This window comes from Rhodoblastus sp. (assembly GCF_019449565.1).
GTDB lineage: Bacteria > Pseudomonadota > Alphaproteobacteria > Rhizobiales > Beijerinckiaceae > Rhodoblastus.
Genome location: NZ_JAGRPM010000025.1, coordinates 1 through 83,175, shown reverse-complemented (window position 1 = coordinate 83,175; position 83,175 = coordinate 1). Strand labels below are relative to the sequence as shown.

Genomic DNA, 83,175 nt, shown 5'->3' with positions numbered 1-83,175 from the left:
CCATCTCCGGCGCGAACCAGACCGGCGACCGCGGCGGCCCCGGCTCGATCTGCCCTCTCTCGCCGGGGCCGCCGCCCCAGTTTGACCCGGCCAGCCCTAGCCCGCAACATGAGTCGGCCGAATCCGCCGGCTGCGCCGGAAATCGGATGACGTGACTTTAGCCATTTTTTGCCCGAGCTGACTATTGATATTGTCCGTTCCGCCCCGTTCAAGACGGCGCGACGCGAACAGCGGCGGTCAAGGCTCGCAACGATCCGCAAATAATCGGCTCATCGGCTCCGCTTGCGCGGTCTTGCGCAATCATTGCAAATCGAAACCATCCTGAATCGTGGCGAGCAGGCTGTAATGGTCATAACGATTCCCGTCCTGGAAGGCTGCGCCTCAGCGCGTGACGACAATTGTCGCGATATGATTGTCGGCGCCGCCCGCGCGACGGGCGATTTCCGAAATGGCCGACTCGGGATACCGACTGCGAGCGCCCTCGTCGAAAGTGATGACAATGGCCTAGCGCCGCCAATCGCACCGAAGGTTACGGCGCCGTGCGTGTCGCGGGAGGTTGTCGGACATTTTTCCAAAGATGCGTCTCGATCAAACGAAATTGATCCCGATTCATCGACCTTTCCTTTCTGAGGCCATGAATTGCAATGCTCTGAACATGCGAATTTTTTTGGGTTCCGCCCCTAATTCCGAGCTTGGGAAGGAGGCGCGGCAAAACGCTGTTCGCGGGAGCTACTCTTTTCAGGCGACGTTACCTGCGCCAATATCTACCGATTTGTTCGGGGACCGGTCCATTTGCGCCAAAGCAGGGAGGCGACGATGATCATCGAATTGTTCGGTCCGCCAGGCTCTGGAAAGACAACGCTCGCCCATGCGTTCGCACAGCGACTAAAAGATTGCGGCCATAAAGCGGAAGTCCTTGTCTCTTACAAGCCGGGCGAATCCGCCGCGCGACTCGGCCCAGGGGGATCTCTGTGGGCGGCAAATCGCGTCGCAAGTGCGATAGGCCGCACGACCAAAATGGCTTGTCATCCATACGATAACGCGGCAGCGTTTACGGTGGCGATGCAGCTCCTCGCGCTCCTCCCGCCAAAGGACGTGATTTGGTTTCTACGATTCAGTGCGTACATATTGCGTCTAGCAACTGTTTGGCGTGAATCGAAACCTGATCAGATTCAAATTTTCGATCAAGGATTCGTGCAAGTTATTTGCTCGCTCGCCAATTACTTTAACGTCGTGAACCACGATTTACTTTCGCAAGCGCTCGATGTCATTCCCGTGTCAGATTTGATAGTCCTCGTCGATGCTCCGCGAGAAGTTCTGAAAGCCCGCCTAGTGGGTCGGCTGAAACGCGAAAGCGCAATGGAGAGGCTCTTCGAATCTGATTTGACCAAAAACCTCAACGCCGCACGAGCGGTTGCGCAGATGGCGACGGTCCTTCAGGAACACGGTCGTTCAGTTATCCGTTTCAATGAGCTGGATCTGCGTTCGCTAGATTCGGCTTGTCAGCGGCTTGAAATGGAAGTCGAGACAGCACTTCGCTCCGGCCAGGCAACCTATAACTGACGACAGCGACGATTCAGAAGATGGAGAGGAATTTCACGACATTTCGGTCATGGAGCGGCGAATTCGCGCAGAAAAAGAGTTGGACCATTAGGGACCGCGTCGTCGAAGCTATGATTTTCAAGGACAATCACGAAGACATGGTTGAATTGCTCCTTCGCCCGCGCCGGTCCGGCGAGGATGGCGCTTAAAATCGCGGTGACGACGACGCGCGCCAAAATTCCCTTCATGGCCTCATCCACGTGACAGGTTCGCGGTCGCACCGGCGAAGGCGCTGGAACAACAGGCAAAAAGCCTTTAGCACAGCTTGGCGGCGACATTCACCTCCGGCGTGAGGCGCCACCAAGGGAGGCGCTCCTGCGCACGGAAATGTGAATTCGCCTATTGACGAGCGCAAAAAAGGTGTCACACTTCGATGTGTTGCAGCCTTGATTGAAAGACGTGCGGAGCCGCTTTTAAGTCAAGGAGAACGTCGACAGGCTACGAACCTGAGCGGCGAGCAGTAACCTGATCGATGAAATCTATCGAGCGGTCAAGACTTAAAACGCCTTTGCCCTTGGATTGATCGACCAGACCATATCTAACATCGTCGCCGGAATCAGGCTTCGCCTCGGTTCAGGCGCTCCAACGATGAGGATTTGGAACACGGAAACGATGACTCCACCTCAGCTCGCCTTTTCCCGCCGCCTTCGTCCCGGCGCGGCGTTTTGACGCCAAACAGGATGAAAACGCACGGAATCGGCCTCATTGACGGGAGATGCCCATCATCGAAGCAGTTCAGATTTCATAGCGGGAATGACCGCATTACCTTCTGATCACAATCAGAATTCGCCATGAGCGAATAGAAGGCCCCGCGCGCGCAAGGCGGCGGGGCCGTTCATCTTTTTCAGGGCCGCGCCCTGTTCGCAAAGTTAAGCTTTACTTAACAACAGTCACGCCGTTGCTTGTCGCCAAAGTGAGGTTCTTACGCGAGCCTGACTGTTGCTTCCTTGGCTTTGCGCGCGCGATTCGGCGGATCAGCGTCAGGCGGGACGGAAAACCTCGTCCGCCCGGGTCTCGAAAGCCGAGGAGAATTTCCGGAAGGCGACATCGAACATCGAGCCCATCAGCGTCGCAAGGGCGCGGCTGCGGAATTCATAGGCGATGTAGAATTCCACCCGGCATTTGCCGCCATCGGCCTCGCCGAACCGCCACATATTTTCCAGATGGCTGAACGGGCCGTCGACATATTCCACATCGATACGATGCCCGGCGCGATCCAGCGTCACCCGGCTGGTGAATCTTTCGCGGATCGCCTTGTAGCCGACCTCCATCTCCGCGACGATCACCTCGGCGCCATCGGCCCCTGCGAAACGGCGGCGGATGCGCAAGGTCTGGCAGAGCGGCACGAATTGCGGATAGGATTCCACATCGGCCACCAGATCGAACATCTGCTGCGGCGTATGGTTCACCACATGGCTGGTGCGGAAGCTCGGCATTCCAGCCTCACCCCCGCGATGCGCGGCGCCGGGCGCGGAGCCGTTCGAAATCCTCGCCCGCATGGTGCGACGAGCGCGTCAACGGCGAGGATGAGACCAGGTGGAAGCCCTTGGCGTAGGCGATGGACTCATAGGCCTTGAACTGTTCCGGCGGGATGAAGTCCTTGACCGGATGATGCTTGCGGGTCGGCTGCAAATATTGGCCGATGGTGAGGAAATCGACTTCCGCCGAGCGCAGGTCGTCCATCAGCTGCAACACCTCGTTGCGCTCCTCGCCGAGCCCCAGCATGATGCCGGACTTGGTGAAAATATCCGCGTCCAGCTCCTTCACCTTCTGCAGCAGGCGCAGGCTGTGGAAATAGCGCGCGCCCGGCCGCACCGTGAGATAGTTCGAGGGTACGGTTTCGAGATTGTGGTTGAACACGTCCGGCTTTGCCGCGACCACGCGCTCCAGCGCGCCCGGCTTGCGAAGGAAATCCGGCGTCAGGATCTCGACGGTGGTGGCGGGGCTCAGCCGCCGGATCGCCGCGATCACCGCCGCGAAATGGGCGGCGCCGCCGTCGTCGAGATCGTCACGGTCGACCGAGGTCACGACCACATGGGATAGGCCCAGCTTGGCGGTCGCCTCGCCAATATGGGCGGGCTCGGCCGCATCCAGCGGCGCCGGCAGGCCGGTCTTGACGTTGCAAAAGGCGCATGCGCGGGTGCAGGTATCGCCCATGATCATGAAGGTGGCGTGCTTCTTTTCCCAGCACTCGCCCATGTTGGGGCAGCCCGCTTCTTCGCAGACCGTCACCAGCTTGTTGGCCTTCACGATGGCGTTGGTCTCGGCCCAGCCCTTCGAGCCTGGGGCCTTGACGCGGATCCAGTCCGGCTTGCGCATGATGGGCTGGTCCGGCTTGTGCGCCTTTTCGGGATGACGCGGGCGAGCCTCCTCCTGCTTGCGAGGATCGGAGTTCAGGGTGTCGATGACGACGGCCATGGTTTTGTTCCCGATAGACGATCCCGGATCACATAAACTCTAATCCGCCAGCCCGCAATGGAGCGTTAATCGAGCAGCCCAGCCGGACGTTCGATCAGCCCCCTGAAGGCCGCAAGCAAGGCGCCAGCCGCGGTCTCGTCCATCGCGCGGCGGTCGATCGCCAGCGTCACGGACAGAACGGTCGCGATGGATGCGGCCCCGTCCTCCACGACGACACGCTTTTCCGACGCCCCTAAACCAAGCACGCTGGTCCAGGGCGCCATGACGAGCGGGAACACGCGCTTGACGCCGAAAGAACCGAGATTGACGATCAGGCTCACGCCGCCCGCGAAGCAATTCGGCGAGAAGCGCCCGGCCAGAAAAGCGGCGCGCGCGGCGGCAATTTCATCCAGAGACATCGCCTCGGCGGCGGGCAGCGCCGGCGCGACGATATCGCCGTCAAAAACCAGACCCAGGGCGACGCCGGCGCCATGCGCCGACATATAACCCTTGGGCGTGAGAGCGACATTGGCGCGGGGCGTCCGGTCCAGGGCCAGAGCGAGCGCCTTGACGACGCAATCCAGCAGCGAAATCCGGGTTTTGCGCGTGGCGCGCGTGGCGCGCGTGGCGTCGTTGCGTTGCGCGCGCAGGGCTTCCAGCGCGTCGATACGGCAATCGGCTTCGAGATGGACCTGCGGCGACCATTGCGCCGCGTCGATCAGCGGCGCCCTTCGACCGTCGGGCGTGCGGAGCAGCGGCGTGGCGCCCGACAGCCGCGCGTCGTGACCATGCGCCTCGATCGCCGCGCGTACGTCGGCCTCGACGATGCGTCCATGGGGACCGCTGCCCAAAAGTCCCGACAGGTCAAAACCCGCCTCACGCGCCAGGCGCCGGGCGCGGGGCGAGGCGGTCCGCGCGCCGCAACCCTCTGAAACCGCCTCTGACGCGCCAAAGGGTGGAGAATGCGACGGCAAATGCGGCGCCGGCCCCGGCTCGATCAGGCCGATCTCCGCGCCTCCCGCAATCTCGGCTTCGCCCGCCGCGAAAATGATACGCGCCAGCACGCCGGTCCGCGGCGCCTCGACATCCATGGTCGCGTGAGGGGTGGCGATTTCGGCGACGGGCTCGCCCGCTTCGACGAAATCGCCCTCGCGGAGCAGCCACCGGCTCAGCTTCGCCGTTCGCATGGCGGCGCCGAGGGAAGGCATAAGGATCGCAATCGCCATGGTCCTCCCCTCCCGCGCCGCAGCGCGCTCAATTCAGCGGCGTCTGCCCGGACTCGATCTGGTCGAGAGCGGCGTCGAGCGCGACGCGAATATCCGAAAGCGCCGACCCGGCGTCGAGCGGCGTCTCGCGCGCGTAAAGCGCGGCGGCCTGCTGCGCCAGTTCCGCCAGCAGACGGCCCCAGGCTTCCGGCTCGGCGAAGGCGCGCTGCATGGACAAGGACATGGCCCCGGAACTGATGAACAGGCGCAGGATCTCCGTGCCGCCATTGGTCTCGACGTCGGGAGGAACCGACAATTCGCGTTTCAACTCGCTCATGAAACTCCCTTTTTCGCGCGTCGCCTTACGGCTCAAGCTTTCAGATAGAGCGCCTTCCTGGCCGCCGCAACAATGTCCGCCTCGGTCGGCAGCGCGCGCTTTTCAAGATTGGCCGCATAAGGCATGGGAACGTCCCTGCCCGTCACCCGCGCCACCGGCGCGTCTAGGTCGTCGAAGGCCTCTTCCATCAGGCGCGCGGAAATTTCCGCGCCGATCCCGCCCTGTGGCCAGCCCTCCTCGACGATGACGCAGCGCCCGGTCTTGGCGACCGAGCCGAGAATTGTCTTCATGTCCAGCGGGCGCAGCGTGCGCAGGTCGATCACTTCGGCCTCGATCCCCTCCTCGCTCAGCCGCTCGGCGGCTTTCAGCGCGAGGCCGACGCCATGGGAAAAGGCGATAAAGGTGATGTCGCGGCCCGCGCGAAAAATATTGGCGGCGCCGATCTCGACGAGATGGTCTTTTTCGCGCGGCGCCGGGAAGCTCTGGCCATAGAGCTTTTCATGTTCGAGGAAAATGACGGGATTGGGATCCCGGATCGCGGCCTTGAGCAGGCCCTTGGCGTCGGCGGCGGTGTAGGGCGCAACGACCTTGAGACCGGGAATATGCGCGAACCAGGCCGAGAAATCCTGCGCATGTTGGGCGCCTACGCGCGCCCGCGATCCGTTGGGACCGCGAAACACAATCGGAATGTTCAGCGCGCCGCCCGACATATAGAGCGTCTTGGCGGCGGAATTGACGATATGGTCCATCGCCTGCATCGCGAAATTGAAGCTCATGAATTCGATCACGGGGCGCAGCCCCGCCATGGCCGCGCCCACGCCAAGCCCGGCGAAGGCGTGTTCGGAGATCGGCGAATCCACCACCCGCCGCGCGCCGAATTCCTGCAGCAGACCCTGCGTGATTCTGAACGCGCCCTGCGAGTCGCCCACCTCCTCGCCCAGCACGAACACATTGGCGTCGCGCCGCATTTCCTCGGCCAGGGCCTCGCGCAGCGCCTCGCGCACCGTGATGCGCGGCAAAAATTCCTCTTCCTCTCCGGGCGCGTCGTCCGCGGCTTGCGTGCAGAGCGCCAGCGACGAAGACGCGGAGAGATCGCCCGGCGCGATCACCGCGATTGACGTATTCACGGCGATATTCTCGGCCCCTTCCGGCGCAAGGATGCGCAGCAGCACGCCGGATTCGGCGGCCTCGACCTCCATGGTCGCTTTGTCCGTCTCGATCTCGGCCAGAATCTCGCCCGCCTCGACGCGGTCGCCTTCGCGCTTCAGCCATTTCGCCAGCTTGCCGGATTTCATCTCGGGCGAAAGCGCGGGCATCAGCACATAGACCGTCGCATCGATCATCTCATGCGGCGTCTGGGGAAGCGTCTGTTCGGGCGTCTTTTGGGTCGCCATTTATGTCTCCAAATGGTCCCGCATCAGATCAGCACATCGGTATCGAGGTCCGCCGCATTCGGCTCGGGGCTGTGCGAGGCATATTCCGCCGCCTCCCCGACGATGGAGCGAACCTGGGCGTCGAGCCGTTTCAGAAGATCCTCGTCGGCAAGGCCGTTGCTCAGGATTTTTTCGCGCAGGCGTTCGATGGGGTCCGGCGCCTGCGCGGCGCGGGCCTCGTCCTTGCGCCGATATTTGGCGGGATCGGCCAGCGAATGGCCGCGATAGCGTTCGGTCCGCATTTCCAGAACGCTCGGCCCCCCGCCGCTTCGCGCGCGCTCGATCGCCCGCGCGCCCGCCTCGCGCACCGCCTCCACGCTCATTCCATCGATGGTCTCGCCGGGAATGTCGAAGGCGGCGCCGCGCCGGGCGAGATAGCCAGGTTCGCCGGTCCCGCCCGGCTGAGCGCGGTTGTTCTCGATGACAAAGACGATCGGCAGGCGCCAATGCGCCGCCATTTGAAAGGTCTCTGCGATCTGCCCTTGGTCCGCCGCGCCGTCGCCGAAGAAACAAACGCAGACGCGACCGTCGCCGCGATAGGCGTTTGCGAAGGCGAGTCCCGCGCCGAGCGAGGCCTGGGCGCCGACAATGCCATGGCCGCCGTAATAATCGCATTCGGGCGCAAACATATGCATCGAACCGCCCTTGCCGGCCGAAAGACCGCCACGCCGCCCGGTCATTTCCGCCATGACCGCGCGCGGATCGGCGCCGCAGGCGAGCAATTGGCCATGGTGGCGATAGGAGGCGATGAACTGGTCGGACTCGCGCGCCGCGAGCCTCATGCCGACCACGATGGCCTCCTGCCCGATATAGAGATGGCAGAAGCCGCCGATGAGGCCCATGCCGAAGAGTTGGCCGGCCTTCTCCTCAAAGCGGCGAATGAGCAGCATGGCGCGATAGATCGAAACATCGTCGCCATCGCCCAGAAAGGCGGCCAGACGGGCGTTGCCGCCTTCCGGCGGCGCAAGATTTGCGGCGGCCATAGATCCTCCCGCGCCCGCGCTTCGGCCGTGCGGCGGATCGCACGGGAATCGCAGGCCTTCCCGCCGGAAAGCTAGCCCGAAGCCAATGAAAAAGCGAGATGGACGTCGGTGTCAGCGCAGGACCGGCTGGCCCTTGTCCTGCGGCAGGATCACGACGAGATCGGTCTTGCCGACTCGATTGAGCAGGTTGCGCGCCTCCTCGTCGAGCAGGTCCCGGTCCACCACCGGCCCGCGCAGCAGATCGACGCGCTTCTGCCACTCGGCCTTTTCCGCGCGCACGACCTTCAGCTTGGCTTCGATCTCCGCCATTTCGCGGCGCGTTTCGAGATCGGCGGCGATGCCGCGCTCGCCGTGGAAGGCGTGCCAGACGAAAAAGCCTCCAACCACGCCCGAGAAGACGTGGAAGAGCAAGGGAATGGCAATGGCGGCGAAGCGCGTGCGGACAACCATGCGTCACTCTCGCGCGTAAAGGTTAGGCCAGGGTTAAAAAATCGAAAAGACGCTCGCTGGCGCCCGAATTGAAGCTTGTTCAGCAAGACCGCCGCCTTGTTTCAAACTGAAACGAAATGGCGGCTCTCGAAGTCAAATCGGGACGAAGACAATGGCCAGCCTGGGATTCACGATCGAAAACAATTTCAAGAGGCAGTCCGCTCCGCGCCGTCGCGGCGTCGGCGGCAAGATCGAACATGTGGACAGTCTCGTTGCTCAGGAAGAGAAGCGTTCCCCCGTCCGGACCGTCGTGAGCCTTGCGCTGCTCGCCATCGCCGGCTTCGCCTTATACGCCCTCCGTGACCAGGCCGCCGCTTTGCTGCGCGCCCTGAACGGCTGACGCAGGCAGCGCCACTTCAGCCGGGCGGCCACCCGCCGAAATGCGCTGCGCCGAAAGCTAGCGAAAGGACAGTCGCCGGAAAGCCGACGACTAAAAAATCCCAAAAACTCAAGGGCGCGCCGGAACGCCGGGCGATTTCGGCGACAATCAGATTGGCCGCCGAACCGAGCAGGGTGAGATTGCCGGCGAGCGTCGAAGCCATCGCCACGACCAGCCAGCTGTCCCGCGGCAGTTGCGCCATGAAGGGCTTCAGGGCGAGCACAGCCGGGACATTGCTGACGAGATTGGACAAGGTCGCCGTGACCGCCGTCAAAATCCAGGCGTTTTCCAGCCCCCAGCCCTGCGCGCGCCGCAAGATGTCCGGCGTCAGGAAGGCCCTCTCGCCCGCCGCCGCGACGATGAACAGCCCCGCGAACATCAACAGCAGCCCGCCATCGATCCGGCGATAGACCTTTTGCGGTTTGATCGCCCGCGTCAGCAGCAGCAGGCTGGCGCCCGCGAGCGCCGCCTTGGGGGCCGGAACGCCGAGAAAAAAGGCCACGACGACGCCGAGCGCCGTGAGCGCGGCGCGCAAGGTCAGGCCCTTGTGCGCCCGGGCCGGGCCGATCTCCGGCTCGCCAGATGGGCGTTCGCGGAGATCGCGCCGGTAGACGAAAGCGATCAGGGCGAAAACCAGCAGCAGCGCGACGGCGGCGACCGGCGCCAAAGCGGCGGCGAAACGGCCATAGGGAATCTGCGACGCTGCGCCGATGATCATATTCTGCGGATTGCCGGTGATCGTCGCCGCGCCGCCGGCGTTGGAGGCCAGCGCGGTCGCGAGCAGAAAAGGCTTGGCGTTCAGCTTCAGCGCGCGTGTGACGCGCAAGACGAGCGGGGCCATCACAAGGCAAACCGCGTCATTGACGAGAAAGGCCGAGAACAGGCCCGTGACCGCGACGATGCCGGCGAGCAGCGCGAATTGCGAATGGGCGCGGCGAGCCGCGAACAGGCTGGCGCTGCGGAAAAAGCCGGCCAGCTCCAGTTCCGCGACAATGGCCATCATGCCAAGCAGCAGGGCCAGCGCGCCGAGGTCGATGGATTTGAACGCCTCGTCGAGCGTGAGGCCGCCGCAGACGACCATGGCGGTCGCGCCGACCAGCGCGATGCCGGCCCGGTCCAGCCGGGTAAAAGGCAGGCGCCCGAACGCGACGCCGCCATAGGTCGCCAGAAAGACGAGGGCGACGAGAAGTTTCTGACTATTCACGGCGCCGGAGCCTCGGGGACGTTGCGGGAAAAACCCTCAACGTCCCTTGTGCTGAAGTGTTCAGGCCAGCGCCTTGAGCGCCGAGCGGCCAGCATAGATCGCCTGCTTGCCCAGCTCGTCTTCGATGCGGATGAGCTGATTATACTTGGCCAACCGATCGGAGCGGGCGAGCGAGCCGGTCTTGATCTGTCCGCAATTGGTGGCGACCGCGAGATCGGCGATGGTGGAATCCTCGGTCTCGCCGGAACGATGCGACATCACAGCGGTATAGCCGGCGCGCTGCGCCATATCGACGGCGTTCAGCGTCTCGGTCAGCGTGCCGATTTGGTTGACCTTGATCAGGATTGAATTGGCCACGCCCTTCTTGATGCCGTCCTGCAGGCGGGAGACATTGGTGACGAAGAGATCGTCGCCGACCAGCTGGACCTGTTTGCCGATCAGGTCGGTGGTGATCTTCCAGCCTTCCCAGTCGTCTTCGGAATTGCCGTCCTCGATCGTGACGATCGGATAGGCCACGGCGAGTTTCTTCAGATATTCCGCCTGTTCCTGAATCGAGCGGACCTTCCCTTCGCCTTCATAATGATAGGCGCCGTTCTTGAAGAATTCGGTCGAAGCGCAATCGAGGCCGAGCGCGATGTCCTCGCCGAGCTTAAAGCCCGCCGTCTCGATGGCTCGGGCGACGAAATCGAGCGCCGCTTCCGCCGAGGGCAGATTGGGGGCAAAGCCGCCCTCATCGCCGACATTGGTGTTGTGGCCGGCCTTTTTCAGCGCGGACTTGAGGCCGTGGAACACTTCCGCGCCCCAGCGCACCGCTTCCACCAGGCTTTCGGCGCCGACCGGCAGGATCATGAATTCCTGAAAGTCGATCGGATTGTCGGCATGGGCGCCGCCGTTGATGATGTTCATCATCGGGGTCGGCAACACGCGGGCCTGCGTGCCGCCCACATAGCGATAGAGCGGCAGCTTGGCGGCCTCGGCGGCGGCCTTGGCGACCGCGAGCGAGACGCCGAGAATGGCGTTGGCGCCCAGACGCGCCTTGTTCGGCGTGCCGTCGAGTTCGATCATCGCCTCGTCAATGGCGACCTGGTCTTCGGCGTCGAGGCCGGAAATGGCGTCGAAAATATCGCCATTGACCGATTCGACCGCCTTGAGCACGCCCTTGCCGAGATAGCGGGCCTTGTCGCCGTCGCGCAGTTCGACAGCCTCATGCGCGCCGGTCGAGGCGCCAGACGGAACCGCGGCGCGGCCGAACGAGCCGTCTTCCAGCGTCACATCGACCTCGACCGTGGGATTGCCGCGCGAATCCAGAATTTCGCGAGCGAAAATGTCGATAATCTCAGTCATGCAGCTCCCCTGAACGATAAAATGCGGCTTTGCGGCAGATTGGCGGTGACGGCAAAGGCTGGCGGCAAAGGTTGGCCGCCTTCTACGCCGGATGAGCGAAATAAAAAAGATGGCCAAAGGCCGCAGCGTGGATTTTCCCGGCGGCGCGCCTTGCCGGGCGGCCTCGGCGCGCGTAAATCCGGGGCAAGAGGACAGGAAATGGTTCAAATCCATGACGGCGCCGGCCTGCTCGGCGCACAGACGAAAACGCCGCAAAGCCCTGACGAGGCCGTGCTCGACCGTGTGCCCAATCCGCATCCGGATGTGGATTATGTCGCGCGCTTCACGCAGCCCGAGTTCACCTCGCTGTGCCCGGTCACTGGCCAGCCCGATTTCGCTCATCTCGTGATCGATTATGTTCCAGATCAATGGCTCGTTGAATCAAAGGCTTTAAAGCTTTATCTCACCTCATTTCGCAACCATGGCGCCTTTCACGAGGCCTGCACGATCCGCATCGCCAAGGACCTTGTCGCCGCGTTGGCGCCGCGCTGGCTGCGCATCGGCGGCTATTGGTATCCGCGCGGCGGCATGCCCATCGACGTGTTCTGGCAGACCGGCGAGCCGCCCAAAGGCCTCTGGCTGCCGGATCAGGGCGTGGCTGGCTATCGCGGGCGGGGATGACGGAACATCAGTTCGATGCTGTGACCGCCGCCCTTCGTCCAACGCTGACAGCCAGCGCGGCGAGGATTGCAAAGGCGCCAACCATGGCCAGGCCGTCCACGGCGGCATGATTCAGGACGGTTGGCGATACGCCAAGGCTCCCGCCCCCGGTCCCACCACGGGCTTCGAGCCGCCACGACAGCAGCGAACCGGCTGCCGCGACTCCGACACTAGTGCCAACGACCCGCATTAAACTGAGCAGCGCCGCCGCCTGACTGGAAAGCGCCGGAGGAGCCGCGCTCATGGTCGAAGTGTTGTTGGGGGCAATGAAGAGTCCCAATCCCGAGCCAAACAGGGCGAGCCCCGCCAACACGCCAGAAAGCCCGCCGGCGCCGCTCGTCATGACGAAAGACAGGACGACCAAGGCCGCGACCACGATGGCGATCGCCGCCATTTTTGTCGCCCAGGCGCCAAGACGGTCAACCAGCGGTCCAGAAAAAGATGCGGTCAGACCGAGCCCGATGGGGGCCAGGGCGAGATGGAGTCCGGCGACCGAGGGTGTCTCCTGATAGCCCCGGACAAGGCTGAACGACATCACGAAAAACATGCTGTACAGCATGGCGTAAGAGAGGATCACCGCGACGATCCCGCCGGAAAAGGCCGGATTGGCAAAAAGAGCCATATTGACCAGTGGCGGCGACATCCGCCGCTCCTGCCATACGAACAGTGGCAGCAGGATCGCCGCGGACGCGACGACCGACAAAAACGCAATGGAAGTCGGACCCCAGGCATGGATTTCACTGAGCGCGGCCACCAGCGAGATCAAGGCCGGCGTTAGAAGCAAGGCGCCGCCCCAATCGAAGCGCTTGTCCGGGTCCAGATCCTTGCTCACAGGGAAGACCAGATAACCTGCAATGGCCCCGATCACGCCCAAAGGCACATTGATCCAAAAAATCCAGCGCCAGCCCAGCGTATCCAGAATAATGCCGCCAAACACAGGGCCAGCCCCAGCGCCAATGGCTTGCGCGGCGGCGAAAAGGCCCAGGGCCTGCCCGCGCTGCTGTGGATTGGTGGCCTTGACCAGAATGGCGACGCTATTGGCCCCAAGCATCGCGCCGCCAATGCCCTGGAGAACGCGGAAGCCGACCAATGCGCCGAAACTCGACGCCAGTCCGCACAAGGCCGAAGCGCCAGTAAAGAGAATGAAGCCGGCAATATAAAAGAGTTTGCGCCCTTTGATCGCGGCGAGCCGCCCGAAGATCGGCAAGACTGAGGCAAAGGCGATCAAATAGGCGGTCGCGATCCAGCTGACATCGCTGATCCGAAGATTGAACACGCGCTCGAACTCGGGCATCGCAAGTTGCACGATGCTCGCGTCAAGCTGGCCCATGAAGGCGCCGATGCAGGTCGTTGCGACAACGAGCCAGGGATAGGCGGCGAGCCTTGTCAGGGCTGGCGCGGGCGCCGGTTCGAGCGTCGTCAACATGGCGCGAACACTAGCTCCGATTGTCTAGCCTGGGGCAGGCGGCAGAATGTAGCCAAGTTTTGCGACGCTTTGCCAGCGAATAGCCGAGCCAACCAGCGCAATCTCCGGCTGTCGCGGAAGATCGCGGATGACGCCGGGCAATCTAATCCTTATGTTGCAGCTGTGCCGAAAGAACCAGCCCCCAAAAAAGCTCCCATGCCGAGCCGCGAGGACATCCTCGCCTTCATCGCCCGCGAGCGCGAGGCGGCGGCGCAGGCTGGCGCCGCCTTGCCAGACAAGATCGGCAAGCGCGAGATCGCCCGCGCCTTCGGCATTCGCGGCGACGACAAGATTTTTCTCAAGAAAATCCTGAAAGAGCTGGAGCTGGAAGGCGAGATCCAGCGCTCCCGCAAGGGCCTGCATGAAAAAGGCGCCCTGCCCCAGATCGTGCTCGCCGACATCACAACGCGCGACCGCGACGGCGACCTGATCGCCGTGCCGGTGGAGTGGGAGGAAGACCTCGGCCCAATACCGCGAATAGCTATTTTCGCGCCGCGAAAGGCCCGCGTCGGCGGCCCCCCGGCGGCGGGCGTCGGCGACCGCGCCCTGGTGCGCGTCACGCCTTTGCGCGAAACCGGAGGACCAGCCTATTCCGGCCGCGTGGTCAAGCTGCTGTCGCGCGCGGTCAAGCGCATCCTCGGCGTGTTCCGAGAAGACCTTCGCAATGGCGGCGGGCGCATCGTGCCCGTGGACAAGAAAATGCGCGACAAGGAATATCGGATCGCGGAGGCGGATCGCGGCGAGGCGCGCGACGGCGATCTCGTCAGCGTGGAGACTCTTTCACGCGGTCGCCTCGGCCAGCCGATCGCCAAGGTTCGAGAGCGGCTCGGCTCGATGAACAGCGAAAAGGCGATCAGCCTCATCGCCATCAACACCCATTCGATCCCGGACCTGTTCCGTCCCGACACCATCGAGGCCTCGGAGGCCGCCAGGCCCGCGCGGATGGAGGCCGAGGGTTTTCGACGTGAAGATTGGCGCTCGCTGCCCTTGCTGACCATCGACCCGCCCGACGCCAAAGACCATGACGACGCTGTCCACGCCGCGCCGGACGACGCGCCGGACAATCCGGAAGGCTTCATCGTCACGGTCGCCATCGCCGACGTCAGTTTTTATGTGCGGCCCGGGAGCGCGCTCGACAAGGAGGCGCTGGATCGCGGTAATTCGGTCTATTTCCCGGACCGCGTCGTGCCCATGCTGCCCGAGCGCATTTCCAACGACCTCTGCTCATTGCGGCAGGGCGAGGACAGGCCCGCGCTCGCCTGCCGCATGCGCCTCGGCAAGGACGGCCACAAGCTGGACCATAGCTTCCATCGCGTGATGATGCGCTCGGCGGCCAAGCTCTCCTATCAACAGGCGCAGGACGCCATCGACGGACGCCCGGACGATACGACCCGGCCCCTGTTGGACGAGGCGCTGAAACCCTTGTGGCGCGCCTATGAGGCCACGAAAATCGCACGGACCAAGAGGTCGCCGCTCGATCTCGACCTGCCCGAGCGCAAGATCCTGCTGAAAGCCGACGGCACGGTCGACCGTGTGCTGACGCCGCCGCGTCTCGACGCCCACAAGGTGATCGAGGAATTCATGATCCTCGCCAATGTCGCCGCCGCGGAGACGTTGGAAAAGGAGAAGTCGCATCTGATCTACCGCGCCCATGACGAGCCTTCGATCGAAAAGCTCAATGCGCTGTCGGAGTTCCTTGCGACCATCGGCATCAAGCTGGCCAAGGGCCAGGTGATCAAGCCCATGCAGTTCAATGAAATTCTCGCCAAGGTGCGCGGCACCGAGCACGAGAATGTCGTGAACGAGATCGTGCTGCGCACCCAGGCGCAGGCGGAATATGTCGCGGAAAATTACGGCCATTTCGGCCTGCATCTGCGCCGCTACGCGCATTTCACCTCGCCGATCCGCCGCTATGCCGATCTGATCGTTCATCGGGCCTTGGTACGGGCGCTGGACCTCGGCCCGGGCGGGTTGCCCGAGATGGGCCGCGAACATCTGGCCGAAATCGCCGCGCGCATTTCCGCCGCCGAGCGCCGCGCCATGGCCGCCGAACGCGAGACGACCGACCGGCTGATCGCGACCTTTCTGGCCGAAAAAATCGGCGCCAGCTTCGAGGGCCGTATCGCCGGCGTCACCCATGCCGGGCTTTTCGTCAAGCTGTCGGACACCGGCGCCGACGGCTTCGTCCCGGCCGCCTCCATCGGCGATGATTATTTCCGTTACGACGAGGCGCATCACGCGCTGATTGGCGCGCGGACCGGCGAAACATATCAGCTTGGCGATCAGGTGACGGTGAAGCTCGTCGAGGCCGCCCCCTTCGCCGGCGCCCTGCGTTTTGAAATGCAGAGCGAGGGCAAGCCCCGCGCGGGCCGCGCCAGCGCGCTCAAGACCAAGCCCGCCAAATCCTCGCGCGCCCGCCCTTCCGCGAGAACGTCCCGGCGGAGGACCCACGCATGATCACCGCCGCCGAATCGAGCAAACCCGCATCATCTGACATCGTCCTGACGGCGCGTCCCGTCTGGCCGGCGATGAAGCGCGGCATGCGCGGGTTATGCCCCGCCTGCGGGCAAGGAAAAATCTTTTATGCTTACTTGAAGGTCAATGATCTCTGCCCCGCCTGCGGCGAGGAATTGTTCCATCAGCGCGCCGACGACATGCCGCCCTATGTCACCATGGTCATTGTCGGGCATATTGTCGTTTCGGGCGTCATCGCGGGGCAGGAACTCTTCCCAAATCTGCCGGATTGGCCGCAGATGGTCTTTTGGCCCGTCATCGGGCTGCTGCTGAGCCTCTGGCTGCTGCCCATCGTGAAAGGCGCGTTGATCGCCTATCAATGGGCATTGCGCATGCATGGCTTCGGGGTGGAGGCGCCAGACGAGCGTCGCTTCTCCGGAGACAGGCCATGATGGAAGGTGAAACACGCGCAAGCAAACCAAGGCCCGCGCGCCCGCGTGACGCAGCGTCGCTGATCCTGCTCGAAGGGATCGGCAGGAAAAACCCCAGAATTCTGCTTGGCAAGCGCCATGAGGCGTTGAAATTCATGCCCGGCAAGTTTGTCTTTCCCGGCGGAAAGCTGGAGCCCTGCGACCGCCGCATGAACATCGCCGGACCGCTCGACGCCCGCGTCGAGACCCGGCTGCTGAAAGGCCGCGCCGGGTCCGATCCGACCTTCGCCCGCGCCCTGGCTCTCGCCGCGATCCGCGAAACCTTCGAGGAGACGGGCCATGTCGTCGGCTCGGGCGAATTTGGCGGCCCGGAACGCCCGCCTCCGGCCTGGCGAACCTATGCGGCGCACAAGTGCCTGCCCGATTTGCAGGATCTGCATTTCATCGCCCGCGCCATCACCCCGCCCTCGCTGCCCAGGCGTTTCGACACGCGCTTTTTCGCGCTTGACGCCCGCGCCGTGACGGCGCGGCTGGACGGCTTCGCCCATGCCGACGCGGAACTGGTGGAACTGGCCTGGGTCCGCTTCGACGAGGCCGAGAAACTTGACCTGCCGGACGTCACGCGCGGTGTGCTGGCGGAACTGCGGGAACGGCTCAAGGCCGGCATGAGCCATTATTTGCCCACGCCCTTCTATTACCAGAGCCGTGGCAAGTGGCGGCGTGAGGAGCTCTGAGGCGAGGCGCCGGCCCTCAAGCCCGACCGTTTCCTGTACAAAAAAAGCTTCGAAATATTTTGGTAAACAAAGCTTAAATCACAGATTCCGCAACGGAATTATTCATTAACCAGAAAAACGAGCAACTTTCGATAAAATGTAACTTGTATCCCTAACACGCTATTCAATGGTGACCGTTTAGATATATTCCAACGGTACGCTTTTGAATAGGCAGACATCCCATGCGTGCGTTTCATGATCAACGGGCCCTTGGGGCCTTCGTCGCCGACAAGCGCGGCACTGTTACGATTTTCGGCGCCGCGCTGATCGCAGGTCTGATCGGAATTGTCTCGCTTGTCGCCGAATACGGCCTTACGCTCGAACGGCAGACTGAGGACCAGAGGATCGCCGACATGGCGGCCTATGCGGCTGCCACTTATTACGGCGCGCATTCCGGCGACTCCAATGTTCTCGCCATGGCCACCTCCGTCGCCCAGAATGTCGGCAAGCTGAACGGCGTTCCGGTCGCGGGCGTGGCCGCCGCCGTCGTGACCTCGCCGCAAGATTCGACCAAGAACGCGCTGAGGGTCATCGTCACCACCACCCCGACGCTGTTTCTTGGCAGAGTGCTCGGCACTCATACGACCCTGACGACGACGGGAACCAGCTACGCCCAGTTCGGCGGCGGCGTGAGCGCCTGCATCACCGCCCTCTCCGCGTCGAGCGGCATTACGTTGAGCGGCGGCACGGCGATTTCCGCGCCGCAATGCGGCATCGCCACCAATGCGACGCTCACCGTTCCCTGCGGCACGACCATCACCGCCAAGGGCGTCAGCTATGGCGGCGCGACGCCGACCCAGGGCTGTAGCGGCATCACCGCCCAGACCCTGACCCACGCCTCGGTCACCGATCCTCTCGCCACCAATACCGGCGTCGTGGCGGCGGAGGCCTATGTCGCCGGCATCGCGTCACAGACCGGCCCAACCGCGCCGACCGTCACTGTTGGCGCGACCGGCACGACCGTCTCCTTCACCCTCTCATCCTATCCGACCACCACACAAACTTCGGGCGGCTGCTCCGCCACCTACGCCAGCAGCACCTGGACGGTCGCCTGTCCGGCTGGAACTTACAATATCACCAAGCTCTCACTGGGCGGCGGCCTCAACCTCAGCTTCAATCCGTCCGGTTCGGCCAGCTCGGTCTATAATTTCAACACCGCGATCACGACGGCCGCGACCACCAGTTTCGGCCCGGGAACCTATAATTTCGCCAGCGCCGTCGTCACCGCCGGCACGACGACCTTCGCCGCGGGGAATTACAATTTCGCCAGCACGGTCACGGCCGCCGGCACGACGACCTTCGGCGCCGGGACCTATAATCTCGCGCTCGGCCTGACCACGTCCGGCGGCTCGACCACCACCTTCGCCGGCGGCGGAACCTATAATTTCGGGCGCAGCACCGCGAAATGCAGCGGCCAAGGCTATTACAGCATCTGCAATGTCGCCACACTCTCCTTCTCGGGCGCGAGCACGTTCTCGCTGTCCAGCGGCATCTATGTGAGCGGCGGCGCGACCCTGACCATGGGCTCGGGCACGAGCAACAGCTACAAGATCGGCGCCGCGAGCGACGGCAATGCGTTCTGGCTGGGTGGCGGCGCCAAGATCACTCTCGCCGACGCCACCGGCAACTCCAGCCTGTTCAAGGTCACCGGCAATGTGAACGCGGATGCTGGCGGCGGCAGCTGCATGAGCCTCGGCGCGGCGACCAACCACGACATCAACGGCTGGTTCTCCACGGCTGGCGGCACGATCCTGGGCGCAGGAACCTATTCCATCAACGGCTATCTGGCCTATGGCAATAACGGCGGCGGCTCCGTCTCTTGCAATGGCTCGACAGTGGGCCTGCAGGGAACCGGCGTCACCATCATCTACAGCGCGTCCACGACCCCCAGCAGCGGAACCTGCTCTGGCAAGGGTCTGTGCTTCGCCGCCGGCTTCAGCAATGTCAATGTGAGCGCCCCGACCAGCGGAACCTACGCCTTCCTGCTTTTCGTGGGACCGCAATCGGGCAATTCGGCCGGCGCCTATTTCTCCGGCGGCTCGGGCGCCTCGATGTCGGGCGCGTTCTATCTGCCCGTTGGCGCCTTCACCATGGCGGGCGGCGCCTATATCAACACCCTGACCGGCGGTTGCCTGCAAATCGTGGCCCTGTCGGTCTCGATGTCGGGCGGAACGACCGCAGCCTCGACCTGCATCACAGGCTCGGGCGGGTCCGGCTCATCGACGCCAAAATTCGTGATGTGAGGATAGACCCGTAGAATGGAATCCTCTGCAGCGATTTCGCGGCCGCATGATCCTGGAAAAACGGCCAGACCACGAGGCGCCAGCCGCGCGCGAGGCTTCCTGCGCGACCGGCGCGCCGCGTCGATCGTCGAATTCGCCCTGATCGCGCCCGTATTCCTGCTGGTGCTGGGCGCGGCGGTCGATTTCGGCCTCGCGGTGCGAACGAAGTTCAAGCTGTCCTCGGCGCTGGCGACGGCCTCGAACGTCGCCTTGACCAACGCCAGTTCCGTCGGCACTTCCAACGAAGCCCCGCTCGCCTCGACTCTTGCAACCCTGATCGGCTCCGCAAATGCGGCCAACTGGTCCAGCTCCTCCGTGAACGTCAACAATGGCAGCACCGCCTCGACGACCACCGGGAGCGCGACCGTGACGGCCGGCGGCTCTACGTCTGGCGCGACCAGCTGCTATTGCCCGACGGGCTCGGGGACGAGCTTCGCCTTCGGAACCGCGGCGACCTGCGGCTCGGCCTGCGCCGGCGGGGCGGTGGCCGGGAAATTCGTCAAACTCTCGGCGAGCCGGGCCTACACGCCCATGATCCTGCCCTCCAGCCTGATTCACTCGCCCATCACGGCGAGCAGCGTGATCCAGGTCCAATGAAGCACGCTTGGCTCTCTCCCCTCGCCTTGCTGCGGCGCGACCAGAGCGGCTCCTCCGCCGTAGAATTCGCCGCCGTCTGCATTCCGCTGATGTTTTTCTTGTTCGGCATTCTGGAATTCGGGCGCGCGATCTGGGTCGAGGAGGCCCTGCAGAACACCGTCTCCAAGGTCTCGCGCTGCATCGGGATGAAACTGGCGAATTGCGCGTCTTCCGGAACCTACAGCTCCAGCCTGACCGCCACATACGCCCAGACCGCGGCCCAGTCCTGGGGCCTCACGATCCCCGTCAGCAATATCACGACCTCCGCTTCGACCTCCTGCCCCGGGATGTCAGGCTCCACCAGCTACGCCAAGGTCACAATTTCCTATCCCCTTACAAATGTCGCGGCCTATTTGATCCCGTCGCTCGCCAACCAGACGGTTTCGGCGCAGGCCTGCTTCCCGATGGCCCCCTGACCGTTGGCTCGCCGGTCGGCCTAACATGGCCTATAAGCGCTCATGTTTTCCGCCTTCGATTCGCAAACCTGGAAGCGGCTCGCCGCAGCGATCTCCTGCATTTCCATTGTCGGCATCGGCCTGTCGCTGGTCATTCCGCTGCTCGCGCTGCGGCTCGAAGCCGCCGGCTTTCCCGCCCACACCAATGGCCTGCACATCGCCGTCACCGGCGTCGCCACGCTTGTCGGCGCGCCGCTGACGCCCTGGCTGGCGCGCTGGATGGGAATCCGCGCGCTGGTCTTCTCGGCCATCGCCCTGGGGATCGCGGCGCTGATGGGCTTCGCCTTCTGCGGCGACTACCAGCTCTGGCTGGCCATTCGAGCCGCCTTCGGCCTTTCGCTCACCATAATTTTCGTCGTCAGCGAATATTGGATCAGCGCGGCGGCCCCGCCCGCGCAGCGGGGCATGGTGCTCGGCCTTTACGCCACCGTGCTGGCGCTGGGATTCGCCATCGGCCCCGCTTTGCTGAGCCTCACCGGCGCCGACGGGCTGCTTCCCTTTTTCGTCGCCGCCGGCCTGATCGGCGCCGCCGCCATTCCGGTCGCGCTGGCGGGCGAAGCGGGCGCGGTGAAAATGGAGGGACCGGCGCTGCCGAATCTGCGCGCGATCTTCGCCGCCGCGCCCATCGCGCTCGCCGCCGGCCTTCTCTATGGCGCGGTCGAGACCGGATTGAACGGCCTGCTGCCCGTGTTCGGCGTTCGCTCCGGCTTTCCGCAGTCCTGGGCGACCTTCCAGTTGACTCTCGTGGCGCTGGGCAATGTGGTCTTCCCCATTCCGATCGGACTGGTCGCGGACCGTTTGAACAAGACCTGGATGCTGGCCTTTTTCGCGCTTTTCGGTTTCGCCGGCGCTCTCGCTTTGCCGGCCCTCGCCGCCGACCCGACGACCTATGCCGTCGCCCTTTTCTTCTGGGGCGGCCTGATCGGCGGCCTTTATCCGGTCGGTCTCGCCATTTTGGCCGGGAAATTTCAAGGCGCCCGGCTCGGCTCCGCCAACGCGGCCTATATCATGATGTATTCCGTGGGAATGATGGCCGGCCCGCCGGCGCTCGGCCTCGGCCTCGACCTGGAGAACCCGGGCGGTCTGTTCGACGCCCTCGCCGCTTTGTTCCTCGCCTATCTCGCGCTCATCGTCGCCTTGTCCCGACCGGCGCGGGCGGTATGGCGACGGGGCCGCGCTTGACAAAAGCGGACCATTGCTTATGGTGCCCGCGAGTTTGGGCCGGAGCGATCCGGCCCCTTTTATTCCGTCAATGGCCTCCGTCCCCTTCAGGATGCGACGCCAGTTCCGCTTGCAAGGTTTAAAGCCATGGCCAAGGCCGCCACGATCAAAATCAAGCTGCTGTCGACCGCCGACACCGGCTTTTTCTACGTCACCAAGAAAAACGCCCGCACCAAGACCGACAAGCTGGCGTTCAAGAAATATGACCCCGTCGCGCGCAAGCACGTCGAGTTCAAGGAAACCAAGATCAAGTAAGGCTTGAACTTTTTCCTTCAAAGCCGCCTTCGGGCGGCTTTTTTCGTTTTTATGACTTCTCCGTCCCTAGCGTTTGCGCGGCGATCGCAACGCGCAAGTCCTCAGGCTTGTGATCGCCCGATAGACGGATCGTGCGCTCTTCGCCTGTGATCCGATTTCTCATGACATAGATCAGGTCCACAGGAATCGGAGGGCCAAGCCCCGAGCCAAGCAATTCGTCCAAACCCAGCCGCAGCCAGAATGAAGTGTCATAGGCATAGCGCCGGCTCCCGATACTCCAGTCGCCGAAATCTTCGAAATTCTCCGTCATTCCAAATGACCTCGCGCCGAAAATCTGCGGCTGCGCTCAAGCGAAAAAACCTTCGAAAATAATCTGGTCGGCGTGACGCCGCGCGACCTCCGCCTGTTCCGGCGAGCGAATCGTCCAGGTCATCACTGGCGTTCCCGCGCAGGCGCGGGCGAAGGCCGTGACCGCCACGGGCAGATCGGAGGCCCGCCATGACAGGAAATCGGGCCTCGTCTCGGGCGCGTGGGTGAAGCGTGTCAGGCTCTGCCGCAGGCTCGGCGGAAGGCCGCTGAACTCCCCGTCATCGTAATCGCTCTGCGCGACGATTCCGAGCGGCCATGGACTTTCCTGCCCGCGCAAGGCCGCGATCAGCGCCGGATCGAAACTTTTGAGCGCCACCGTACCGGAATAGGCGCCGAGCGCGGCGGCGGCGGCGAGCGCCAGAGCGATATCGCCCGAAAAATCGCTCTTGAGTTCGAGAATCAGAGGGACGGCGCCGTCAACCGCCGCCAGCCATTGCTCCAGCGTCGGGATCGCTTCGCCGCCTTCGCGGAAGGCGATCTGTTCCAGCTCATTGGCGTCGCGCGCTGCAAAAGGCCCCTGCGCCTCGGTCAATCGCTCCAGGGAATCATCATGGAAGACGAAAACCTTGCCATCGCGCGACAGGCGCAGATCGCATTCGATCCCATAGCCGTGAGCGACCGCCTCACGCGCCGCGCCGATCGAATTCTCGACCCGTCCGCGCGACAGATCATGCAGGCCGCGATGAGCGATCGGGCGCCCGACCAGCCAGGAAAAGTCGGGAACGCAAGGGCTCGTCATTCCGCGATTTCGAAAATCGCTTCAACCTCGACACAGGCGCCCAGCGGCAATTGCGCGACGCCGATGGTCGAGCGCGCGTGGGCGCCGAATTCAGCCAATGCGGTTCCGATCAAATCCGAGGCTCCGTTCATCACGGCCGCCAGCCGCGTGAAATCCGCATCGCAATGGATGAAGCCGCCGAGTCGAACGCAGCGGCTGATGCGGGCGAGATCGCCGAGATGCAACTTGGCCTGGGCAAGACAATTCAGCGCGGACAGCGCCGCAGCCTTCACGGCGTCCTGCTCCGAAACCACGCGCCCGACGCTGCCGACATGGGCGGGCGCAAGCGTCCCATCGGCGCCGAAGGGCAACTGCCCGGAGACGAACAGCAGGCGGCCGGTGACGACGGCCGGGACATAATTGGCGATCGGCGCGGCGGGTTGCGGCAGCGTGACCCCCAGCGTCTTGAGCCTCTGCTCGATCTCACCGCCGATCTGCGCCATTCCATTTTCCTTTCGCGTCCAAAATCATGAGTTCAACCTTCGACTGGCCAAGGCTGAGCGGGCCGAGCTTCGGCGCGGCCGCCGTCGTCTTTTCCAGTGCCCGACGGCGTGAATCATCGTAGTTTCGCCACAGCCTTCCGGCAACAATGGACTGGAGCCCGGCTGGCTGACCAGCGAATCCTCTCGTGAAGCTTGAATCCATGTTTTTGAAAGTTCCGGCTTCGGCCTCCCGCGCCTGCCCCGCCTTGTTCGCAACCCTGTTGAGCGCCTTTCTCTCCGTTCCTGGCCAGTGCCAGCCGCTGCCGCCATCCGTCGCCGGATCCGCACTGGCGAGCCACAAGGCGCTTTACGATCTGCGTCTGCTCGAGGGCGCGGGGACCAAGGCCCCGGCGAGCGCGAGCGGAGGCATCGCGTTCTCGTTCGATTCGGCTTGCGAAGGATATGCCCAGACTTTGCGTCAGGTGCTCGATCTTGAGCCCAGTGAGGGCGAAATGCGGACCACCGAAACACGCTCGACCACTTATGAAGACGCCAGGGGCGCCGATTTCCGCTTCAACATCCTCGGGGCGCTTGGCAAGGGCTCCGAGGTCGACGGCCATGCCGCGCGCGGCGCCCGAGGCGTCTCCATCGCCTTGAAACGCCCGGAACCCTTCCGTCTCGACGCCCAGGCCGACGTCCTCTTTCCGACCCAGCTCATAGAGAAGGTCATCGCCGCCGCGCGGCGCGGCGAAAAAATCCTGCTGGCCCGTGTCTATGACGCCTCGGACGACGGACGAAAAATTCTCGACGTCACGACGGTGATCGGCAAGCCCCGGCAGGAGCCCGACGGCGACAAGGGCGCCCAGATCCCGGAATTGCGCCGCCTGACGCGCTGGCCGGTGGCGGCGGCCTATTTCTCACCCGAAAAGCGCGATGGCGCCCCGGATTATGTGCTGTCGTTCAACCTCTATGAGAACGGCGTGTCTTCCGGACTGAAGCTCGATTATGGCGATTTCGTCCTCAGCGGCGAACTCACCCGAATCGAATTCCCACCGGCGACGAAGTGCCGCCGCTGAAGCCGCACGGCGAAACTGCGTCCGTCAGGCGCTGAGCGCCTGGCCCGCGCATCCGGGACGGTATTGCTCGATCACGCCGGCGACTTCATCTTCGGGGACCGGGCGGCAAAACAGAAAGCCCTGAACGAAGGTGCCGCCGAAGCCGCGCAGCAGGTCGAACTGCTCCTGCGTCTCGACTCCTTCGGTCACGCAATCGAGGTTCAGATTGGCGCAAAGGCCGATCATCGACCGGACGATATCGCGGGCAATGCTGTTCACATGCATTTCCTGAACGAAACTGCGATCGATCTTGATCATGTCCAGCGGCAGGCGATGAATATAGGCGAGGCTCGAATGGCCGGCGCCGAAATCGTCCAGCGAAATATTGACGCCCATCCTCTTGAGCTGGGCGATCGCCGCCGCCGCCCTTTCGAAATCCGCGACCAGCGCCGTTTCGGTGACCTCGATATCGAGGCGGGACGGATCGAATCCGCTGCCCTCGATCAGCGTCATGATCTGCGTCAGGGCGCGCTGCGAAACCAGATCGCGGATGGAGATATTGAAGCTCAGCTTGATGTCGTGCGGCCAGTTCCGGGCTGCGCGCAGCGCCTTCCGCAAGGCCGCGCGCGTGATCGCATGGATCAGCTCGCCTGATTCCGCAACCGGAATGAAGTCTTCGGGGCTCACATCGCCAAGATCCGGGCTGGTCCATCGCGCCAGCGCCTCAAAGGCGACAATCCTTCGCGTCGCGACATGCAGCAGCGGCTGGAACCGGATCGTCAGCTCCTGCTCGAAATCCGCCTTGCGCAGGGCCTGCTCGATCCGCGCATTGAGCAGCATCTTGCTTTCATGTTCGGACGAAAACAGCACGGCGGCGCCGCGATGGTTCTGCTTGCCGAAATAAAGCGCGTAATCGGCCCGCTCATAGAGATGGTGCCCATCCATCGCATCCTGAGGATAGCGCGCGAAGCCGATCGAGGCCGACACCCCGGCGTGGATATCGGCGAAACGCAATGGCGCGCGCAGCGCGGCACAGACCTCTTCGCCGAGCCGCAGGATATCGCTCTCCTCGAAGCAGCCACGCGTGAAGATAGCGAACTCGTCGCCGCCGAGGCGCGCGATGGTCGTCCCGCCGCTTGCGAATATCTGGAGCCGAGCCGCGCATTCCCGCAGGACGCAGTCGCCGATAGCATGGCCGTAGAGATCGTTGATCGGCTTGAAGCCGTCGAGGTCGATCACGCCCATGACCAGAGCGCCTTGCTCGCCCTCCTCGCGGATCGCGCACTCAAGACGCTCGAAGAACTCGCGCCGGTTGGGCAGTCCGGTCAGGCTGTCCGTATTGGCGAGGAGTCGATTTTCCTCGGCCAGTTCGACGGCGTGAAGTTTCGCCGCGACCATCTTCTCGAAATCTCGCGCCGACACCATCACGATATAGGCGAGGAAAAGGCCGACGAGGCCGAGGTTCATCGCGATGACAGGCGCATCCGGCCCACCGGTCAGCATGAGCAGAAGCAGGAAACCGGGCATCGAGATCCCCGCGAGCGTCAGCGCAACCCGGGGCAATTGCCCGAGGATGTAGCTGCAGATCATGTTCGTGATGACCACGGAAAAGACGAGCTGGCTGCGCAGCGCGCTATCGCCATAAAGATAGAGCGCGACCATCCAGGCCGTGCCGAGCGTGCCGAACCCGACAGCGATGAACTGAACAATGCGCAGCATGTCATGCGCAACGCGCCCATCGACCGGGATGAACCTCCGCAGGCGCATGAAATGAACCGCCCGGACAAGGGCGAAAAGAATGAAAGCCAGGGGCAGGCCATAAACGAGGGCCCGCGGCGCCACGCCGGAAAAACTATAAGCCGTTACAACGATGTGAACGCAAATCACGCCGTAAAGCAGCGGCAGGTTCGCAATCAGGATTGAAAGGCGCGCCAGGTCGAGCTCTTGCTCTATGCCCGCCACCGGCGTTCGACGCCAACCGTCCAGCAAAGAAGGCAACACCAGCATGAACGATCCAATTTGCCAGGTGGCGGCCCGAAAGGGCCTGGAAGCCACCCAATGCGACGAACGCATAGTCTTAACTGGAACCGCTTAAACTTACCTTACGGCGACCCCGCCCCGCCGTTCACGACCTGGCAATATAACGAAAGGCCTCCCGCTTGCGGCGGGAGGCCTTGTGATTTTCACCGATGTCTCGTCGGGACCGCGCTTAAAGCGGAATGTTGTCGTGCTTCTTCCAGGGATTTTCCAGTTCCTTGTGGCGCAGCATGGCCAGGGCGCGCGCGACGCGCTTGCGCGTGCCATAGGGCTGGATCACCTCGTCGATATAGCCGCGTTCGGCGGCGACGAAGGGCGAGAGGAAGCGGTCTTCATATTCCTTGGTGCGCTCGGCGATCTTCTCGGCGTCGCCAATGTCCTGGCGGAAGATGATCTCGACCGCGCCCTTGGCGCCCATCACCGCGATCTGCGCCGTCGGCCAGGCGTAATTGACATCGCCGCGCAGATGTTTCGAGGCCATAACGTCATAGGCGCCGCCGAAGGCCTTGCGCGTGATGACGGTGATCTTCGGCACGGTGGCTTCGCCATAGGCGAACAGCAGCTTGGCTCCGTGCTTGATGAGGCCGCCATATTCCTGCGCGGTGCCGGGCAGGAAGCCGGGCACGTCCACAAAGGTGACGATCGGAATGTTGAAGGCGTCGCAGAAGCGCACGAAACGCGCCGCCTTGCGCGAGGCGTCGGAATCCAGCACGCCGGCCAGAACCAAAGGCTGGTTGGCGACAATGCCGGCGGTGCGGCCGTCGAAACGGCCGAAGCCGACGACGATATTTTTCGCGTGGGCTTCCTGAATTTCGAAGAAATCGCCCTCGTCGACCACTTTCGTGATCAGTTCCTTGACGTCATAGGGCTTGTTGGGATTGTCCGGAATCAGGGTGTTGAGCGACATGTCGTAGCGGTCGTCCTGATCGAAGGTCGGCCATTCCGGAACTTCGTCGGTATTGGAGGACGGCAGGAAGTCGATCAGGCGGCGCATCTGCAGCAGCGCCTCGACGTCATTGTCATAACCCTTGTCGGCGATCGAGCTCTTGGTCGTGTGGACCGAAGCGCCGCCGAGTTCTTCCGCCGTCACCGTCTCGTTGGTGACGGTCTTCACCACGTCCGGGCCGGTGACGAACATGTAGCTCGTCTCCTTCACCATGAAGATGAAGTCGGTCATCGCCGGGGAATAAACGTCGCCGCCAGCGCAGGGGCCCATGATGACGGAAATCTGCGGGATGACGCCCGAGGCCAGCACATTGCGCTGGAACACCTCGCCATAACCGCCGAGCGCCGCGACGCCCTCCTGAATGCGGGCGCCGCCGGCGTCGAACAGGCCGATGATCGGCGCGCGGTTGCGCAGGGCCATGTCCTGGATCTTGGTGATCTTCGCCGCATGGGTTTCGGACAGCGAGCCGCCGAGCACGGTGAAGTCCTTGGCGAAGACATAGACGACGCGGCCGTTGATCGTGCCCCAACCGGTGACGACGCCGTCGCCGGGGATTTTTTCGCCCTGGTCCATGCCGAAATCGACGCAGCGATGCTGCACGAACATGTCGAATTCCTCGAACGAATTATGATCGAGCAGCAGTTCGATGCGTTCGCGGGCGGTGAGCTTGCCCCGGGCGTGCTGCGCGTCGATACGCTTCTGGCCGCCGCCGAGGCGCGCGCCTTCGCGGCGATCGTCGAGGATTTCGAGAATGTGTTTCATGGAGACTTCCCGGTCTTGGCGGAGTGCGCCGCAAAAAACGTTGGCCCGGGTTTAGCACGGCTTTTTTGGAGCCGGAACCCGCAACGTGACGAAAGGATGAAATCCATTCGGATAATGCGTTCGCCTGCCCAGCCGCCCGCCGGAGCGCCGACAGGCTCTCACGCCGACAGGGCGGCGTAAAGCTCATAGGCCGCGCGCATTTCCTTGAGGCGGCCGGCGCGACGGGCCGAAGCCTCCTCGTCCGCGCCCCAGAACCGCGCCTGATGGTCCTCGTCGACATGAGCCGCGCTCCAGGCGGCGTCGAAGCCGATCACGCCTTCGATCAGGGCCAAGGCGATCAGGACCGAGCCGGTCAGCGTGGTCATGGTGTGAAGCGCCGTCAATCGCAGTGCTCCATCGGGCCGCGCCGCCTCGCGCGCGACCAGCGCCTCAACCGCCGCAACGGATTCAGCGGGCTGCGACACGAACATCACGCCCTCGGCGCAGACGAAGCGGGCGCCATGCCGGTCGCGGAAATGACCGAGTACCGGCGACCATGCGGCCTCCTGCTCCGACACGAGCCCCTCGGGAGCGCCCGCGCGGTAGCAGACCAGATCGGAGCCTGCGAATTTGGTAATCTCCGCCGCCGTCGCCGCCATTTCCCGCGCCACGCCGTCGATCGCCGTATTGACCATGCGCGTGAGCGGCATGTCCGCCGGGTTGATCTCCGCGCCCTGACGGCGCCATTCCTCGGCCACGGCCTCGGCCAGCGCGCGGGTGGGCGCGATGAGCGGCGCGCGGCCTGGCGTGCGCACGGGCTTGCCGTCCAGCGCGATTCCAAAGCCCTCGCCCTGCGGGATGACCGAGACTTCGGAATAGAATTTCTTGGGCAGCGGACGCTTCATGTCCCGCTGCGCGGATTTCAACGGATTGCGTTCGCCGTCCTCGACGAAGATCGCGCTTAGATCGTCACGCATTGCAGAAACTCTTCCAGAACCTCGCGGAGCGCCGGGAAATCCGACACGATTTGCTTGGCGCCCGCCTTTGTCAGCTTGTCATGGCGATGGTAGCCCCAGGCGACGCCGATGGCGTGGGCGCCGGCGGAATGGGCCATGGCCATATCGAATGTGGTGTCGCCGATCATGCAGGCGTCGCGCGGCGACAGGCCGGTTTCGGCGAGCGCGCGCAGGAACATGTCCGGCGCGGGCTTCGACGGAGCGTCGTCCGCAGTCTGGATCGTGGCGAACAGATCATGCCAGCCATGGCGCTCGCACAGGCTCTTGACGCCTGCGCGCGACTTGCCGGTGGCGAGGCCGATCAGGCAATCCTCGCGCGCCGCAAGTTCGGTCAGCAGATCTTGCGCCCCGGGATAGAGCGGATCATGAAAGCCGGGCTGCGTCCGCAGTTGCCGCCAAGCCTCCTTATAGGCCTGAGCGAGCAGATCGCTCGGCCCCTCTCCGTCCGTCAACGCATTGAACGCCTCGACCAAAGACAGGCCGACGACCGAGAGCGCGCGCTCGCGCGAGGGCGCCGGAAGGCCGAGAGAAGCGAAAGCCCTGCCCTGAGCCTCGACGATAAGGTTCTGGCTGTCGACGAGCGTTCCGTCGACGTCGAACACAAAGAGTTTCATGGTCGCCTCCCCAGTCTTAGCCTTGTCCGGCGTCGCCGCGCCGGGAGCGTTCTGCGCGCCTTTCGACCTTATAGACCCGGGCGCGCGCCGCGCCAATCGGGCCAACGCGGGCTGCGGCGTTATTAGACTTTCAAATTGTTGCGAAACGAAAAAAAACGGCTTTACATTGTCTCGTTACAATTGGCTCCGCCTCGATGCGTTCGCCAAGAATGAAAAGCGCCCGTCCTTGACGCGGGTCGCGAGGGAGGAATGACATGAACGCACAAACGCGCGCCAGCGGCCCCGCCGCGTGGCTGGGCTGGTTAGCCGTCGCTCTCATCGGCGCTTTTTCGTTGGGAACCGTCGCCCTCCATCGTGGCGAAACCATCAACGCCTTGTGGCTCGTCACCTCGGCGGTCTGCGTCTATCTGATCGCCTATCGCTTCTACAGCAGGTTCATCGCGGAACAGGCGCTGGTCCTGGATGATTCGCGCCCGACGCCCGCCGTGCGCCGCAATGACGGCCTCGATTACGTCCCGACTGACAAATATGTGGTGTTCGGCCATCATTTTGCGGCCATCGCCGGCGCCGGCCCGCTGGTCGGACCCGTGCTCGCCGCGCAGATGGGCTATCTGCCCGGCACGCTCTGGCTGCTCACCGGCGTGGTCTTCGCCGGCGCCGTGCAGGATTTCGTCGTCCTGTTCATCTCGGTTCGCCGCGACGGCCGTTCTCTGGGCGATCTGATCAAGACCGAGATGGGCGAGACCGCCGGCCTCATCGCGCAATTCGGCGTGCTGGCGATCATGATTATTCTGCTCGCCGTGCTCGCGCTCGTGGTGGTCAAGGCGCTCGCGGGCAGCCCATGGGGCACGTTCACGGTCTTCTCGACACTGCCGACCGCGCTTCTCATGGGCGTCTACAGCCGCTTCATCCGGCCCGGCCAGATCGCAGAAATGTCGATCATCGGCTTCGTGCTGCTGATCGCCGGCATTCTGTTCGGCCAGACGGTCTCCGAAAGCCCGACGCTCGCCCCGCTGTTCACGTTCAAGGGCGAAGAACTCGCGCTGATGCTGATCGCCTATGGCTTCGTGGCCTCGGTGCTGCCGGTCTGGCTGCTGCTGGCCCCGCGCGACTATCTCTCGACCTTCCTCAAGATCGGCACGATCCTCGGTCTCGCCATCGGCATCGCCATCGTCATGCCCGATCTGAAAATGCCGGCCGTGACCAAATTCATTGATGGCACGGGCCCGGTCTTCAAGGGCGCGCTGTTCCCCTTCTTGTTCATCACCATCGCCTGCGGCGCCGTTTCGGGCTTCCACGCCCTGATCGCGTCCGGCACCACGCCGAAAATGGTGATGCGCGAAAGCGAAATGCGCTTCATCGGCTATGGCGCGATGCTCATGGAAAGCTTCGTCGGCCTCATGGCCCTGATCGCCGCCAGCGTGCTGGAGCCCGGCGTCTATTACGCCATGAACTCCGCGCCGGGCGTGATCGGCACGACGGCCGAACAGGCCGCCCAGACGATCACGTCCTGGGGCTTCGCAATCACGCCCGACGTACTGACCACTGCGGCGAAGGAAGTGGGTGAAAGCACCATCCTGTCGCGCGCGGGCGGCGCTCCCACCCTCGCGGTCGGCATGGCGCATATCCTCTCAGGCTTCCTGGGCGGCTCGGCCATGAAGGCGTTCTGGTATCATTTCGCCATCCTGTTCGAGGCCCTGTTCATCCTGACCACGGTCGACGCCGGCACCCGCGTCGCTCGCTTCATGATCCAGGACTTGCTCGGCCATTTCGTGCCGACCATGGCGCAGACCCAGAACTGGGGCGCGAATCTGATCGCCACGGCGCTGGCGGTCTCGGGCTGGGGCTATTTCCTCTATCAGGGCGTTGTCGATCCGCTCGGCGGCATCAATACCTTGTGGCCGCTGTTCGGCATCTCCAACCAGATGCTGGCCGCGATCGCGCTGATCCTCTGCACGTCGGTGCTGTTCAAGATGAAGCGCGAGCGCTTCGCCTGGATCACCATCCTGCCGACGTTCTGGCTGCTCGTCTGCACGCTGACGGCGGGCTGGCAGAAGCTGTTCGACGCCAATCCGGCCATCGGCTTCCTCTCCCACGCCCGGAAATTCTCGGACGCGCTCGCCGAGGGCAAGGTGCTCGCCCCTGCCAAGAATGTCGAGGAAATGGCCCGCGTGATCACCAATGATTACGTCGACGCCGGCCTCACCGCCATTTTCGTCGCGGTGGTGCTGGCCATGATCGTCGCGGGCTTCGCGACCATCCGCAAGGCCTATTCGAATCCCAACGCCACGACCCGGGAGGTGGGCGATGATCTGTCTGGATTGCAGTCCCTCAAGGCTTAAGGGCATTGGCCGCGATGTCGGCCGCAAATTGCGGCAGACGGCGTCTCTCATGATCGGCCAGCCCGATTATGACGCCTATCTGGCGCATTGGACGCTGAACCATCCCGGCGTCGCCGCGATGACCCGCAAGGAGTTCTTCCGCAATCGCGAGGACCGGCGCTTCGGCGGCGGCATCGCGACCGGCGGCTTCCGCTGCTGCTGAAGCCGCCGAAGCTTCTCCGCCACATTCATCGAGCCGGCGCTTCCCAAAAGCGCCGGCTCTCATTACATCTGGGCCATGCGCGTTTCAGACCTCGACATTCTCATCATTCCCGGCCTCGGCGGCTCCGGCCCCGATCATTGGCAAAGCCGCTGGGCGCAAAAGCTCTCCACAGCCCGCCTCGTCGAGCAGGGGGACTGGCTTCAACCCGACCGCGACGACTGGATCGCAAATATCCTGCGCGAGATCGACGCCGCCCGTCGCCCCATCGCGCTGGTCGGACATAGCCTGGGCTCCATCGCCGCCGCCAGCGCCATAGCGGAAACTTCGACACCCGAGAAAATCGCCGCGGCCTTTCTGGTCGCGCCGCCCGACCCGGCCGCCGCAGCTTTGCCCCCGGGCCTCATCGACCCGCGCTTCAAAGAAAAAGCGCCGCAAGCGGCGCTGGGAGTGCCCGGTGTGATTGTCGCCAGCCGCAGCGACGCCTTCGCGGATTTTTCTTATGCGGAAAGGCTCGCCCAATTATGGGGGCTGGACCTGGCCGACGCAGGCGACGCCGGCCATATCAACGCCGAGAGCGGTCACGGTCCCTGGCCAGAAGGCCTGATGCGCCTGGCCGGGCTTTTTTCCAAATTGGCGCCGTGACCAATTTGATTGCTGACGCCGCCACTTGTTTAACGGCGGGAGCCGCGACTTGCCTTCCGCGCCGCTGAACGGGGCGCGGCGGACTCAGGATGCGGAGGAGCGCCAGCCGCAGCCGCGCTGCGCGCCAGTCGGCGCGGCGCCTCAGAAGGGGCGTCATCAGCCAGCCTTGTGGGTGATGGCGCGCGCGGCGGCCACAGCCAGCGGAATGCCGACGGCATAGCCGATGAGCGCGGCGATCGGGATGACCCGCAGAGCCTGGCCCTGAAGGGAAGGCATCATCAGAACGACGAGTACGGCCACCCCCGCGAGCACCGTGCCGCCCATGATCCACAACAAAGCCGCCAATCTCGTCATCATCGCCTCCCGAAACCCTTGAGCGAAGCGGTCAAAGCCCAATCGCCGTCGCGCTCTCGCTTCGCCTGACGGCAAGATGGTCGCGCTGGGTCCGGATTCAGTCGTTGACGTGAATCAATCGCGCGACCCACCGCGACGTTTGGCCGCAGAACGAAAAAGGCCGCCCGAAGGCGGCCTTTCCAGATCTGAAACTTCGCGAGAAAAGATCAGCGCGAATAGAATTCGATGACCAGATTCGGCTCCATCTGGACCGGATAGGGCACTTCGCTCGGCAGCGGGATGCGGGTCAGCTTGGCGGTCATCTTGGAATGATCCACCTCGTAGAAGTCCGGCACGTCGCGCTCGGAGAGGCCGACCGATTCCAGCACGATCACGAGCTGGCGCGAGGCTTCCTTGACCTCGATCACATCGCCCGGCTTCACGAGATAGGAGGCGATGTTGACGCGGCGGCCGTTAACCTTGACATGGCCATGGTTGACGAACTGGCGCGCGGCGAACACGGTCGGCACGAATTTGGCGCGATAGACCACGGCGTCGAGGCGACGCTCCAGCAGGCCGATCAGGTTGTCCGAGGAGTCGCCCTTCATGCGGATCGCTTCGGCGTAATATTTGCGGAACTGCTTCTCGGAAATATTGCCGTAATAGCCCTTGAGCTTCTGCTTGGCCTTGAGCTGGGTGCCGAAGTCCGAGAGCTTGCCCTTGCGGCGCTGGCCGTGCTGGCCGGGGCCATATTCGCGGCGATTGACCGGGCTCTTCGGGCGGCCCCAGATGTTCTGGCCCATGCGGCGGTCGATTTTATACTTGGCTTCTGAACGCTTGGTCATCTAAGTCCTCAAAACTCGAATGCGGCATGAGGACAGCGTCACGCGAACGCAAATGAATGCGCCGTGGAAAAGCGTCCTCCCGCCGCGCGGGAAGTACGCCCCCTCCTCTGCCCGGAAAATCCGGGCCGACAGACGGCTCACCATGAAGGCCTTAGGCCTGTTGGGAACGGTCACGGGTGCGAGCCTGCGCTCCGGCTTTTGGACCGAAGCGAAGGAAGCTGTCTCCTACAAGGCGCGCGGCCCCGCGTCAAGGCCAACGGACCTTACGGCGCCGCAGTTCTGAAGCCGATTTGCCGTTAACGCTTTGTTCAGTCTAAAAGCGTCCTCTGGCTTCGCAACTTCTGGCCGCCGCTTCAATGAATCGCAGCCCCAAAATCCTCGTATTCGATTCCGGCCTCGGCGGGCTGACGGTGTTTCGCGCTCTCGCCGCGCAGCGCCCCGACGCCGATTATGTCTATGCCGCCGACGATCTCGGCTTTCCCTATGGACCAAAGGCCGAGGACGAGGTCACGGCGCTCGTGCTCGCCGCCATGGAGCGGCTCATCGCGGACCGCGCGCCGGATTGCGTGGTGATCGCCTGCAACACCGCGTCCACACTGGTTTTGCCGCATCTACGGTCGCGCTGGCCGGAAATTCCCTTCGTCGGGACGGTGCCGGCGATAAAGCCTGCGGCGGAAGCCTCGCAATCGCGGCTAATCTCGGTTCTCGCCACGCCCGGCACGGTGGCGCGCGATTATACCCGCGACCTGATCGGAAAATTCGCCGGCCATTGCGAAGTCACTCTGGTCGGCTCGCAAAAACTCGCCGGCCTCGCCGAAGCCTATATGCAGGGCGAGAGCGTCGCCGACGGCGATGTCACAGCGGAAATCGCGCCCTGTTTTGTCGGGCATGACGGGCGCCACACCGATTCCGTAGTGCTCGCCTGCACCCATTATCCGCTGCTGCTGGACTCGTTCAAACGGCTGGCGCCCTGGTCTGTGCGCTGGATTGACCCAGCCCCGGCCATTGCGCGGCGCGCCGACCATGTGCTGTCGGAGCGCTTTCCCTTCCACGAGATCCGCGACGCCGGCTTCGATTTCATCTTTACCAGCGGCGCCGCGCCCGAGCCGCGCCTGCTGAAGACGCTCGACGTGCTGCGCCGGAGCGTCGCGCGCGCGGCGCGCCCGCGCGCTTCGGCCTGATCGCTCAGGAAAACCTGTTCGCCTTCGGAAAGCCCTTGGGCGGCAGGCGGCCAGCGTCGGCGCGGTGGCCGATCCATTCGGTCAGGGCGTCCGCCGCCACATTGAAGACGCGGCCCGCCGGGTCGATCCAGCTCAGGCCCTCGCTAAGCGCAAAGGTTTTGATGTCCGACAGGCCGCCGTCCTTGTAGCGTTGCAGGCGCACGCCCTTGCCCCGGGTCATTTCGGGCAGTTCCGACAGCGGGAAGCACAGCAATTTGCGGTTCTCGCCGATCACGGCGACATGGTCGCCCTCGGCGGGGACGACGAACCGCGCCTTGGCCGCCCCGTCCACGCCGAGCAGCATTTTGCCCTTGCGCGTATTGCCGACCATATCGTCCTGCCCGGCCAGGAATCCGCGCCCATCCGTCGTCGCGACGATCATTTTCACGCAGGGGCGATAGACGAAGACCGCGGCGACGTCCTCGTTGTCGCCAATATCGGCGAGCAGGCGCATCGGCTCGCCCGCGCCGCGACCGCCCGGCAGTTTGGACGCCTCAAGCGTGAAGACCTTGCCGTCCGTGGACAGCACCAGAATCTTTGACGTCGTTTCCGCAAAAAAGGATAGCCGCAGCGAATCGTCGCCTTTGAATTGGACGTTGGACAGGTCGGCGACCTGACCTTTCAGCGCGCGAATCCATCCCTTGTGGCTGACGACGATGGTGACAGGCTCGCGCTCGACCAGCACGTCGGAGAGGTCGAAATTCTCCGCGCTGGCGGGCGGAGCCTCGAAACTGGTGCGGCGCTTGCCAATCGCCGTGAGCGGACCCCATTTCTTCTTGATTTCTCGGATCTGCGCGGTGATCGTCTTCCATTGCCGGGCCTCGCCGCCAAGCAGATCCTCGAGATCGGCCTTTTCCTTCGTCAGCTCGGCATGCTCATCGCGCAGCTTCATTTCTTCCAGACGCCGCAAGGCGCGCAGTCGCGTGTCGAGAATATAATTGGCCTGATTGTCGGTGAGCTCGAATTGCGCCTTCAGGACGTCCTTGGGCTCTTCCTCCTCGCGGATGATGCGGATCACCTCGTCGAGATTGAGGAAGGCGACGAGCATGCCGGCGAGGACTTCGAGCCGGCGCTCGATCTCGCTCAGCCTGAACTGGGTGCGGCGGACCAACACATTGCGGCGATGGTCCAGCCATTGCCGCAGCGCCTCCGGCAGCGAGACCACGCGCGGAACCACGCCATCGACCAGGACATTCATGTTCATGGCGAAGCGCGTTTCCAGCTCGCTCATGCGGAACAGGCTTTCCATCATGACGCCCGGATCGACATTTCGTGCGCGGGGTTCGAGCACGATGCGGACATCCTCGGCCGATTCGTCGCGAACATCGGCAAGCAACGGCAATTTCTTCTCGTTGACCAGTTCCGCGAGTTTTTCGATCAGCCGCGACTTCTGCACGCCATAGGGAATTTCCGTCACCACGACGTTCCAGACGCCGCGCGCGCCCTCTTCCTTCACCCAGCGGGCGCGGGTGCGAAACGAGCCGCGCCCGGTGCGATAGGTCTCGATGATGGTCTCGCGCGAATCGACGATCACGCCGCCGGTCGGGAAGTCCGGCCCCGGCACGAAAGTGACGAGCTGTGCGGCGTCGGCCTTCGGATTGGCGATGAGATAAAGAGCGGCGTCGCAAAGCTCGGCCACATTATGGGGTGGGATCGAGGTCGCCATGCCGACCGCGATGCCCTGGCTGCCATTGGCGAGCAGGTTCGGGAAGGCCGAGGGCAGCACCACCGGCTCCTTCTGGTCGCCGGAATAGTTCTCGCGGAAGTCGATGGCGTCTTCGTCGATACCTTCGAGCAAGGCACGCGCGACATCGGTCATGCGGGCTTCGGTGTAGCGATAGGCGGCGGCGCCGTCGCCGTCGATATTGCCGAAATTACCCTGGCCGTCGACGAGCGGATAGCGCGAGGCGAAATCCTGCGCCAGCCGCACGAGGGCGTCATAGATCGCCTGATCGCCATGCGGATGGAAGGAGCCCATCACGTCGCCGACGATCTTCGCGCATTTCTTGAAGGGCGAGCCGGGGTCGAGCCGCAGGATGTGCATGCCATAGAGAATGCGGCGGTGGACCGGCTTCAGCCCATCGCGCGCGTCCGGCAGGGCGCGGCCCATGATGGTCGACAAGGCATAGGCGAGATAGCGCTCTTCGAGCGCGTCGCGCAGATTGATCGGCTGATTGTTCTCGCCGGGCGGCGGCACATGCGGTTTGGCCATGGGCCAGCCATAGATCAGCCGGGCGGCGCGTTCAAGTTCGCTATTTGTACGCCTCCCGATTTTAACGAAATATGTGTCCTTTCCGCACTAGTCTGGCGCCGCCGGCGGGTCTAGAACGCGATGGACATTTCGCACATGCGGAACCTTTACCCCCCTGAACTGTTCAATTCCCGGCGTCACAATGCTTGATCGCGGCAAGGCAAATGTCTTGCCCGAGCCGTTTGCGTCGGGATCGGACTGAGGCAGTCATGAAAACGTCGAATCGCTTGATGACATTGTTGTTTCTGCTGGGCCTTTTCGCTTTCTCCGCCATTGCTTATCTCTCGCCCATCGGGCAGGTGATGGCGGAAGGCGGCGCGCGGGCGGTCGAGGCCGCATCCATCCAGGCGGACGCAGCCGCCGCGAACGCCCGCCAATGCGAGGACCGCGAGGTCGAAGCCGACGAAGGCTATGGCATTTCGCACAAGGAAATCCGCCACGTCTGCCAGTGAAGGCTCACGAATCGGCGTCAGAATAGCCGGTGAAGGCCGGACGTTTTTCCAAAGATGGTGAATGAACCGCGTTTCGGCGCGGTTTTTTCGTTTTTGTCCCCCGCACTCCGCCCCGGCTGCCGCGCCTTGACCAGCTAAGATCGGGGAGAGCGAAAGTAACCACATTTACTCAAGAGAAAAATTCACCACGGGAGACTCAGAATTTCGCAAGGGCTTTCGATTTCAAATGATCCCGATCACGAACTTTGTTTTTCGCTCCATTCCCAACCAAAAAGATTGAACTGAAGATGGCGTCATCGAGGCTCTCAGCCAAAAATGGACCAGAAGAACCGGTCTCCCGTCTGGCGGTGCTTATTGACGGCGACAACGCCCAGGCATTGGCGATTGAAGGAATCCTGGCGGAAGTCGCGCGGTTTGGCGAAGCCACGGTGAAGCGGATCTACGGCGATTTCACCGCTGGCCCCAGCTCATCGTGGAACGAAATCCTCCAGGAATACGCCATCAAGCCTGTTCAGCAATTCGCCTACACGCCAAGGAAGAATGCAACGGACATCGCGCTCGTCATCGATGCGATGGACTTGCTCTACACCCGGAATTTTGACGGTTTCTGCCTTGTCAGCAGCGATAGCGACTTCACCGGACTCGCAACGCGAATTCGAGAGGAAGGGCTGAAGGTGCTGGGTTTCGGGGCGCACAAAACGCCATGCGCATTTCAGAACGCCTGCGATGAGTTCATGTTCATCGAAGCATTGTGCCGCAGCAAGGCAGAGACAGCGAGCGTTGCAGCGAACGCCAATGCGGCCCCCGAAGCAGCGCCGAAAAAACCTGCCTCAGCATCCGTACCCGTCCGGAAGTTCCCCAAAGAAATCGCGCTGAACGCCTTGGAACAATCATCGGATGAAAACGGCTGGGTGCATCTGGGGACATTCGGCAGCAATCTGAACAGACTCGATCCCAACTTTGATCCCCGAGCCTTTGGCTACAAGAAGCTGTCGCATTTGGTGAAGGGAAGAACAGACCTCTTCACAACCGAGGCACGACCGGTTCCCGGCCAATCAAGCGAGAACCTGTATCTCCGGGCTAAATAAAACGCGGCGCTATCCTTAAGTCAGCCCGCTTCATCGCGGCAAAAATCCGACCGGAAATGCTCAAAAGCTCGCGATAAAAGCCGCGCGCGCTTCCGGCGGCTTGAGCCCGCGCGGCAGATAAACGTCGCGGGCGAGAAAAAATTCGGTGAGTCGGAAGCCGTCCCGCACATTCTCCCGCGTGACCGGAGCGCCCGGCGCCTCGCGCAGAAAGGCCGGCAGCGGCAGCAGCTTCGCCGCCCAGGGCGCGCCGGCCTCGCGGCTCACGGCGCGGGCGGATTTGGGCGAGACATAGACCAGATCGTCCCGCCCTCCCGTCGCCGCGCATTGGTCGAGATCGAGGCCGAAGCCGAGTTCGGCAAGCAAAGCCAGTTCGAAATGGACGAAAAGCGCCGGGGCCAGCGGCGTGGTGAGCTGCGCCAGCAGAACCTGCGCCCGCTCGTAAAGGCCCGGATGCGGATCGCGTTCCGGCAGCAGCCGCAGCAAGGCTCCAAGCAGCCCGACGCCATGCAGGCCCTGCGGGTTCGACAGCAACAGATCCGTCCGCAGCGCCGCCGCCTCGACGGCGAACATGCCGAGATGTTCCTCCAGCCGCGCGCGCCAGACCGCCTGGACCTCATTGCCCGGCTGCAGCACCGGCTGCATGGACTTGGAGCGCCCGCCGCGCACCACGCCGAGATGGCGACCATGGCCGCGCGTCATCAATTCGAGAATGACGCTGGTCTCGCCATGTTTCTTCAGGCCGAGGATCAGGCCGCGCTCCGACCATTCCATGGCCGCAGCCCCCTTACTTCCTGGGAAATTCCAGACCCATTTCGCGATAGCGCTCCGGGTCGTCGCCCCAATTCTCGCGCACTTTCACGAACAGGAACAGATGGACCTTCTGTTCCGCCGCCTCCATGATTTCCTTGCGCGCCGCTGAGCCGATGCTCTTGATCGTCTTTCCGCCTTCGCCGATCACGATCTTCTTCTGTCCCTCGCGGGTGACATAGATCGTCTGCTCCACGCGCGCGGAGCCGTCGGGCTGGTCTTTCCACAATTCGGTCTCGACCGTGGACTGATAGGGCAATTCGTCGTGCAGGCGCTCGAAGAGTTTTTCGCGCGTGATCTCTGCGGCCAGCGCGCGTATGGGCGCGTCGGAAATCTGGTCTTCGGGATAGAGCCACGGACCCGGCTGCATATATTGCGCAAGCTTCTCGCGGAACTTCACGCAGCCATGGCCTTTCAGCGCCGAGATCATGAAAGTGTCGGCGAAGTGAATCCGCTCGTTCAGGCTGGCGGCGAGTCCAAGCAGCTTTTCATGCTCGATGGTGTCGATCTTGTTGAGCACGAGGATTTTCGGCGCGCGCAATTGCGGCAGCCTTTCGAGGATGGCCTCGACCTCCTCGTCCACGCCCTTGCGCGCGTCGATCAGCAGGCAGACCACATCGGCGTCGCCCGCCCCGCCCCAGGCCGAGGTGACCATGGCGCGGTCGAGCCGGCGCTTGGGCGCGAAAATGCCGGGCGTATCGACAAAAATGATCTGCGCCTCGCCTTCCAGCGCAATGCCGCGCACCAGCGTGCGGGTGGTCTGGACCTTGCGCGACACGATCGAAACCTTCGCGCCGACGAGCTGGTTGAGCAGCGTCGACTTGCCGGCGTTAGGCGCGCCGATCAGGGCGCAAAAACCGCAACGCGGCGCCTTCGTCTCCTCAGTCATTCCCCCTCCTCCCAGACGCCCTCGCGGGTCAGGAAGCTCTGCGCGCAGGCCTGTTCGGCGAAGCGCTTCGAACTGCCCCGGGCGGCCATCGGCTCATAGCCGTTGACGACGACTTCCATAATGAAAACCGGCGCATGATCCGGCCCGATCCGCGACGACTGCCGATAGGACGGCGGCGGCAGGCCGCGCGCCTGCGCCCATTCCTGCAAGGCGGTTTTCGGGTCGCGCAGGGGCCGCGCCGGATTGAGCATTTTCCCGTGAAAGAAGCGACGGATCGTCGCCTGCGCCGCCGCGAAGCCGCCGTCGAGAAAGATTGCGCCGAGAATGCTCTCGCAGACGTCGCCGAGAATGGCGGATTTCTTGGCGCCGCCGGTCTGGGCCTCGCCCTCGCCAAGCCGCACGACGTCGCCAACGCCCCATTCGCGCGCGACATCGGCGCAGGTTTCCTTGCGGACCAGATCGGCAAGGCGGCGCGAGAGTTCGCCTTCCTCAGCTCCCGGAAATTGCTCGCAGAGCATGTCGGACACGGCGAGGCCAAGCACGCGGTCGCCGAGAAACTCAAGCCGCTGATAGGAATCGACCCGGCGCGCCGCCTGGGTCGCCGGCAAGGCGCTGACATGGGTCAGCGCGCGCAACAGCAGCAACGGATCCGCGAAGCGATAGCCCACGCGCTCCTGCAGGGCGGCGAGATCGCCGAAATCCGCCGCGGCGTCGCCAGCGACGCTCATCGGACCGCGTGGAACATGCGGTTCAGGCGCAGGGTCCACGGCCAGCGCCAGAACTCCCAGGCCGCCGCGCCGCCGCCGACCGAGAAGAAGATCATTTCCGCGCGGCCCTCGACATTGACATAGGGCACATAGCCGACGCCGCCCTGATCCTGCGGCACGCGGGAATCGGTGGAGTTGTCGCGGTTGTCGCCCATCATGAAATAATGGCCCTGCGGCACAATGAAGGGCCCGGCGTTGTCGTTGAAGCCGTCATCGCCCTGGATCTCGATGATCGTGTGGGTGACGCCGCCCGGCAAGGTTTCCTTATAGGTCGGCACGGGGCCGAAATGGCCGTAAAGATCCTCGGTCTGCGCCTTCTCGATGGGCTCGCGCTCGACGATCTGGTCGTTGATATAGAGCCGGCCCTTTTTCATCTCGATCTTGTCGCCGGGCAGGCCGATTACGCGCTTGATGTAATCGGTCTCATTGTCGCGCGGCAGCTTGAACACCACGACATCGCCGCGCTTGGGCGCAGAGCCAAAAATGCGGCCCTGGAACGCGGGAAGGCCGAAGGGAAAGGAATAGCGCGAATAGCCATAGCTATATTTGGAGACGAAGAGATAATCGCCGATCTCCAGCGTCGGGATCATTGAACCCGACGGAATATTGAAGGGCTGGAAGAGGAAGGTGCGGACCACGAGAGCGATCGCCAGCGCCTGAAGGATCACGATGATCGTTTCGCCAATTCCGCCTTGTTCGGTCTTCTTGGCGGCGCGCGGCGACGTTTCGCTCATGGATTCGCTCATATCTTTTTTCCAGTTCCGGGCGCCGGTTGTCGGCGTTTTCGCGCTCCGACGCAAGGCTGTCGCGCCAATTCGGGGCGAATTTTTGTCCGTTTTCTGTCCGCCCGCCGCGCAAAATGGGGCGAGGCTCAAGGCTTGGCGAGGCTCAAGGCTTGGAGAGGCTCAAGGCTTGGAGAGGCTCAAGGCTTGGACAAGGGTTGGGGAACCGCCTCGATCATCACCTGCGCCTGCGCCAGCGGATATTCGTCGGTCATGGTCAGATGGACGCGCGCCTCGCAGCCCGCCGGCGTGAGCCGGGCGAGCCGCTCCGCCGCCCCGCCGGTCAACTCCATTGATGGCCGCCCGAACGGATCATTGACCACGCCCATGTCGCGCCACGACACCCCCTGCCCGATCCCGCAGCCGAGCGCCTTGGCACAGGCCTCCTTGGCGGCGAAACGCTTGGCGTAGGTCGCCGCCCGCGCCTTGCGGCCGTCGGCCTTGGCGCGCTCGACGGGCGTGAAGCAGCGGCGAGGAAAGCGCTCGCCATATTTCTCCAATGTTTGTTCGATGCGCCGGATGTCGCAAAGGTCGAGGCCGAGTCCGATGATCATCCCCCGGCCCGTCCCTGAGCAATGGCGGCGATCATCTCCTTCACCGCGGCGTCGAGGCCGATGAAGACCGCCTCGCCGATCAAGAAGTGACCGATATTAAACTCGACGATCTGCGGGAAAGCGGCGATCAGCCGCGCCGTGTCGAAATCGAGGCCGTGGCCGGCATGGCATTCGATCCCGAGCCGCTCCGCCTCCGCCGCCGCCACGCGCAGGCGCTCGAACTCGGCGTCCGCCTTATCCGTCTCGCCCAGCGCCAGGGCGTTGCACCAGGCGCCGGTATGAAGCTCGACCACCGGCGCCTTCAAGGCGCGCGCGGCGGCCAGTGCCTCGGGCGACGGCTCGATGAACAAGGAGACACGAATGCCTGCGCGCAAAAGCTCGTCGACGAAGGGCGCGAGCCTTTCGCGGCCGCCGACCACGTCAAGGCCGCCTTCCGTGGTGCGCTCGGTGCGCTTTTCCGGTACGAGGCAGCAGGCGTGCGGGCGAATCTTGAGCGCGATATCGAGCATTTGTTCGGTCGCGGCCATTTCGAAATTCAGCGGCGCATTGATCGAAGCCTTGAGGCGGCGCATGTCCTCGTCGACGATATGGCGGCGATCCTCCCGCAGATGCGCGGTAATTCCGTCGGCTCCGGCGGCGAGCGCCATCTGCGCGGCGCGCAGGGGATCAGGCGCGAAGCCGCCCCGCGCGTTGCGCAGGGTGGCGACGTGATCGATATTGACGCCGAGACGGATTTTTTTCGCAAAACTCATCGCTGGGCCTTTCGTGGCGGCGCTCTCTATCCGATCACGCGCTCAACGCTGTTGATCATCGGCAGGACGCGCAGCCGCGAGAGAATATCGTTGAGGTGTTTCAGGTCGAAGACTTGAATGTCGAAGGTCATTTCGCGGAAGTCCGGCGATTTCTTGTTGAAGGTCACGTCGTCGATATTGCCGCCCTGCTCGCCGATCAGGCTCGCCACGGCGCCGAGGCTGCCCGGCTCGTTGATCGCCGCGACCACGATCCGCGCGGGAAACAGGGCCTGGGCGTCCTCGACGTCCCAGCGCACGTCGAGCCAGCGTTCGGGCTGGTCGTCGAAGGCGGCGAGCGCGGGCGACTGGATCGGATAGACCGTGATGCCCTGGCCCGGCGTCATGATCCCGACGATCCGGTCGCCGGGCACCGCGCCATTGGGGGCGAAGGCCACCGGCAGGTCGCCATGTAGCCCGCGGATCGGCACGGCTTGGGCGTCGCTTCCGCCGCCAGGCGCCTTGAACTGCACCCCCGAGGCTTTCTGCATGCGGAACCAGCCCGGATCGCTGCGGTCTGGCGACTGCGCCTTGCGCTCTTCCTTGAACTCCGGATAGACGGCCTTGACCACATCGCCGGAAAACATCTCGCCGCGCCCAACCGCCGCCAGCACGTCTTCGATCGTCGAGCGCGCAAGGCGCGGCAGCGACGGCCTCAATTTATCGTCGGAGAATTTCTTGCCCGCCCGTTCGAAGGCGCGCAGCACGATCTGGCGGCCCAGGCCCGCATATTGCGCGCGCACCGCGTCGCGGGTGGCGCGGCGGATCGCGGCGCGCGCCTTGCCGGTCACGGCGATGGATTCCCAGGCGGCCGGCGGCGTCTGCCCCTCGGTGCGCACGATCTCGACCTCGTCGCCATTGTCGAGCGGCGCCAGCAGCGGCGCGAGGCGGCCGTTGATCTTGGCGCCGACCGCCGAATTGCCCACGCTGGTGTGGACGGCATAGGCGAAATCGATCGGCGTGGCGCCGCGCGGCAACGCGATCAGCCGGCCCTTGGGCGTGAAGCAGAACACCTGGTCATGGAACAGCTCCAGCCGCGTATGCTCCAGAAATTCTTCCGGGCTCGATCCTTCCGAGAGCATGTCGATGGTGCGCTTGAGCCATTGATAGGCGTTGCTCTCATGCGAAAGCACGGGCGCGGGCGCGTCGCGGCCATCCTTGTACAAGGCGTGGGCGGCGATGCCGTGGCGCGCGATGTCATGCATCTCATGGGTGCGCACTTGCAGCTCGACGCGCTGGCGTCCTGGACCGACCACGGTGGTGTGGATCGAGCGATAGTCGTTCTGCTTGGGCGTCGAGACATAATCCTTGAACCGCCCCGGGACCATCGGCCATTTCCGGTGCACGACGCCGATGACGCGATAGCAGTCGTCCGTATTGTCGACGACGACGCGGAAGCCGAAAATGTCGGATAACTGCTCGAAAGCGAGCGACTTGCGCTCCATCTTGCTCCAGACCGAATAGGGCTGCTTCTGGCGCCCGCGCACATCGGCCTTGATGCCGCGCCGCGCCAGCTCTTCGGTCAATTCGTTTTCGATGGTCTTGATCAGCTCGCGGTTCTTCTCGCGCAGATCCTCCAGCCGCGTCGAAACCATCGCGAAGGCTTCGGGCATCAAATATTTGAACGAGAGATTCTCAAGCTCGTCGCGCAGGTTCTGCATGCCCATGCGACCGGCGAGCGGGGCGTAGATGTCCAGCGTCTCCTCGGCGATGCGGGCGCGCTTTTCCGGCGAAACGTAATGTAGCGTGCGCATATTGTGCAGGCGGTCGGCGAGCTTGACCAGCAGCACGCGCACGTCTTCGGCGATGGCCAGCAGCAGCTTGCGGAAATTCTCCGCCTGCGCGGCCCGCTTGGAGACGAGATCGAGCTTTTTCAGCTTCGTGAGGCCATCGACGAGGCGACCGATCTCCTGGCCAAATAAAGTATCGATATCGGCCCTGGTCGCGCCCGTGTCCTCGATCGTGTCATGCAGCACGGCGGCGACGATGGTCGCGTCGTCGAGCTTCATCTCGGTCAGGATGGCCGCGACTTCTAGCGGATGCGTGAAATAGGGATCGCCCGAGGCGCGCATTTGCTGGCCATGCGCGCGCATGGCGTAGACATAGGCTCGATTGAGGAGATCCTCGTCGGTCTGCGGATTATATTTTCGAACGCGATCGACGAGTTCGTACTGCCGCATCATGCTGAAGACATTCCCTGCGGCCCACCGCTCCCACAAATTCCACCTTGCTACTATCGACGCCGTGGCGGAGTTGAGCAAGCGATTTGGGCGATGAATTTAGGTCAAATCCGCGCGCAAACGCGCAAGAAAAAGCCCCCCGCAAATGATTAGCGGGAGGCGTTCCTTCCGTCGTCGCCGCTATGGGCGGCGCGAGCGGTTGTTATTCCGAATCGTCGTCCGTCTCGGCCGGAGGCACCAGGCCTTCGAGACCGCGCAGCAGGTCTTCCTCAGTCATGCGATCGAACTGGACGTCGCCGGCCGCGTCGCTGGCGGGCGTCACGAGGGTCGGCACGACCTCGGCTTCGGGCTCGTCGACCTCGACATGCTTCTGCAGCGAATGGATGAAATCTTCCTTCAGATCGTCGGGCGCGATCATCGAATCGGCGATCTCGCGCAGGGCGACGACCGGATTCTTGTCATTGTCGCGGGCGACGGTGATCTGCGAGCCGGATGAGATCATCCGCGCGCGATGGCTGGCCAGCAGGACGAGATCGAAACGGTTATCGACCTTGTCGATGCAATCTTCAACGGTGACGCGCGCCATTCGGCCAGCTCCTCAAAACATCGGGCGATCGGGAATTTCCAATTGTACTACATAAAAATGCCCATCGGGGCAAGTTTCGCAATTTTTGCGACGGGTCAAGCCTTTTCCGTCAAAATGTCCCAATTGGCTTTTACGAGGAAAGGAATTATGACGGATTGGAACAATATTCTCCAGGTCGCTTACACTAGAGTTCCGAGACGCGAACGCGCGCGGTCCAATCCTGATGGACATCCAGCCGATCGAGGGCGCAACCGAGCAAACCCCGAAGTTAGGGCGATCAAAGCAGCCTTGTCGATCGGAAATGGACGACGCAGCCATCTGGCCAGAGCACGACAGGAGAGTTAACACGAATCTGTCCAAATCTTCATGATGATGAAACTTGCTTTTGGCCAGTTTTGGAGTAAATCGACTCTAAATCATAACACTTGCGAATTGTGCGTAGCTTTAGCACAACCGGAAATGGAAAAACATAATGGCAGATCAGGAACGCATCGCTTTATTCATTGACGGAGCAAATCTTTACGCGACCGCGAAATCACTCGGCTTCGACATTGACTACAAGCGCCTCTTGAAAGAGTTTCAGTCCAAGGGCCGCCTGCTGCGCGCGTTTTATTACACGGCCTTGGTTGAGGATCAGGAATATTCCTCGATTCGTCCGTTGATCGACTGGCTCGATTACAATGGCTATGCGGTCGTCACCAAACCCGCCAAGGAATTCGTGGACGCGCTCGGCCGCCGTAAGGTCAAGGGCAACATGGATATCGAACTCGCCGTGGACGCCATGGAAATGGCCGATCACATCGACCACATGGTGCTGTTTTCGGGCGACGGCGACTTCCGCTCGCTGGTCGAGGCGGTCCAGCGCAAGGGCGTGCGCGTCTCGGTGCTGTCGACCATAACGACCCAGCCGCCTATGGTCGCCGACGAATTGCGTCGCCAGGCTGACGAATTTGTCGATCTGGTCCATCTCGTCAACAAAATCGGCCGCGATCCCGCCGACCGCACCGAGCGCCTGCAGCGCTTCCAGGAGCGCCGTCCCGTCACGCCGACGACTGCTATGCCGCATGAGACCGTGTCGGACGACGAATGACCTGCCGAGCATGGCGGCGCGGGTTCAAGAGCAGATCCAGCAAAGAGGCGCACCGATGAAACGGGAAGCGCCTCTTTCTTTTGCGGAGACCGGATCCTTTGCCGAGCCAGCTCCGGATTGCGCCTTGTGTCCCCGCCTCGCGGAATTTCGCGCGGGAAATCGCTATGCTTTGCCGGGGGCGCATAACGCCCCTGTGCCCGCTTTCGGCGCGCTGGACGCGTCCGTCCTGATTCTCGGACTCGCGCCGGGTTTGCATGGGGCCAATCGCACCGGACGGCCCTTCACGGGCGACTGGGCCGGCGATCTGCTCTATCCGACCTTGATCCGGCATGGTTTCGCCTCGGGAAATTATTGCGAAAGCGCGGACGATGGTTTGCATCTAAACAATTGCCGGATTTCGAACGCCGTGCGCTGCGTTCCCCCGCAAAACAAGCCAACGCCGCAGGAGATTTCCGCCTGTCGTGATTTTCTGGTTCGGGAAATAGCGGCCATGCCGAAGCTGCGCTTCATCCTCTGCCTCGGCCGCATCGCCCATGACAGCGCACTCAGACTGTTCGGGGAAAAGGCAAAGGCTTTTCCCTTCGCGCATGGCGCGGTTCATCGCCTGAGCGCCCGGAACCTCACCCTGTGCGACAGCTATCATTGCTCGCGTTACAACACCAATACCGGCGTGTTGACGCAGGAGATGTTCGATTCCGTCTTCGTGCGACTGGCCGCAGAGCTTCGCGCGGGCTGACCTGATTTAGTCTTTCGCGGCGACCTTCTGCCGCAGATCGACGGCGAACAGGTTCGGCGCCGGATCGCTCAGCCGGGCGCGGTAGATATGCAGGTTCTCGACGATGCGCTGCACGTAGTTGCGCGTTTCGGTGAAGGGAATGCGCTCGATCCAGTCGATCGGATCGACCAGCGGATTGCGCGGATCGCCATAGGCCTTGATCCAGTCGCCGACATTGCCGCCGCCCGCGTTATAGGCGGCGAAGGCGAGCACATGCGAGCCGCGATATTCGCCGAGCAACTGCCCAAGATGAAAGGCCCCGAGCTGAGCGTTGAACGCGGCGTCGGTCTTCAGCCGCGCCTGATCGAACGCCACGCCGGCGCTCTTGGCCGCCTTGCGCGCGGTCGGTTCGATCATCTGCATCAGCCCGAAGGCACCCGCGCCGGATTTCGCCGTGGCGTTGAAGGCGCTCTCCTGCCGTGCGATCGCCAGAACCATCGGGCGGCTGGCCGAATTCGCGAGTTCGGAATATTGCGGCACGCCATTGAGCGGAAAAGCCAGGCTGTCGATCGCCATGCCGCGATGCAGCGCCGCCTTGCCCGCGATCAAGGCGGTATTGGCGTCGCTATTCGCCTCGATCAGGCGCGACAGCGCGGCCATCTGCTCGGGCGCGGTCAGGACGGCGGCGCTTTCCAGCGCAAGCAGGCGCGCGGCGTCTTTCTGGCCGAGCGCGAACAGCAATTCGACCGCGCGCACGGAATCGGCGCGGGCGTCGCCTTCCGCGGCCACGGCCGCCGGACGCAGCACGACCGGCTCGTCGCCCAGCTTGGCTCGGGCGAGCTGGCCGTAGAAGGTCTCGGTCTCATTTGCGGCGCGGGCGTAAAAGGGCTTGGCGTCCAGTCCGCGCGCCTCGGCGACGCGTCCCTGCCAATAGGCGGCCCGGCTGACCGAATGGGGCTTGCGCGCGATCTGCGCCAGCTTGTCGAAATGAGGCGCGGCGAGCGCCGGATCGTTCAGGAACCGCAGCGCGATCCAGCCGGAGTGGAACTCGGCCTCGATCTGCGCCTCGGTGGAAGCCGCCGCATGTTCGGCGCAAAGGCGATAGGCGCGCTGGGCGTCGCCGGAATCGAGCAATTTGCGCGCGATCAGGCGGCGTTCGGTCCACCAGTCGTCGGGGCTCGTCAGTTTCGACTGCTCACGCGGCGCGGCGAGCATGAGTTTCGCCGCCTCGTCGATATGCTCCGCGTGGCGCTCGCTGTGGATACGCAGATAGAGCAAAGCCGGATCGTCGCGCAGACTCGCCGGCACGCGGCCCGAAACCTTGGCCCAGCTGGCGTCATTGGCGAGATCGGCCTGAGCGCGGAAGAGCGCCTGGGCGTCCTTGCCCGCCAAGGCCGAGGCGCGCGCGGCGGCCGAGCGCTGCTCGCGCAGCATCAGCCGGTCGGCGCGGTAGATGTGATCGGCGGCGGTCAGCACGCCGGAAAAGGTCTTGAGCAGGCGCTTTTCCTGCAATGGCGTCAGGTCGCTGTCGCGCCAGACGTCGCGGGCGATTTGCGCCGCTTCCGCCGTTCGGGCGGGATCGGCGTTGAGCATTTCGGCATAGGAGATCTGGCCGGGCGGCGAGACTGGCGGAAATTCGGCGAAAAATGCGGCGACGCGCTCCGGCTTCGCGCCTTCGCCACCGGCCAGTTCGTCCGCGCGCTTGCGCAGCCCCGCGACCGGCCAATCGGCATGGGAACGGATGAAACTGGCGACACGCGCGAGGCCCGCCTCGCCCGGATGAAGCCGCACAAAGGCCCATTCCACGGCGGCGCGCACGACGGGGTCCTTCGTCGCCAGAACGGCGTCTCCCGCCTGTCCCTGCCCTGCGGCATAGGCTTCAAGCGCCTCGCTCGCGCCCGCGAGGTCATAGCCGAGCGCCGCAGCCTGCGCCGCGCGCGCTTCGCTGTCCGGCGAGCCGCCGGCGAATTTGGAGGGATCTGGCGCGCTCCAGGCGCCGTCGCCCTGCGCCACAGCTTCGGAATCCAGCGGGGCGACGGAGGCCGGAAGGCTGCCGAAAGGGGCGTGAGGAGAGACAGGAGCGGCCGGGATATGGATTCGACGCGCGATTTGCTGCTCGGCTGGTATGACGAGGCAGAAAGCGGTCGCCAGGGCGGCGCCCGTCAGCCTTCGGTCCATACGCAAAATCCTCATCGCGATATCCTGTTGCTCCGCCACGTAAGTTTTCAGCCTGCGCCCGGGGAATTAACGACGGGTTAACCAAAGCTCGCCCGAAGGAAATCAGCTTTCGACGTGACGGAAGCTGCGCACCCCTTCCCGTCGCCGCAATCAGCCGCTATGAGTGGCGCCAGGCTAATAACCTGCCAAAAGCGGCGCCCTTGCGGCGAGAAGCAGGACGGAAAGAGGCGATGGCGACAGGTACGCGACTGCAAGGCTGGATGACGGCGCTGGTGACCCCCTTCAAGGAGGACGCCGTGGACGAGGCCGCGTTTCGCGCCTTGATCGATTGGCAGATCGAAAGCGGCATCCATGGACTGGTCCCGGTCGGGACGACCGGCGAAAGCCCGACCCTGTCGCATGCCGAGCACAAGCGCGTGGTCGAGATCGCCATCGCGGAAACGAAGGGCCGCGTTCCGGTCATCGCCGGCGCCGGCTCCAACAATACGCGTGAGGCGGTCGAACTCGCCGTCCACGCCGAAAAGGCGGGCGCCGACGCGGTTCTGGTCGTGACGCCCTATTACAACAAGCCCAATCAGGAAGGCCTGTTCCAGCATTTCAAGGCGATCGACGAAGCCATCGGCATTCCGATCGTCATCTATAATATTCCGCCGCGCTCGGTGATCGACATGTCGGTCGAGACCATGAAGCGCTGCGCCGACGAATTGCGCAATATCGCCGGGGTCAAGGACGCCACCGGCAATGTCGCGCGCATTTCCATGCAGCGTCAGGCCATGGGGCCGGGCTTCCTGCAGTTTTCTGGCGACGACATGACGGCTCTGGCCTGTTTCGCCGCCGGAGCTTCCGGCTGCATTTCGGTGGTGTCCAACATCGCGCCGCGTCCCTGTGCGCAATTGTGGGAGGCCGCCGCCAGTGGCGATTACGTCAGGGCGCTCGCCATTCAGGACAGCCTGACGCCGCTGCACGCCGCGACCTTCCTTGAAGCCGGCGTCACCGGCGCGAAATCGGGCCTGAGCCTGCTCGGCCGCGCGCGCGAGGAAGTCCGCCTGCCGCTGGTCGGCTCGACAGACAAGACCCGCGCGGCGATCCGCGCGGCCATGGTCCATGCCGGCGTCCTGGCGGGCTGACGATCGGAACCCGGAATGTATGAGCCCGCGCTTTTTCGCATTGAGGACAAAGGCGAACTGATCGCCTTTGTTCGCGCGAATCCGCTCGGACTCGTCATTGCGGCGGGCGCCGAAGGAACCAGCGCCGATCTAATTCCCTTCATTGTCGACGATGACGGCGTTGCGTTGCGCGCCCATTTCGCCCGCGCGAATCCATTGTCGCAAACTCTCGCCTCGCCGCAGCGCGTGCTCGTCGTCTTCATGGGTCCGCAGACCTATGTCAGCCCCGGCTATTATCCATCCAAGGCCGAACATGGACGCGTCGTGCCGACCTGGAATTACGCCATGGTCCAGGCTGCGGGAACCGCGAGTCTGCGCGACGAACCGGACTGGATCGCGGCGCAGCTCGCCGACCTGACCGCCCAGCAGGAGGTTGAGCGCCCGGCGCCATGGGCGCCGTCGGACGCGCCGAAAGACTTTCTCGCCGCGCAATTGCGCGCCATCACAGGCCTTGAGATCGTCATCGACGATCTTCGCGGCAAATATAAATTGTCGCAAAATCGGAATGAACGCGACCGGCTCGGCGTCATGGCCGGACTTTGCCGGGAGGCGGCGCCGGAAGCGCAGGCCGTTGCCGCAATGATGCGGGCGAAACTACAGACCGACGGGCCGGAGGCCCATTCATAAATTGGCGGAAAAACCAGCAAAAAACTTCAAGATCGTCGCCGACAATCGCAAGGCTCGTTACAATTACGAAATTGGCGAGGTTTTCGAGGCGGGCATCGCGCTGACCGGGACGGAGGTCAAAAGCTTGCGGACCGGCCGCTCGACCATCGCCGAATCCTACGCCAGCGTCGACAAGCACGGCGAAATCTGGCTCGTGAACGCCAATATTCCCGAATATCTCGCCGGCAACCGCTTCAACCACGAACCAAAGCGCCTCCGCAAACTCCTGCTCAAGCAGCGCGAAATCGCGAAACTTTCGCAGGGCGTCCAAAGAGAGGGCATGACGATCGTGCCGCTTAAGCTATATTTCAACGCGCAAGGCCGCGCCAAGGTCGAGATCGCTCTCGGCAAGGGCAAGCAATTGCACGATAAGCGCGAAACAGAAAAACAGCGCGACTGGAACCGCGAAAAAGGCCGGCTCCTGAAACAGCGCGACTGACGTGGCGACGCCCCGGCGAAAACCGCGTCGCTGAAATGCGGGAGGGGCTCGCGTGAGCGAGAAGCTGCAAAGTCATTTTTTCAAATCCGCCGACGGGCTGAACTTGCACGCCCTCGACTTCGGCGCGGAGAGCGGCTCGGTCCCCGTCATCTGCCTGCCGGGCCTGACGCGTCCGGCGCGCGATTTCGTCGTGCTGGCGCTCTTCCTGAGCACGCGCACGCACAGGCGGATCGTCGGCATTGATTATCGCGGGCGCGGCGGTTCGGACTGGGACCCCGACTGGACCCATTATTCCTTCCCGATCGAATTCGCGGACATCCTGACGGTCATCGACGCCTTGGGTATCGACTCTGCCATCTTCATCGGCCTGTCACGCGGCGGCCTTCACGCCCTGACGCTCGGCGGCGTCCGTCCCGACCTCGTCAAAGGTCTGATCCTCAATGACGTCGGCCCGCAGCTCAACCCCGCCGGCCTCGCCAATATCAAGAATTACATTGGCCACCTGCCCCTGCTCCGCGATCTCGACGAGGCGGTGGCGCATTACAGGCGCGTCATGGGCCCACGCTTTCCCGACGTGCCCGACGAGCAATGGCGGTTCTATGCGGAAAATTCGCTGAACATCACGCCGGAGCGGCTGCGCCTGTCCTATGATCCGCAATTGGCGCGAACCATGGAATCATTCGACCCCGAGGCGCCACTGCCGGATTTCTGGCCACAGTTCTGCGCTCTCAAGGCGCCCATTCTCGCCCTGCGCGGGGAGAATTCGGACCTCTTGACGCCCGAGGTCCATGCAGAAATGGCGGCGCGCAATCCGCTTTGCCAGACCCATGTCGTGCCGGGCCAGGGCCACGCGCCGCTGCTGCTGGATTCGCCAACCCTTGAGCGGATCGCCGCCTTCGTCAACGAAGTCGACGCCGCCCCAACAGGCTGAGTCTTGCAGGGATGAGGCTCAGGCCTCGCGCACGCCGGTGAAATCGGTGGCGCCGAGCGGCGAGGTGAAGGTGCCCGCAAGCGCGTCGCCGCTGGCCTTGACGCTGAAGCCGATGGCGAAATTGCCCATTGGCGTCGGAACGCTCGCGCTGAATTCCGCCGTGTCGTCTTCCAGCACCAGATCGTTCAGAGGCGCCTCGCCGATCGGCGAGATGAGTCCGCCGGTGCCGTCGGCATTGATCCGCAAAGAGGGAGTCTGAACGCCGAAAGGCGTTTCCAGCGACAGTTTCCACGTGCCGACGATAGCCATGATGCCTTCCTTTACCGAAAATATTGCCCGCGCATCGGATTGAAGCGCGGGCGATGCGATCATAACGGGGCGCCGACGCGGCCGCCAGATGGGGAAAAAGATTTCAGCCGCCGGGCCGCTTACCAGCCGGCGATGCGCGAGCAGGAGCTGGCGCCAGCGCCGAAATCATAGCGGTCGCCGCAGGCATAGGCCACCGGCGGAACATGGCTACGCTGGAACATATCGTAGCCTTCCTTCAGGTTGCGCCAGAAGCCCGACCAATCCCTTTGCGGCTGCGCGTTCACCGGCGTGAGGAAGGCCATGAACTGCTTCGGAGAACTTTCGCGCGCGATCGCCTCTTCCGTCATGCGGAAGGGAAAAATATGAACCGGCACCTCGCGCTGGCCATTGCGCAACGCCGCCTCGACGATGCCGTAGATTTCGTCAATGCCATTATTGGTCATCGCGAAACAGCCGACCGATTTGCAATCGCCATGAACCATGACGGCGCTGCCGGTCGAGCCCTGACGGCGATCATAGGCGTTGGGATAGCCGATATCGAAAGCGAGATGATAGTGCGAATTCGGATTGAGCTGGCGCGCCGAGACGGAATAGAAGCCCTCCGGCGACTGATAATCCGCCTGACGGGTCTTGGGTCCGAGCTGGCCGGACCATTTGCAGACGGGGTAGGACTTGTAGAGCGCGTAATTGTCGCCGCGCTTCAGCCAGAGTTCGAGCACGCCTTCCTTCTTGAAGATACGGACATAGGCGGGCGAACCCTTCTTGAAGCCGCCCTGGGCGTTGTCGTCAGGCAGAACCTCGGCCGACGGCTGGCCCGGCGTTACGGCGGCATTCGCGCCGCCGATCGAGGCGGTGACTGCCGCAAGAGCATTGGCGACGCCCGGGAAGGAGCCCGGCGAAGCGGCGGCGGCCATTGAGGCGGCGGGCGGCGTCGCCTTGGCCGGAGAAGCGAGGGCGGCAGGCGAAGCCGGCGCGGTTGCGGCAGGCGAGACAGTGGCCCCAGGCGCCGGTGGCGCGGCGGAGACCGTGGGAGAAGGACCAATGACGGGCTGCGGCGCAGCCGGAAGGGCGGGTATGGCGACAGGCGAGGCCTCGATCAGGGCGGCGATTGTCGTGGGAGCCTTGAGCGAGGCCGGACGGACCGGCGGCAGCGGGGCCGGCTTGCCATGGAACAGGGCCTGACCCTCGGGTAGCGAGGCCGACGCGGGGGGAAGCGACTGCGGATTGGCTGGCGTTGCGAGGTCGCTTTCGGGGAGCGCCGATTCCTGAGCGGGCGACGGTGAGGCCGGCGGCGCATCGTCCGTGCGCAGCGACGACGACCCGGCCAAGCCGCCAGGAAAGGCGCCGGACGAGGAAAAGATGGGCAGGTTGTCCGGCTGGAGGCTCGCCAGCACCGTTAGGCGGGGATCCTCCGGCGCGGGAGTAGGAGTTTCGGCGGTCTTGACCGGAGCGGGTTTGATGGTGGCGGTCTGGTCGGGAACGGCAGGCGTCTCAACCGCAGCGTTTTCGGCGCCGGCGGCGCCGAACAGAGCAGCCACCCCGGAAGCAGGCGCTTCCGCCGATTCGGCCTGCATCGCGGCTTGATAGGAGAGGAAGGCGCCAAGGCAAAGCGAGGCTGCGGAGGCGACGGAAAGCCCCAGAAAACGCACCCAGTTCCGATGCTTCACTGCATTTGCCTCCGCCTCCGGATCGAATCGCGATTGGTGGCGATTCGTATCCTGCGCCATCATGCGCTCATGGCGGCGCTTACAGGATCATCAGGTTAACATCTTGCGCCGAGCTTGCTCCGATTCAAATCAATTCCCGGCGCAGCTCCAGCCTGACGGCGCCTTTTTTCCACAACCATTGTCTTTTTGCAACAGCCTTGAACTGGCTCACGAAAACCCGCTTCGAACACCCGCTTATGGAATGCCGATCATCTTGTGGGTCTGAAGGCTCAATCGCCAGCGCGGATGGGCCAGGCAAAAGGCGATCGCCTCGCGCGTGTTGCGCTCACGGTCCGGCCCGTCCATGGGCTGCAGGAACAGCCGTTCGAACGCCAGCGCCTCGAACTCTTCCGGCGCCAGCCCCGACTGGGGAAAGACCAGCTTCAGTTCCTGTCCGTGACTCACGCGCAGCGGCGCGCCCGCCTTGGGGCTGACGCACAGCCAGTCGATTCCCGGCGGCGGCGCGAGCGTCCCATTGCTTTCGACCGCGACGAAAAAGCCCTGGGCGTGGGCGGCGTCGATCAACGCGGAATCGAGCTGCAGCAAAGGCTCGCCGCCGGTGAAGACGACGCAGCGCCCCACCCCGCCCTCGCCCCAGACCTCGGCGAGCCGTCGGGCGAGATCCTCCGCCGTGGCGAATTTGCCGCCGCCTTCGCCATCGATTCCAACGAAATCGGTGTCGCAAAAGGTGCAGGCGGCCTCGGCGCGGTCTTCCTCGCGACCGCTCCACAGATTGCAGCCAGCGAAGCGGCAGAACACGGCGGCGCGCCCGGCCTGCCCGCCCTCGCCCTGCAAGGTCTTGAACATTTCCTTGACGCTATAGGTCATCCCGGCTCCCTTGCGCCGATCCTATATCGGATTTCGCGACGACCAGATCAATTGCCTTCGCCCCCTCAGCAATCGTCGGGAAAGCCGCCGGCGAAAACGATATCCGCAATCGCCTTGCGACCATTGGGCTTTTCCAGCGGCTGGCGATCCGCAGGAAGGCTGGACGCGTCGCCGCGCCGGCCGATGGCGATCATCGCTTCCAGCTTGAGGCTTTCCGCCGCGCGGGCGGCGACGCGCGCGCGCTCCTTGTCGAACCCGCCCATGGCCCGCGTCGTCCAACCCAGCAGCGCCGCCTGAAACGCGAGGCTCGCCCAGGCCGCGCCCGTGTCGAAGGAGGCGCTGGCGGACGATGCCTGTTCCTTCTGGCCAGGGGGCGTAAACGCCGCCTTGCTGGCGATCAGGACCAGGGCCGAAGCCTGCTTGGCCCAGACCTGATTCATTTCGCTCAGGCAGGCGAAGAATTTATCGAAATCCGGTTCGCCGCGCCGGGCGAAGGCAAAGCGCCACGGTTGGGAATTGTAACTGGATGGAGCGAATCGCGCCGCCTCGAACAAGGCGAACAGAATCTCGTCCGGAATGGGCTCGCCCGTCATCGCTCGCGACGACCAGCGTCCGATGAACAATGACGAGACAGGCGTTCCGGCGCTTCGCTCGCCAGCCTCCGAGACGAGGGCGGCGAGGTCGGGATTGGTCTTGGTCATGGGTGTGCGTCCGCAATTGAGGCGTCATCGATTTCATCGCGCGCTGCGGGGCGAGGTTCAAGTCCCGCGCCGCAAGGCCGGACTTGCGTCAGCGCAGGCGTGACAATAGTCAAAGACAGCAAAAGGATTTTGTGAATTAATCGCCCCGATAGCCACCCGCCCAACGAGCCCGCCGTGACCGCCCTTTTTGTCGGACATACCTATATCGACATGACGATGATCACCGACGTCATGCCCTCGGGCGATGAGAAATCCGTCGCGAAGGACTTCGCGGTCTCCTTCGGAGGCAATGCGGTGACCGCCGCCTTCGCCTGCGCCCGGCTCGGCCTTCAGCCCGATCTGCTCACCACCATGGCCGACGACTGGCTCGGGCAGATGTTCTGGGAAATGGCGCATAAATACGGCGTCTCGATCTATCCGCGCAAAGTCGCGCGCTCCTCGCTGTCCTTCGTGCTGCCGAGCGGCGGCAAGCGCGCCATTCTGCGTGCGCGCGATTCGCATCACCTCCGCCCCTTCATGAAGCTCGACGTGTCGAGCTATGAGGCGCTGCATCTCGACGGTCACCAGGCCGACGCCGCGCTTTATTATGCCAAGGCCTTCCGGGAGAAGGGCCTGCTGACCTCGCTTGACGGCGGCGCCCTGCGCGTCAATACCGAGGAAGTGCTGCACTCCATTGACATCGCCGTGGTGGCGGAGGCCTTTTGCGCGCAACTGAAGCTCACCGCGCTGGAGACCCTGGCCTATCTCGCGGCGCGCGGGGTCAAGATCGCCGCGGTGACCGAGGGCGAACGCGGCCTGCTCTGGAGCGACGAGGATGGCCTCATCTCGCGCATGCCCGCCCTGCCCGTGCCATCGGACAAGGTGATCGACACCTCCGGCGCTGGCGACGTGTTCCACGGCGCCTATCTCGCCTCCTATCTGCGCAACCGTAGCGCACGCTGGGCGGAGCATTTCGATTTCGCCCGCGCGGCGTCGGCCTTCAAGATCCAGCATCTGGGCAATGAGGCCGGCCTGCCTTCGATGGACGACATCGCCGAAATGCGGCGGCTTTATGCGAATGAGGACTGAGCCAGCCGAATTTGCCAGATTGCTCGAAACTTGACACTTTATCCCGGCCTTTCGCCCGTTCCCGGAAAGGAGCGCATTATGACCCGCGCCGTCACACTCAAGATTCTCACCCTCGCCTCGGCTTTCGCCCTGCCCCTGGCCCTCGCCGCGCCAGCCTTCGCCCAGAACAAGACTTGCCATAGCGAGATCGCGCGCCTGCAAAACGTGCTCGACACGGGCGGCGATATCCCGCTGGATATGAAGGAATCGGATTTCGCGACCACGCACCACCAGCCGACGCCCGATTCGATCGCCGCCGCCAAGGGGGTCGCCCGGGCCAAGGCCGCGAAGGCGCTCGATCAGGCGCGGCAGTTCGAGGCGCAGGGCAAGGAAGCGGACTGCCTTAAGGCCCTCGACGTCATCGCTTTGCCCAGCCAGCGCTGAGCGCCGCCCGGATTTAGCCTGCCCAGATTTAGCCTGCCCAAGCCAGCGCGCCGCCGGTCATAGGTTCGCTCACGCCGGTCGTGCTCGGGAAGGTCAGCGGCAGGCCCTTGACCGAGCGCACGCCGAGGAAGGCGAAGGCCTGGGCCTCGATGGCCTGCGCATCCCAGCCGAAGTCCTCGGCGCGCCGCACCGGACAGGGCGCGCGCTCGGCCAGCGCCTGGACAATGGCGGGATTATGCGCGCCGCCGCCGCAGAGAACGATCATGCGCGGCGTCTCGGGCAGGAAGCGCAGATGGGCGAGAATGCCGCACGCCGTGAAGGCGACAATGGTCGCAGCGGCGTCGGGCGTCGCCAGAGCTGAAACAGCTTTTGGCGAAAACGCGTTCCGGTCCAGTGACTTCGGCGGCTTTTGTGAGAAATAGGAGTGAGCGGTCAAAGCCGCGAGCGCGGCCTCGTTCACCGAGCCTGACAGCGCGCAGGCGCCGTCCCTATCCATTGCGGCGCCCGTGCGGGCCAGCATCAGGTCGTCGAGCAAGGCATTGCCCGGCCCCGCGTCGCAGGCCAGCGGGTCCGCATTCGCCGTGACATAGGTAATGTTGGCGACGCCGCCGATATTGACGAACAACATGGGCAGGATGGCGCCCGAGGCCTCGGCCAATGCGCGATGATAGACCGGAACCAGAGGCGCGCCCTGCCCGCCCGCCGCCATATCCGCAGCGCGCAAGTCATAGGCGACGTCGATGCCCACGGTGCGGGCGAGGAAGGCGCCGTCGCCGAGTTGCACTGTCAGGCCCCGGTCGGGACGGTGCAGCACGGTCTGGCCGTGGAAGCCGATGACGTCAACCGCCGCCGGATCGATGCTTTCGCGCGTCAGAAAATCGCGGATCGCCTCGATATGACGGTTGGTGACCAGGTCTTCCGCCTCCGCCAGCAGGCCCGGCCGGTCATCACGCTTGACGAGATATCTGGCCGCGTCCACGGCGCCGCGCAGCAGGACGCGGTCGGCGTCGGAAAAAGGATAGGAGGCCGCTGGCCCGAATTTCAGCATCTGGCGGCCGTCTGTTTCCAAAAAGGCCAGATCGACCCCGTCCATTGACGTGCCCGTCATTGCGCCGATGGCGCGGAAGATTTTCGGCATTGCAAACCCCGCAGGGACTTTCGGACACTATGTTGAGAATCAAGCTAAACGCAAAGAACCGGAAACGCGACTATGATCGAACTTTTTTACTGGCCCACTCCCAATGGCCACAAGATCACGATTTTCCTTGAGGAAGCCGGCCTGCCCTATGAAATCAGGCCGATCAATATCGGCGCGGGCGACCAGTTCAAGCCGGACTTCCTCAAAATCGCGCCGAATAATCGCATGCCGGCGATCATCGACCACGCCCCCGCCGATGGCGGCGCGCCGATTTCCATTTTCGAATCGGGCGCCATTCTCCAATATCTGGCCGAAAAGACCGGCAAGTTCCTGCCTGCCGCCACCCGCGAGAAATATGCGGCGCTGCAATGGCTCTACTGGCAGATGGGCGGGCTTGGCCCGATGGCCGGGCAGAATCATCATTTCGGCGTCTATGCGCCGGAGCAAATACCCTATGCCATCGACCGCTATGTGAAAGAGACCAACCGGCTCTATGGCGTGCTCGATCGCCAGCTCGCCACGACCCAGGATTCCGGCGGCTTCGTCGCCGGCGCTTTTTCCATTGCCGACATGGCCAGCTATCCCTGGATCGTCCCGTGGAAGAACCAGCAGCAAAATCTCGATGATTTTCCGCATCTGCGCCGTTGGTTCGACGCCATCCGCGCACGCCCGGCGGTCGTGAAAGCCTATGAGATCGGCGAGAAGATCCGCCCGACCGCGCCAATGACGGAAGAAGCGAAAAAGGTCCTGTTCGGCCAGACCGCCGAGAGCGTCAAAGCGAAGGCGTGAACATGGCCGCGGGTTTCGCCGCCATTCGCAGGCGCGCCGAACGCCGCAAGGGCGGCGCGTACGCGCTGGCCGCCTTGCTGCCGGGGCGCATCTCCAACGCCGATCTGGCGGGGACGCCCGACGACCGTATCCTGGCCGGCATGACGCGGCGCATTTTCTGCGCAGGCTTCGTCTGGCGGGTGATCGACCAGAAATGGCCCGGCTTCGAAGAGGCTTTTCTGGGCTTCCAGCCGCAAAGGCTCGCCTTCGAGCCGGACGAGTTCTGGGATCGGCTGGCGAGCGATGCGCGCATCGTCCGCCATGGCGCGAAGATCGCCGCCGTCCGCCACAACGCGGCCTTTGTCAGCCGCGTGGCGGCGGAGCGCGGCTCCTTCGGGCGGCTGCTCGCCGACTGGCCCGCTGGCGACGAGATCGGCCTCCTCGCTTTTCTCGCCAAAAACGGCGCGCGGCTCGGCGGCATGACTGGCCAATATTTTCTGCGCTTCATCGGCTGGGACGCCTTCATCCTTTCGGGCGACGTGCTGACGTCCTTGCGCGAGTCCGGCGTCGAAATTTCTGAAAAGGCGACGTCGAAACGCGATCTGGCCGCGGCGCAGACGGCGTTTAATGGCTGGGCGCAGGAGACTGGCCTGAGCTTTGTCGCGCTCTCGCGCATCTGCGCGATGTCGGCGGGCGAGAATCTCGACGCTCAGACCCTGCTCCAGCGCATGCACGGCGAGGAATGATGTTTTACGAGCCCGACCGCCGCGATCGCGCCCTGCTCCCGCACGATCCGTTCAAGGCGATGGTCGCCCCGCGCCCGATCGGCTGGATTTCCACGCGCAGCCCATCGGGCGCGGTCAATCTGGCGCCCTACAGCTTCTTCAACGCCATTGGCGGCGCCCCGCCTTTGCTCGCCTTTTCCAGCGAGGGCGCCAAGGACAGCGCCTCCTTTGCCGAGGAGAGCGGCGAATTCGTCTGGAACATGGCGAGTTTCGCGCTGCGCGAGGCGATGAACGCCAGCGCCGCGTCCCTCCCGCGCGGACAAAGCGAGTTCGAATACGCCGGGCTGGAGACGGCGCCTTGCGTGAAGGTGAAGGCGCCTCGGGTCGCAGCGAGTCCATGCAGCCTCGAATGCAAGGTGACGGAAATCATCCGGCTGAAGGACATCTCCGGCGAACCGATGGGCAATGTCCTGACCATCGGCCAGGTGGTCGGCGTCCACATCGACCCGGCCTTTCTGCGCGACGGCAAGTTCGATCTCGTCGCCGCCCAACCGCTGCTGCGTTGCGGCTATGCCGGCGATTACGCCACCATCGGCGCCCTGTTCGACATGCGCCGGCCGGTCTGATCATTTTTCAAGAATTTTCTCCACCAGCACGCGTTCGCAGGCCTTGAAGCCCAGATACATGGCGAGCGCGAACAGGCCCGACGCCAGAAGCTGGCCAAGCTGCGTCAACGCGCCTTCCATCACCGCCATCGCGCCATGGACCGAGAGGAAGCGGACATTCGCCTCCAGCATGACGAAAATATTGACCGAGGCCAGGGCGCCGAGGAAGGAAAATACGCCCATCAGCAGGAAGGTCGTGACCCAGTGGAAGGCCAGGATTTTCTGGAACGCCTTGCGCATGAGCGGTCCTCAAAAAAGCTCTCGTGTTCGAAACGCTCAACGCTTCCTGGCGAGGTGCCGGCTCGGCAACAATTCGCCAGTTCGCTCCAGCAAAGGATAGGCCGAAGCGGCGACGATGTGACCATTGATCTGCTTGAGGTCGCGCATCAATTCGAGCCGGAACGCGCTGGCCCGGGCGAGCGCGGCGGAACCGGAGCCGATGGCGTTCAGATGGGCGAGCGCCGCCTGCGACTCAGCATCGCGAAACGCAATTTTCTCGTCGGCCAGAAGATGCGCCACGCGCGGATCTTCGGTCATGAACAGCGATCCCGCCGTGCGGAGATTGCCGTCGAGGCGATCAATCATGCGCAGGACTTCGTCGCGATCCGCTGGGTCGAGCCCAATGGCGTCCTTGAGCTGTTTGGCGAGGGCGGCAAGGAAGCCGCGCGACAGCGCGTCGCCCGCCTGCTCGATTTCGGAGACGAAAGTCGCGATCTCCCCCATGCGGCGCTGATCCGCCGCGCTCAAGGCCTCCGGATCGAGCGAAACAAGATAGCCCTTGATTGCTCCCGCGAGCCGATCGATCAGATCGTCGCGGCGCCGGGCCTCGACCGCGGCGCGGCGATCCCCCTTTTCAACCGCCAGACGCGTCGCGCCGATTGTCTCCTGCACCAGATCGACCAGTCGGAGCGCCTCGCGCCCTGCGCCGCCCAAAGCGATAATTGGGGTCTCCCGCGCCGCGGCGTCGAGATAGATGGGGTTCGCGGGGTCCGCCGGATCCTCGCGACGCGGCAGGAGGCGCTTCAGCAGCGAGGCGTAATAAGGAAGAATAGGGAAAAAGGCCGCCGCGACGACCAGGTTGAACAAGGTGTGGAAATTCACCACCGCCCGGCCATTGTCCGGGAAAGCCGTGACCATGAACCGGCCGATCGGCGCGAGAAAGGCCAGCGCGACCGCTGCTCCCGCCACACGGGTTATGAGATTGCCCAGCGGCAGGCGCTTCGCCACCGGATCGTCGCCGGCCGGCCCTTCCAGCACCGGGTTGATGGCCGCGCCGATATTCGCGCCGAGAACCAGCGCGAAAGCGGCGTCGGGCGGCACGGCGCCGCGCGCGGCGAGAGACATGACGAACAGTACGACCGCAACGCTCGAATGCGCCGCCCAGGTCAGACCCGCCGCGACCAATACATCGACCAGCGGCTCGGTCGCGATCGCGCCCAACAACATGCGAAGGCTCGGCGTGTCCTCATAGACCATCATGAGGTCGAGCAGTTGGCTCAGGGCGAGGAACATCAGTCCAAGGCCGATGAAGGCGCGGCCGACGTCGCGCGCCGCGCCTGAATCGCGGCGAAACAGGATGACGCCCAGCAGAATGAAAGTGGGCGCGAAGGCGGTGACGTTGAACGTCAGGAATTGCGCGACCAGCGTTGTCCCGACATTGGCGCCGAGCATGACGGCCAGCGCGGGAACGAGATCGACCATGCCAGCGGCGGCGAAGCCCGTCGCCATCAGACCGGTCGCCGTGCTGCTCTGCAACAGGGCGGTGACGCCGACTCCGGCAAGAAAAGCCTGGAGCCGTCCATGCAACGCGGATGCGAGAAAGGCTCCCAGGCGCGGCCCAAAGGCGCGCTGGATCCCAGTCTGAACCATGTGGGAGCCCCAGAGCAACAGGGCCACGGCGCCGCAGAGGCTGAGCAGGTTCAGTGGAAAAGTCATCGCGCGGCCTCCGGTTCGCTTCGCAAGCGCAACACAGATTTAAACAGGCCTGCAGCTCCACGTCCAATGGCGAAAAGCCCGCGCTGTTCCCGTCGCCGCCGCTTCCCGCCCCTCAGCCCCCGATCACGCTGGTGATGACCTGCCCGCCGCGATTGATCGTGAGCTTCCACATATAGGGACGCTGGCCCGTGATCCGCGCCAGATCGCGCGTAGTCTGAACCTTCTCGCCATTGAGCGTCAGCACAATATCGCCCTTCTGGAAGCCGACCATGGCGGCGGCGGTATTCTCCTCGATCTCGACCACAGCGACGCCTTCCTGCGCGTTGGCGATCGAGAATTCCTCGATCGTCGCGGGCGAAAGATTGACCACGCTGGCTCCGGCCAAGGGCGACGCGCCCTCGATCTTCATCATGTCGCGCGGCGGGCGCTCGGGCGCGGCCGTCAATTTGAGCGGCACCACCGCCTGCTTGCCATCGCGACGGATGGACAGGGACGCGACCCCGCCAGTCGGCCTCGCGCCGAGGCGATAGCCGACGCCGCCGGCGTCCGTGACCTCCTTGCCGTCCACGGCGATGATGACGTCGCCACGCTTCAGGCCGCCCTCCGCCGCCGGTCCGCGCGGGTCGACTTCCGCCACCAGCGCGCCATTGGGACGGTCGAGGCCGAGCGAATCGGCCAGATCGCGCGAGAGACTCTGCAGATTCGCGCCAAGCCAGGGCCGCCGCACCTCCTTGCCGCCCGCCTTGGCCGCCGCGACCACGCTCTTGACCATATTGACCGGAATCGCGAAACCGATGCCGACCGAGCCGCCGGATTGCGAAAAGATCGCCGAATTAATGCCGATCAGCCGCCCTTCCATATCAACCAGGGCCCCGCCGGAATTGCCCGGATTGATCGCGGCGTCGGTCTGGATGAAGAAGCCGTAATCCGAGATGCCGATCTCGGTGCGCGCGACGGCGGAGACAATGCCCTGCGTCACGGTCTGGCCAACGCCAAAGGGATCGCCGATGGCGAGCGCGAGATCGCCGACCTCGATGGCGTCGGAATCGCCCATATCGAGCACCGGGAAGACCTCGCCGCCGCCCTTGATGCGCAGTATGGCGAGATCGCTGCGTGGGTCGCGCAGCAGGACCTCCGCCGGCAATTCGCGCCGGTCCAGCAGCGCGACCTTTACGTCGGTCATGTTCTCGATGACGTGATTATTGGTCACGACGAGGCCGGAGGGATCGACGATCACGCCCGAACCGAGCGACTGCGCCTTCGCGCCGCCGGGTCGCTGGCCGCCCCCGAAAAAGCGCTGAAAAACCGGATCGTCGAACAAAGGATTGCGCGCCGGCGCCTTCTCCACCCGTTGCGCATAGACATTGACCACCGCCGGCGCAGCCTTCTTCACCACCGGTGCAAAGCTGAGCGTCACCTGGGCCTTGGATTGCGGAACGGCGCGCGCGTCCTCCGCGACGACGGGCGCGGCGGCGAGAAGAATCAGTCCGGCGGCGAATATGGGACGAAACATGCGAATCCCCTTCTGGACCACCAAATATATTCGTGGCCGCCGAATATAGGATTCGCATCGCGGACGAAAAAGGGCAAGGAAGCGAAGTTCGCCGCCCTTTCTTTGACGATCACGCCGCGCGGGACCGGGCGATCTCCGCCGCGCGGGCCGCAAGCATCCGCCGGATCGCCTGCGGCGTCTGACGCGCCGACTTCGCTCGCGGATAGGGCAGCTCCCTCATCGGCGGAGCCGGCTGCGCGGATTCATGTTCCTCCCAATTGTCGAAAGCCATGCGATCGACATTGTCGATGAACGTCTCCGCCGCCACGCCTTCGGCGCGGACCAGGGCGTGATCCGCCAGTTCGATATGCCAATAGGTGAAAATCTCCGGCACATTGCGCTCGCGAATGATGCTCACATCATTGACCAGAGCCCCCGCATGCACCAGCACCCGATCGATCAGCAGCGCGTGGTCCGGCGAGACCAGCAGATCGCGAACGGGCAGACCCTCGCCGAGCGCGCCCGCGCAAATGCGGATCGGAAGCACCCGAAGAGGATCGCTGAAGCGGGTCGAGACGGTCTGGCGGCCCATCCAGCGCACCGGCGCGGCTTCGCCCTCGGAAGTCAGGACCAGGTCGCCCGCCGCCAGCGCCTCGACGGGAACGTCGCCCGCCGGCGTGGCGATCCGGGTCCCCGGATAGAAACAGATGACATTTTCCACCAGCGTTCCGCCGTGGCCGTCATCGGCCTGAGCGAAGGTCGAGGCGCTATAGTCGGCGGATGGATCGAGTTGCAACGTCAGGGTCTGGCCGCCGCCCGTCAGGGTCAGGACGTTATTGGCGCCGAGAACGACGCTCGTGAGGCCCGTTTCGCCCTGAAGATCGAGACGGTCATCCGTTCCGAAGCCGGAAATGGTCGCGGCGAAGGCGCCGTCGGCGAAAAGGCTCGACGCGAGCGTCAAATCCTGCGCCCCGCTGGCAAACACGACTTTCTGCATCGTCTCGCTGTCCAGCGTCCAATGGCCGCCGAGCAGATTGACCGTTTCGATATCCGCGAGATTGCCGATCTCGCCAGACCCCGACCCTTCGAGATTGAGCGTGTCATTGCCGGCGCCGCCCTCAATGGTCCCCGTGATCGACGAGCCGGTGAAAATATTGAAGAAGTCGTCGCCGCCGCCGAGATCGACGCTGCCTATGATGGTCCCGGAATTGGTCAGGGTGTCGGCAAGGATATCGGTGATTTTGATCGCTTCGCCATTGTCGCCTTCAATCAGGCCATAATTGGTGATCGCGGTCGCGGCCGGAGCATTCCCATCATTGCTGTCGTCGACCGTGATGGCGCGCTGAACGCTGACGATCTTGCCGGTGGCCTCATTGATGATCGTGCCGCCGCCGATGGTCACAGCCTCGGACAAACCGGCGCCGGACGTCCCGGTCGCGGACACCGTGCCCGAATTGTCAAGATAGAGCAGATAGTCGACGTCAATGCCGTCGCCATCGGTCGCGCCGCCGGCGTTTCCGGTGATCGTGCCGCTGTTATAGACGGTGGTCGTCCCCGTCGTCGTATCCATGTTGACGCCGGAGCCCAACTGGCCCCTGATGACGCCGTCGTTGTGGATGGTGATCGCAAAAATGCCGGTGATGCCGTGATGCGACCCGGTGATCGCGCCAGTCGAATAATTATAAATCGTCGCCGAACCGGTCAGATGATTTTGAAAGGCGACGCCATTATTGCCCGATGTCGAAGAGCCAAGGTTGCCGCCGACAATCGACCCGTAATTATAGATGATCGCATCGGCGCCGGGACGAATGCCGTCGCTATCGGCCGATTCGATCAAGGCGCCGGCGTAATTGGTGATCGTGACCAGAGAACTCGCGATATCGTCGAGATCCAGAGCCTGTCCGCTCGTCGGCGCGCCGGCCGCCAGACCGACCACGCCGCCAGAATAAGAGCCGGCGACAATGACGCCACTATTGACGATGGAGATCGACCCGCCTGAAAAATCCGTCTTGACCTTGATGGCGTCGTTATTCTCGCCACTGGCGCCGGTCGCGGCATAGGCCCCAAGAATGACGCCGGTCGCATTATTGGTGATCGTGATGCTGTCGCCGGTCAGCAGACCGGAAGCATAGAGAGCGCGATCCGCCGTCACATTGATCGTGCCGGAATTGGTCAGGGATTCCGACGTATTGGAAGACGTGAACTTGAACGTGATCGCCGGATTGGCGCTCGTCGGCGCGAGGACCGCGCCGATCCCGATAATGCCGGTGTTTCCGTCATTGAGCGTGTAGCGGTCGGTATAGGTTTTCGCGATGTTAAGATTGAACGAACCCGAAATATTCGCCATGGCCGTGATTCCTGAACTCTTTGTTTTCAGGACTTAATTCGTAGCCATGACAGTTCGGTGACCGAACCCGTTGCAGCCAAGCTCGAGCCTTGTAAAATCACGAGGGTTCGACACCCCCAAACGAAAAAAGGCGACCCGAGGGCCGCCTTTGAAATTCGTTAAGGCCCGCGCCTTATTCGGCCGCTTCCGCGATCTCGACCGGGCCGGAATCCTTGCCCTTGGCGCTGACGTCGCGATCGACGAATTCGATCACGGCCATGGCGGCGTTGTCGCCGTAGCGGAAGCCGGCCTTCAGCACGCGGGTATAGCCGCCGTTGCGCTCCTTGTAGCGGGGCGCGAGCACATCGAACAGCTTCTTGACGAGCACGACGTCCTTGATCTGGGCAATGGCCTGGCGACGGGCGTGCAGGTCGCCGCGCTTGCCAAGCGTCACCAGCTTTTCGACCACGGGACGGAGATCCTTGGCCTTGGGCAGGGTCGTGACGATCTGCTCATGCTTGATGAGCGCCTGCGACATATTGGCGAACATCGCCTTGCGATGTTCGGCCGTGCGGTTGAAACGGCGTTTGGAACGACCGTGATACATTTTGGCTCTCCATTTTGGTTACGGCCGCCGCGCCACGGTACGGCCGTTCGGTGCTTTGCCCCTTTTGGGGCGTTGAGCCGGTCGCCTAAAGCCGACCGGAAATTGCATGCCAAGCCCCGCAGGGGATTGGCTAGGAGCGAACGCGACGCCGAGCTGACGCGAGGGGCGCCGGCTGCGTCGCAGCCGGCAGCTCAATAATGCTCTTCGAACCGCTTCGCGAGTTCGTCGATGTTTTCCGGCGGCCAGCCAGTGACTTCCATGCCGAGATGCAGGCCCATCTGCGCCAGCACTTCCTTGATTTCGTTCAAGGACTTGCGGCCGAAGTTCGGCGTGCGCAGCATTTCGGCTTCGGTCTTCTGGATCAGGTCGCCGATATAGACGATGTTGTCGTTCTTCAGGCAGTTCGCCGAACGAACGGACAGCTCCAGCTCGTCGACCTTCTTGAGCAGCGCCGGATTGAACGCCAGTTCGGGGATCGACGGCGTATGCTCTTCGCGCTTGGGCTCTTCGAAATTGACGAAGACGTTCAGCTGATCCTGAAGGATGCGCGCGGCGAAAGCCACGGCGTCTTCCGGCGTCAGCGAGCCATTGGTCTCGACCTGCAAGGTCAGCTTGTCATAATCGAGAACCTGGCCCTCGCGGGTCGGCTCGATCCGGTACGAGACCTTCTTGACCGGCGAATAGATCGAATCGACCGGGATCAGGCCGATCGGAGCGTCTTCCGCGCGGTTACGGTCCGCCGGAACATAGCCCTTGCCTGTATTCACGGTGAATTCCATGCGGATTTCCGCGCCCTCGTCGAGGGTGCAGAGCGCCAGCGTCGGATTCAGAACCGCAATATCGCCGGTCACGCCGATGTCGCTGGCATAGACCACGCCCGGACCCTGCTTTTTCAGGGTCATGCGCTTCGGGCCGTCGCCGTGCATCTTGATCGCGACGTCCTTGATGTTGAGGACGATATCGGTGATGTCCTCGCGGACGCCGGGGATCGAGGAGAACTCGTGCAGCACGCCGTCAATGTGGACGGAGGTGATGGCGGCGCCTTGCAGCGACGAAAGCAGAATACGGCGCAGGGCGTTGCCGAGCGTCAGGCCGAAGCCACGCTCAAGCGGCTCAGCCACCACGGTTGCGACCCGCTTGGGGTCTTCGCCGGGGATGACATGCAGCTTGTTCGGCTTGATCAGTTCCTGCCAATTCTTCTGAATCATTTTCGACCTCTTCCTTCGGCCGCTGGGCATATCGGTCCGTCGACCCTGGCGCCAGCGCCGCATAACAGGAAAACGCGCGCGGCTTCCGTCGAAGCCCCGCGCGGCATTTCAGGAAATATCAGACGCGGCGGCGCTTGCGCGGGCGGCAGCCGTTATGCGGGATCGGGGTCACGTCGCGGATCGAGGTGACGGTGAAGCCCGCCGCCTGAAGGGCGCGAAGAGCCGATTCACGGCCCGAACCGGGACCGGAAACTTCGACTTCGACCGTGCGCATGCCGTGTTCGGCAGCCTTGCGGGCGGCGTCCTCAGCGGCCATCTGCGCGGCGTAAGGCGTGGACTTGCGCGAGCCCTTGAAGCCCATGGTGCCGGCGGAGGACCAGGAAATGGTGTTACCCTGGGCGTCGGCGATGGTGATCATCGTGTTGTTGAACGACGAATGCACATGCGCGACGCCGGAGGCGATGTTCTTGCGTTCTCTGCGGCGAACGCGGGTGTTTTCCTTGGCCATTGTTCTCGTTCCTTCTGGCGCGCCCGTAATGCCAGGCGCTCGGGTTGGCGGACCTGTCCGGGCCCTATGATCTCGCTCGCGCTGGAAAAAAACCGGCCAGAGCGAATTGAATTTCGGGCGAGATGCGGGAAATGCCCGGCTCGCGAAGCGAACCGGGCAAAGCGCTGACCCGAAGGGTATTTACTTCTTCTTGCCGGCGATCGGCTTCGCCTTGCCCTTGCGGGTGCGGGCGTTCGTATGCGTGCGCTGACCGCGAACGGGCAGCTGGCGGCGGTGACGCAGACCGCGATAGCAGCCAAGGTCCATCAGACGCTTGATGTTCATCGCGACTTCGCGGCGCAAGTCGCCTTCCACGATATAGTCGCGGTCGATCGTTTCGCGGATCTGAAGCACTTCGGCGTCGGTCAGCTGGTTAACGCGGCGCTCGGCCGGAATGCTGACCTTCTCGCAAATCTCTTCGGCCTTTTTGGCGCCGATGCCGTGAATATATTGCAGCGCGATGACGACGCGCTTGTTGGTCGGAATATTGACGCCGGCTATACGAGCCATTCTTCATTCTCCATCTGGGGCCATGAGGCCCGGGTGATCCCGCGTCCGGTGGAGGCCGGCCCATGCGGGCGATGCAAAAAACCACGCTCCAGCCCTTTGCAAGCCGGAGCGTGTTTGGAAAACGTTCCCTTAGAACGGGCGCGCCTCGGCGTCAACCTTCGCCGAAGATTATTTACCGAGAATCGAATCGATCTCGGCGGTCACGGCGTCGATGGCGGCCATGCCGTCGACCGTGCGAAGCTCGCCGACCGAACGGTAATAATCGGAAACCGGCGCGGTGAGCTGGTGATATTGCTCCAGGCGCTTCTTGAACGCATCCGGATTGTCGTCCGCGCGGACGGCGCCGCCCGCCGCAACAGTTTCGCGGGCGCGTCCCTCGATGCGCGACAGCAGAATCTGGTCGTCCACGACCAGCTCAATCACCGCGTCGAGCTCCTTGTGCTTGGACTTGAGCATCGCGTCGAGCGCTTTCGCCTGCGCCACGGTGCGCGGGAAGCCGTCGAGAATGAAACCCTTGGCGCAATCGGGCTCTTCGATTCGCGCGGCGATGATGCCGACGACGATTTCGTCCGAGACGAGGCCGCCTGCATCCATCACCGCCTTGGCCTGAAGACCAACCGGGGTGCCCGCCTTGACCGCCGCGCGCAGCATGTCGCCAGTCGAAAGCTGCGGGATGCCATATTTCTGTTCAAGGCGCGACGATTGCGTGCCTTTGCCGGCGCCGGGCGGTCCGAGCAGAATCAGCCTCATTTCTTTTTCCCCCTGAGTTTGGCCTTTTTGACCAGGCCCTCATATTGCTGCGCCTGCAGGTGGCCGTGAATCTGCGCCACCGTGTCCATGGTGACGCTCACGACGATCAACAGGGACGTTCCGCCGAAATAGAACGGAAGCGCAAATTGGGAAATGAGCATTTCGGGTAGGAGGCAGATGATCGCAAGATAGGCGGCGCCCAGAACCGTGATGCGGGTCAGGACGTGATCGATGAATTGCGCCGTGCGCTCGCCCGGTCGCACGCCGGGAATGAAGCCGCCGTGCTTCTTGAGGTTTTCCGCCGTCTCGACCGGATCGAACACAATCGCCGTATAGAAGAAGGCGAAAAACACGATCAGTGCGACATAGAGCGCGATATACGCCGGGCGACCATGGCCAAGATAGGTAGCCAGGAAGCCGAGTACGCCGCCCGCCCCGCCATTCTCCGAGAAATTGGCGATGGTCGTCGGCAGCAGCAGCAGCGACGAGGCGAAGATCGGCGGAATCACGCCCGCCGTGTTCAGCTTCAGCGGAAGGAACGACGTCTGGCCTTCATAGACCCGATTGCCTTGCTGGCGCTTCGGATAGGTGATCAGGAGCCGGCGCTGGGCGCGCTCCATGAAGACGATGAAGGCGATGACGCCGAAGGACATCACGATCAAGCCCATCAGGACCAGCGGCGAAATTGCGCCCTGACGCGACAGCTCCAGCGTATTGGCGACCGCCGACGGAAAGGCCGCCACGATGCCTGCAAAAATGATCAGCGACGAGCCATTGCCGATGCCGCGCGAGGTGATCTGCTCGCCAAGCCACATCAGGAAAAGAGTGCCGCCCATGAGCGTCAGCACGGTCGAAATGCGGAAGAACCAGCCCGGATCGCTGACGACATTGGGCTGGCCCTCAAGGCCGACCGCGATGCCATAGGCCTGGAACGCAGCGATCACCACGGTCAGGTAGCGGGTATATTGGTTCATGACCTTGCGGCCCTGCTCGCCTTCCTTCTTCAGCTGTTCAAGCGAAGGAATGACCGAGCTCATCAACTGGACGATGATGGAGGCCGAAATGTAAGGCATGATGTTCAGGGCGAAGATGGCCATGCGCTGCACGGCGCCGCCCGCGAACATGTTGAACAGTTCGAGCACGCCCTGCTGCTTGCCATGGAAATTGGCGGCGAAGGCGGCGGGGTCGATGCCCGGCAGCGGAATATAAGTTCCCAGGCGATAGACGATCAGGGCCCCGAGGGTGAACCAGATCCGCTTCTTGAGTTCCTCGGCCTTGCCGAAGGAGGCGAAATTGATGTTAGCCGCAAGCTGTTCAGCTGCCGAGGCCATGTCTGTCGCTCCAGGATGCGCGAACGCCGCACGAGACTTGCGCGGACGCCGCGCGGCACAAAGGTAAAAAAACGGGGCGGAGACTGTTGGTCCGCCGCCCCGTGTTAATCATTCGTCACGGCAAAATCACGCCCTTTTGACGCTTCGCCGTGAATTTTCCTCAAACGCCAGTGCTTCAGGCGCTCGGAGCCGCTTCCGCGGCCGCCAGCAGCTTGACAGCGCCGCCAGCCTTCTCGATGGCCGCAACCGCCGATTTCGACGCAGCGGCGACCTCGAAGGTCAGCTTGGCGGTCAATTCGCCCTGGCCCAGAATCTTGATGCCGTCGCGGGCCTTGGTGACCACGCCAGCTGCGATCAGCGATTCGAGCGTCACCGGAGCAGCGATGTCGAGCTTGCCGGCTTCGACGGCCTGCTGGATGCGGCCGAGATTGACTTCATTGTAATCCACCGAGAAGGGATTCCAGAAGCCGCGCTTCGGCAGGCGGCGATGCAGAGGCATCTGGCCGCCTTCAAAGCCCTTGATGGCGACGCCGGTGCGGGCCTTCTGACCCTTGACGCCGCGGCCGCCAGTCTTGCCCTTGCCGGAACCGATGCCGCGACCAACGCGCATGCGGTTCTTGGACGAGCCGGGATTGTCGGAAATGCCGTTGAGCTTCATGTGCGTCGCTCCCCTCAGGCTTCGACGCGCAGAAGATGCGCGACTTTTGCGATCATGCCGCGAATGGCGGGGGTGTCTTGCAACACCGCCTTGCGGCCGATCTTGTTGAGATTCAAGCCGACCAGCGTCTGACGCTGCTCGGCCGGACGGCCGATCGGGCTCTTGGTCTGAACGACCGTGATGGTCTTGGCTTCAGTCATGGATCGCTCCTCCCTCAGCCTTCAGCCGTACCGTCTTCGCCGCCGGGGCGACGAGACTGCAGCACGGACACCTTCAGACCGCGGCGAGCGGCGACGGCGCGGGGCGAATCCTCGGCCTTCAGCGCATCGAACGTGGCGCGAATCATGTTGTAGGGATTGGAAGATCCCTGCGACTTGGCGACGACGTCATGGACGCCGAGCGTCTCGAACACGGCGCGCATCGGACCGCCGGCGATGATGCCGGTGCCCGCGGGAGCCGCGCGCAGGATGACGCGGCCCGCGCCATGGCGGCCGTTGACGTCATGATGCAAAGTGCGGCCTTCGCGCAGCGGAACGCGGATCAGGCCGCGCTTGGCGGATTCCGTCGCCTTGCGGATGGCTTCCGGCACTTCGCGCGCCTTGCCATGTCCGAAGCCGACGCGACCCTTCTGGTCGCCGACGACGACGAGCGCGGCGAAGCCGAAGCGACGGCCGCCCTTGACGACTTTGGCGACGCGATTGATATGGACCAGACGGTCCACGAATTCGCTGTCGCGCTCTTCTTCCTTGCGATCGCGACCGCGACCGCCTTCACCTTCACGAGCCATTTGTTCGTCCGTCACTTGCGCGGAACGCCCTCAAGGCGCCCGCTCGCTGGGGTTATTGGCCTACCCCCCTACCGAACATCGGCATGCCCGGGGAGTTGGCGATTTCCTCAAAACCCAAACCCGGAACGCGCTAGGCGGTCCGGGTCGGATGTGAGGGTTTCAACCGGCGGAGGCTCCGCCGATCAGAATTGCAGTCCGCCCTCGCGCGCGCCATCGGCCAAAGCCTTGACGCGGCCGTGGTACATATAGGCGCCGCGATCGAACACGACTTCCTTGACGCCGGCGGCGACAGCGCGCTCCGCGATCAGCTTGCCGATCGTCTTCGCGGCTTCGATGTTCGCGCCGCTCTTGAGAGCTTCGCGGTTGTCCTTCTCCAGGGTCGAAGCCGAAGCCAGGGTGACGCCATTCTGGTCGTCGATGATCTGGGCGTAGATCTGCTTCGACGAACGGAAGACCGACAACCGGGGCTTGCCATAGGCGCGAGCGCGGAGAGTACGGCGAACGCGCGCCTTGCGGCGGCTTTCGGAGGATTTGTCCTGAGCCATGACGCGGGTCCTTACTTCTTCTTGCCTTCCTTGCGGAAGATAAATTCGCCGGCATATTTGACGCCCTTGCCCTTGTAGGGCTCGGGTCCGCGATAGTCGCGGATTTCGGCGGCCACCTGGCCAACCTGCCTCTTGTCGATGCCGGAAATGGTGATTTCGGTCGGCTTGGGCGTCACGATCGCGATGCCGGCCGGGATGGGATAGTTGATGTCGTGGCTGTAGCCGAGCGACAACTGCAGGCTCTTGCCCGCAACAGCCGCCTTGTAGCCGACGCCCGTGATTTCAAGCTTCTTTTCGAAGCCCTGCGTCACGCCGATCACCAGATTGTTAATCTGGGCCCGGGCCGTGCCCCAAAGCGCGCGGGCGCGCTTGGTTTCAAAGCGGGGGTCCACCTTGATCTGATTGTCGTTCATCTCGACATTGACGTCGTCATGGACAACGAAGAACAATTCGCCCTTGGCGCCCTTGACGGTCACCTTCTGGCCTTCGACCTTGGCGGTGACGCCGGCCGGGACCGCAACGGGCTTCTTACCGATACGAGACATGGTTTTCTCCTTCTCGTCTCAATCAGAAGACCGTGGCGAGGACTTCGCCGCCGACATTGGCGTCGCGCGCCGCATGATCGGCGAGGACGCCCTTCGGGGTCGAGATGATCGCGATGCCAAGACCATTGGCGACCCGCGGGATGGCGTCAACAGCCGCGTAAACGCGGCGGCCGGGCTTCGAGACGCGGTTGATTTCGCGGATGACCGGCTGACCGTCGAAATATTTCAGCTCGATTTCGAAATCGGTGCGGCCGTTGCCGAATTCCGTGACGCTATAGCCACGGATATAGCCTTCGTCCTTGAGCACGTCGAGGACATGGGCGCGCAGGCGCGAGCCAGGCGTCGAAACCGACGACTTGCGGCGCATCTGGGCGTTGCGAATACGGGTGAGCAGATCGCCCACAGGATCATTGATCGCCATGACGGTCTCCTTACCAGCTCGACTTCACCAGGCCCGGGATCAAGCCCTTGGAGCCCAGTTCGCGCAATGCGATACGCGACATCTTCAGCTTGCGGTTATAGGCGCGCGGACGACCCGTCACCTCGCAGCGGTTGCGCACGCGATTGATGCACGAATTGCGCGGCATCTCAGCGAGCTTGAGGGTCGCCTCGAAGCGCTCTTCAACGCTCAGCGACCGATCTTTCGCAAGCGCGCGCAGACGGGCGCGCTTGGGAGCCTTCAGCTCCGCGAGCTTGGCCCGCTTCTTGTTGTTCTCAATCGAACTTTTCTTGGCCATGTGTTACCTCTGGTCTCCGCGTCTGAGGACGAGCCTCACTGCCGGAACGGGAAGTTGAACGCGCGCAGCAATGCGCGAGCCTCGTCGTCGGTCTTGGCGGTGGTGCAGACGATGACGTCCATGCCAAGAACCGTGTCGACCTTGTCGTAGTCGATTTCCGGGAACACTAGGTGCTCCTTGATGCCCATGGCGAAATTGCCGCGGCCATCGAACGACTTCGGATTCAGACCGCGGAAATCTCTTACGCGCGGCAGCGCGACCGTAACAAGACGGTCGAGGAATTCATACATACGGGTCTTGCGCAGGGTGACCTTGGCGCCGATCGGCATGTTTTCGCGCACCTTGAACGTCGAAATGGCGTTGCGGGCGCGGGTGATCACAGGCCTCTGGCCGGCGATGAGAGCGAGATCGGCGGCGGCGACCGTCACCTTTTTGGTGTCGTTCACAGCTTCGCCCACGCCCATGTTCAGCACGATCTTTTCGATCGCGGGAACTTCGAGCGGGTTCTTGTAGCCGAACTCCTCGATCAGCTTCGGGCGCACCACTTCGTCGTAGTGCTGCCGCATGCGCGCGACATAGCCCTCGGGGATCGCGGAAACAGCGCCGGCGGCGGCGACGTTCTCGGAGCCCTTGTTCTTGGGGGCCTTATCGGCGCCCTTCTTGGGGGTCTTGGCCTCAGCCATCGATCAATTCTCCAGAACGCTTGGCGACGCGGACCTTGCGGCCGTCATCGAGAATCTTGAAGCCGACGCGCGTGGCCTTGCCGTCCTTGGGATCGGCAATCGCGAGGTTCGACAATTGGATCGGGGCTTCCTTGGAAATGATGCCGCCTTCCTGGGTCTGGGTCTGCTTCTGGTGACGCTTCACCAGATTGACTCCGGACACGAGGGCTTTGCCTTCCTTCGGATTGACAAGCGTCACTTCGCCCTTGCGGCCCTTGTCACGGCCGGCGAGCACGACGACTTTGTCGCCCTTCTTGATCTTCGCGGCCATTACAACACCTCCGGAGCGAGCGAGATGATCTTCATGTGGTTCTTGGCGCGAAGTTCGCGCGGAACCGGTCCGAAGATGCGGGTGCCCACGGGTTCTTTCTGATTGTTGATGAGAACGGCCGCATTCGTGTCGAAACGAATCACGGAGCCGTCCGGGCGCTTGATGTCCTTGGCGGTGCGAACGACGACCGCCTTCATCACATCGCCCTTTTTCACGCGTCCGCGCGGAATGGCTTCCTTGACGGACACAACGATAATATCGCCAACGCCTGCATATTTGCGCTTGGAGCCGCCAAGCACCTTGATGCACATCACACGGCGCGCGCCGGAATTATCGGCCACGTCGAGGTTGCTCTGCATCTGAATCATGGCTTCGAGCCTTTCATCTCAGATCGGTTTCCGTCCGGAATCATTTCCGTAGGGACTACGCCTGAAGGAAGCGAGCGCGCTTCCTCGTTCATTTCGACCCAAAAATCAAGCCTTGGTTTCGTCTTTCACGACGATCCAGCGCTTCAATTTCGAAATCGGACGGGTCTCCTCGATGGAGACAACGTCGCCGACCTTGAAATCACCCGCTTCATCATGCGCGTGATAGTTCTTGGTGCGGCGGACGGTTTTCTTCAGCAGCGGATGAGTGAAGCGACGCTCCACCTTCACCACCACGGTCTTTTCCTGCTTGTCGCTGACGACGACGCCCTGGAGAATTCTCTTCGGCATGGGAAAACCTTACTTCTTGGCGTCGGCGCGCTTCTGCGCGGCAACCGTCTTAATCCGGGCGACCTCGCGGCGCACGATCCGGACGCGCGAGCTGTTCTCGAGCTGGCCGGTGGCGCGCTGGAAACGCAGGTTGAATTGCTCTTTCTTGAGCTTGAGCAATTCGTCGTTGAGCTGATCGTCCGACATGGCTTTCAAGTCGGACAGGCGCTGTTTCTCTTTCATGCCGTCCTCTTATTCTGCGATGCGTTCGATGAAACGGGTCTTGATCGGCAGCTTCGCAGCGGCGAGCGTGAACGCTTCGCGAGCGATGTTCTGCGGAACGCCGTCGATCTCGAACATGATGCGGCCGGGGGCGACGCGGGCCGCCCAGAACTCCGGCGAGCCCTTGCCTTTACCCATACGCACTTCGGTCGGTTTGGCCGACACCGGAACGTCGGGGAAAACGCGGATCCAGACACGGCCCGCACGCTTCATGTGACGGGTCATGGCGCGACGCGCGGCTTCGATCTGGCGGGCGGTGACGCGCTCAGGCTCGAGAGCCTTCAGGCCGTATTGGCCGAAGGCGAGCTCGAATCCGCCCTTGGCGACGCCCTTGATGCGGCCCTTAAAGGCCTTGCGGAATTTTGTGCGCTTGGGTTGCAGCATTTTTCAAACTCTCAAGCTCGGTTCAGCGCGCGCCGCGCGGTTCGCGGGGTTCGCGGGGCTCGCGACGCTCGCGCCGGCGATCGTGCGAATGATCTCCGCCGACCTCGTTGGCGCGGCGCTCCTGCGCCATGGGATCATGCTCCAGGATCTCGCCCTTGAAGATCCACACCTTGATGCCGCAAGTGCCATAGGCCGTGTGGGCCGTGGCCACGCCGTAATCGACGTCGGCGCGCAGGGTGTGCAACGGCACGCGGCCTTCGCGATACCATTCGAGACGGGCGATTTCCGCGCCGCCGAGACGGCCGGAGCAGTTGATGCGGATGCCTTCGGCGCCGAGACGCATGGCCGACTGCACGGCGCGCTTCATGGCGCGGCGGAACGCCACGCGGCGTTCGAGCTGCTGGGCGATCGAATCCGCGACCAGGGTCGCGTCGATTTCCGGCTTGCGAACTTCGACAATATTGATCGCCACTTCGCTGGCGGTCAGCTTGGCGACCAGCTTGCGGATCTTGTCGATGTCGGCGCCCTTCTTGCCGATCACGACGCCCGGACGGGCGGAATGAACGGTGACGCGGCACTTCTTGTGCGGACGCTCGATGACGATCTTCGACACAGCCGCCTGCTTCAGCGCCTTCATCAGCACTTCGCGGATCGCGAAGTCTTCGTGAAGAAGCTTGCCATATTCGCCCTTGTTGGCGAACCAGCGCGAGTCCCACGTCCGGTTCACGCCCAGACGAAGACCGATCGGATTAACTTTCTGTCCCATCGTTCTCTCCTCAGGCCTTCGCAGGCGCGGCTTCGACTTCGCGCACCACGATGGTCAGGTTCGAGAAGGGCTTCTCGACCCGGCCGGCGCGGCCGCGAGCGCGGGCGTGGAAGCGCTTCATCACCAGCGCCTTGCCGACGAAGGCTTCGGCGACGACGAGATCGTCCACGTCCAGGCTATGATTGTTTTCCGCATTCGCGATCGCGCTCTCGAGCGTCTTCTTGACGTCGGCGGCGATGCGCTTGTGCGAGAAGGTCAGGTCGGCGAGCGCGCGATCGACCTTCTTGCCGCGAATGAGCTGGGCGACGAGGTTCAGCTTCTGCGGGCTGACGCGGATCATGCGGCAGACGGCCTTGGCCTCGTTGTCCTTGAGCGCGCGGGGATTCTTTTCCTGCGACATATCAGCCCCTCTTCGCCTTCTTGTCGGCCGCGTGGCCATGGAAGGTCCGGGTCGGCGAGAATTCGCCGAACTTGTGACCGATCATGTCCTCGGTAACCTGCACCGGCACATGCTTGTGGCCGTTGTAGACGCCAAAGGTGAGGCCGACAAACTGCGGCAGGATGGTGGAGCGGCGGCTCCAGGTCTTGATGACCTCGGAGCGCTTGGCGGACTGAGCCACCTCCGCCTTTTTGAGGAGGTAGCCGTCGATGAACGGACCCTTCCAAATCGAGCGCGACATGAGGTCAGCCCTTCTTCTTGGCCTTGTGACGCGAAGTCACAATGAATTTGGTGGTGAATTTGTTGGACCGGGTCTTCTTGCCCTTGGTCGGCTTGCCCCACGGCGTGACCGGGTGGCGGCCGCCCGAAGTACGGCCTTCGCCGCCGCCGTGCGGGTGATCGACAGGGTTCATGACGACGCCGCGGTTATGCGGACGCCAGCCCAGCCAACGCTGGCGACCGGCCTTGCCGATCGTGGTGTTCATGTGGTCCGGGTTGGAAACCGCGCCGACCGAAGCATAGCACTGGCCATGCACGAGGCGCTGTTCGCCCGAATTGAGGCGCAGGATCACGTAGCCCTGGTCGCGGCCCACGATCTGAGCGTAGGAGCCGGCTGAGCGGGCGATCGCGCCGCCCTTGCCGATCTTCAGCTCGACATTGTGGACGATCGTGCCGACCGGGATCGCGGCCAGCGGCATCGCGTTGCCGGGCTTGACGTCGACCTGCGGGCCAGCCACCACGGAGTCGCCAGCGGCAAGCCGCTGCGGCGCAATGATGTAGGACTGCTCGCCATCGCCATAGGTGATGAGGGCGATGAAGGACGTGCGGTTCGGATCGTATTCGATGCGCTCGACCTTGGCGACGCCTTCCTTGCGGCGCTTGAAGTCGATGATGCGATACGCCTGCTTGTGGCCGCCGCCGCGGAAGCGGACGGTGATGCGGCCAGTGTTGTTGCGTCCGCCGGCGGAGGATTGACCCTCCGTCAGCTTCTTGACGGGCTTGCCCTTGTAGAGCTCGCCGCGGTCGACGATCACGAGCTGGCGAAGGCTCGGCGTGATCGGCTTGAACGTTTTAAGCGCCATCTGCCTGTTTCCTTACTTCCAGCTCAGAGCCCGGTGGTGACGTCGATTTTCTGGCCCTCGGCCAGAGTCACAACCGCGCTCTTCACGTCGGAACGCACGCCGCGCGTTCCTTTGAAGACCTTTTTCTTGCCCTTGCGGACCAGAGTGTTCACAGCCTCGACCTTCACGTCGAACAGGCGTTCGATGGCGGTCTTGATCTGATGCTTGGTCGCGTCCGGACGAACCTTGAACACGAACTTGTTCTGCTCGGACGCGATTGTCGCCTTTTCGGTGATGACCGGGGCGACGATGACGTCGTAGTGGCGCGGATCCTGGCTCATTTGAAGCGCGCCTCCAGCGCATCGATCGCCGCCTTGGTCAGCACCAGCTTTTCGCGGCGGAGAATGTCATAGACGTTGATGCCCTGAATCGGCAGGACGTCGATCTGCGGAATGTTGCGCGCAGCCAGTGCGAAATTCGCCTGGACCTCGGCACCGTCGATGATCAGCGCGTTCTTCAAGCCGATCCGGGCGAAATTGGCCTTCAGCGCGGCGGTCTTGGGCTCGGACGCGTTGGCGGCATCCCAAACCACGATCGCGCCGTCTTTGGCCTTGGCCGAAAGGGCGTGCTTGAGCGCCAGGGCGCGGACCTTCTTGGGCAGGTCATGCGCATGCGAGCGCACTACCGGACCGAAGGCGCGACCGCCGCCACGGAACTGCGGCACGCGGGCCGAGCCGTGACGGGCAGAACCAGTGCCCTTCTGCTTGTACATCTTCTTGCCGGTGCGGGCGATCTCCGCGCGGTTCTTGACCGCATGGGTGCCGGCGCGGCGCTTGGCGAGCTGATAGCGCACCATGCGATGAATAAGGTCCTCGCGGGGCTCCAGGCCGAAGATGTCGTCCGAGAGGTCCACGGAGCCGACGGCGGCGCCGTCGAAGGAGGTGATGTCGATCTTCACGGCTCAGGCCTCCGAAGAAGGTGTATCGGCCGGGGCCGAAGCTTGGGTTTCAACCGCCGGCGGGGCGGCTTCTTCGGCCAGGCGGAATTTGCCGGGCTTGGGGGCGTCGGCCGGAAGGGCCTTTTTCACCGCGTCACGGATGAAGATCCAGTTGCCGGCATGACCGGGAACTGAACCCTCGACCAGAACCAGGCCGCGTTCGACATCGAGCTGAACGACGCGCAGGTTCTGCGTGGTCACGCGGTCCGTGCCCATGTGGCCGGCCATCTTCTTGTTCTTGAAGGTCTTGCCCGGGTCCTGACGGCCGCCGGTCGAACCGTGCGAACGATGCGACAGCGACACGCCATGCGAGGCGCGAAGACCGCCGAAGTTCCAGCGCTTCATCGGACCGGCGAAGCCCTTGCCGAGCGTCGTGCCGGTGACGTCGACGAACTGGCCGACGACGAAATGGTCCGCGGTGATTTCGGCGCCGATCGGCAGCAGGTCGTCTTCCGCGACGCGGAATTCAGCGAGCTTCAGCTTCGGCTCGACATTCGCGACGGCGAAGCGTCCGCGTTCGGCCTTGGAGACGTTCTTGACCTTCGCGCGGCCGATGCCGAGCTGAACGGCGGTGTAGCCATTCTTCTCAAGCGTGCGATGCGCGACGACCTGAACGCCGTCGAGTTTCAATACCGTGACCGGAACATGTTCGCCGCTGTCCGTGAAGACGCGGGTCATGCCGACCTTCTGTGCGATGACGCCTGACCGCATTGTTTCTTTCCCATGAAGGCGCATTCACTCGGTCATATTGACCGGGAAGAGGCGCCGAGAGACGTCGTCAAAACGTCTCAAAACCAGATTAGAGCTTGATCTCGACGTCCACGCCCGCCGCAAGGTCGAGCTTCATCAAAGCATCGACGGTCTGGGGGGTGGGATCGACGATATCGAGAACCCGCTTGTGGGTGCGGATTTCGAACTGTTCGCGCGACTTCTTGTCGACGTGGGGCGAGCGGTTCACCGTGAATTTCTCGATCCGGGTCGGAAGCGGAATCGGACCACGAACCTGGGCGCCGGTGCGCTTGGCGGTGGAGACGATTTCCTTCGTCGAGGTATCGAGAATCCGATGATCGAACGCCTTGAGGCGGATACGGATGTTCTGGCCGTTCATTGATTGCATCCCTTGGCGGACCGGCGCCGGGAAGACCCCTGCGCCGGCGCATCCAGCCTGATTATTCGATGATCGAAGCGACGACGCCCGCGCCGACGGTGCGGCCGCCTTCGCGGATCGCGAAGCGCAGCTTTTCTTCCATGGCGATCGGAACGATCAGCGCCACGTCCATCGAGACGTTGTCGCCCGGCATCACCATTTCCGTG

97 protein-coding genes and 1 pseudogene are annotated in these 83,175 nt (G+C 63.5%); 30 read left to right on the top strand and 68 right to left on the bottom strand.

The annotated features are described in order from the left end of the window. Window positions 1-303 precede the first annotated feature (303 nt). Both QZ409_RS06005 and QZ409_RS06000 read left to right on the top strand, forming a co-directional pair. On the top strand, window positions 304-630 hold the full coding sequence (locus tag QZ409_RS06005) for a hypothetical protein (protein WP_296707860.1): 327 nt from the start codon (window positions 304-306) through the stop codon (window positions 628-630). A 186-nt stretch (window positions 631-816) separates the two neighbouring features. Next, a complete protein-coding gene (locus QZ409_RS06000; protein WP_296707859.1) occupies window positions 817-1,563 on the top strand; it encodes an AAA family ATPase in 747 nt (248 codons plus the stop codon). A gap of 47 nt (window positions 1,564-1,610) precedes the next feature. Here the strand turns inward: QZ409_RS06000 and QZ409_RS05995 are convergent, their stop codons facing one another. The 8 genes from QZ409_RS05995 to QZ409_RS05960 all read right to left on the bottom strand — a co-directional run bounded on the left by QZ409_RS05995 (window position 1,611) and on the right by QZ409_RS05960 (window position 8,407). Next, window positions 1,611-1,880: a hypothetical protein gene (locus QZ409_RS05995; protein ID WP_296707858.1), complete on the bottom strand. Its 270-nt coding sequence runs from the start codon at window positions 1,878-1,880 to the stop codon at window positions 1,611-1,613. Between the two features lie 702 nt (window positions 1,881-2,582). Then, entirely contained in the window at window positions 2,583-3,038 is a 456-nt protein-coding gene (locus QZ409_RS05990; protein ID WP_296707856.1) for a type II toxin-antitoxin system RatA family toxin, read from the bottom strand. 7 nt (window positions 3,039-3,045) lie between these two features. Further along, a complete protein-coding gene (lipA, locus tag QZ409_RS05985; protein ID WP_296707855.1) occupies window positions 3,046-4,020 on the bottom strand; it encodes a lipoyl synthase in 975 nt (324 codons plus the stop codon). 65 nt (window positions 4,021-4,085) lie between these two features. Further along, the gene (locus QZ409_RS05980; RefSeq protein ID WP_296707851.1) at window positions 4,086-5,225 is read right to left on the bottom strand and encodes a 2-oxo acid dehydrogenase subunit E2; all 1,140 of its coding nucleotides are present in this window, start codon (window positions 5,223-5,225) and stop codon (window positions 4,086-4,088) included. A 28-nt stretch (window positions 5,226-5,253) separates the two neighbouring features. Then, window positions 5,254-5,541 carry a DUF5076 domain-containing protein gene (locus QZ409_RS05975; protein WP_296707848.1) on the bottom strand — a complete coding sequence of 96 codons (288 nt, stop codon included), beginning with the start codon at window positions 5,539-5,541 and terminating at the stop codon, window positions 5,254-5,256. Window positions 5,542-5,573: 32 nt separating this feature from the next. Then, complete coding sequence (locus QZ409_RS05970) at window positions 5,574-6,884, bottom strand: pyruvate dehydrogenase complex E1 component subunit beta (protein ID WP_296707863.1); 1,311 nt, start codon at window positions 6,882-6,884, stop codon at window positions 5,574-5,576. Window positions 6,885-6,958: 74 nt separating this feature from the next. Next, window positions 6,959-7,957 (bottom strand): pyruvate dehydrogenase (acetyl-transferring) E1 component subunit alpha, encoded by a 999-nt coding sequence (gene pdhA, locus QZ409_RS05965; RefSeq protein WP_296707845.1) that lies wholly within the window; start codon window positions 7,955-7,957, stop codon window positions 6,959-6,961. Window positions 7,958-8,068: 111 nt separating this feature from the next. Further along, on the bottom strand, window positions 8,069-8,407 hold the full coding sequence (locus tag QZ409_RS05960; protein WP_296707842.1) for a septum formation initiator family protein: 339 nt from the start codon (window positions 8,405-8,407) through the stop codon (window positions 8,069-8,071). A gap of 151 nt (window positions 8,408-8,558) precedes the next feature. Between QZ409_RS05960 and QZ409_RS05955 the strand changes: the two genes are divergently transcribed. After that, window positions 8,559-8,786: a hypothetical protein gene (locus tag QZ409_RS05955; protein ID WP_296707840.1), complete on the top strand. Its 228-nt coding sequence runs from the start codon at window positions 8,559-8,561 to the stop codon at window positions 8,784-8,786. Window positions 8,787-8,802: 16 nt separating this feature from the next. On the opposite strand, the gene QZ409_RS05950 is transcribed toward QZ409_RS05955, so the two are convergent. Beyond that, complete coding sequence (locus QZ409_RS05950; RefSeq protein WP_296707837.1) at window positions 8,803-10,029, bottom strand: anion transporter; 1,227 nt, start codon at window positions 10,027-10,029, stop codon at window positions 8,803-8,805. A gap of 60 nt (window positions 10,030-10,089) precedes the next feature. Further along, window positions 10,090-11,373 carry a phosphopyruvate hydratase gene (eno, locus tag QZ409_RS05945; protein WP_296707835.1) on the bottom strand — a complete coding sequence of 428 codons (1,284 nt, stop codon included), beginning with the start codon at window positions 11,371-11,373 and terminating at the stop codon, window positions 10,090-10,092. Between the two features lie 198 nt (window positions 11,374-11,571). On the opposite strand from eno, the gene queF reads away from it, so the two are divergent. Next, on the top strand, window positions 11,572-12,033 hold the full coding sequence (gene queF, locus QZ409_RS05940) for a preQ(1) synthase (protein ID WP_296707831.1): 462 nt from the start codon (window positions 11,572-11,574) through the stop codon (window positions 12,031-12,033). Window positions 12,034-12,040: 7 nt separating this feature from the next. On the opposite strand, the gene QZ409_RS05935 is transcribed toward queF, so the two are convergent. Continuing rightward, window positions 12,041-13,498: an MFS transporter gene (locus tag QZ409_RS05935; RefSeq protein WP_296707829.1), complete on the bottom strand. Its 1,458-nt coding sequence runs from the start codon at window positions 13,496-13,498 to the stop codon at window positions 12,041-12,043. Between the two features lie 195 nt (window positions 13,499-13,693). Between QZ409_RS05935 and rnr the strand changes: the two genes are divergently transcribed. The 8 genes from rnr to rpmG all read left to right on the top strand — a co-directional run bounded on the left by rnr (window position 13,694) and on the right by rpmG (window position 22,044). Beyond that, complete coding sequence (gene rnr / locus QZ409_RS05930; protein ID WP_296707826.1) at window positions 13,694-15,994, top strand: ribonuclease R; 2,301 nt, start codon at window positions 13,694-13,696, stop codon at window positions 15,992-15,994. Next, complete coding sequence (locus QZ409_RS05925; protein WP_296707822.1) at window positions 15,991-16,443, top strand: DUF983 domain-containing protein; 453 nt, start codon at window positions 15,991-15,993, stop codon at window positions 16,441-16,443. The genes rnr and QZ409_RS05925 overlap by 4 nt, the downstream gene beginning before the upstream one ends. Continuing rightward, window positions 16,440-17,156 (top strand): NUDIX domain-containing protein, encoded by a 717-nt coding sequence (locus QZ409_RS05920; RefSeq protein ID WP_296707817.1) that lies wholly within the window; start codon window positions 16,440-16,442, stop codon window positions 17,154-17,156. The genes QZ409_RS05925 and QZ409_RS05920 overlap by 4 nt, the downstream gene beginning before the upstream one ends. 221 nt (window positions 17,157-17,377) lie before the next feature. Then, the gene (locus tag QZ409_RS05915; protein WP_296707815.1) at window positions 17,378-19,438 is read left to right on the top strand and encodes a hypothetical protein; all 2,061 of its coding nucleotides are present in this window, start codon (window positions 17,378-17,380) and stop codon (window positions 19,436-19,438) included. A gap of 15 nt (window positions 19,439-19,453) precedes the next feature. After that, window positions 19,454-20,074 (top strand): TadE/TadG family type IV pilus assembly protein, encoded by a 621-nt coding sequence (locus QZ409_RS05910; protein WP_296707814.1) that lies wholly within the window; start codon window positions 19,454-19,456, stop codon window positions 20,072-20,074. Beyond that, the gene (locus QZ409_RS05905; protein ID WP_296707813.1) at window positions 20,071-20,529 is read left to right on the top strand and encodes a TadE/TadG family type IV pilus assembly protein; all 459 of its coding nucleotides are present in this window, start codon (window positions 20,071-20,073) and stop codon (window positions 20,527-20,529) included. Before QZ409_RS05910 ends, QZ409_RS05905 begins: the two co-directional genes overlap by 4 nt. Window positions 20,530-20,571: 42 nt before the next feature. Next, window positions 20,572-21,750, top strand: coding sequence for an MFS transporter (locus QZ409_RS05900; RefSeq protein ID WP_296707811.1), 1,179 nt, complete (start codon window positions 20,572-20,574; stop codon window positions 21,748-21,750). 126 nt (window positions 21,751-21,876) lie between these two features. Next, a complete protein-coding gene (gene rpmG, locus QZ409_RS05895) occupies window positions 21,877-22,044 on the top strand; it encodes a 50S ribosomal protein L33 (RefSeq protein ID WP_104506871.1) in 168 nt (55 codons plus the stop codon). A gap of 49 nt (window positions 22,045-22,093) precedes the next feature. Here the strand turns inward: rpmG and QZ409_RS05890 are convergent, their stop codons facing one another. Genes QZ409_RS05890 through QZ409_RS05875 form a run of 4 tightly spaced genes read right to left on the bottom strand, consistent with a single transcriptional unit; the run spans window position 22,094 to window position 23,836 of the window. Continuing rightward, entirely contained in the window at window positions 22,094-22,354 is a 261-nt protein-coding gene (locus QZ409_RS05890) for a hypothetical protein (protein ID WP_296707800.1), read from the bottom strand. A gap of 36 nt (window positions 22,355-22,390) precedes the next feature. Beyond that, entirely contained in the window at window positions 22,391-23,152 is a 762-nt protein-coding gene (locus QZ409_RS05885) for a glycerophosphodiester phosphodiesterase family protein (RefSeq protein WP_296707796.1), read from the bottom strand. Then, window positions 23,149-23,634, bottom strand: coding sequence for a RidA family protein (locus tag QZ409_RS05880; protein ID WP_296707793.1), 486 nt, complete (start codon window positions 23,632-23,634; stop codon window positions 23,149-23,151). Before QZ409_RS05880 ends, QZ409_RS05885 begins: the two co-directional genes overlap by 4 nt. Continuing rightward, window positions 23,615-23,836, bottom strand: a complete 222-nt coding sequence (locus QZ409_RS05875; protein WP_296707790.1) for a hypothetical protein — start codon at window positions 23,834-23,836, stop codon at window positions 23,615-23,617. Before QZ409_RS05875 ends, QZ409_RS05880 begins: the two co-directional genes overlap by 20 nt. Here QZ409_RS05875 and QZ409_RS05870 point away from each other — a divergent pair. Beyond that, the gene (locus QZ409_RS05870; protein ID WP_296707788.1) at window positions 23,835-24,689 is read left to right on the top strand and encodes a cell envelope integrity EipB family protein; all 855 of its coding nucleotides are present in this window, start codon (window positions 23,835-23,837) and stop codon (window positions 24,687-24,689) included. The two genes, QZ409_RS05875 and QZ409_RS05870, sit on opposite strands and share 2 nt — an antisense overlap. A gap of 24 nt (window positions 24,690-24,713) precedes the next feature. On the opposite strand, the gene QZ409_RS05865 is transcribed toward QZ409_RS05870, so the two are convergent. From QZ409_RS05865 to QZ409_RS05850, 4 genes are all read right to left on the bottom strand, one after another. Continuing rightward, complete coding sequence (locus tag QZ409_RS05865; protein ID WP_296707785.1) at window positions 24,714-26,675, bottom strand: EAL domain-containing protein; 1,962 nt, start codon at window positions 26,673-26,675, stop codon at window positions 24,714-24,716. 202 nt (window positions 26,676-26,877) lie between these two features. Next, window positions 26,878-28,413 (bottom strand): acyl-CoA carboxylase subunit beta, encoded by a 1,536-nt coding sequence (locus tag QZ409_RS05860; RefSeq protein ID WP_296707782.1) that lies wholly within the window; start codon window positions 28,411-28,413, stop codon window positions 26,878-26,880. A gap of 158 nt (window positions 28,414-28,571) precedes the next feature. Beyond that, entirely contained in the window at window positions 28,572-29,369 is a 798-nt protein-coding gene (locus QZ409_RS05855; RefSeq protein WP_296707781.1) for an ATP12 family protein, read from the bottom strand. Then, window positions 29,354-30,022, bottom strand: a complete 669-nt coding sequence (locus tag QZ409_RS05850; protein WP_296707778.1) for an HAD-IA family hydrolase — start codon at window positions 30,020-30,022, stop codon at window positions 29,354-29,356. The genes QZ409_RS05855 and QZ409_RS05850 overlap by 16 nt, the downstream gene beginning before the upstream one ends. Before the next feature lie 254 nt (window positions 30,023-30,276). Here QZ409_RS05850 and QZ409_RS05845 point away from each other — a divergent pair, with 254 nt between their 5' ends. The 3 genes from QZ409_RS05845 (at window position 30,277) to QZ409_RS05835 (ending at window position 33,208) form a co-directional block, all read left to right on the top strand. Next, window positions 30,277-32,364: a carbon starvation CstA family protein gene (locus QZ409_RS05845; RefSeq protein ID WP_296707775.1), complete on the top strand. Its 2,088-nt coding sequence runs from the start codon at window positions 30,277-30,279 to the stop codon at window positions 32,362-32,364. Beyond that, window positions 32,330-32,566, top strand: a complete 237-nt coding sequence (locus QZ409_RS05840; protein ID WP_296707774.1) for a YbdD/YjiX family protein — start codon at window positions 32,330-32,332, stop codon at window positions 32,564-32,566. Before QZ409_RS05845 ends, QZ409_RS05840 begins: the two co-directional genes overlap by 35 nt. A 75-nt stretch (window positions 32,567-32,641) precedes the next feature. Further along, window positions 32,642-33,208: an alpha/beta hydrolase gene (locus QZ409_RS05835; RefSeq protein WP_296707773.1), complete on the top strand. Its 567-nt coding sequence runs from the start codon at window positions 32,642-32,644 to the stop codon at window positions 33,206-33,208. A gap of 156 nt (window positions 33,209-33,364) precedes the next feature. On the opposite strand, the gene QZ409_RS05830 is transcribed toward QZ409_RS05835, so the two are convergent. Then, entirely contained in the window at window positions 33,365-33,562 is a 198-nt protein-coding gene (locus QZ409_RS05830; RefSeq protein ID WP_296707770.1) for a hypothetical protein, read from the bottom strand. Window positions 33,563-33,768: 206 nt separating this feature from the next. Further along, complete coding sequence (gene rpsD / locus QZ409_RS05825; protein ID WP_296707768.1) at window positions 33,769-34,386, bottom strand: 30S ribosomal protein S4; 618 nt, start codon at window positions 34,384-34,386, stop codon at window positions 33,769-33,771. A 356-nt stretch (window positions 34,387-34,742) separates the two neighbouring features. Here rpsD and murI point away from each other — a divergent pair, with 356 nt between their 5' ends. Further along, complete coding sequence (gene murI, locus QZ409_RS05820) at window positions 34,743-35,567, top strand: glutamate racemase (RefSeq protein ID WP_296707765.1); 825 nt, start codon at window positions 34,743-34,745, stop codon at window positions 35,565-35,567. A gap of 4 nt (window positions 35,568-35,571) precedes the next feature. On the opposite strand, the gene parC is transcribed toward murI, so the two are convergent. Beyond that, window positions 35,572-37,818, bottom strand: a complete 2,247-nt coding sequence (parC, locus tag QZ409_RS05815) for a DNA topoisomerase IV subunit A (RefSeq protein ID WP_296707763.1) — start codon at window positions 37,816-37,818, stop codon at window positions 35,572-35,574. A 248-nt stretch (window positions 37,819-38,066) separates the two neighbouring features. Between parC and QZ409_RS05810 the strand changes: the two genes are divergently transcribed. Beyond that, entirely contained in the window at window positions 38,067-38,309 is a 243-nt protein-coding gene (locus tag QZ409_RS05810; protein WP_296707761.1) for a hypothetical protein, read from the top strand. Window positions 38,310-38,554: 245 nt separating this feature from the next. Then, window positions 38,555-39,397, top strand: coding sequence for an NYN domain-containing protein (locus QZ409_RS05805; protein WP_296707758.1), 843 nt, complete (start codon window positions 38,555-38,557; stop codon window positions 39,395-39,397). Window positions 39,398-39,457: 60 nt separating this feature from the next. On the opposite strand, the gene recO is transcribed toward QZ409_RS05805, so the two are convergent. The 8 genes from recO to rpoZ form a co-directional block, all read right to left on the bottom strand. Beyond that, window positions 39,458-40,168, bottom strand: coding sequence for a DNA repair protein RecO (gene recO, locus QZ409_RS05800; RefSeq protein ID WP_296707755.1), 711 nt, complete (start codon window positions 40,166-40,168; stop codon window positions 39,458-39,460). 13 nt (window positions 40,169-40,181) lie between these two features. Beyond that, window positions 40,182-41,093, bottom strand: a complete 912-nt coding sequence (era, locus tag QZ409_RS05795) for a GTPase Era (protein ID WP_296707749.1) — start codon at window positions 41,091-41,093, stop codon at window positions 40,182-40,184. Next, the gene (rnc, locus tag QZ409_RS05790) at window positions 41,090-41,821 is read right to left on the bottom strand and encodes a ribonuclease III (protein WP_296707747.1); all 732 of its coding nucleotides are present in this window, start codon (window positions 41,819-41,821) and stop codon (window positions 41,090-41,092) included. The genes era and rnc overlap by 4 nt, the downstream gene beginning before the upstream one ends. Continuing rightward, window positions 41,818-42,606, bottom strand: coding sequence for a signal peptidase I (gene lepB, locus QZ409_RS05785; protein WP_296707745.1), 789 nt, complete (start codon window positions 42,604-42,606; stop codon window positions 41,818-41,820). The genes rnc and lepB overlap by 4 nt, the downstream gene beginning before the upstream one ends. Window positions 42,607-42,782: 176 nt before the next feature. Further along, window positions 42,783-43,196 carry a holo-ACP synthase gene (acpS, locus tag QZ409_RS05780; RefSeq protein ID WP_296707743.1) on the bottom strand — a complete coding sequence of 138 codons (414 nt, stop codon included), beginning with the start codon at window positions 43,194-43,196 and terminating at the stop codon, window positions 42,783-42,785. Beyond that, window positions 43,193-43,948 carry a pyridoxine 5'-phosphate synthase gene (locus QZ409_RS05775; RefSeq protein WP_296707741.1) on the bottom strand — a complete coding sequence of 252 codons (756 nt, stop codon included), beginning with the start codon at window positions 43,946-43,948 and terminating at the stop codon, window positions 43,193-43,195. The genes acpS and QZ409_RS05775 overlap by 4 nt, the downstream gene beginning before the upstream one ends. Before the next feature lie 26 nt (window positions 43,949-43,974). Further along, entirely contained in the window at window positions 43,975-46,167 is a 2,193-nt protein-coding gene (locus tag QZ409_RS05770; RefSeq protein WP_296707738.1) for a bifunctional (p)ppGpp synthetase/guanosine-3',5'-bis(diphosphate) 3'-pyrophosphohydrolase, read from the bottom strand. Between the two features lie 199 nt (window positions 46,168-46,366). Continuing rightward, a complete protein-coding gene (gene rpoZ, locus QZ409_RS05765) occupies window positions 46,367-46,750 on the bottom strand; it encodes a DNA-directed RNA polymerase subunit omega (RefSeq protein ID WP_296707735.1) in 384 nt (127 codons plus the stop codon). Between the two features lie 472 nt (window positions 46,751-47,222). On the opposite strand from rpoZ, the gene QZ409_RS05760 reads away from it, so the two are divergent. Both QZ409_RS05760 and QZ409_RS05755 read left to right on the top strand, forming a co-directional pair. Beyond that, window positions 47,223-47,840, top strand: a complete 618-nt coding sequence (locus QZ409_RS05760) for an NYN domain-containing protein (protein WP_283364790.1) — start codon at window positions 47,223-47,225, stop codon at window positions 47,838-47,840. 55 nt (window positions 47,841-47,895) lie between these two features. Continuing rightward, on the top strand, window positions 47,896-48,576 hold the full coding sequence (locus QZ409_RS05755) for a uracil-DNA glycosylase (RefSeq protein ID WP_296707732.1): 681 nt from the start codon (window positions 47,896-47,898) through the stop codon (window positions 48,574-48,576). Between the two features lie 6 nt (window positions 48,577-48,582). On the opposite strand, the gene QZ409_RS05750 is transcribed toward QZ409_RS05755, so the two are convergent. Then, window positions 48,583-50,733 (bottom strand): lytic transglycosylase domain-containing protein, encoded by a 2,151-nt coding sequence (locus tag QZ409_RS05750; protein WP_296707730.1) that lies wholly within the window; start codon window positions 50,731-50,733, stop codon window positions 48,583-48,585. 230 nt (window positions 50,734-50,963) lie between these two features. Between QZ409_RS05750 and dapA the strand changes: the two genes are divergently transcribed. The 4 genes from dapA to QZ409_RS05730 are packed head-to-tail and all read left to right on the top strand — an operon-like array spanning window position 50,964 to window position 53,935. Next, on the top strand, window positions 50,964-51,860 hold the full coding sequence (dapA, locus tag QZ409_RS05745) for a 4-hydroxy-tetrahydrodipicolinate synthase (protein WP_296707729.1): 897 nt from the start codon (window positions 50,964-50,966) through the stop codon (window positions 51,858-51,860). 15 nt (window positions 51,861-51,875) lie between these two features. Further along, complete coding sequence (locus QZ409_RS05740) at window positions 51,876-52,526, top strand: FMN-binding negative transcriptional regulator (protein ID WP_296707728.1); 651 nt, start codon at window positions 51,876-51,878, stop codon at window positions 52,524-52,526. 1 nt (window position 52,527) lies between these two features. Then, window positions 52,528-53,004: an SsrA-binding protein SmpB gene (gene smpB, locus QZ409_RS05735; RefSeq protein WP_296707727.1), complete on the top strand. Its 477-nt coding sequence runs from the start codon at window positions 52,528-52,530 to the stop codon at window positions 53,002-53,004. A gap of 52 nt (window positions 53,005-53,056) precedes the next feature. Continuing rightward, window positions 53,057-53,935, top strand: coding sequence for an alpha/beta hydrolase (locus QZ409_RS05730; protein ID WP_296707725.1), 879 nt, complete (start codon window positions 53,057-53,059; stop codon window positions 53,933-53,935). 18 nt (window positions 53,936-53,953) lie between these two features. Here QZ409_RS05730 and QZ409_RS05725 read toward each other — a convergent pair whose 3' ends face one another. The 4 genes from QZ409_RS05725 to QZ409_RS05710 all read right to left on the bottom strand — a co-directional run bounded on the left by QZ409_RS05725 (window position 53,954) and on the right by QZ409_RS05710 (window position 57,479). Continuing rightward, complete coding sequence (locus QZ409_RS05725) at window positions 53,954-54,244, bottom strand: hypothetical protein (RefSeq protein ID WP_296707723.1); 291 nt, start codon at window positions 54,242-54,244, stop codon at window positions 53,954-53,956. 119 nt (window positions 54,245-54,363) lie between these two features. Beyond that, window positions 54,364-55,911, bottom strand: coding sequence for a L,D-transpeptidase family protein (locus QZ409_RS05720; RefSeq protein ID WP_296707721.1), 1,548 nt, complete (start codon window positions 55,909-55,911; stop codon window positions 54,364-54,366). A gap of 234 nt (window positions 55,912-56,145) precedes the next feature. Continuing rightward, entirely contained in the window at window positions 56,146-56,778 is a 633-nt protein-coding gene (gene queE / locus QZ409_RS05715) for a 7-carboxy-7-deazaguanine synthase (RefSeq protein WP_296707719.1), read from the bottom strand. A 65-nt stretch (window positions 56,779-56,843) separates the two neighbouring features. Then, window positions 56,844-57,479, bottom strand: a complete 636-nt coding sequence (locus tag QZ409_RS05710; protein ID WP_296707717.1) for a nitroreductase family protein — start codon at window positions 57,477-57,479, stop codon at window positions 56,844-56,846. A gap of 174 nt (window positions 57,480-57,653) precedes the next feature. Between QZ409_RS05710 and QZ409_RS05705 the strand changes: the two genes are divergently transcribed. Together QZ409_RS05705 and QZ409_RS05700 are read left to right on the top strand one after the other, a co-directional pair. Beyond that, window positions 57,654-58,547 (top strand): PfkB family carbohydrate kinase, encoded by an 894-nt coding sequence (locus tag QZ409_RS05705; RefSeq protein WP_296707715.1) that lies wholly within the window; start codon window positions 57,654-57,656, stop codon window positions 58,545-58,547. Between the two features lie 78 nt (window positions 58,548-58,625). Continuing rightward, the gene (locus QZ409_RS05700) at window positions 58,626-58,970 is read left to right on the top strand and encodes a hypothetical protein (RefSeq protein ID WP_296707713.1); all 345 of its coding nucleotides are present in this window, start codon (window positions 58,626-58,628) and stop codon (window positions 58,968-58,970) included. Between the two features lie 28 nt (window positions 58,971-58,998). On the opposite strand, the gene QZ409_RS05695 is transcribed toward QZ409_RS05700, so the two are convergent. After that, on the bottom strand, window positions 58,999-60,108 hold the full coding sequence (locus QZ409_RS05695; protein ID WP_296707712.1) for an anhydro-N-acetylmuramic acid kinase: 1,110 nt from the start codon (window positions 60,106-60,108) through the stop codon (window positions 58,999-59,001). Window positions 60,109-60,180: 72 nt separating this feature from the next. On the opposite strand from QZ409_RS05695, the gene QZ409_RS05690 reads away from it, so the two are divergent. Genes QZ409_RS05690 through QZ409_RS05680 form a run of 3 tightly spaced genes read left to right on the top strand, consistent with a single transcriptional unit; the run spans window position 60,181 to window position 62,227 of the window. Then, complete coding sequence (locus tag QZ409_RS05690; RefSeq protein WP_296707710.1) at window positions 60,181-60,897, top strand: glutathione S-transferase N-terminal domain-containing protein; 717 nt, start codon at window positions 60,181-60,183, stop codon at window positions 60,895-60,897. A gap of 2 nt (window positions 60,898-60,899) precedes the next feature. Further along, window positions 60,900-61,622 carry a DNA-3-methyladenine glycosylase I gene (locus QZ409_RS05685; protein ID WP_296707707.1) on the top strand — a complete coding sequence of 241 codons (723 nt, stop codon included), beginning with the start codon at window positions 60,900-60,902 and terminating at the stop codon, window positions 61,620-61,622. Further along, complete coding sequence (locus tag QZ409_RS05680; protein WP_296707705.1) at window positions 61,622-62,227, top strand: flavin reductase family protein; 606 nt, start codon at window positions 61,622-61,624, stop codon at window positions 62,225-62,227. Before QZ409_RS05685 ends, QZ409_RS05680 begins: the two co-directional genes overlap by 1 nt. Here the strand turns inward: QZ409_RS05680 and QZ409_RS05675 are convergent, their stop codons facing one another. From QZ409_RS05675 to tuf, 32 genes and pseudogenes are all read right to left on the bottom strand, one after another. Further along, window positions 62,228-62,506, bottom strand: coding sequence for a hypothetical protein (locus tag QZ409_RS05675; protein WP_296707703.1), 279 nt, complete (start codon window positions 62,504-62,506; stop codon window positions 62,228-62,230). Window positions 62,507-62,542: 36 nt separating this feature from the next. Then, the gene (locus QZ409_RS05670; RefSeq protein WP_296707701.1) at window positions 62,543-64,201 is read right to left on the bottom strand and encodes a Na/Pi cotransporter family protein; all 1,659 of its coding nucleotides are present in this window, start codon (window positions 64,199-64,201) and stop codon (window positions 62,543-62,545) included. A 112-nt stretch (window positions 64,202-64,313) separates the two neighbouring features. Next, entirely contained in the window at window positions 64,314-65,714 is a 1,401-nt protein-coding gene (locus QZ409_RS05665; protein WP_296707699.1) for a Do family serine endopeptidase, read from the bottom strand. 109 nt (window positions 65,715-65,823) lie between these two features. Next, window positions 65,824-68,040, bottom strand: coding sequence for a Hint domain-containing protein (locus QZ409_RS05660; RefSeq protein ID WP_296707698.1), 2,217 nt, complete (start codon window positions 68,038-68,040; stop codon window positions 65,824-65,826). 172 nt (window positions 68,041-68,212) lie between these two features. Further along, complete coding sequence (gene rplQ, locus QZ409_RS05655) at window positions 68,213-68,626, bottom strand: 50S ribosomal protein L17 (protein ID WP_296707695.1); 414 nt, start codon at window positions 68,624-68,626, stop codon at window positions 68,213-68,215. A 191-nt stretch (window positions 68,627-68,817) separates the two neighbouring features. Further along, on the bottom strand, window positions 68,818-69,834 hold the full coding sequence (locus tag QZ409_RS05650; RefSeq protein ID WP_296707693.1) for a DNA-directed RNA polymerase subunit alpha: 1,017 nt from the start codon (window positions 69,832-69,834) through the stop codon (window positions 68,818-68,820). 118 nt (window positions 69,835-69,952) lie between these two features. Beyond that, window positions 69,953-70,342, bottom strand: coding sequence for a 30S ribosomal protein S11 (rpsK, locus tag QZ409_RS05645; RefSeq protein WP_296707691.1), 390 nt, complete (start codon window positions 70,340-70,342; stop codon window positions 69,953-69,955). Between the two features lie 180 nt (window positions 70,343-70,522). Beyond that, window positions 70,523-70,891 (bottom strand): 30S ribosomal protein S13, encoded by a 369-nt coding sequence (gene rpsM, locus QZ409_RS05640; RefSeq protein ID WP_296707688.1) that lies wholly within the window; start codon window positions 70,889-70,891, stop codon window positions 70,523-70,525. A 168-nt stretch (window positions 70,892-71,059) separates the two neighbouring features. Continuing rightward, window positions 71,060-71,641 (bottom strand): adenylate kinase, encoded by a 582-nt coding sequence (locus tag QZ409_RS05635; protein WP_296707686.1) that lies wholly within the window; start codon window positions 71,639-71,641, stop codon window positions 71,060-71,062. Continuing rightward, the gene (secY, locus tag QZ409_RS05630; RefSeq protein WP_296707684.1) at window positions 71,638-72,972 is read right to left on the bottom strand and encodes a preprotein translocase subunit SecY; all 1,335 of its coding nucleotides are present in this window, start codon (window positions 72,970-72,972) and stop codon (window positions 71,638-71,640) included. Before secY ends, QZ409_RS05635 begins: the two co-directional genes overlap by 4 nt. Window positions 72,973-73,147: 175 nt before the next feature. Continuing rightward, a complete protein-coding gene (gene rplO, locus QZ409_RS05625; protein ID WP_296707682.1) occupies window positions 73,148-73,630 on the bottom strand; it encodes a 50S ribosomal protein L15 in 483 nt (160 codons plus the stop codon). A gap of 14 nt (window positions 73,631-73,644) precedes the next feature. Next, window positions 73,645-73,830, bottom strand: coding sequence for a 50S ribosomal protein L30 (gene rpmD, locus QZ409_RS05620; RefSeq protein WP_296707681.1), 186 nt, complete (start codon window positions 73,828-73,830; stop codon window positions 73,645-73,647). Between the two features lie 14 nt (window positions 73,831-73,844). Beyond that, a complete protein-coding gene (gene rpsE / locus QZ409_RS05615) occupies window positions 73,845-74,417 on the bottom strand; it encodes a 30S ribosomal protein S5 (RefSeq protein ID WP_283364764.1) in 573 nt (190 codons plus the stop codon). 182 nt (window positions 74,418-74,599) lie between these two features. Next, complete coding sequence (rplR, locus tag QZ409_RS05610; protein WP_283364763.1) at window positions 74,600-74,962, bottom strand: 50S ribosomal protein L18; 363 nt, start codon at window positions 74,960-74,962, stop codon at window positions 74,600-74,602. Between the two features lie 11 nt (window positions 74,963-74,973). Beyond that, window positions 74,974-75,507, bottom strand: coding sequence for a 50S ribosomal protein L6 (gene rplF / locus QZ409_RS05605; RefSeq protein ID WP_296707674.1), 534 nt, complete (start codon window positions 75,505-75,507; stop codon window positions 74,974-74,976). Window positions 75,508-75,529: 22 nt separating this feature from the next. Beyond that, window positions 75,530-75,928 (bottom strand): 30S ribosomal protein S8, encoded by a 399-nt coding sequence (gene rpsH / locus QZ409_RS05600; RefSeq protein WP_283364761.1) that lies wholly within the window; start codon window positions 75,926-75,928, stop codon window positions 75,530-75,532. A gap of 10 nt (window positions 75,929-75,938) precedes the next feature. Continuing rightward, window positions 75,939-76,244, bottom strand: a complete 306-nt coding sequence (gene rpsN, locus QZ409_RS05595; protein ID WP_283364760.1) for a 30S ribosomal protein S14 — start codon at window positions 76,242-76,244, stop codon at window positions 75,939-75,941. Window positions 76,245-76,279: 35 nt separating this feature from the next. Then, on the bottom strand, window positions 76,280-76,810 hold the full coding sequence (gene rplE, locus QZ409_RS05590; RefSeq protein ID WP_296707861.1) for a 50S ribosomal protein L5: 531 nt from the start codon (window positions 76,808-76,810) through the stop codon (window positions 76,280-76,282). 109 nt (window positions 76,811-76,919) lie between these two features. Then, window positions 76,920-77,237, bottom strand: a complete 318-nt coding sequence (gene rplX, locus QZ409_RS05585; RefSeq protein WP_283364759.1) for a 50S ribosomal protein L24 — start codon at window positions 77,235-77,237, stop codon at window positions 76,920-76,922. Next, entirely contained in the window at window positions 77,237-77,605 is a 369-nt protein-coding gene (gene rplN / locus QZ409_RS05580; protein ID WP_296707669.1) for a 50S ribosomal protein L14, read from the bottom strand. The genes rplX and rplN overlap by 1 nt, the downstream gene beginning before the upstream one ends. A gap of 105 nt (window positions 77,606-77,710) precedes the next feature. After that, window positions 77,711-77,953, bottom strand: a complete 243-nt coding sequence (rpsQ, locus tag QZ409_RS05575; RefSeq protein WP_283364757.1) for a 30S ribosomal protein S17 — start codon at window positions 77,951-77,953, stop codon at window positions 77,711-77,713. Window positions 77,954-77,962: 9 nt separating this feature from the next. After that, window positions 77,963-78,175 carry a 50S ribosomal protein L29 gene (gene rpmC / locus QZ409_RS05570; protein WP_283364756.1) on the bottom strand — a complete coding sequence of 71 codons (213 nt, stop codon included), beginning with the start codon at window positions 78,173-78,175 and terminating at the stop codon, window positions 77,963-77,965. A gap of 9 nt (window positions 78,176-78,184) precedes the next feature. Next, window positions 78,185-78,598, bottom strand: a complete 414-nt coding sequence (rplP, locus tag QZ409_RS05565; RefSeq protein WP_283364755.1) for a 50S ribosomal protein L16 — start codon at window positions 78,596-78,598, stop codon at window positions 78,185-78,187. A gap of 22 nt (window positions 78,599-78,620) precedes the next feature. Further along, window positions 78,621-79,364, bottom strand: coding sequence for a 30S ribosomal protein S3 (gene rpsC / locus QZ409_RS05560; protein ID WP_296707664.1), 744 nt, complete (start codon window positions 79,362-79,364; stop codon window positions 78,621-78,623). Between the two features lie 10 nt (window positions 79,365-79,374). Continuing rightward, on the bottom strand, window positions 79,375-79,764 hold the full coding sequence (rplV, locus tag QZ409_RS05555) for a 50S ribosomal protein L22 (protein WP_296707662.1): 390 nt from the start codon (window positions 79,762-79,764) through the stop codon (window positions 79,375-79,377). 1 nt (window position 79,765) lies between these two features. After that, a complete protein-coding gene (rpsS, locus tag QZ409_RS05550; RefSeq protein ID WP_283364752.1) occupies window positions 79,766-80,044 on the bottom strand; it encodes a 30S ribosomal protein S19 in 279 nt (92 codons plus the stop codon). Between the two features lie 4 nt (window positions 80,045-80,048). After that, entirely contained in the window at window positions 80,049-80,885 is an 837-nt protein-coding gene (gene rplB, locus QZ409_RS05545; RefSeq protein WP_296707660.1) for a 50S ribosomal protein L2, read from the bottom strand. Between the two features lie 23 nt (window positions 80,886-80,908). Then, the gene (locus tag QZ409_RS05540; RefSeq protein ID WP_283364750.1) at window positions 80,909-81,205 is read right to left on the bottom strand and encodes a 50S ribosomal protein L23; all 297 of its coding nucleotides are present in this window, start codon (window positions 81,203-81,205) and stop codon (window positions 80,909-80,911) included. After that, window positions 81,202-81,822, bottom strand: a complete 621-nt coding sequence (rplD, locus tag QZ409_RS05535; RefSeq protein ID WP_283364749.1) for a 50S ribosomal protein L4 — start codon at window positions 81,820-81,822, stop codon at window positions 81,202-81,204. Before rplD ends, QZ409_RS05540 begins: the two co-directional genes overlap by 4 nt. Window positions 81,823-81,825: 3 nt before the next feature. After that, a complete protein-coding gene (gene rplC, locus QZ409_RS05530; protein WP_296707653.1) occupies window positions 81,826-82,572 on the bottom strand; it encodes a 50S ribosomal protein L3 in 747 nt (248 codons plus the stop codon). Between the two features lie 88 nt (window positions 82,573-82,660). Next, window positions 82,661-82,969: a 30S ribosomal protein S10 gene (gene rpsJ / locus QZ409_RS05525; RefSeq protein WP_085773755.1), complete on the bottom strand. Its 309-nt coding sequence runs from the start codon at window positions 82,967-82,969 to the stop codon at window positions 82,661-82,663. Window positions 82,970-83,030: 61 nt separating this feature from the next. Then, window positions 83,031-83,175, bottom strand: a pseudogene (gene tuf, locus QZ409_RS05520) (elongation factor Tu); the annotation flags it as partial.

Bases quoted from the DNA above. Each gene is read 5' to 3' on its own strand.
- QZ409_RS05710 (WP_296707717.1), bottom strand. From the start codon at position 57,479: ATGACCAAGACCAATCCCGACCTCGCCGCCCTCGTCTCGGAGGCTGGC.
- rpsH (WP_283364761.1), bottom strand. From the start codon at position 75,928: ATGGCGATCAATGATCCTGTGGGCGATCTGCTCACCCGTATTCGCAAC.
- QZ409_RS05725 (WP_296707723.1), bottom strand. From the start codon at position 54,244: ATGGCTATCGTCGGCACGTGGAAACTGTCGCTGGAAACGCCTTTCGGC.
- QZ409_RS05635 (WP_296707686.1), bottom strand. From the start codon at position 71,641: ATGAGGCTGATTCTGCTCGGACCGCCCGGCGCCGGCAAAGGCACGCAA.
- rpsM (WP_296707688.1), bottom strand. From the start codon at position 70,891: ATGGCTCGTATAGCCGGCGTCAATATTCCGACCAACAAGCGCGTCGTC.
- QZ409_RS05540 (WP_283364750.1), bottom strand. From the start codon at position 81,205: ATGAGCCAGGATCCGCGCCACTACGACGTCATCGTCGCCCCGGTCATC.
- rpmC (WP_283364756.1), bottom strand. From the start codon at position 78,175: ATGAAAGAGAAACAGCGCCTGTCCGACTTGAAAGCCATGTCGGACGAT.
- rplQ (WP_296707695.1), bottom strand. From the start codon at position 68,626: ATGTATCACGGTCGTTCCAAACGCCGTTTCAACCGCACGGCCGAACAT.
- QZ409_RS05935 (WP_296707829.1), bottom strand. From the start codon at position 13,498: ATGTTGACGACGCTCGAACCGGCGCCCGCGCCAGCCCTGACAAGGCTC.
- QZ409_RS05955 (WP_296707840.1), top strand. From the start codon at position 8,559: ATGGCCAGCCTGGGATTCACGATCGAAAACAATTTCAAGAGGCAGTCC.
- QZ409_RS05995 (WP_296707858.1), bottom strand. From the start codon at position 1,880: ATGTCGCCGCCAAGCTGTGCTAAAGGCTTTTTGCCTGTTGTTCCAGCG.
- rplO (WP_296707682.1), bottom strand. From the start codon at position 73,630: ATGAAGCTCAACGGCATTTCCGACAATCCCGGCTCGTCCAAGAACCGC.
- QZ409_RS05890 (WP_296707800.1), bottom strand. From the start codon at position 22,354: ATGACGGAGAATTTCGAAGATTTCGGCGACTGGAGTATCGGGAGCCGG.
- QZ409_RS05850 (WP_296707778.1), bottom strand. From the start codon at position 30,022: ATGAAACTCTTTGTGTTCGACGTCGACGGAACGCTCGTCGACAGCCAG.
- QZ409_RS05665 (WP_296707699.1), bottom strand. From the start codon at position 65,714: ATGTTTCGTCCCATATTCGCCGCCGGACTGATTCTTCTCGCCGCCGCG.
- QZ409_RS05685 (WP_296707707.1), top strand. From the start codon at position 60,900: ATGGCCGCGGGTTTCGCCGCCATTCGCAGGCGCGCCGAACGCCGCAAG.
- QZ409_RS05880 (WP_296707793.1), bottom strand. From the start codon at position 23,634: ATGGCGCAGATCGGCGGTGAGATCGAGCAGAGGCTCAAGACGCTGGGG.
- eno (WP_296707835.1), bottom strand. From the start codon at position 11,373: ATGACTGAGATTATCGACATTTTCGCTCGCGAAATTCTGGATTCGCGC.
- acpS (WP_296707743.1), bottom strand. From the start codon at position 43,196: ATGATCATCGGACTCGGCCTCGACCTTTGCGACATCCGGCGCATCGAA.
- rpsE (WP_283364764.1), bottom strand. From the start codon at position 74,417: ATGGCTCGTGAAGGTGAAGGCGGTCGCGGTCGCGATCGCAAGGAAGAA.
- pdhA (WP_296707845.1), bottom strand. From the start codon at position 7,957: ATGGCCGCCGCAAATCTTGCGCCGCCGGAAGGCGGCAACGCCCGTCTG.
- QZ409_RS05970 (WP_296707863.1), bottom strand. From the start codon at position 6,884: ATGATCGATGCGACGGTCTATGTGCTGATGCCCGCGCTTTCGCCCGAG.
- rpsD (WP_296707768.1), bottom strand. From the start codon at position 34,386: ATGACCAAGCGTTCAGAAGCCAAGTATAAAATCGACCGCCGCATGGGC.
- rplN (WP_296707669.1), bottom strand. From the start codon at position 77,605: ATGATTCAGATGCAGAGCAACCTCGACGTGGCCGATAATTCCGGCGCG.
- QZ409_RS05810 (WP_296707761.1), top strand. From the start codon at position 38,067: ATGAAAACGTCGAATCGCTTGATGACATTGTTGTTTCTGCTGGGCCTT.
- QZ409_RS05670 (WP_296707701.1), bottom strand. From the start codon at position 64,201: ATGACTTTTCCACTGAACCTGCTCAGCCTCTGCGGCGCCGTGGCCCTG.
- QZ409_RS05840 (WP_296707774.1), top strand. From the start codon at position 32,330: ATGATCTGTCTGGATTGCAGTCCCTCAAGGCTTAAGGGCATTGGCCGC.
- rpmG (WP_104506871.1), top strand. From the start codon at position 21,877: ATGGCCAAGGCCGCCACGATCAAAATCAAGCTGCTGTCGACCGCCGAC.
- QZ409_RS05855 (WP_296707781.1), bottom strand. From the start codon at position 29,369: ATGCGTGACGATCTAAGCGCGATCTTCGTCGAGGACGGCGAACGCAAT.
- QZ409_RS05755 (WP_296707732.1), top strand. From the start codon at position 47,896: ATGAAACGGGAAGCGCCTCTTTCTTTTGCGGAGACCGGATCCTTTGCC.
- rplP (WP_283364755.1), bottom strand. From the start codon at position 78,598: ATGCTGCAACCCAAGCGCACAAAATTCCGCAAGGCCTTTAAGGGCCGC.
- QZ409_RS05775 (WP_296707741.1), bottom strand. From the start codon at position 43,948: ATGAGTTTTGCGAAAAAAATCCGTCTCGGCGTCAATATCGATCACGTC.
- QZ409_RS05740 (WP_296707728.1), top strand. From the start codon at position 51,876: ATGTATGAGCCCGCGCTTTTTCGCATTGAGGACAAAGGCGAACTGATC.
- QZ409_RS05875 (WP_296707790.1), bottom strand. From the start codon at position 23,836: ATGGATTCAAGCTTCACGAGAGGATTCGCTGGTCAGCCAGCCGGGCTC.
- dapA (WP_296707729.1), top strand. From the start codon at position 50,964: ATGGCGACAGGTACGCGACTGCAAGGCTGGATGACGGCGCTGGTGACC.
- queE (WP_296707719.1), bottom strand. From the start codon at position 56,778: ATGACCTATAGCGTCAAGGAAATGTTCAAGACCTTGCAGGGCGAGGGC.
- parC (WP_296707763.1), bottom strand. From the start codon at position 37,818: ATGGCCAAACCGCATGTGCCGCCGCCCGGCGAGAACAATCAGCCGATC.
- rplV (WP_296707662.1), bottom strand. From the start codon at position 79,764: ATGTCGCAGGAAAAGAATCCCCGCGCGCTCAAGGACAACGAGGCCAAG.
- QZ409_RS05910 (WP_296707814.1), top strand. From the start codon at position 19,454: ATGGAATCCTCTGCAGCGATTTCGCGGCCGCATGATCCTGGAAAAACG.
- QZ409_RS06000 (WP_296707859.1), top strand. From the start codon at position 817: ATGATCATCGAATTGTTCGGTCCGCCAGGCTCTGGAAAGACAACGCTC.
- rpmD (WP_296707681.1), bottom strand. From the start codon at position 73,830: ATGACTGAAGCCAAGACCATCACGGTCGTTCAGACCAAGAGCCCGATC.
- rplE (WP_296707861.1), bottom strand. From the start codon at position 76,810: ATGCGGCAGCACTACGACGAAGTGGTGCGCCCGAAGCTGATCGAGGAG.
- QZ409_RS05650 (WP_296707693.1), bottom strand. From the start codon at position 69,834: ATGATTCAGAAGAATTGGCAGGAACTGATCAAGCCGAACAAGCTGCAT.
- rpsJ (WP_085773755.1), bottom strand. From the start codon at position 82,969: ATGAACGGCCAGAACATCCGTATCCGCCTCAAGGCGTTCGATCATCGG.
- QZ409_RS05770 (WP_296707738.1), bottom strand. From the start codon at position 46,167: ATGATGCGGCAGTACGAACTCGTCGATCGCGTTCGAAAATATAATCCG.
- secY (WP_296707684.1), bottom strand. From the start codon at position 72,972: ATGGCCTCGGCAGCTGAACAGCTTGCGGCTAACATCAATTTCGCCTCC.
- QZ409_RS05700 (WP_296707713.1), top strand. From the start codon at position 58,626: ATGACCCGCGCCGTCACACTCAAGATTCTCACCCTCGCCTCGGCTTTC.
- QZ409_RS05975 (WP_296707848.1), bottom strand. From the start codon at position 5,541: ATGAGCGAGTTGAAACGCGAATTGTCGGTTCCTCCCGACGTCGAGACC.
- rpsN (WP_283364760.1), bottom strand. From the start codon at position 76,244: ATGGCCAAGAAAAGTTCGATTGAGAACAACAAGAAGCGGGCCAAGCTC.
- rpoZ (WP_296707735.1), bottom strand. From the start codon at position 46,750: ATGGCGCGCGTCACCGTTGAAGATTGCATCGACAAGGTCGATAACCGT.
- rplB (WP_296707660.1), bottom strand. From the start codon at position 80,885: ATGGCGCTTAAAACGTTCAAGCCGATCACGCCGAGCCTTCGCCAGCTC.
- QZ409_RS05695 (WP_296707712.1), bottom strand. From the start codon at position 60,108: ATGCCGAAAATCTTCCGCGCCATCGGCGCAATGACGGGCACGTCAATG.
- era (WP_296707749.1), bottom strand. From the start codon at position 41,093: ATGACTGAGGAGACGAAGGCGCCGCGTTGCGGTTTTTGCGCCCTGATC.
- QZ409_RS05690 (WP_296707710.1), top strand. From the start codon at position 60,181: ATGATCGAACTTTTTTACTGGCCCACTCCCAATGGCCACAAGATCACG.
- rplC (WP_296707653.1), bottom strand. From the start codon at position 82,572: ATGCGGTCAGGCGTCATCGCACAGAAGGTCGGCATGACCCGCGTCTTC.
- QZ409_RS05830 (WP_296707770.1), bottom strand. From the start codon at position 33,562: ATGACGAGATTGGCGGCTTTGTTGTGGATCATGGGCGGCACGGTGCTC.
- QZ409_RS05980 (WP_296707851.1), bottom strand. From the start codon at position 5,225: ATGGCGATTGCGATCCTTATGCCTTCCCTCGGCGCCGCCATGCGAACG.
- rplR (WP_283364763.1), bottom strand. From the start codon at position 74,962: ATGGCTCAGGACAAATCCTCCGAAAGCCGCCGCAAGGCGCGCGTTCGC.
- rnc (WP_296707747.1), bottom strand. From the start codon at position 41,821: ATGAGCGTCGCTGGCGACGCCGCGGCGGATTTCGGCGATCTCGCCGCC.
- rpsQ (WP_283364757.1), bottom strand. From the start codon at position 77,953: ATGCCGAAGAGAATTCTCCAGGGCGTCGTCGTCAGCGACAAGCAGGAA.
- rplX (WP_283364759.1), bottom strand. From the start codon at position 77,237: ATGGCCGCGAAGATCAAGAAGGGCGACAAAGTCGTCGTGCTCGCCGGC.
- QZ409_RS05835 (WP_296707773.1), top strand. From the start codon at position 32,642: ATGCGCGTTTCAGACCTCGACATTCTCATCATTCCCGGCCTCGGCGGC.
- queF (WP_296707831.1), top strand. From the start codon at position 11,572: ATGGTTCAAATCCATGACGGCGCCGGCCTGCTCGGCGCACAGACGAAA.
- QZ409_RS05870 (WP_296707788.1), top strand. From the start codon at position 23,835: ATGTTTTTGAAAGTTCCGGCTTCGGCCTCCCGCGCCTGCCCCGCCTTG.
- lepB (WP_296707745.1), bottom strand. From the start codon at position 42,606: ATGAGCGAATCCATGAGCGAAACGTCGCCGCGCGCCGCCAAGAAGACC.
- QZ409_RS05905 (WP_296707813.1), top strand. From the start codon at position 20,071: ATGAAGCACGCTTGGCTCTCTCCCCTCGCCTTGCTGCGGCGCGACCAG.
- QZ409_RS05925 (WP_296707822.1), top strand. From the start codon at position 15,991: ATGATCACCGCCGCCGAATCGAGCAAACCCGCATCATCTGACATCGTC.
- QZ409_RS05760 (WP_283364790.1), top strand. From the start codon at position 47,223: ATGGCAGATCAGGAACGCATCGCTTTATTCATTGACGGAGCAAATCTT.
- QZ409_RS05900 (WP_296707811.1), top strand. From the start codon at position 20,572: ATGTTTTCCGCCTTCGATTCGCAAACCTGGAAGCGGCTCGCCGCAGCG.
- QZ409_RS05680 (WP_296707705.1), top strand. From the start codon at position 61,622: ATGTTTTACGAGCCCGACCGCCGCGATCGCGCCCTGCTCCCGCACGAT.
- QZ409_RS05885 (WP_296707796.1), bottom strand. From the start codon at position 23,152: ATGACGAGCCCTTGCGTTCCCGACTTTTCCTGGCTGGTCGGGCGCCCG.
- rplF (WP_296707674.1), bottom strand. From the start codon at position 75,507: ATGTCTCGTATCGGTAAGAAGCCCGTTGCGGTCCCGGCCGGCGTCACC.
- QZ409_RS05660 (WP_296707698.1), bottom strand. From the start codon at position 68,040: ATGGCGAATATTTCGGGTTCGTTCAATCTTAACATCGCGAAAACCTAT.
- QZ409_RS05915 (WP_296707815.1), top strand. From the start codon at position 17,378: ATGCGTGCGTTTCATGATCAACGGGCCCTTGGGGCCTTCGTCGCCGAC.
- QZ409_RS05845 (WP_296707775.1), top strand. From the start codon at position 30,277: ATGAACGCACAAACGCGCGCCAGCGGCCCCGCCGCGTGGCTGGGCTGG.
- QZ409_RS05920 (WP_296707817.1), top strand. From the start codon at position 16,440: ATGATGGAAGGTGAAACACGCGCAAGCAAACCAAGGCCCGCGCGCCCG.
- QZ409_RS05675 (WP_296707703.1), bottom strand. From the start codon at position 62,506: ATGCGCAAGGCGTTCCAGAAAATCCTGGCCTTCCACTGGGTCACGACC.
- QZ409_RS05860 (WP_296707782.1), bottom strand. From the start codon at position 28,413: ATGAAACACATTCTCGAAATCCTCGACGATCGCCGCGAAGGCGCGCGC.
- QZ409_RS05990 (WP_296707856.1), bottom strand. From the start codon at position 3,038: ATGCCGAGCTTCCGCACCAGCCATGTGGTGAACCATACGCCGCAGCAG.
- lipA (WP_296707855.1), bottom strand. From the start codon at position 4,020: ATGGCCGTCGTCATCGACACCCTGAACTCCGATCCTCGCAAGCAGGAG.
- QZ409_RS05960 (WP_296707842.1), bottom strand. From the start codon at position 8,407: ATGGTTGTCCGCACGCGCTTCGCCGCCATTGCCATTCCCTTGCTCTTC.
- rpsK (WP_296707691.1), bottom strand. From the start codon at position 70,342: ATGGCCAAGGAAAACACCCGCGTTCGCCGCAGAGAACGCAAGAACATC.
- rpsC (WP_296707664.1), bottom strand. From the start codon at position 79,364: ATGGGACAGAAAGTTAATCCGATCGGTCTTCGTCTGGGCGTGAACCGG.
- rnr (WP_296707826.1), top strand. From the start codon at position 13,694: ATGCCGAGCCGCGAGGACATCCTCGCCTTCATCGCCCGCGAGCGCGAG.
- QZ409_RS05750 (WP_296707730.1), bottom strand. From the start codon at position 50,733: ATGGACCGAAGGCTGACGGGCGCCGCCCTGGCGACCGCTTTCTGCCTC.
- recO (WP_296707755.1), bottom strand. From the start codon at position 40,168: ATGGAATGGTCGGAGCGCGGCCTGATCCTCGGCCTGAAGAAACATGGC.
- murI (WP_296707765.1), top strand. From the start codon at position 34,743: ATGAATCGCAGCCCCAAAATCCTCGTATTCGATTCCGGCCTCGGCGGG.
- rpsS (WP_283364752.1), bottom strand. From the start codon at position 80,044: ATGTCGCGCTCGATTTGGAAGGGTCCGTTCATCGACGGCTACCTCCTC.
- QZ409_RS05865 (WP_296707785.1), bottom strand. From the start codon at position 26,675: ATGCTGGTGTTGCCTTCTTTGCTGGACGGTTGGCGTCGAACGCCGGTG.